A 115343-nucleotide genomic window follows, 5' to 3' on the forward strand; every position below is an offset into this window, starting at 1 on the left:
TTCAAGTCTGGATGGACAGTTAAATAAGCGTGTACACGATGGTCCACACAATCCCTCCTTAATCCTTAAACCAATTTGGACGACGCTGCATGTTAGGTAAATGTTTTTTCGTTTGTTGAAATTGATCCAACAGTTCTTGTAGTGTCGTAATCGTCTCATTGAACTGCTGCACCTGTTTATGCAATTTATCCAAATCTACATTTTCAGTTAGCTTCATCACATGTGAAAATAACTCCATTTTATTTTCTTTTTTATCTTTAACTGGTTCCTCCGATTGACGATACGGTTCCCAGAAGGGATCCTCAGCCCCCAGTAACACCCATTTTTCATAATACTCCTGCCACGATCTACCATGTTTTCGAATCTCATGAATTAATTTTGGGTGTTCATTAATAAATGTCTTAAATTGTGAAACATCTGGATGCAACTGTTTTTGTTGATCACTCATCTTTCTTCACCCCAATACATCAAATCGCCCCTCATTATTATTGGTTGAAAGCATTTCGTAATAGGGACATTATAGCCTATGCGGCAATATTGGGATTGGTGCAGTTATTCCAGCCATCGGCCTATTAAGGCTTTGATAAAAAGTTTTGGGTATAATAAAGCTGATAGGCTCCCACCCCTAAATGTGTATAGCTATCATTCAGCAATGCTTCCCGATGTCCTTTACTATTAAGCCAGCCTTCCATTGCGGCAGGCGCATCTACATACTGCGCAGCAATATTTTCTCCCGCTGAAAAGTAAAAGACTTCGTTTGCAGCTAAACGCTCCTTCAATCCATCTCCATTTTGACTTTCATGTGAAAAATAATGATTCTCAGCCATATCCTTACTATGCAAATAGGCTACTTCTTTCACCGAATCATCCCACTTCAGCTGTGATTTTTTAAAGGAATGTCGCATGACATTGGTAATGTCAAAGATTTGTTGCTCCATCCCAGCCTCAACCTTGGCCCACTCCTTTTCGCCAAGCTTTTCCGCAACTAATAACTTTCCACGATATTGCATTTCATATGCCTTATGCTTCACAAGTGTCTCCCCATCCACGACACGTATAGATGATAATTGATTTGTTTCCGTATCAAAATAACATTGGATGAAAAGATTATCCGTCATTTTTAATAACGGGCGCATCTGTAAATCTTCTTCACTTAATTGAAACTCATAAGAAGAAATTCCCTTTTGGAATGTCACAGCCTGCTCAAATGGTAATTGTTTATTTATCTCATCATATGATTGACCGATCTCGATAGGAGATGATTTGATTCCATCTCCTATGGCATAAATCGTCATTACTTTTCCATTTTGGACTCCAAATTGAATATAAGATTTTTTATGGTCCGTATAAACCCACCACGTATAATCATAGGCGCTTAGATCTTTGCGCACCGGCTTACCTAGCTGTGATTCCAGCTTGTCCACAGATTCACCCATCCATTGAAAAATTTCACCTGTATAGGTGCTGCTCAGCAATCTCTTTTCAAGCACAGGTTTTTTTGCTAATTCCGTATCCTTGTAGCTGACATCATGCCCTACTTTTTCCTTTTGATCGTCTCCCATGCTACTCCATAAAAAACCACAGCCTAGTAATAATAACAGTAGTATCCATATCCATAATCGTTTCATAAATGATTCACCCTATCCTATCGAAGTGATACTATTAAATATATGTTTCTTCTTCCTTTCCATGCCTAATAGATGGAATGATATTTTTTTATTCATATTCTTGCCTACAGCCCGTGGAATGGGGAAACCATGCACATTTCCATTGCAACTTATCCCATTTCGTACTATTATAGTTTTAGTGAGGCATAAAATTGTGAGGTGAAAATAATGAGATTAGAAAATCTAGGTATCGAAGACATTCAGATGGATCTTAAACCACTTGACCACATCATGGGTAAACATGCTTTCATTCGTGCTGGACAGTGGGATTATGAACGTGTCACATATGATTATAAAATTGGTTCATCCGAAAAGAACATTACATATTATATTCGTATTCAAGGCTATGCTGTAGAAGGTGATGTCGATAAAGGTGATGCTGTAATTAAGCTTATTACACCACTTCTAGGAAAGCATTACTATCCCCACGGTGTAGAGTATGGCGAGGAAGAAAACTTTCCAGAAAATTTAATTGAACGTGCCAAAAACTTAGTTTCAAAAGTACAAGAAGAAATTGGCCAATATAAATAATAGCTATCGGCTTCACTCCAATGAGGGTTGAAGCCGTTTCTATTTCCGATGATATTTCTTCCATTCCTGTTGGATTGTTATAATAAACATAAAAGTCAATTATCTTCTGTTCAAAATATAGATTTCATGCTATATTTCTTATAAGTATTGAATCCCATTGTGTTCTTGAAAGGAGACATCCAATCGTTTTGATCCGTAATATTACCAAACGCCAATGGACATTAACTATTTTCGCACTATTGTTAATCGTTGGATTATACTTCATTCTACCAATATCTATTCCAATTGTGCTTGCTTTTATTACAGCCTTGATGTTAAATCCAGTCGTGCGAATGATCCAACAGAAAATAAAAATTAGTAGGAAGAACTCCGTTATAATCGTCTTTTTACTATTCTTATTACTCCTTGGATTCTCTGGAACATTTCTTGTTACAAAAGCAATTGGTCAGGTCATCAACTTTGTAGAAGATGTACCACATTATTTCAACCAACTAAACCGAATTTATGCGGACTGGGAAGAAAGCTTTCATCACTACGCCAGCAATCTCCCACCTGAATTTGTAAAACAAGTATCTGAAAGTTTGGAGGATAACCTCACAACCCTTAGTACGACAGCGAAAGAAAAAATTACGATTGATAAAATCGCAGAACTTGTTTCTAAGGTTCCACAATATTTAATTAGCCTATTGGTATATTTAATTGCATTGTTTTTATTTATGCTAGAATTACCAATGCTTAGAGCACGGGCATTTAACCTATTGACTCCTCAAACTGCGGAAAAAGTCACCTTTATGAATGCGCGTTTAACCAATGTAATCTTTGGTTTCTGGAAAGCACAGGTACTCGTTAGTTTAATCATATTGGCAGCCTCATTAATCGGTTTATTTATTATTGCGCCAGATGTTGCAATTATTATGTCACTCGTCATCTGGGTCATCGACATCATTCCGATTATAGGATCAATCATCATCCTTGGTCCATGGGCATTATTTATGTTTCTAGCAGGGAACACAGCAATGGGTATCAAGTTGTCCATACTTGCGATTATTCTTTTAGCAATCCGGAGAATCGTAGAACCAAAGGTAATGGGCAAACATATTGGCCTATCCCCTCTTGCAACTCTAATTGCTATGTTTCTGGGCTTGAAGCTATTGGGGATACTGGGCTTTATCCTTGGACCATTAGTCGTCATTGCATTCACTTCCGCACGAGAAGCAGGTATCATCCAGTGGAATATCAAGATTTAATCAATCAACAAAAAAGAACTGGGACACAACGAGTCTCTCACCGTGAAAAAATGGTCATGTTTACCACAAATAGAACATGACCGTTTTTATTGTGAATGTATTGGAATGGACAGGAACTGCCCGCAATAAGGCTAATCCTAATTTTTTTTCATAAGGAGCACCTCTGTAAATTATGACTAGATACTTTAAATTTATCAGAGTGTGCTCTATTTGTATGTCTACATTTAATTAAGCGGACTCCATCTACGGAGATTCCTACAAGACCAGCCGTGTCCTAAGGGCTTACAGCCAGTTAATCCGTGATAAAGTGAAACTTCAATCAGGGGGATTTTTGCCCTTCCCCACTGATTGTTAGTTGAACCAATCAGGCCTTTACTGGCTGTTGCCCTCCACTTACTATTCTTGTAAGCAACAAAAATTATTGATGTGGGGGGCTCACAGCCAGTTAATCCGTGATAAAGTGAAACTTCAATCAGGGGGGGTTTTTGCCCTTCCCCACTGATTGTTAGTTGAACCAATCAGGCCTTTACTGGCTGTTGAACCCCCACTTACTATTCTTGTAAGCAACAAAAATTATTGATGTGGGGAGCTTACAGCCAGTTAATCCGTGATAAAGTGAAACTTCAATCAGGGGGGTTTTTGCCCTTCCCCACTGATTGTTAGTTGAACCAATCAGGCCTTTACTGGCTGTTGCCCTCCACTTACTATTCTTGTAAGCAACAAAAATTATTGATGTGGGGAGCTTACAGCCAGTTAATCCGTGATAAAGTGAAAAGGAGTGCCAGTAATATTAATTTACTGAAACTCCTTTTGTGTGCTTCATTGGGTTTTGTCCCAGAATCATTTTTGATATTAAAATCCAAGAATGGCTTTAATCATGCTAGTTGTTTCGCCACCAGAATAAAATACATACAGAAATAAATAAACCATAATTCCTGTTAAGGCAGTAAAAAACCAGATGATACTTGTGATTGGACCAAGTTTCTCATGTTTACTGATTTTTCGTTTATTGGCAAGTACAAGTGTAACAATACCGAATACTGCACCAGTGGTAGACAGGATAATATGAAAAATTAAAAACAAGGTGTAATAAATTTTCAAATGATCTGGACCGCCGAAACTCGTGTTACCAATAAATATGGTTCTGGAAACATAGATAATAAGAAACAACAATGCACTTATAGCCGCTGCAATCATTGTTTTTTTATGTGCAGCCCGCTTTCCCTTTACAATCAGGCGCCATCCAATTGCTATTAAAATTGCGCTAAGCAATATGAAGAATGTACTAATTGTAGGTAGAATTTGTAAATCCATTTATTCCTCTCCCTGTCCCCCATGAAATATGGAATCATGTTTTATATTTATTTAATGTGATTCTGTTATTGCTTCAGTTGGAAGTGGATCAACTTCAAGGCTTTTCTTTGTAAACCATGAGAAGAAGATTTTTCCAATGATAACACCATAAATTGCTTCTTGAACAATCTTCATTATAATGCCACCCAGCTGCTGGTCGTTCTCTATCGTTAATGGTGAGAACAATTCCGGTCCATTAATATGTGGTGGTAAACCACCCAGCACATCACCAGGGACACATAAGGCCATTGCTTGTATCCAAGCACCTTCAGAACTATACGCATCAAATAGTGGATTTGGCGCAAAGATAATCAATGCACAGGATATGGTAATAATCGCAGCGCTTGCCATGAGATAAGCCATTTTCAACAAGGGCATCATTTCTTGTTTCGCCACAAATGGTCCCACAATCGGCCAGTACATAATAAACGCTAGAACAAGCAATACAATAGAAATAGATGTATGTGCCATTTGAGATGACTTAGAAAAGTCAAATATAGCCGGCATGTGATATAGCGAGAATAATATATTAAACATGAGCAGTGCGATTAACGGTTTCGTAACGAAACGAAAAATTGGACGAACAAATCGATTCTCAAGTACTTTTCGCCATATCCAGACAGGTATCCCTTTGATGATTAGTATTGGAAATACAAAATAGTAGAATACCATCTGCAGCATATGTGCTGACAACATAATGTGAGTCAATAAATCAATTGGGGATCCCTTTACAACATATAGCAGTAAAAGGCCTGAATAAAAACAAAGCTGCTGTTTACCTGTTGGTTTGTCATCGCCACCAAACCGATGACGTGATGGTCCAGTGATGACAAAATATAAAATTCCAAGTCCAATGATAAAGGACATAAAAATCGGACTCCATAATGCTCTAAAACCAAAAATTTGTAAATCCAACCACATGATATATCACTCCAAAAAAGCGGATTAGTAACTTCATTATAACGCAAAACAATCGATTGCAAAGCGATTAGATTTGACAATAAATCGAAAAATATTTAATATTTAGGCTTTATATCCATAGATGATACGTACCTGAAAACCAATGAGATAACACTCTAATCAAAAGCATTTATCCAATTGGAAACCAATTTCATCAAATATGCAGCAAGAAAAAAATCGGGGAAAAATCCCCGATTTTTTTAAAAGCTTACCACCATGAAATTAATACGAGTCCGCATAGTGTTAGAAATGCTGCCCATACACCACCATAAATTAATACAGATGGCATTTCATGATCTTTATCTTTCATATGCATGAAATAATAAAATTGGAATGCAACTTGGACCAAAGCAAGAATGAACAATACAGGGATTGCAAACATTTTACTCATGGAACCAGTCGCCACAACTACGAATGCAATAAGTGTTAATCCAATCATTAGTGCAAATGAAATAATTTGCTTTTTCATTTCTTCTTTATTTTTACGTTTGTTATATGCATTTACTGTGTTGGTATTGGTGTTGTCTGTCATGCATTAACCCACCTTTCCCATTAGATATACAACTGTAAATACAAATACCCAGATGACATCAATAAAGTGCCAGTACAAGCTAAATGTATTGAACTTAGGAGCGTTGTATAAATTTAAACCTCTCTTCGCATTGCGAATCATCAGCGTGATAATCCAGCAGATACCAAATGTAACGTGTCCACCGTGGAACCCAACCAATGCATAGAAGGCTGAGCCGAATGCTGAAGAGCGGAACGTAAATCCATACTCCGTAATATAATGCGCAAATTCATATATTTCCAACCCAAGGAATCCCATACCTAACAGTGCTGTAATACCAAGCCATAGCATCATTTTCTTAAATTCATTGTTGCGCATATGATACATAGCGTAAACACTTGTTAGTGAGCTGGTTAGGAGCAACATGGTCATAATAAATACTAGACCAAGTCCAAACATATCTTCTGAGGATGGGCCACCTGCAGTGGAATCCTTTAATGCTAGATATGTTCCGAATAGACAAGCAAATAAAACTGTTTCACCGCCAAGAAAGAACCATAAACCCATAAATTTATTTTTACCTTCAAGAGTAGCTCTCTCAGGATGCTGCGGCATTGTTTCTGGATACAAGGAATGATCTTGACTCATAATCAGTCAGCCTCCCTTTCAAGTTCTGCTTTAGGAATATAATAGCCATGATCATCTTTGATGGAGCGATAAATCATGCAACCAAGTGCAAATGCCATTCCACCAAATAATGCAATATGCCATAAACTATTATCTGTCTGGTAAATAAAACCAAAACCAGCGATAAAGAATCCTAAAGACATGAGGAAAGGTGTGAATGATCCATTTGGCATATGGATATCACCCAATGGCTCTGCAGGTGTCATCTTACCATTTCCTTCTCGTTTTTCAATCCAAAGTGGATCAAGTCCACGTGTAAGCGGAAGCTGCTTAAAGTTATAGTACGGTGGCGGGCTTGAAGCTGTCGCCCATTCAAGCGTACGTCCATCCCAAGGGTCGGCAGATGCTTTTTCACCCTTCACTGCTGTGTAAATGATGTTGATTAAAAATACAATCACACCAAAGGACATAAAGAAGGCACCTATCGTACTGATAAAGTTCCCCAAATCAAGCCCTTGATCCTCTAGGAATACCCAGTAACGTCGTGGCATTCCCATTAGACCTAGAAAATGCTGAATAAAGAATGTCAAATGGAAACCAATAAAGAATGTCCAGAACGTTAACTTACCCATTCCTTCATGTAAGATGCGTCCAAACATAAGCGGCCACCAATAATGGAGCCCCGCAAAAATACCAAATACGGTACCACCTACAATAACGTAGTGGAAGTGTGCAACAACAAAGTACGTATCATGATACTGATAGTCTGCTACTGCAGAACCTAACATTACCCCTGTCATACCACCAATAGTAAAGGAAGGAATAAAACCTAGTGACCAAAGCATTGCAGTGTTTATCCGCACGCTTCCTCCCCACATCGTAGCAAGCCAGTTAAAGATCTTAATACCGGTAGGAACCGCAATTGCCATCGTACCTACTGCGAAAATAGAGTTTGCAACTGGTCCCAGACCTACTGTAAACATATGGTGTGCCCAAACCATAAATCCTAGAAACGCAATTAGCATCGTTGCAAAAACCATTGCTGTATAACCGAAAAGACGTTTCTTAGAAAATGTGGAGAACACATCACTAAATAATCCAAATAACGGTAGAATTAAGATATAAACTTCCGGGTGACCAAATATCCAGAATAAGTGCTGATAGATAATGGTATTACCACCTAAAGCTACATCAAAGAACGCAGTACCAAACATGCGATCAAACATCAATAAGAACAAGTTAATTGTCAATGCTGGAAAAGCAAAGAGAATCAATACACTTGTAATGAATGTAGCCCATGTGAACAAAGGCATACGCATGTAAGTCATACCTGGTGCACGCATATTTACAATGGTAGCAAGGAAGTTAATTCCTCCCATTAGTGTACCGGCACCGGCTATCTGTAGACCGGCAATATAAAAGTCAATTCCATGGCCTGGTGAATCTAATGCTAATGACGCATAAGAGGTCCAACCAGCATCAGGTGCTCCTGTAAACCAACTAATGTTCAATAATAGTCCACCAAACAAGAACAACCAAAAGCTTAAAGCATTCAAGAACGGAAACGCAACGTCACGCGCACCTATTTGCAAAGGCATCGCAGCGTTCATTAATCCGATGATGATCGGCATGGCCGCCAAAAATATCATCGTTGTTCCGTGCATGGTAATCATTTCATTATAAAAACCTGCGCTAATAAAGTCGTTTTCAGGTTTAATCAACTGAATTCGAATTACAACAGCTTCAAGTCCACCAAGTAAGAAAAAGAAGCCGCCGCCAAATAAGTACAAATGTGCAATCTTCTTATGGTCAACTGTTGTTAAATAATCCCATAAAAAGGCGCCGAAGCTTCTCTTTTGAGTAGCTGCTATACTCACAACTTATACCTCCCTTAATAATCATCCATCCAGAATATATTATTTCTATATTAATTTACTGTTATTTACCAGCACTTTCAGGTGTAATATCGGTTGCATCCAATTGCAATAGATATTCAGCAATCTTATCAGCTTCATCTTCTGAAAGCTCTGGATATTTTCCAGTCATCAAGTTGCCAGGCTTATACTGTTCAGGATTTAAAATCCACTGTACAAGAACATCTTTGGAGTGCTCTTTCACACCTGCAACAGTTGTGCGGTTTGCATAGTTAGTTAGGTTAGGACCAACCTGTGCCGGAGATGCGCCAATCGCATGACAGCCCATACAACCATTTGCTTCAAATAACTCTTTACCTTCTGCAGCAACAGCATCTTGCGGTACTTCCTCAGGATCCACAGCCTTCATGTCTGCAACCCATTGTTCATACTCTTCTTTGCTGACTGCAATTACTTTAAAGTCCATCAAAGAGTGTCCTGGACCACATAACTCTGCGCATTTACCCCAATAAACACCCTCTTCATATGCTTCAATATAAAGTGTGTTCGTGTTTTCCGGGTTTACATCAAGCTTCCCTGAAATACTAGGAACCCAGAATGAATGCACCACGTCGGATGAAATCATATTAAGATATACTCTCTCACCTACAGGAATATACAAATCTTGACTTGTTTGGAACTCATCGTTTTCATAATCAAAATGCCACCAGTACTGATTTCCAGTAACCTTTACATTCAGATGCTTACTCGCGCCTGAATTATCCGCTAAATCAAAGCTTGCCAAAATGGTTGGTACAGCCATAATGATAACGAGGATAATTGGAATTACTGTCCATACGGTCTCTAGGGCCTGATTACCTTCAACTTGCTTTGGTATGTAATCTTCTTGCCCCTTCTTCTCCCGGTATCGCATCAATACAATTACAAGTGCAATAATCACAACCAGGAATACAAATGACATGACAACTGTTGTAAGGATGATCAAGTCCATCGAGGACTGTGCCCCATAACCTTTAGGTACAAGTGCGGTTAAATTATCCTTCCCACAAGCAGTCAAGAATAGTGCTAAAGCGCTGAATACTAGCAGTGCTTTAATTTTTCCCATCCAACCTTTCATGGATTAATACCTCTCTTTCTGTTTGTTTCTTCCTTATATATTAATGAAATTAAGGATGATGTTAAATAATGAATGACCAATCAATTGTCAAAATAATCATCATTAAAAACATGATTGTTAAATAATTCAAGGAATAAATAAAAATCATGTTTGCCCACTTTAAATCATTTTTTGTGAAAAATCCGCTAATTCCTATCAGTAGCCAGCCAATATTGAGAACCGTTGCCAGAACAACAAATATTGGACCTAATGAAGCTAAAAACAAAGGTAACGGTAATAAACAGGCGATGTAAACAACAATTTGTCGTTTTGTAATAGCAAAACCATATACTGCTGGTAACATTGGTATGCCTGCTTTTTGATAATCTTCACATTTTTTCATGGCGAGTGATAAGAAATGGGGAGTTTGCCAGATAAACATCATAAGAAATAAAATAATTGGTGCGAAATGCAAATTCGGATCAATTGCTGCCCATCCAATTAATGGTGGAACAGCTCCAGAAATGCTACCAACAGCTGTATTTAATGTGTATCTTCGTTTTGACCACATCGTATACAGCACCACATATGTAAACCAACCAACAAATGCCACCAAAGCTGCTTCCATAGTAGTCATCATTAATAGTAGATGTCCGAGAACAGAAATGACAACCCCTAATACCAATGCGGCATGCAATGATATTTTACCGGTAACTGTTGGTCTGTTTCTCGTGCGGTCCATGACTGGATCAATGTCTATATCATACCAATTATTAAGAACGCACCCGCCAGCAATCACTAGCCCACTACCTAACAACGTCAATAATAATGTATCCCAATTGTTCGTTATCGATGTGCCCGTATAATATAATGCAAGCCAAAAGCCGGCAAATACGGTAATCAAGTTGGAATTTACGATACCTATCTTAATCAATGACTTCATATCTTTGAAAACACTACTACTGTTACTTGGAATGGTTGTATTTCCAACAACATGTCTAGAAGCATCAGCCTCGTTCACTAGAAGTATCCCCCCTTCTAACCCTTAGAATAAAAGACATAGTTGAATCAATTTCCTGTTGTAAAAACAGTGCTGACAACGGGTGATATGGGGCATTCTCATTTACTATTATAGTAATTGTACCACGGAATGGTTTAACAATCTATTTCGAAATTTACCGCAATTCCCACGACTGCCATCATATCACATGCTATTTATGACATTTTTGTGAACGTTCGATTTCTTGATTCTTCCGAGTGGAATTTTATCGTTCTTGCGAAACCAAATGCACGCAAAACAATAAAAATAAGCATGATTCAACAGAGTTTATCAAATACGTCCTACACTATTTCTAGCAGACAATACCAAACATTGCAAGCGTTTCTTCTTTTGCCATAGTGAAAAAGGTAATTAAACATGATACTATAACAATTGTGTGTCTTTTATCACTTTTTCATTGTAATTAACAATTGATTAATACTATTATGGGTATGATAGACAGATTTTATCATTTATTTTTCTATAAATGGATTGGGTTTGTATCATTATTCTTAAATAAAGTGGGGCAAATGGTATGATGAAAAGTTTAAAATGGCTCTCGGTTGCAGCATCCATTGGGATGATTTTTGTTTTGATTGGCGGAGCATTGGTCACCAAAACAGAATCTGGGGCAGGATGCGGCAAAAGCTGGCCATTATGTAACGGGCAATTTATTCCTAGTGAAATCACCTTTGAGCTCGTGATTGAATTGAGCCATCGACTTGTTTCAGGTGGGGTTGGTATTATTGTAGTTGTACTATCCTATTTAGCTTGGAAAAAAATTGGACATATTCGTGAGGTTAAATTCTTATCTGTTTTATCCGTATTTTTCTTGGTTTTACAGGGTCTAATTGGGGCTGCCGCTGTAAAATGGGGACAATCTGATTTTGTATTAGCATTACATTTTGGTATTTCCCTCATTTCCTTTGCAGCTGTGCTTCTACTAACATTACTTATTTTTGAAATTGATAAGAAATTTGATGCGAAGGCTTTATTAATAAAGAAAAAGCATCGAATAGAGATTTACCTACTTACTATTTATACATTATGTGTGGTTTATACCGGAGCATTGGTTCGTCATGCAGGTGCAGATCTTGTATGTAAGGACTGGCCGTTTTGTACGAATGAAACACCGTTTGCATTTTTAACAGCGGGCAGACTTGATCTTTGGATTCAAATGGGGCACCGGCTAGCAGCAGGTATTCTATTTATTTGGACAATCCTATTTACGATTAAAATGTATAAACACTATCATGAAAGCCGGGTAATGAAGGGCGGCGCCATCATACTCGGGGCTTTAATCGTTTTACAAGTATTCTTCGGTGCGATGATAATTGCAACCATGTTAAATCTTGCTATTGCGTTATTACATGCATTGGTTATTTCATGCTACTTCGGTTTACTAAGCTATTTTATACTACTAGCATCCCGAAGTGCAGCACAGGAAAGGCAAGCTGCAACAATCGCAGCTCCATCTACGGAACCTGTTCCCATCAAATGACTTAAACACAAGTCATATCAACAGAAAAAGGCTCGCCTCAATAGTCTAATCAGACCTTTGGGGCGAGCCTTTTATTTATCATTCAAATTCTACCATCAAATCATTTACAGTAATAGCTTCTCCATCTTTAACATGCATCTGCTTAATTGTTCCAGAAAATGGCGCTTGTACGGTCGTCTCCATCTTCATCGCTTCTGTAATGATAAGATAATCACCCTTCTCAACCTTTTCTCCCGTTTCACATAGTACTTTTACGACAGTACCTGGCATCGTAGCGCCAATATGCTTTGGATTATTGGGATCAACTTTTGGCCGAGATGTTTCGGTTGCTTGAACATGGGTATCTTTAATAACGACCTCACGCGATTGGCCATTCAATTCAAAGTAGATGACTCTCGTACCATCAGATCGAGCTTCTGATATGGAAACGAGTTTGACAATCAAGGTCTTTCCTTGTTCAATCTCAACTTCGATTTCTTCACCCAATTTCATTCCATAAAAGAATGTTGGTGTGTCTAGCACAGCAATGTTTCCGTACGTTTCATAAAATTTATGGTAGTCCATAAATACTTGTGGATAAAGAGCATGTGCAATGATATCAAAGCTCGTTACTTGTCTATCCAGCTTTTTAAAGAGCGTTTCTCCCATTTCTTTAAAATCAACTGGCTCCATTAATTGCCCTGGACGTCCTGTAATTGGCTTTTTACCTTTCAGGATAATTCGCTGCAACTCTTGTGGAAAACCTTGATAAGGCTGTCCAATCAACCCTTCCGCAAATGCTACAACCGAATCAGGAAAATGAATCGTGTCTCCCTTTTCATACACATCATCTTCGGATAAATTATTTTGCACCATAAATAATGCCATATCTCCAACAACCTTTGATGATGGAGTAACCTTCACAATATCACCAAACAAATCATTCACACGACGGAACATTTGCTTCACTTCATTCCAGCGTTCACCAAGTCCAACCGCTTTTGCCTGTTGCTGCAAATTACTATATTGACCGCCAGGCATTTCATGGAAATATACTTCTGTGTTCGGACCTTTCATTCCACTTTCGAATTCATGGTAGTATGCACGAACACTTTCCCAGTATTGCGATATTTTTTCATAGGATGCAACATTCATTCGTGGCTGGCGTTCTTTCGTCTCTAATGCGTGATATAAGGATTGGGCACTCGGCTGTGATGTAAGCCCAGACATTGAGCCACAAGCTACATCAATCGCATCGACTCCCGCATCAATTGCACGGGCATACGTATAAATACCGTTTCCGCTGGCGTCATGTGTGTGCAGGTGAACCGGTAAATCTGTGGACTCTTTTAAGGCTGTTACAAGCTGATAAGCCGCTTCCGGTTTCAACAGACCGGCCATATCCTTTAATCCAAGAATATGTGCCCCTTCTTGTTCCAATTCTTTAGCAAGATTCACATAATATGCTAAATCATATTTACTGCGACTAGGGTCCAGAATATCCCCGGTATAGCAAATGGCTGCCTCCGCTATTTTATTCTGATCACGAACAGCACGGATTGCTGGCACCATTCCTTCCACCCAGTTCAAACTGTCAAAAATACGGAAAACATCAATACCTGCATTCGCACTTTTTTCCACAAATTCCTCAATTAAATTATCGGGGTAGTTTTTATAACCAACTGCGTTACTGGCTCGTAACAGCATTTGAAATAATACATTTGGCATTTTTTCTCGTAACTTTAGCAGTCTTTCCCATGGGTCTTCCTTTAAAAAACGGTAGGCAACATCAAAAGTCGCGCCTCCCCACATTTCAACAGAAAATAAATTTGGCAATAATCGTGCTGTTGGTTCGGCTATCTTCAAAATATCCTTTGTACGTACTCTGGTGGCGAGTAATGATTGGTGTGCATCACGCATCGTTGTATCTGTTAATAGTACTTCATGTTGTTCCTTCATCCAACGCGCCAATCCTTCAGGTCCGTGCTCATCCAATATTTGCTTGGTTCCTTTTGGCATCTCTTCCAATGTATTAAATTTTGGTATAACTGGTTTATCAAAGTTTGGTTTTTTCTTGTTCTCCAAGCCTTCAAAACCGTTAACTGTCACATGTCCAATATAAGATAACATTTTGGTTCCCCTATCTTTTCGCTTAGGGAACACAAATAGCTCTGGTGTTTTGTCAACAAAAGTCGTATCATACTCGCCCGACATAAAGTGTGGGTGCAACATTACATTTTCCAAAAACGGAATATTGGTTTTAATGCCACGTATCCGAAATTCTCTTAGGTTTCGAACCATTTTTTGTGCAGCTTGTTCAAAGGTAAGCGCGTGCGTAGACACTTTAACTAATAATGAATCATAATGCGGGGATATTTCCGCACCTTGAAAACCATTACCTGCATCCAAGCGAACACCAAATCCACCACCGGAACGATACACATTTAATTTACCAGTATCGGGCATAAAGTTGTTTAACGGATCTTCCGTTGTAATTCTGGATTGAATGGCAAACCCATGCATGGAAATCTCTTCTTGACTCGGAATTCCTATCATATTTCCGAATAATGCTTGTCCATCTGCAACCATAATTTGTGTTTGAACGATATCAATACCTGTAATCATTTCAGTAATCGTGTGTTCTACCTGTACACGTGGATTTACTTCAATAAAATAAAAATCTTCACCCGTAACTAAAAACTCTACTGTTCCCGCATTCACATAGGAAACATTTGTCATTAATTTTACGGCAGCATCACATATTTGTTGGCGTAGTGTTTCGGAGATGGAAACACTTGGTGCTATCTCTACAAGCTTTTGATGTCTACGCTGTACCGAACAATCACGATCAAATAAGTGGATGATATTGCCATGTGCGTCTCCAATAATCTGAACTTCGATATGCTTTGGATTTTCAATCAATTTTTCAACATAGACTTCATCGTTACCAAAGGACGCTTTCGCTTCTGATTTCGCACGTTCAAATGCTTCTCTTAAGTTACTCTTGTTGCGGACGATACGCATTCCTCTGCCCCCGCCACCAAGCGATGCTTTAATAATAATTGGGTAACCATGTGCATCTCCAAACGCTTCAATCTCTTCGACTGTTGAAACGGGGCCATCTGTACCAGGAATAACTGTCAACTCAGCTTTTAATGCTTGTTCCCGAGCACGCACTTTATCACCAAACATATGTAAGTGTTCACTATTTGGACCAATGAAAATAATCCCTGCCTCTTCACACCGTTTTGCAAACTCAATATTTTCCGATAAAAACCCGTATCCAGGATGAATAGCATCGACCCCTACGCTTTTAGCAAGATCAATAATACCATCGATATCTAAATAAGCATCAATCGGCTTTTTACCTTCCCCTATCAAATAAGCCTCGTCCGCTTTATAGCGGTGATAGGAGCCTGTATCCTCGTTTGAATAAATCGCAACAGTACGAATATTTAATTCTGTACAAGCTCGAAAGACCCGAATCGCAATTTCACCGCGATTGGCAACTAATACCTTCTTTATCTTGTTTAACTTGACCATGATCTTCCTCCTCTTTGTTTAAGCATGACTGGTTTCGTTACAGATTCCTTCGGTTGGACATCTGCTTCATCTTTTTTTGTTTGCATGGCAATATTATTTAATATTCCCATTGAAATTAATAGAACCATTAAAGAAGATCCACCATAACTTATAAATGGAAGTGTTACACCGGTAATCGGCAATATACCACTAATCGCGCCCAAATTAATGGACGCTTGAATACCTACCATAGCGGAAATTCCAATTGCCATCAGGGCACCAAAGCTATCCTCACATTTTCTAGCAATAAAAAAGCCTCTTAATACAATAATAGCCAGCATTCCAATGACAATAAAAACACCGATAAAACCGAGTTCCTCTGCTACAATCGACATAATAAAGTCAGTATGTGCACCAAACAAATAACCTAATTTTTGTACACTTTGCCCCAAGCCCTCTCCACTGAGACCACCACCAGAAATAGCCAAATAGGACTGAATTAAATGGTGTCCACCATCATCTGGTGCTTCGAATGGTTGATAGGCCCCTGTAAATCGCTCTATTCTTGTTTCAGTAACCATGTTAGGAATCGCAATGGCAACGACTATAACTCCGACAGCTGACAATAAAAACAAATGGCGAAACCGAATACCTGAACTAAAGATAATCGTGCTGCCAATTAATAGAATCGTTGCAGCCGTACCAACATCAGGCTGTTTCAATATCAAAGCGAGAATAATTCCCATTAAAACGAGCGGGGGAAGCACAGCCTTACCAAAATCGCTTATGTACTCTTGTTTTTTAGAATAGACAGAAGCTAAATAAATAATTAATCCAATCTTCACGAATTCAGATGGTTGAATCGTCATAGGTCCTAGTGAAAACCATCTCGTTGCATTTCCTTCAGAGTGACCATTTATCAATACGTAAACGAGCATCCCTATCATAACAAGTGATATAAGCTTAACTAGTTTTTGATAGGTTTTATAGGGAATGATACAGGTAATGACAAACCCGACCATTCCAATGACGAATGAACGTAATTGACGAACCAAATAAAAGGTTGGTTCATTTCCATTAACAACTGCTACAACCATGCTTGCACTATATATCATGACAATACCGAATGCTGCCAACAGGATTGGCGTTATCATTAATGTAAAATCATAATTTTTTAATTTCCTAATCATTTTTTCTCCTCCACCAAACGGAATAATAGAAAAAGCGAAAAGAAATTTCCACTAGTATAACACAAAAACAAAATGTGTTATACTACTTTTTAATTTCTCTCTCTTATTTTCAACTATATGAAACAAAAAAACCTTGCCAATGTAAATGTCGGCAAAGTTTTTGCAAAGTCGATACAGTCAACCCGAATTACAGGATGGTGCTACACCGAACCCTGTGCTGCCTCATGCAGTATATTCAGCTGTCTTTCAAGATTTTCCAGAAGCGCCTTGCCTTCTACCTCATCTATGAGTCCTAATCGAATTGCAAAATCAATTTCCCTTGAAAGACCGAACATTTGCGTATCTAATACTTCTTCATATAATGGACATTGCGGCATCGTTAAGTTTTCAATCTGAACCTCTATTAACCGCAATATTTTGTCAGCGTCAGCCTTAAGAAGGGCATAGGCTTTTTCTCGATGATCTACAGTCATCTCGGGCATCAATAGTATCCCCTCCATTTTGAAAAACAGGGTTTACCGTTGCTATACAACGTATAACCTGATCCTTTATTTTCCCAAAGTATTTCTTCTATATAATATTATCGTCTGGACAAGGAAAATGCAAATGAAATTCGTGTTTTATACATCGATCCATCTATTTTTTACTCCAAGTCATAAAAAATGTTAGAAAACAAGCAAATCACCTATTACAGCGCATTTGTTGAATAATCATGATTGTCCTATATTTATTGTATGGCATTTGTATCGTGGATAGACATCATCCCATTATTTTGTTTCCATCACACATGTACAGAATGAAAATCGTGAAAAATAATCGCTTCTCTGCTATTCTTAAACAGATAGATATGGAAAGGTGGATAAAGAATGATTGTACCAATAACAGGAAAAGTTACATACTCCATTACAATGGATCCAACCGTATGGATATTTGATGATCGAAAAATTATCCTGGAGGATGCATTTATTAAAAAGGATACACCTCAAGAACAAGATGAATTAGAAAAGGCTGCAGAACGCTTTAATCAAGAGATTTATCAGCAAAAAATTAAGCCACCTGTAAATAAAAGCATCTCACGCTTTGAACGTGAAAACATTTTAAAACATTCCTATGTCATGCCCATTGAAGACTTTTTAGGTCACGCAGAACCAGATTCAGATGCTCAAAAAGCAGTCTTGAAAACCAGTCAAGGGGAGGTAGAAATACCATTACAGGATTTACAGGCGAGCTATCTTTTGTTTGCCATTGATGGTAAGCCGGTTACTGACGAGGGCCCTGTTCAGCTATATTATCGTGATGGTACGAATAAAGAAAATCCAATTAAAGGAATAAGTAAAATAGAAATCATATAATCAAACGCTGATTCACAATTAAAAAATGGTTTACTGCATATTTTGGCATAATCTCCTCAAAATAAGGTAGAGAAGTTACCTTTAGGAGGTTATGCCAAATGCAACTACGATCCATCCTCATCGTTCTCGGCATTTTTATACTAGCAGGCTGTCAGCAGGACAATCGCGAAAATGCATTGGAAGAGAAATCCGCATCTGATCGAATCATTCACGTAGAAAACACCAATCAAACACAGCTTAAAAACTATTCCAACTCTGAAATTGCCAACCATCTGTCCAATGTTGCAGCATCTGTACCTGATGTTCATGGAGCGGCAGCAATTGTAGCTGGACCCTATGCAGTGGTTGGGATTGATGTAGATCAGGACCTTGACCGAACTAGGGTTGGAACACTGAAGTATTCTGTTTCTGAGGCACTAAGTCACGACCCATATGGCAAAACAGCAGTTGTTGTTGCCGACGGGGATGTTTTGAAAAGAATTCGTGATATGAATGATAAAATAAAACAAGGCTATCCTGTCCAGGCAGTTGTTGATGAATTAGCAGCAATTGTAGGGCGTTATATGCCTTACCTTCCTCCACCAGAAGATCAACCTAAGGATTCTGATCAAAATAAAGATGTCCTACCAAAAGATGAGGAAAAAGAATTGGATGACATTCAAGAGAAACAGTCTAATGATATGATGAACAAAAAAGAATAAATAAAAAAACCCCCTGGCAATATGCTAGGAGCGATGATTCATGACTGAAACAATACTAATTTTATCGTATTAAGAAGCAAACATTTTATAACTAGAATACCCCTCCGGGAATATACTTTATATTTATCATTACGGGTACAAGAAAGACAGCGCAGTCCTAGGACGTTACGATTTAATAGTCTGCCTACCACAGCTTTTACCTTGAGGGGTCTTCTTATATAGCTCTTAACACCCACATGATAGGGCTTCTACGAAAGCGGTGCACTTGCAGAGAAAGTGCTCTGCTTTTTCAATGGGCCCGCCTATGTTCCCGAAGCTGATTCATGTTATTGTTCGACTCTCCAACTAATCATGATAGTTATGTCCCGACACCATAATCAACAATCAATGAATTCGCCGCAATAAATATGTTTTTTAATTTGATAATCCTGTTAAATCAATCGAGTTAGCAACTTTCATAATTTCTTCTTTTTCAATTCCATGGGTTGATAATGTAATAAAATAATTTTCAGTTACAATATGAAGTGTACTGTAGTATGAAGAATCATTTTCTAATAACAGGAAAGCGGGATTCCCATTCACAATCATCTCCACCGGTTTTTCATTTGGATACATGACGTGCTTCACGTGATTAATAGCATCTACTCCTTCACCTATTTCACTTTGTGTGAAATGGAGGTAAAATGAACTGTTTCCATCGTATTTAACCTCAGCCGTTTTTGTGCCTTCTGGATGTTTTATAATTATAAATTGGGAAGTTGTATTCATCTGACTCGGTGTATACGTTGGGAGCCTTAGATCTATTTCCCTCAACATTTCCTCTTTTGACACGAATCTTCTATCCGCATTTATGGCATTGTCTTTATCACCCTCTTTAGGTTGCTCATTACCATCCTCAGTAATAACATTATTTTGTGATTGGTTATGATTGAAGTAAGTGCTACTTTCATCAAGTAAATTATTAGATAATATAAATTTATAACCCAACAAAAGAAAGACAAGGAGTATACCAACACTTGAGGCATATTTAAGATTATTGTATTTACTGGATTTTTGGTCCATCTTTTTAATACTACAAGATACCCGATACTGCAGATTACTTTTATTTTCCTGTTTCCAAATAATATTTTGATTTAAATCTTTTAGAGAACGATCAAAAATAACATCTTCAGGTGATCGTTTTTTCTCATACGTAAATCCCTCCTTAACAAGTTCTTTTTCCAACGCTGGGATTGCCCTATAAAGCGTTGTTTTAACCTTGTTATCCGACCATTTTAAAATTGTACTGGTCTCCTTAATACTAAAATTCTTTATTTTTCTTAAGATAATAACTTCACGATATGTACTTTTAAGCCTTCCCAATGCTTTGTACAACTCTCTTGAATTCTCCCTAATCGCTACGATATCTTCAGGTAAAGGGTCATTCTCAGCCTTTGTATGAAAAAAGTTTTTAAACACGATTAATGTTTTTTGTTTCCGTATAAAGTCTATTGTGATATTATGCGCTATACGGTAGAGCCAGGTTTTTGGTTTTGACTTTCCTTTATATGAACTATAACTTTTATAAGCTTTTATAAAGGTATCATGTGTTAAATCTTCCGCTTGTTGATAATCACGTATCATCATAAGGACGTACTTGAAAATGGATTCACTATATTGTTGATACCAATCTGTAATGACATCACTTGTATTTACCGACAAAACAACACCTCCTTTTTAGCATGTCATTATATAGACGTATATTCTTTTAAAAAGTCACACCTATTTTCCACTTCTTTTAAAGTAAATCGAACTTTTATAAAAATCACCCTAATTATTTACTATACTAGCTACACACAAAAAAAAAGATACATGCCCCTCAGTGAGCACATATCTTCTTGCATACGTTTGTCTTCATGTTTATGTTCCAATTAGCTATACTGTTCTTCTCCATCATTTGCTTTATGCTTTGTATAATATTGAACCCCGAATTGCGAGCCTTCCGAGACCATTTTGGCATTTTCCAATTGCGCTAAGTCGGTTGCCTCTGATTGATCTGGGGCACCAGCATTTTCAAATGTAGAGTTATTATTTACATCTTGTTTTTTACTTTTATTATATAAATAGCCTGCAACACTTGCTCCAACTGCTCCTGCAATAGGAAGTAACAACCTTTTTTTCATGTTAACCATCCTTTCTTATATTACGTATATTTCCCTTCTTTATTTGAATAAAACATACTCTTCTTTCCATTTCACCACTTTTTTTGATATAGTAAAAAAACATAGGTTAGATATTTGAGGTGAACAATATGCAAGTGAAATGTGTACTTTGCGATAAAATAGAAAGCTTGGACGATGACTGCCCGGAAGCAAAGCGTTTGCGTAACCGGCGAATAAATATGTATATTTGTGCAGATTGTTATCATCGCATTGAAAAGAGAACAAATGAACGCCACCAAACAGGTAACTTTCATCTGTATAAAGAAAAAAAGTCCAACGATCTCATTTAATCATTAAGAAAGAACAAAAGACCTCGCTTTTTAGCGAGGTCTTTTTTATGCTTCATTTGATTTATTTCTTTCTTTACGCTGTTGATGTAGTCGAAAACGGTATATGGCCAGTACAATTGCAATGATTACCAGACTTTCTGTAATCGGTAAGCCAAAAATACTGAAAATCGTTAAAATATACGTACCAACTGCCAGCATGATATACACGAAAACATCTTTTAGTAGTGGTAATTTCCGGGCAAATCCCAGCTTATAGGAGATAGCACCAAAGATTAAATTCAGCCCAAATAAAATCCAAAAAACATGGTCTGTTCCGAAATGATTAATAATGTAATCCATAAAAAAACTAAATTTATTTGTCATTTATTTCCCCCGCAATTTTGATCAGTTCCTATGTATAAAATATCCCTAACACCAATTTATCTCGATAAAGTGAAACTTCAATCAGTGGGGATTTTGCACTTCCCCACTGATTGTTAGTTGAACCAATCAGGCCTTTACTGGCTGTTGCCCCCACTTACTATTCTTGTGATTAACAAAAATTCTTGATGTGAGGGGCTTATAGCCAGTTAATCTGTGATAAAGTGAAACTTCTATCAGTGGGGGTTTTTGCACTTTCCCCCACTGATTGTTAGTTGAACCATTCAGGCCTTTACTGGCTGTTTATCTGTGATAAAATCCATATCTATAATACTAAACTTTTATATTCCATGCCAGTATATGTATCCTTTGAACATCATAAATAAATGGTATATACTTAGCTTTGGAATAAACGAGGTGCTTACAGATGAAAAATATTAACTTTCCAATGCTTTTCTTAGCTATTTTGGTTATAGCAATGTTTGTAGCAGTAGGAATTGCCATTTCCTATCAAAACATATGGCTGATTATATTATTTATTGTATTGGGTTTTGGATTTATGGGCTATGGAATTTCTTTAAAAAAGAAAAAGTGACTCCAATATAAAAGGGTCACTTTTTTGCTTTGATAAAATATTCTTCAATTAGCTGTTGATGAATATTCGGATGACTGACAAGTATAGAACCACTTTGCAACATATCCACCGCATTTCCTGTGAGATTAGTGGTTAAGCCCCCTACCTCATGTACGATAATCATGCCAGCTGCGAAATCCCATGGTGATAATCGCATTACTGCATATCCATCTAAAATGCCTTCCGCTACATAAGCGAACTCAATTGCGGCTGACCCATAGGTTCTTACACCTCTAATTTTCTTGACGAGCTGGTGCATTACTTGCTCATCCAATAAGCGATTCGGGCACAGCATGTAGTGGTTCATTCCAAGCACCGTTGTTTCCAAGGTTACATCGGGTTTTAACTGTGGAAGTTTCTCTCCATTACGGTACGCACCTTCATCTCTTAAAGCATGATACAATACATCATTCATCACATCATATATGAGACCAATTTCCCCAACCGCATCCTGATAAATACCAACCGATATAGCAAAATTTCTTTTTTGATGTACGAAATTCATTGTTCCGTCAATCGGATCAATAATCCAGGTGACACCCGTAAGCTCTTTTACATCATCTCCATACCCTTCTTCTCCCAATAACTGGTGATCCGGATAATGTTGATGAATACGTTCTACAAAAAACTGTTCTGTTTTCTTATCTACTGAAGTCACTAGATCATTTGCATTTGATTTTGTATCAATTTCCATTGGTTGAATCATTTGGGTACGGATATTGGCACCTGCTTCAAGTACCCATTGCTTCGCTTGTTGAAAAAGCTCATTTCTGCTACTTGTATTCATCTTCGTTCCTCCAATTAATATGTATCCACTTCCTATCTATCGTATCAAATGAGAGGAGAAAAAAATAATAAATGACCTCGAGCATGTTCTTTAATTGCATAAGCAATTAAATGGATACCGAGATCATTCCTGTTTATTCCGCATCAATTTTTATTAACTGCTTTCTTAGTCCTTCCAAGCGTTCCTTTGTCTTAATAATCATAACCGTGTCATTCTCCTGCAGTGCATCATATAGGGTTAATAACTCATAGTCGATTTCCATACGAATAACAGGAAGCTTTTCCTGCAATTCTTTTTGTCTAAGTGCCTCCATCACATATTTCATTTACTACACACCCTTTACGGTAAATTTTATAGACAATTCGCTTCCAACTTCCTTTTGCCATTACCTTTTACCATTAGTTTATGTTGATGTATGTTTTTCGTTCAGCCTGTTTCTAATGTTACTGATTTATTTACATACGATACCCAAATAATCATTATTTTAAACCAAAAATTACAATCGCTCTGCTTGACGAGTGGGGTGTACATATCGAATAATAAAAGAGTATGCATGATAAGCAATGATGGAAAGGTCGGTTAAACATGAAAGGATTTAGTCAAAAAGATTTCGATACATTTCTTATTGATGGCTTAGAGGCTAGAATGACAGCCATTCAAGAAAGAATTCAGCCAAAGTTTCAAGCAATTGGTAATGAATTAGTAGATGATTTATCTGCTCATTTAGGTAATGAGGTTTATTTACATATAGCGAAGCATGCCAGAAGAACGGTTAATCCGCCGAATGATACATGGCTTGCAATTGCTGATAATAAACGTGGCTATAAAAAGCACCCACATTTTCAAGTAGGGTTGTTTGATGACCATCTTTTCATCTGGTTAGCCCTCATCTATGAATTGGATGGAAAAGAAAAGATTGCAGCATCATATTTAAAGGATATCAATCAATTAAAACAATTACCTGAGGATTTCGTCGTTTCTTTGGATCATATGAAAAAAGACTCCATTTCAATTGGCGACTTGGCGGAAAAGCACTTCATACGTTTTCGTGACGTAAAAAAGGCTGAATTTCTAATTGGACGTCATCTCCAATCAGATGATAAGAGAACGAAAAACGGTGAATTATTAATGGAAACCATCAAGGATACGTTCCATACACTCATCCCACTTTATCAACAGGCTATGCAGGTAAGAAACCAATAATGCTCAAATGTAAATTTTGATAAACGGGACCGAAAAAAATAGGTCCCGTTTTACATGTATATTCACATCGATATATACTGCTGTTCTGTGTTTCTAGCCTTTTTTATCGTATGGTAGCTTGAATAGCCGGATTCTTGTTCAAATGCATTAAATAGTTGTTTCTCTTCACTTTTTCCTGGTACGATTTCCTTCAATCGACGATAAGCTTGTAATAAGCTATTGCGTTCCACGCGATTTTCATAAGCTGTTTCAATCAGACTGAAAAAACGAACCATATCAATCACTTCCTGTTTTGTCCAAGATGCATCTATTGGGTATGAATAATTCACAATATCACCTCATAAAGACCATTTATTTCGAATTTCTTCTGCTTCACTAATCATGGAATGGATAAGATCTTGTACAGAAGGAATATCTTGAATTCCAGCTGCGCCTTGCCCTGCCCAGCCAAAGCCTGAATCTGCATTCCCTTTGTGAATATACTGTTTATTTGCATGTCCATCAATATATTCACGTAGTTCTTCAAAGGCTTTCCCCTCTGCCTCCAGCTGAAGTATTTGATCGGTCCAACTATTTCTCAAAGCTCTTGCGGGTGTACCTAAGGTTTTTTTGATAATGACTGTAGCATGCTCATCTGCATCTAATATAGCTTGTTTATACGTTTCATGGGCATGCACACACTCTTTTGTTGCAATAAAACGAGTTCCAAGTTCCACTCCTTCTGCACCAAGTGAAAGTGCAGCCATTAGCCCCTTTCCATCGATAATACCACCAGAAGCAACTACTGGAATAGATACATGATCAGCGACCTGTGGCGTTAAAACAATCGTACCTGTATCCGCTCTTCCCAAATGTCCGCCACCTTCCTGCCCTACAACCATAACTGCATCTGCCCCAAGCTTTTCTGCTTTTTCCGCTTGTCTCCTAGCAGCAACTAATACCAGCTTTTTTATTGGATGTTCTTTTACCATATCCAGAACACCCTTTGGATTGCCTCCAGTTACAGAAATCGCTGGTACCTTTTCGGCAATTGCAACCTCAACCATTTGCTCATATAGACGACCGTGTTGACCAATCGCAAAATTCACACCAAAAGGACGATCCGTCATTTGTTTAACCTTCTGGATTTCTTTCTGAAGTGCTTCCGGATTCGGAAGACTCATCGCTGTTATCTGTCCAAGACCGCCTGCATTAGAAACGGCTGCTGCCAAATCAGCATATGCCAAATGGGCTAATCCACCTTGAATAATGGGATAGGTAATATTTAATAAATCTGTAATTCTTGTTTTCCAATTCATGGCATTACTCCTTATCCGTCATTTCTATCTGTAGTTTACCACGCACTTTTCTATGTGCCCAATAAAGTATGTTACTTCATAAATAGAATAAGGCTATACGCGATTTTCACGTATAGCCTTGCGTTTCCATTGTATTATTCACAAGAAGGGCAGCGACCATATAATGTTGTTACCTTTTCTTCCTCGTAATGCTCGATTACTTCCTGACAATCTTGGCATACGATGGTACCCACTATATTCATCTCCTTTTGTCATTTCATTTCTTATTCCTTATTATATGATGACATATTAGAAGATGCAAGCATTATTTGTATAACATTATAACTAAATATATTATACAATATAGCAAATTTACTATATATATTACACAAACTCAATAATAAAAGGCCTGAATATATATGTACATTATAAATTGGAAAATATGCCAGTTTAATTCATGTACAATATATTCAAGCCTTCATTTTATTCATCCAATTTTGTTTCAATCTTTTCGGGATCCAATATTTCATAGCCTTGATCTCTTAACCCAGTAACAATATCCTCCAACGCTTCTGAAGTCCATGTTCTGTCATGCATTAAAAGATTCGCACCATCACCAAGCTGTGGAGCATGAATCATGATATCCGTAATGGCCTCTTTTGTCTGATAATCCTTCTCCCAGTCATAGCCATAAGACCAATTCATTAGAATCATATCTTCTTGATCTGCCAATTCTTTGGAATAATCGGTGTTCGCACCATTTGGAGCCCTGAAAAATAACGGCTTCTCGCCAATTATCTCTTCCACTTGTTCATTTACAGATATGATTTCCTCTTTTTGTTCCGCATCTGATAAATTTGGTAAAAATCCATGTGTAGCTGTATGGTTACCAATCATAAATCCCATATCATGAATTTCTTTCAGTTGTTCTTTCTTCTCTGGTGTCGTTAAAAAATGTCCGTTCACAAAAAAGATTGCTTTCGCGTCAAGCTTCTTTAATGTTTTAGCCATTTCTAATGCATGTTTGTCTGGTGCATCATCAATTGTAAGTAGGACTACTTTCGCATTTGTATCATCATCCAGAGGTTTAATATACCAGCTATCTGACACATAATAGGATGGAGCCTCTCGTTCGGCATCTGAATCTGAATCAGCTGCGTCTTCACCTTCTGGGTCCTCTTGTTCATCTGTTGTACCATCATTTTGTTGCTCATCATTCTGTTCGTCATCATCTTTTTCCGGTTGCTCCGTGTTATCCTGTTTATCTCCATTGTCTGGTGCTTGTCCTTGCTCATCTGTAGAAGAACTACATGCCGTAATAAAAACCAGTAATGCTGTACATAGTATCAATTGTTTCCAAATCTTCATAGTCATCCCCCTGTTGCAAACGAAATAAATTTCTAACTTCCATTATAAACACTTATTTTACGAAACAACAAGTGTCTTCTTTGTTCACCTACCATAACTTGGATGACCTGTTTACAAATAAGACAAATAGGGAAACGAAATGAAGTAACGGTTCTGTAGTATAAGTTTATTTTAATGAGGAAAAATAACAGGAATGCTTTATTTCGCAGATCCGTTCATCATAGGTTTATGTAGGAAAGGAAGCTGTCTATGAGTAGAATTACAAATGTTTTTTACATCTCTGCAGTAATTGCAATCTTATTTATCATTTGGGGTATTATCCCAGACACCGTTTTACCGTATTGGAATTTAGATAATATCACGGGAAACATACAAGATTTCCTTGTGGATAACTTTGGTTGGTTCTATTTACTGAGTGCAACAGCATTTCTTGTTTTTGCCATCTATTTGATATTTTCCAGATACGGAAATATCAAACTTGGTAAACCCAATGATGAGCCTGAATACAGTTATATCACCTGGTTTGCCATGTTATTTAGTGCAGGTATGGGGATTGGTCTTGTATTTTGGGGTGTCGCTGAGCCGATTTCTCATTTTCACAATCCACCATTTGGAGACCCTGCTACTGCAGAAACAGCGAAAACTGCGCTTCAATATAGTTTTTTTCATTGGGGACTTCATCCCTGGGCAATTTATGCCATACTAGCATTGGCATTGGCGTTTTTTAAATTTAGAAAAAAGGCTCCTGGTCTTATTAGTGCCATCCTCGAGCCATTGCTTGGTGAGCGTGTTCGTGGCCCTTTAGGAACCTTTATTGACTGTATTGCTGTATTTGCTACTGTATTTGGAGTCGCCACATCCCTCGGGTTTGGGGCCATTCAAATAAGTGGCGGTTTATCTTTTGTTTATGATGTGAAGCAATCATTCCTAATTGAATTAATTATCATTGCTGTCGTAACAGTTTTATACTTAACATCAGCGGTGACAGGCTTAAATAAAGGAATTAAATATTTAAGTAATACCAATATCGTATTAGCCGTTTTATTAATGCTGTTTCTACTATTTGTAGGTCCTACTATTTTTATAATGAAATTTTTTACAACTACGATTGGAACTTACATTCAAAATCTGCCAAGCATGAGTCTACGTATGACCCCTTTCAATGAAGCCAATAGCGATTGGATAAAAAATTGGACGATATTTTATTGGGCATGGTGGATCGCTTGGGCACCATTCGTTGGTACATTTATTGCACGGGTATCCCGTGGACGTACCATCAAAGAATTTGTTTCCGGAGTACTTCTTGTCCCAACCCTCTTTGGTGCATTGTGGTTTAGTGTCTTTGGTGGAACAGCAATTAATTTAGAGTTTTTTAGTGGAGCAAACATCGTTGAATATGTAAATGATTTGGGAGAAGAAACGGCGTTATTTGCAGTACTGGAACAATTTCCACTTGGAACCATTATGTCTGTCATTGCGATCTTATTAATCAGTACTTTCTTCATCACCTCAGCTGACTCTGCAACGTTTGTGCTCGGCATGCAGACAACTGGCGGCAGTCTTTACCCGGCAAATCGGGTAAAAATTGTTTGGGGCCTCATCCAGTCCGGTGCAGCTGCTGTATTACTTTGGCAGGGTGGTCTGAATGCGTTACAAACAGCATCCATCATTATTGCTTTTCCATTTTCATTCATTATGATTATGGTGGTCATATCACTGATGAAAGCATTTAAAGAGGAAGCAAGGGCCATTGAACTTCGTGATAGTCGTAAAACAAACAGGAGAGGCTAGTATGCCTCTCCTGTTTTGATTATTCCTGCGTACAATCATATCTTCTTCACAAGCATCCCCACCATTAATCATTATTTCTAACGCATTTCTAGTCATAAAATCCTCCCAATATATTGTCAGACCTTGCTAACATCAGTCTTACCAATTTGGTCTTTCTTCACAGATGTCGCAGTTCTTTCCGACTAGCTTTTATCTTGCTATGTAACATTGCTACAATTTCATTTGTTATTCGACAGTTTATTATCACTTTCATAACACTTCGATAACATAGCGATAAGAGGAATAAATTTTTGTTAGGATACAAAGTAAGGAGAAAAAATATCTTGTAATGAAAAGTGGGTATGTAAATGACTTTCCATAACAGCATGGCAATGAGCAAATGGATATACTTCCCTATCTTAATGAGCTGTTTTCTTATCTGCACAGCTGCTTGCCAAGAATCGGCTTTAAATATAGACGTCATTTCATTTCAATCAGCGGATTACGAGGTTGTTTTCTTATCCCATGGTGATGTGCAAGAAACGAAAGATGAAAAACAAACATACATGGACGCTTTTTTAGAGCTCAAAGCGCAATACCCGCAGCAGTTAAGTAATATGAAACTCACAAACGAACAACAGGATTTAATTGAACAACATATGAAGTTAGAGAACACAACCTACCCTGCATTATTAATTCAGAGAGATGGGGAGACGGTCACGAAGCTGGATGGAAAGCAAACAAAAACGAAGATCATCAATCATTTAGAGTCTATTCTACAATAATCCATGACATAATTCTTCAGTTCCGCATTCCCATATACCTAGATATTCTTATCAAAAAAACTGTCTGCAGGAGGCGAAATCTAGTTAGATTTGCCACATGCAGACAGTTTTTATATACATTACAACATATGGATTGGTGTACCTAAAGCAACTTCGGCACCTTCCATAATGGTTTCTCCTAAAGATGGGTGTGCGTGAATGGTTAATGCAATGTCTTCAGCGGTCATACCTGCTTCAATTGCCAAGCCAATCTCACCAATCAAGTCACTAGCATTTGGTCCAGCAACTTGGCCACCGATAATGAGCCCATCTTCTTTTCGTGTAACTAACTTGACAAAACCATCTGTGTTGTCAAGAGAAAGTGCACGACCATTTGCAGCAAATGGGAATTTCGCTACTTTTACATCGAATCCAGCGTCTTTCGCCTCTTTTTCAGTATATCCAACAGAAGCAAGCTCAGGATCAGAGAATACAACAGCAGGAATACCGATATAATCAATTTCTGCCTTTTCTCCGCTAATTGCTTCAGCAGCTACTTTACCTTCATAAGATGCTTTGTGTGCAAGAGGTGGTCCAGCAACAATATCACCGATTGCATAGATATTATCCACGCTCGTACGGCATTGCTTGTCGATTTTAATTAAGCCACGTTCATCAACTTCAATACCAACCTGTTCCAAACCAATTTCTTGGGTGTTTGGACGGCGACCAACTGTTACCAATACATAGTCAGCCTCTACAACTTCTTCTTTACCTTTTGCTTCATAAGTTACTTTTACACCGTCTTTGCTTTCCTCTACACCTTTAGCAAGTGCTTCTGTAACAATGACTGTGCCTTTTTTCTTCAAGCGTTTTTTCACAAGCTGTGTCATTTGCTTTTCAAAACCGCCTAGAATATCTTTAGCGCCTTCTAGGATTGTAACTTCTGTTCCGAGGTTTGCATAAGCAGAACCAAGCTCAGTTCCTACATATCCCCCACCAACAACTACAAGCTTCTTAGGAATTTCCTTCAAGTTCAATGCACCTGTTGAATCTAACACACGATCAGAAAATTTAAAGCTAGGTATTTCAATCGGTGTAGAACCAGTTGCAATAATACAGTTATTGAAAGTGTACGTTTGGGATTTCTTCTCGTCCATTACTTTTGCAGTATTTTTATCTACAAAGTAAACTTCACCAGCAATAATATCCACTTTATTACCTTTTAGAAGTCCCTCAACACCTGAAGTTAATTTTTTAACTACACTGCCTTTCCATTCTTGTACCTTGGAAAAGTCAACTTCCACTTTTTCTGTTTTAATCCCCATATCATCGCTACCATGAGCATGCTCAACACGATGACCTGCTTCAATCAATGCCTTGGAAGGAATACAACCTACGTTTAAGCAGACACCACCAAGTGCACCTTTTTCAACAATTGTTACCTTTTGTCCTAGTTGTGCTGCACGAATAGCTGCAACATAACCACCAGGACCTGCCCCTACAACAAGTGTGTCTAATTCAATTGGGAAATCTCCTACTACCATAGTTTTTACGCCTCCATCATAATTAGTTGTGGATCGTTCAATAAACGTTTAATTTGATTTAGAGCAAGCTGAGCTGTTGCACCGTCAACAATACGATGGTCAAAGCTTAACGACAAAGCAAGCACTGGAGCAACGACGATTTCTCCATCACGTACAATTGGTTTTTCTGCAATACGACCAATGCCAAGTATTGCTGCTTCTGGATAGTTAATAACTGGTGTAAACCACTGTCCGCCAGCAGAACCAATATTAGTGATTGTGCAAGATGCGCCCTTCATCTCATCAGGTGTAAGTTTACCATTTCGTGCCTTATCTGCCAATTCATTTATTTCTTTTGAAATAGCAAAGATAGACTTACGGTCAGCTTGTTTTACAACTGGAACAAGTAGGCCCTTGTCCGTATCAGCTGCAATACCAATATTATAATAATGTTTTTGAACAATTTCTTCTGTTTGATCATCGACAGAAGCATTTAGAATTGGATATTGCTTCAATGCAGACACAAGTGCTTTCACTACATATGGCAAGAAGGTTAGCTTGATATCTTGCGCAGCTGCAACTTCTTTAAATTTCTTACGATGTGCAACCAATTCTGATACGTCTATATCATCCATCAACGTTACGTGTGGAGCTTTTGTTTTGGAATTAACCATTGCATTAGCAATTGCTTTACGAATACCGCTCATTTTCTCACGGGTTTCTGCGTATTCACCAGCAGGTACAACTGTTTCTTTAGCTGTATCTTGTTCTTTGGCACTACCTGTAGTTTCTTCCGCAGCTGGCGCTTGATCACCGCTAAGGAACTTATCGATATCTTCCTTCACAACACGGCCATGCTTTCCAGATCCGGTTACTTGATGAATATCTACATCATTTTCACGTGCATACTTACGAACGGAAGGCATAGCAATAACACGTTCATTTTCATCATGGGTCTCTTCTTTTTTATCTTGTTCAGAAGCAGCTTGTTCTTTAGCAGGCTTTTTGTCTTCTGTAGAAGCTTTTTCCTCTACCTGTTCTTCTGCTTCTTCCTCGTCGTCATCTTCGGATTCATAGCCTTCTGCATCAAAGGAGATTAATTTATCACCAACAACTGCAACGGTTCCTTCTTCTACAAAGATTTTTTCTACTTTTCCTTCTACTGGAGAAGGAATTTCAACAACGGCTTTATCATTTTGAACTTCACATAATACATCGTCTTCTTTTACCTCTTGGCCTTCTTCCACAAACCATTTAACAATTTCACCTTCGTGGATTCCTTCACCAATATCTGGAAGTTTAAATACAAATGCCATTCTTAACGACCTCCTGTCTAGCAAATTTTAGTAGTCCATAGCTTGTTTTACTTTATCAATAACATCTTTATGATTTGGCAACCAAACACTCTCTGCAGCAGCAAAAGCATATACAGTATCTGGTGCAGTAACGCGGAATACTGGTGCTTCTAAGTGTAAAATAGCTCGTTCTTGAATTTCAGAAACTACTTGTGCAGCAATACCAGCTTGACGTTGTGCTTCTTGTACTACGACAGCACGATTGGTTTTCTTAACAGATTCAATGATTGTTTCAATATCCAAAGGTGAAATCGTCATTAAATCAATAACTTCTGCATCAATGCCATCTTTTTCAAGCTCTTCTGCAGCCTTTAGGCAAGTGTGCACCATTGCACCGTAAGCAATTAATGTAATGTCTTTACCTTCCCGCTTTACATCTGCTTTTCCAAGCTCAATGGTATATTCTTCTTCAGGTACTTCACCACGGAAAGAACGATAAAGCTTCATATGCTCTAAGTAGATAACTGGATCATTATCTCGAATAGCAGAGATGAGCAATCCTTTTGCATCATATGGTGTAGATGGAATAACTACCTTTAGACCTGGTTGCTGTGCCATCAAACCTTCCAAAGAGTCAGCGTGCAATTCAGGTGTTGCAACGCCGCCGCCAAATGGAGAACGCACTGTGATTGCTGAAGAATGATGTCCACCATGACGATAGCGCATACGAGCCATTTGACCACTAATAGAGTCAATTACCTCATATACAAAACCAAAGAATTGGATTTCTGGAACAGGTCGATAGCCTTGAAGTGCAAGACCAATGGAAAGTCCACCAATTCCTGATTCAGCTAGTGGTGTATCAAATACGCGCTCTTCACCGAATTCTTTTTGTAGTCCTTCTGTTGCGCGGAACACACCACCGTTTTTACCTACGTCTTCACCAAACACAAGTACATTATCATCGTTTTTCAATTCTGTCCGTAATGCGTCTGTAATTGCTTGAATCATTGTCATTTGAGCCATGATTTACTTCGACTCCTTTGCTTTATATTCTTCCATTTGCTCTTCCAAATTGGCAGGAAGTTTATCATACATATTGCCGATTAATTCTGTAACCTTTTGTTTTGGATAAGAATCAGCTTTTTTAATTGCATCGCGAATATCTTCTTTCGCTTGTTCGATCACTTTATTTTCGTCTTCCTCAGTCCATAATTTTTTGGATTCCAAGAATTTACGGAAACGTACGAGTGGATCTTTTTTCTCCCACTCCGAATCCATTTCAGACGTACGGTAACGAGTTGGGTCATCCCCAGCCATAGTATGTGGACCATAACGATAAGTAAGTGTTTCAATTAACATTGGTCCATCACCATTAATAGCACGTTCGCGCGCTTTCTTCGTTGCTGCATAAACAGCAAGAACGTCCATACCATCTACTTGAATTCCTTCAATACCAGCTGCAACTGCTTTTTGAGCTAAAGTTTTAGCTTTTGTTTGCTTGTCACGAGGTACAGAAATGGCGAAACCATTGTTTTGAACAATGAAAATACAATTTGCTTGGTATGCACCAGCAAAGTTAATTCCTTCATAGAAATCTCCTTGTGACGTACCACCATCACCTGTATACGTAATAGCTACTGCTTTCTTTCCACGCATTTTCATACCTAAGCCAACACCAGCTGCTTGTACATATTGAGCACCAATGATAATCTGTGGGCTTAATGCATGTACTCCTTCCGGCATTTGGTTACCATGAAAATGACCTTTTGAAAATAGAAATGCTTGATACAGTGGTAAACCATGCCAAATTAATTGTGGTACATCGCGGTACCCTGGTAAAATAAAGTCCTCTTTTTCTAAAGCAAAATGACTTCCAAGCTGGGATGCTTCCTGACCAGCAGTTGGAGCATAGAAACCTAAACGACCTTGACGGTTCAGGGCAATAGAACGTTGGTCGAGAATTCGTGTATACACCATACGCTTCATTAATTCCTGTAATTCCTCATCCGATAGATCCGGCATATCCTTTTCATTGACTAACTTTCCATCTTCGTTCAGAATCTGGAACACTTCGAACTGGTTTTCAACATTTTCCAATACGAGTTTCAAAACAGATCACCTCTACCTTTCAGCATATATTTTATTGGTATTTATTTACCTTGCCCAAAATAAATCTTTTGTACCAATTTCCATCTAACGTTCATGTACCCTTTATTGTTTTCATTTAATCGCATCAAATGAAAAACAAAAACTGTTACATTACTTTTGTAAAAGTTATTGATACAAGTTTCAATCCATCATTAATTTTAGCCTATAAACTTCAAATTGGTCAACTACTTTGCATTATATTTCATACATTTTATTGAGAGTATCCTGATACCGCCTTTTGACACCATATAAAATAAAACAATCTGTTATAATTAAAAAACAAATCTGTATTAGTTCAAAAGCTGCATACAGTCATTTTGAACGTGATTAAAAACCATGTCTCTGCCTTTGAGATGGGATAATTCAGGCTGATATAATCATACTTTGAAATATTTTTTCCATAATTGCTTTAAATATGAGCTAACTTTCTTCCTTCTTTCCACTTAAGGCAGCCTGTATTTCATTGCTAATAAAAAAACGGACAATATACGATGGAGGTATGTAGCAATTGCAGTTTCCTTATCCAAGGAAACAGTCGATCTACTACGACTCCATTATATTGTCCGTTTTTCATATGAAACAACAGCATGCTTTACGCTGGATACTTACTCTTTATCTTTTTCGGCATCATCTTTTTTTGGTGATTGCTTATCACCTTCATCATTATTATAAACGACGTCAATTTCAGCTGCTTCATAGAATTCTTTTTTCAGATCATTGAATTCCTCAGTCGTCTCATTAAACTGATCATTACCTTTTAGAATCTTTTCATAGCTTTCATTTATCGCATCTAGCTGTGTCTTTAATTCATCTTGTTCTACATCTTCTTGCTGAAAAGTTTCATAAAGTTTTTTCTCCAGTTTTATAGATGCTTCATAATTTTGGTAAAGCTTGTCATACACATCAAATCGTTCGACCATTTTATCATACATTTCTGTTGCTTTTTTCTTAGCAGCATCATCTTCAAGCTCCGCAATGAAGGATTCTGTTTTCAGAAACTCTTCCTTCGCCTGGTCAATACTTTCTTTTTCCAAGGAGAGTTTTTCAGCACGTTGGTCAATAAGCTTTAGAGCCTCTTGGGAAAGCTTTTTGATTTTATCAAACTCGTCCATTTTCAAATCAATAATTTCACTGTACAATTCCTGTTCTTGTTGTTCCAGCTCCGTTATCGGTTCTTGCTGCTCACCAAATCCTTTTTCTAAACTTACAGATTCCTCCAGATGTTCGTAGATTTTATCTGAAGGAGAATCACCACATGCAGATAAAAACATTAGCAAACCGGTGGCAAAAAATACAATCGCTAATTTTCGCATATTTCCGCTCTTCCCCCTTCATTCGTCCATACTATGTAACATTCATTTTTTCATGTTTACAAGTATATCATATATTATATCTCACTGTGTATTACTTTTTCATTGTACTAGTGCAAATGTATGATGTTATCCTTGTTTTTATGTTAAACTACGTTAATGAAGGTAGATTAAATATGTTTGGCAGTCATTGAGGTGATATTATATGTTAACGATGAAAGATATTGTTAGAGAAGGGCACCCTTCCTTAAGAGAAGTAGCAGAAGAAGTTAAATTACCACCAACAGAAGAAGAGCTTACATTGTTAGAAGATATGCATACGTTCTTAAAAAATAGCCAAGACGAAAAGATTTGTGAACAGTATAAGCTGCGCCCGGGCGTTGGATTAGCTGCTCCACAGCTTGGTATAAATAAACGAATGGTAGCCATTCATTTTGAAGACCATCATGGAAAGTTGTATAGCTACCAATTGATTAACCCTAAAGTGGTCAGTCATTCGGTCGAAAAAGCCTATCTCGGTGGGGGCGAAGGATGTTTATCTGTCGATCGTGCTGTAGAAGGCTATGTTCCACGTTATGCGCGCGTAACTGTGAAGGCTATGAGTCCTGATGGCCAACCAATGAAGCTAAGACTCAGAGACTATGCTGCTATCGTATTTCAACATGAAATTGACCACTTAAATGGTATCATGTTTTATGATCATATTAATAAGGAAAACCCTTATTTAGTACCAGAGCAAGCGAAAGTTATTGAATAAAAATTAGTCATATCACCTTATTGGGATTCCTCCAATGAAGGTGATTTTTTATTTGCTTGAATAAGTTATACGATATAGCAAAAAATAGAGCATAGGATTATATTTTAAAGTACAAAAGGAAATGAAAATTTCATTCTCGCACAATATTTTTTATCTACTTTAAAACTCATTGCTTACCTACCATTAAAAAATAAAATCATCAATTTAGGTTGTTTTTATTCCAAAATCCAGTAAATCATACTATAATGTAAATAAGAGGGATTGGATCGGTAGAACGTTTTTTGCTTTTCTGGATATATTCGAAAGGAGATGTGTATCCTCATGTTGAAACGCCTAAAAGAAAAGCTGAAAAAACGCTGGAAAGACTTTTTAGGCCAAGGACGGGTACCTACGACATATAAAGACAAGTAACGAGATTCGGAATGAATATAAGGAATAGATATATATATTCAGCTGGTCAGTAATATGTTTTAGTTTTTCCCCATGATGAGGGTGCTTATGCAATGGACGGGATATTGTATAAGTAGTGGCATTTTCCACGTCATACCGTGGTTATGATAACAACGGAAGGCGTTCTTTTGTTTTGTGTTCAAACGGAATCCTTTTGACGTTTTTTCATGTTGGCTATTTTGAATAATAGCTAAGACGAGACATGTCCGTGAAATGCAAATAACGACGGATCGACCAGACCATTCCCAAATTTATACGTCTATTAGAAATGGATGGATTTTTCATTTACCTTCATAATTTTCCCGGATGAAAGGTTCGTAAAATCCAAACAATTCATATATGGAAATATACTAAAAAAGATATGTGTTAGGAGAGATGGAATGATTTTCAAAGTTTTATATCAAGAATATTCAGACGAGATCCCTGTGCGAGAGCGGACAAAAAGCTTGTATGTAGAGGCAGAATCTGACAGAGAAGTACGAAGAATGTTAAGTGATCGTAATTACAACATCGAATTTATCCACCCACTAGACGATGCTCATCTAGCTTACGAACAACAATCAGAACATTTTAGAGTGGAGAATCAATAAGTCATGAAATTTGTTAAAAATGACCAAACTGCTGTTTTCGCATTGGGTGGACTAGGCGAAATCGGTAAAAATACGTATGCTGTTCAATTTCAGGATGAAATAATTATCATTGATGCGGGTATCAAATTTCCTGAGGACGAGCTTTTAGGTATTGATTACGTCATACCGGACTATACGTATTTAATTCAAAATCAAGATAAAATAAAAGGATTAATTATTACACACGGCCACGAAGACCATATCGGTGGAATTCCTTATCTTCTTCGTGAAATCAACGTACCTATTTATGCTGGTAAACTGGCACTTGGCCTTATTCGCAATAAATTGGAAGAGCATGGCCTATTACGTACTGCAAAATTAATCCCAATTCAGGAAGACGATATTATTAAGTTCCGTAAAACATCCGTTAGCTTTTTCCGGACAACGCATAGTATCCCTGATTCTTATGGAGTTGTCGTTAAAACACCTCCTGGTAATATCGTTCATACGGGAGACTTTAAATTCGACTTTACACCAGTTGGTGAGCCAGCAGATATCGCTAAAATGGCCGAAATCGGCAAAGAAGGGGTCCTTTGTCTTTTATCAGATAGTACAAATAGTGAGGTTCCGGGCTTCACTCTTTCTGAAAAAGTAGTTGGTGGCAATATTAAAGATATCTTTAGCCGGGTAGACGGACGACTTATCTTTGCAACTTTTGCCTCCAATATTTATCGTTTACAGCAGGTTGTGGAAGCAGCGGTTGAAACGAATCGTAAAATAGCAGTATTTGGACGCAGTATGGAATCTGCTATAACACTTGGTCAAGAATTAGGGTATATCCAGGCACCAAAAGATACCTTTATAGATGCCAATCAATTAAACCGTTTACCAGCGAATGAAGTAACCATCCTTTGTACTGGTTCACAGGGTGAGCCGATGGCAGCTCTATCCAGAATTGCGAATGGAACACACCGTCAAATTCAAATTATTCCTGGAGATACAGTCGTATTTTCATCTTCACCAATTCCGGGAAATACGGTAAGTGTAAGTCGTACAATTAACAAACTATACCGTGCAGGTGCTGATGTTATTCATGGTAAATTAAATGACATCCACACTTCTGGTCATGGTAGTCAAGAAGAGCAAAAGCTAATGCTGCGCTTAATTCAGCCAAAATTCTTTATGCCAATCCATGGTGAATATAGAATGTTAAAAGAGCATACCAAGCTTGCAGCATTATGCGATATTGATTTAGACCATACTTTTGTTATGGATAATGGTGATGTACTTGCATTAGGCAAGGATAACGCACTAGTTGCTGGGAAAATTCCATCTGGTTCTATTTATGTTGATGGAAGCGGTATTGGAGATATCGGTAACATTGTATTAAGAGACCGTCGTATTTTATCAGAGGAAGGTCTTGTCATTGTCGTTGTCAGCATTAATATGAAGGACTTCAAAATTGCTGCTGGACCAGACATTATTTCTCGTGGTTTCGTATATATGCGTGAATCTGAGGATCTTATTAATGAAGCTCAGAAGCTCGTTTCGAAGCATTTAAATAAAGTGATGGAAAGAAAAACAACGCAATGGTCCGAAATTAAAAATGAAATTACCGATACCATTGCCCCATTCCTTTATGAGAAAACAAAACGCAGACCAATGGTGCTTCCAATTATTATGGAAGTGTAAAGGCCAAAAGCACAAACGTTCTTACAGGCTAGGAACACATCCTGGTGGGCGAAGCAGCATCATAAAATAACCCCATTTTCCCAACATGTTTAAGTTGGGGAAATGGGGCTTTTCTTATCCACTCTGTTCCTTACGCTAATTATAAGCTCAATCATCAATAACCAAATATTTCTCAAAACGTGAAATATCACGATCCGCGCCAATGACAATCAATACATCATCTTCTTCAAGTGTGTCTTCTGCACTTGGGGATACATTGATATCCTTCCCCTGCTTAATGGCAACAACGTTACAACCAAATCTTGCTCGAATATCCAGGTCAATTAATGATTTTCCAAGCATTTTTTTACCCGCTTTTACCTCTACAATACTATGATCATCCGATAGTTCCAGATAGTCCAATATATTATTTGAAATAATATTATGTGCAATCCGTTTTCCCATATCTCGTTCTGGATGAACCACACGGGAAACACCGATTTTACGCAATATTTTCTCATGATAATCATTTTGAGCTTTAACCGTAATCGTTTTAATCCCTAATTCAGATAGCACCACAGTGGTTAAAATACTTGCTTGAATATTATCACCAATTGCAACAATCACATGGTCGATATTTTTAATACCTAGTTCCTTTAGCGTTGCTTCATCGGTTGAATCAGCAATTACTGCATGGGAAGCAATGTTTTTAAATTCATTGATTTTATCTTCGTCCTTGTCAATGACAAGAACCTCCATTCCTTCCATGCTAAGCTCTCGACATATACTTCCCCCAAAACGTCCTAGTCCGATTACTGCAAACTCTCTTTTCATAATTGTTCCTCCAAAAGATAATATAAAAACAGTGTATCATACTTTTACGGGGACTTGTACGTATGCTCATGCAATGATTGAGTCACGTATTTATAGCGGAATCTTCAGGCCTATCGTATTGTAAAGTTTTATAGCGGATCAAACGAGTTATTACGTATTCACGACTCACAATCCCCTTTGCTACAGCGAGAAGTATGCCAGCGTTGCCCAAAAGTCGGTCCCATCATTTATAATCGGCACGCACAGAAAAAAAGACTGCACCCTTTACCTAACATCGGGTGCAGTCTTTTAGTTACATTGCATCTAGCATTTGAAATTGTGATTTTACCAAACCAAAATATTCGCCTTTTTGCTTCATTAATTCCTCATGATTTCCATTTTCTAATACTCTTCCTTGTTCCAACACGTAAATATTATCTGATTCACGGATTGTGGATAACCGGTGAGCAATAATAATGGCTGTTCTACCCTTCAACAGCTTATTTAATGCCTGCTGGATCTTAACTTCTGTTTCTGTATCAATGCTTGCTGTTGCTTCATCCAAAATTAAAATACTTGGATTGGCGAGTAAAGCTCGAGCGAAGGAAAGTAATTGTCTTTCCCCTGCTGATAAGATATTTCCCCGCTCCTCTACTTCTGTTTGATAACCATTTGATAATCGTTTAATAAAGTCGTCTGCACCAACTGTTTTAGCAGCTGAAATGACTTCTTCATCTGTAGCATTTGGTCGGCCAAAACGGATATTCTCCATAATCGTACCAGAGAAAATAAATGTATCCTGTAGTACGACACTTATTTTTTGACGCAAGCTATTCAGTGAAACGTCACGTAAATCATGGCCATCTACCTTTACACTACCGGCAGATGGATCATAGAATCGACTGATCAGGTTGGCAATTGTAGATTTACCACTTCCTGTATGCCCTACTAATGCGATTGTCTGTCCTTCCTTAATGGTTAATGAAATTTCATGAAGTGCAATACGCTCCTCATCATAGGAGAACTGGACACGATCAAATTCAATTCTGCCTTTCATTTCATCAAATACATAAGGATCCTTCGATTCTGCAACGTTCGGCTGTTCATCCAAAAATTCAAAAATCCGTTCTGATGCCGCCATGGCCATGAGAAGTTGATTGTACATTTGTCCCAATCTTGAGATTGGTTCCCAAAACATCCCTAAGAAGAACGCAAACGATACAAAGGTACCAATTTCAATTCCACCATTTGCTGGTCCTTGAATTATGAGATAAGCACCATACGTGATTAAAATAATGGTTCCAATTGCATTACATAATTCTACCAATGGGCGGAACATGGCACTCTTTTTCGTTGCATCACGCCAGCTTTCATAGTTATCTTCGTTAATCCCATTGAAAAACTCTGTATTTTCTTTTTCCTGTGTAAAGGATTGGGTAATACGAATCCCTTGAATACTCTCGTTTAAATGAGAATTAAGCCGTGATTGTTGAATTCGAACATGCTGCCAGGAACGTCTGATATTTCTTCTTAACTTCGTTGAAATATAAAACATTAACGGAAGTACTACCATAATTGCCAAAGCAAGCTTTGGACTAAGCACGAATAAAATTACGATAATACCTGCCAACGTGATTATATCCATGAGCACGTTAATAATTCCGTTTGTAAATAGCTCTTGAAGCGAATTGATATCATTCATAATGCGGACAAGAATTGAACCTGCTGACCGCGAATCAAAAAAGCCATGGGACAAGCGTTGTACATGGGAAAATAAATGCTGACGCAAGTCATAAATAACATTTTGTCCAAGAATATTAACCCATTTAATACGCAATATATTTCCAACATAATTAATTAAATATAAGACACCGATAATGAGCACCAAATAAGTGAGTAATGAAGTATCTTTTTTGGCTATTGCTACATCAATGGCTACTTTACCAATCAAAATTGGGACAATTAACCGAACAGCAGTTGATACCAACATGGCCAATAATGCACCTGGCAAATAGTTTTTTGAGTATGGTTTCACATAAACGAGTAATCGCCAAATTTGTTTCCAATTAAAAGGCTTTTCAATCGATTGGTCGATTGTATAATAAAAACGATTTAAGTGTCTTTTTGGTGTATTTCCTATTCCTCTTTTGCTCATGATATCCCCCCTTTAATGCGTCACATTTAAGATTGCATCACGATCTTGATATTGAATGTCATAGATACGTTGATATGGCCCTTTATTATTCATCAGAAAGTCATGTGTACCACGTTCCACTATTTCTCCTTGGTCTAACACCAAGATTTCATCTGCATGCTTCAAGGATGAAATTCGATGTGCAATAATAAATGATGTCCTGCCTTTCATCACTTCACGCAATGCCTTCTGTATTTTGAATTCTGTTTCCATATCTACTGCTGACGTTGCATCGTCCAAAACGAGGATACTTGGATTAATACAAATCGCCCTTGCTATAGCAATCCGCTGCTTCTGGCCGCCGGATAATCCCATACCTCGCTCACCAAGCATTGTATCGTAACCATTAGGCATTTCCATGATAAAATCATGTGCTTGTGCACGTTTTGCAGCATCTATCACTTGCTCATCAGATATATCCGGGTTCCCATAGGCTATATTTTCCCGTATCGACGTAGAAAAAAGAAAGGATTCCTGCAGAACAAACCCGATATGTTTTCGAAGTGTTGACAGCTTGTAATCTGCTACCGGATGATCATCGACAAGCACAGCACCGCTTTCCGGTTCATAGAATCTAGTAATCAATTGGGTAATGCTCGTTTTCCCTGATCCAGTAGCACCAATTAATCCAATTACCTTGCCAGGTGGCGCATCAAATGAAATATTTTTTAATGCTTCATCATCGTCTTCAATATAAGTTAGTGTGACATTTTCAAATGAAACATGCCCCTGAATGGGAACATCGATGGCATTTTCTTTTTCAACAATGTCTTCCTTAGCATCTAAAATTTCATTTAAACGCTCTCCTGATGCCTTCGCTTGTGAAAACTGGTTGACAACGAAACCCAGATTCATCAAAGGGCCTAGGATATACCATACCAAGCTGAAAAAGGCGACCAATTCACCAAGGCCAATCGTATCTGAAATAACGAGATAACCTCCAAATGCAAGCAACGCAACCGCGCAGATATTTCCGATAAACTCCATTAGTGGAAAGAACTTTGCCCAAATATGTGCAGTAGATACATAGTTTTGACGATAATTATCATTACTCGAAGAAAATCTCCCAATCTCAAAATCTTCCCGTGATAATGATTTAACGGTGTGCATCCCACTAATATTTTCCTGTACACGGGTATTTAAATTACCAAGGGACTTTCGGATTCCTTGAAACCCTGGATGTACACGTTTGTCAAATCGAAAGACCACTACTGCTAAAAATGGCATGGCCGCCATTGTCACAATCGTGAGTGGAACCGAATAATAAAACATGACACTAAGACTAAAACCAATTAACAAAACGATGCGAATTAATTCAGCAAAGCCGAACGATAGGAAGAAACGAAATCCTTCCACATCAGCCGTTAATCGCGACATAATATCTCCTGTTTTCGCATTATCATAGTATTTAAAGGATAGAATCTGCAGTTTTTTATACAATGCATCTCGCATATAATATACGGATGTAATTCCAAACAAATCTCCCAAATACTGATGAAAAAAGGTCGCAACCCCCTTCACAAGCATCAATGCCAAAAAGGCAATCGCAATATACGGAATCCAATTGTTTTGACCTTTTAACACAACTTCATCAATTGTTAGCTGTAGAATAATTGGATAAACTACTGTAATCGCTGTAACAAATACCAAAAAGAATAACGATAAGAAAAAGTATTTTCTATAAGGCCAATAAAACTCCTTTAATCGTTTAAATGTTTCCAAAGCTTTCCCCCCAAACAATCTTTTTACAACTGGCAGCTTGCTTCATAGGGATTGTTAACGATTGCAAATTAATCATATTCACTGATTTTTGAAACAAACATCTCCTTCAGACATCAGCTTCATCATCAATCATTCATTAAATCACCCAATCACGGCACATCCACTGCTGCATAACTGAATAACTTTTGTATTTTCCGTAATCGATTTATTTTTCAGACATTTTTAATTCCTCCAATTTGCTACGCGCTGTCTCACTGACTGAACTAACTTTTTAATGAAATAACAGCATAACATATTTTTATTACTTCGCATCTCTAAATATTATTATACTTTAACAAATTAATAAAGATTTCTGCTTTCAAATTTTAAACATTTTTCTAAAAATAATATAAAACGCTATCATTTGTTCTATTTAATTCTGTGCTATCGTTTTAATTCGGCTCTTTCTTAATTGAATCACATATGAAAAGCTCCCCTACGTCATGTAAAGGAGCTTCCGTTCTTAGCTCAATTTTTCATTCGCAAGTTGTGCAACTTGTGCTGCGTTTGCGCCTTCAGCATTAATAACAAATCCTTCTGTGTAAACATCAGATATACCCATCATATCTTTATCCATTCCAGAAATGATACAGCAATCACAGCCTTGAGCATCTGATTCGGAATAAAGATCAATCACTTCATGCCCCATTTCTGCGAGGGTTTCCTTAACTGCAGTCAATGTTGGCTCCACACCAATTTTTGCCATAATCCGTGCCTCCTTTAATACTTGCTTACAAGTTTAGGATATCCGAATAGGAATGAATCATTCGTTTTTTGGCATGAAAGCGATTAGGATAAAGGTGATGATAGCAAGTACCAATAACCCAAGATAAACGATATGGAGGCCAGATGTTAAACCTGCTTGAAGCACCTCCATCGTATCCTTTGAAAGTGAAGTACTTTGGACGGGATCCAATAGCTGATTAACCGTGTCCACATTAACAGAGGCATGCACATTACTTGATTGAATATATGCTTTGATTTGATTATTCAAAAGACCGCCCAAAAATGCTGCACCAATCGCACTTCCAAGGGAACGCATAAACATATTGGAAGCTGTTGCTATACCACGCATTTTCCAAGTCACTGTACTTTGGATTCCAACGATAAAGGATGTGTTCGACATCCCCATTCCTACTCCAATAAAAAATGAACCAATCCCTGCCCATAACGGGCCTTTTTCAGGGGTGAGCATGAAGAATAGGATACCGCCAATAATCATAGAAATTCCACCAAGCAAGGATGTTTTTCGATATCCAATTACAAGCAATAATCTACCAGCAACAACAGAAGATAACGGCCAGCCAATCGACATGGCGGTCAGCGTAAAACCTGCAATGGTAGCAGATTGCCCCATAACTCCTTGAACAAATGCAGGTAAATAGCTGGATACCCCAATCATGATCATACCCGCTGTTAGCGATGCTAAGTTAGCCATACTGATTAATCGATATTTCCAAAGCGCAAACGGAAGCATTGGATCTGTTGCACGTCTCTCCTGCCAAACAAAACATATAAAAGCTGTAGCGGCAATGATCAATAACATCACAATAAGTGATGAATTCCAAGCAAAGCCAACTCCTCCCTCAACCAAGACAAACATGAGAGAACTAACAGCTACCATCATCCAAATAGCACCGCCATAATCAATGGCTTGTTTTTCTTTTTCCACATTTTCATGTAGAAAGAAGATAATTCCGAGCATAGCAATAATCCCCAATGGAATATTCATCCAAAATACGTAACGCCAGCTTAAAAAATCAACAAAAAAGCCGCCGAGCAATGGTCCAGATACTGCAGAAATTCCCCATACACTAGAGAGGTAGCCTTGGATCTTTGCCCGTTCTTCCTTATTGTAAATATCTCCCACAATGGTTGAAGCCATTGGCATTAATGCGCCGGCACCAATACCTTGAATTACACGTGCAGCTATTAACATGATCATGGACGTACTGAAGCCAGATAATGTGGATCCTGTCAAAAACACAATCACACCAATAACATAGATAGGTTTGCGTCCATATATATCTGAAAGCTTGCCGAATATAAGTACAGTTGCTGCATTCGTTAAAAGATAGGCAGAAAACACCCAGCTATACATCGAAAAACCGCCTAAATCTGCGGCAATACTCGGCATAGCTGTCGCAACAATCGTTGCCTCGATTGCAGCTAAAAACATTCCAATAACAACAGATGCTAAAATAAGCGGTCGCTTTCGTTTATTATGTTTCATTTCAATTGTTTCCATCTTTCATCCCATCACTTTTCTAATCTAAATCAGATTTACTGTTTCTGGAAAATCTTGCAGCATACTGAAATTCGACTTTACGAATCAAAGCCAAATCTTATTCTTATTTCCTGGTTGGAATATTCTATCTTATTCATGTTAAGAAAAACACCCTTGGCTATCTGTCAAGGATGTTTAAATAAACCTTTTTGCTATGAACCTGTTCATATTGAAGCAAGCATACTTTTTATTGGATGGTATTATTTTTAGTTGAATAATAGTCTCTTCGTAAATGTTTCAGTATTGCCCTTCTTGTTAAAATGCCATCAAAATACATGTCCGCATCTGCTACACATACAAATGGATAATCTATAATCGCGTTTAAACCTTCCATAAAAGTATTTTCCTTTGACACGACTGGTATATCTGTACGCATGATTTGTTTAACCTGCATATCTGATAATTTTTCAATTTCGAATCGCTCCAACCCAAGGATTTGATTCAGAATTACGGTTTTACCAATCGTTCCAACTAATTTATACTGTGCATCTAGCACTGGTACAGCAGAATAGCCTGACTTTACCAATACGAGTAAAGCATGCTCCAAAGGATTATTCAACTGTACATGTGCTACCTTTTCTGATGAAATCATGAGGTCTTCAATCGTTATATCTGTTAGGTTCTTATCTTGAATCATACTCATTATCATACGCTCCTTTTAAATCACTTCAACATCACGTATCTTCCTTTAAAAAGGAGTATCGCATTCCATATTCAGTTTAACATAGTTGTCATACATTAAGCACTTAATACCATCCTATTCTTGGAAAGTTGATATGGGTATGGTTATCAGACCTTTTTTCATCTGGTAAAATGAAATGTAACCGTTTTATTCTGTTTAAAAATAACCATTTGTGGCATGCTTGTTAGAAGGGTCATTTACGGGGATTTTAACAACATTAAATCATATTTTTTACATACAAAACGGTCCAATTTACATATAAACTGAACCGTTTCTATTATCATTTATCAATTTAAAATGGAAATTTATTTAGCCATTGTCCACCATCCATTGCAACGACTTCACCATTTATATATGCTGCTTTGTCTGAGAGCAGAAAGTAAGCTAACTCAGCAATTTCTTCCGGTGTACCTAAACGCTTTAAAGGTACTGAGTCAATCGTTCTTTTTGCGGCAGCTTCTGATTCGAATAGTTTATCGGCTCCTCCAGTTCTTTCAATAGGACCGGGAGCAATAGCATTCACCCGAATGCCGTACTTGGATCCCCATTCTACGGCTAGTGTTCGAGTCATATTTAACACACCTGCTTTTGCTGCTGAATTATGTATAACGCCTACTCCTGCATCCCATGCATACGTCGTCACCATATTCAATATATTTCCGCGAATGCCTTGATCAATCCAATACTTTCCTACCTCTTGGGAACAATAGAAGGTTCCATTCAATACAATATCAATAACTGCTTTCCACCCATTGACAGATAAATCCTCGGCAGCACAAATAAAATTTCCAGCTGCATTATTGACCAAATGATCGATCGAGCCATATTGTTCGACTGTATTTTTCACCAAGCGTTGCACATCATCAGGATTGCGTACATCCATGACCTCATAGGACACTTTTCCTTCGGCTGTTTGTTGAAGCAATGCTTGTGCGGCCAATAGGGTTTCTTCTGTACGGCCAGTTAAGACAACATTCCCACCTTCATCAGCAAATTTTTTTGCCATGTATTTCCCCATTCCACTTGAGCTGCCAGTAACGATAAATGTTTGATTTTTCATTTAATATCCCCTCCCCTTTAAAAATGAATACCTATTCATTTTATCATAGATGGAGTTTATGAATTCGTCAATATCAACTTTGTCAAATGATTCTTTAACATATCGTAAGTTGCTCCATCAACAATACAAGTAGCCACATCAAGATCAATGGTCATTTGATTCATTCTAAAAGATGGAAAATCATCTAGCATTTTATACTTCTTCTACTCTTATTCCGTGATATAATTTGGTTAATTGTTATTTTTGATGGGATGGATACACGAATGAATCGAAGAACGTTTCTAAAAAACGTTGCTGGTAGCCTGCTTGCATTGACAGGATTAGCTGGTGGCGGATATTATTATGCACGTGAAATGGAACCATACATGCTGCAAAAGGCAACGGAAACAGTCGTTTCCAAACGAATTCCAGTTGCTTATGATAACTTTAATATTATTCAATTTAGCGATACACATTTAGGGTTTCATTATACATTGGAACAATTTAGTGAACTCGTTCATAAAATAAATGCTAATAACCCGGACCTGATTGTTTTTACTGGTGATTTAGTAGATAATCCAAGTACTTATCATTGGAGTAAAGAACTCACAAAACAATTACAAACTTTACAAGCAAGATATGGTAAGTATTGGATATACGGTAACCATGATCATGGCGGTTATGGTACAGAAAAAGTGAAGCATGTCATGGATCAATCGGGCTTTCAGCTTTTAAAAAATACGCATACCGTTTTAGATAAAGATGGTGCCCAAATTGTTTTGGCCGGTATTGATGATGTCATACTCGGTAGACCAAATTTAGATAAAGCATTGAAAAATGCCGATGAAAACCTGTACACCATTTTACTTGCACATGAACCGGACTATGCGGACACAACCACTCAACATGCAGTTGACCTTCAATTATCGGGGCACAGTCATGGTGGACAAGTAAGGGTACCTTTTTGGGGGCATTTATATACCCCTGCATATGCTGAAAAATACATTGATGGTAGATATATACTTGGGGATGGACGTTTAGTATTACTTGTGAGTACTGGGGTAGGAACGACCAGATTGCCTTATCGATTTTTGTGCAAGCCAGAGATAAATCAAATTATCCTTAAACGTGGGTAGCAATCTATTTCCTGTCATTCACATAATCAACCGAAACTTTCAAACAATTCCTGTCCATTCATTTGCGAATGGACATGCTTTACGATACGATAGAGTCAATATAGTAGGTTAGGAGGGATAAAAAGAATGTATTCAGAAACAAACCTCGGAAATTTAGCAAGGGCAATCTATACGATTAATAGACACGCAAAAACTGCACCAGAACCACAGCATCTTTATTACATTAAAAAAGAGGCAATTAATAAGTTATTGCAAGAGAAACGGGCAAAAAAAATGGGGTTGCATTTTTCAGCAAATCCTAAATATAGTAATCAACATTCTACACTGCTTGTTCAAGTAGCTGACTATTACTTTCATATTCCACCTTCAAAGGAAGACTTCAAAGTACTAGAACATTTAGGTACCCTCGATGAAAACTATCGAAATCCACAAACCAAAATGTCTTTGTCTCAAGCAAAACGAATTGTGTATAAGTATATTAATTGGCGGCCAACCAATCAAATGAAACAGCAACGGCAGAAAAAGGTTTCTTCCTATTTTACGCCCTCATCGCTCGGAAAAATGGAATGGCCACCTACCAAACGACATTTCTAAATAAAACCTCTTTTTTGATGTTTCAATTCTTCTTTAAAAAGGAATCCAACTATTAAAAGGAGGAGTTCCTATGAGTGAATTGAATGATTTTTTGTATGAGTTAAATCGTTATGCACAACAGGCACATATATTAAAAGATTGTTATGAGAAACTAACCGAATCAGAAAAAAAGCTAGTAATGGATCAGGCTCCAGCACAACAACTCCCACCTGATACATTTTTCCATCAATCAATTGACTGGGTTGAAGCAATGCATGAAATACTTGGGACGGATGACAAACATCCATAACATCATTAAATAATAATATAATGGTAATTGCCGAATCATGATCATGGCCGACTTTGTTGGCCATGATTTTTTCGCTCTATGAAACACTCCCTAAATGATTTACCACCTCTACCCCATTTTTGTCCATTTCATTTACTGCCGAATTGTTTATTCATTTTTCCAACGTCGCCACATCAAAACGATAAAACGATATAGAAATAATAGACCACCAAAAACAGCAATTGCTTGTAAAGCATACCGTAATAGCCACGCTTCTTGAGATGTATCAGGAAACAACCATACGACCCATAGAAATAATATCAAATATATTAAGCCCGCCACCCAGTAATTCAACAAATAAATAGCATGTTTTCTCATTAAAAAACGTATAATCGATTGAACAATTAAATAACAGATCATCAACCCTACTACTGAAAGCATTAAGTGAACCAAGTCAACATTCCAATCGAGTATGCCTACATATTGATGCTGCATCGCTACCCTACCCTCCTTTGGCTATCCATTCCCATGCTTGCCAACTATTTATTAATCTATACGATGCACTTTTTATGAAATCTGATATACTACTATTTAACTTCATTTGATTATTCAGATAATGACATGTTATACATAATGTATAAAGGAGCATCCATTTGTGAATAGAGCTTTTTTGTTTATCATTTTAGGTGCATCCCTATGGGGTACCATTGGCTGGTTTGTTAAAAATTTATATACATTTGGATTTACCCCGATGGAGGTTGTCACCCTGCGAGCATGGACAGCAGCCATAACGCTTGTCTTATATTTACTCTTGACTGCACGCGAAAAACTGAAGCTTACTTCCATCAAAGATTTAAAATACTTTATCGGAACAGGAATTTTCAGCATCATCTTTTTCAATTATTGCATGTTTACTGCGATTGAACTCGCCACCATACCAGTTGCAACCGCACTCTTATATACCGCGCCGGCATTTGTTGTAATACTGTCCGCTTTACTGTTTAATGAAAAATTAAGCATCACGAAGCTTTCCGCATTATGCACAACATTATTTGGAACTTGTTTGGTAGTTGGCCTTATTCCTTTTGATGCTGCATCTTTACATGTTGGTGCCATCTTATTTGGACTGGGCTCCGGCATTGGATATGCGCTTTATAGTATCATCAGCAAATTCGCATTAAGAAAATATTCATCATTAAGTATTACAACCTATACGTTTTTAATTGCGGCACTTGCATTAGTACCTTTCTTCCCTTATTTTGAAAAACTACATCTATTATCTGACCCGAAAGTATTATTTTATGCATTTGGACTTGGACTGCTTCCGACCGCCTTTGCTTACATCATTTACACCTATGGGTTACATTACACGGAGGCATCAAAAGCTTCCATTTTAACAACAGTAGAGCCAGTAGTTGCTGCTTGTATCGGTGTTTTTATTTTTGAAGAGGCTTTTTCCGTCATACAAATGATTGGAATGGCATGTATCATTTTTGCTGTTATTCTGATTCAAAAAAACGACACAAAAAAAAGGATATTACCGTCTTCAATTAGAAACAGTGATATACCTCACGGCAAGAATCCAGATTAATGATTATATTTGAGATGTAATCATGAAAAGGGAGGAAAACAATGATGAGACAATTTACGACTTCAGATACACCCGGCGAAATTGTAAAAATATTTCCCAAGGCGAGTGATCTTTTTAAAGAAAATCAAATAGACTTTTGCTGTGGAGGAGATCGTCCCTTAGGTGAAGTATTTGAAGAAAAACAATTAAGCAAAGATATCATTTTGGAGCAATTAAATTCAGAATACGAAACATGGAAGGATGCTGGAAATCAACCTAAGGATTGGGATGCTGTACCTGCATCTGAGCTGATTGATCATATTGTCCATACACACCATGCACATTTAATGGAAGAATTACCTGCTTTAGGGCAATTTGTAACGAAAATATATCGAGTACACGGTGCTGATCAACCACATCTTAAAGAACTATATCATCTCTATAATGAATTCCGTGTGGAGATGGAGGAACACTCCATTAAAGAAGAAACAGAAGTATTTCCGTTAATTAAAAAATATGAAACAGATCCCAGCCCGGAGCTTCTCGCTAATATTCATGAAGCAAACGGTGGATTGGAGGATGAACATGATGCAGTTGGTGATATTTTAAAACGCATGCGTGAAATCACCAATGGTTTCACTCCTCCTGTTCATGCTTGCAACTCCTATCGAATCACCTATGCGCGACTATTGGAGTTGGAATCAGAAACGTTTCAACATATCCATTTAGAAAATAACGTTCTATTTAAAAACTTAGCCTAAATAATTGGTATGTAACTGGAGTATGTTCACCATGCTCCAGTTATTTTTATAAACGATTTATGAAATGGTATCTCTGCGTTTCTTTTTCACCAAGTCTGTTTGTCTTTTTTCCAATCGGAGTTCTATTTGAGCAATTTTCTTTTCATCTCGTAATAAATCTTGTTTATTTTGTTGTACCAATTGTTCATATTTAGATAATCTTCGACGCATGATTATTCCTCCCTTTTGAATATTAATCTTCATATACCCCATTTATCATAATACTAATCAAAATTATATGAACATTTCGTGAAACATAAAATGAAACTTCAATCTGTGGGGGTTTTCGTACTTCCCCACGGATTGTTAGTTGAACCAATCAGGCCTTTACTGGCTGTTGAACCCCCACTTCCAATTCTTGTGATCAACAAAATGCTTGTTGGGGGACTTACAGCCAGTTAATCGGTGATAAATATGTATAAAAATACCGCGTGAACAAATGATTTTCATTTGTACATGCGGTATCCATAAGTATGATTCATTCGGGCTTTTGGCTTTTCTTAGCACATTGCCTTTCGCATCTGTTGTGTGATACTTTCAGCGTTAACTCACTTTTTGTCTTACCTTCCATTTCACGTTGACAGAAATTAATATAATCTTACCAAAATAATTCATGCTTTTTATAACCAGCATATTCGGCATTGTCGAACGATATATTGGCAAATATTGAATTGATGAAAGGTTAATCACGCATATTACTTCTTAGCTTTTTCTTCGTCATACTTATTCAATAGTCGATCCAATTCTTGACTGATGGCAAGTGATTCTGCACTAGACAATCCTTTATCAAGTGCAATAGACGTCATTTTATTTCGAAGATGTTCTATATGGTGAAGGAGTTTGTTATCACTTTTCATAGATGCCACCCTCCTTTGGTAATTAGTACTACTTTATCATATATTGTTTATTATGCAATAAGAATACACAGAAAAATTAGTCATTTGTAACTAGAAGATAGCCTTTTTCTGATATAAAAGAACTGGTTCCTTTGATTTTATGTTCATCTACACAAAAGAGTAGACTACATTCGTATCATAGCAGGACCTATGATATTATGAATAAATAATTACCTTATTTTTTAGTTTAATGGTTCAAATATGAGATAATAAGGTGAAACTTCAATCAGTGGGGATTTCAGCACTTCCCCGCTGATTGTTAGTTGAGCGAATCAAGCTTTTGCCAGCTGTTGATCCCCCATTTACAATTCTTGTAATCAACAATAATTCTTGATGCGGGGAGCTTACAGCCAGTTAATCTGTGATAAATAAACATATGGGTACTTTTTACGTGAAACAAGATCGATTTATGATACTCATTCATACCAAACAACTATAAATAATAATCGAACTATATTTATTCTGGTAAAGAAAGGATGACTTCTTTGTCAAATACAAACAAGAAAAAAAATGAATGGCTTGAATGGGCAAAAGCAATTACAATTGCAATTTTACTGGCGTTTTTGCTTCGAACCTTTGTTTTTGCAACTTCTGTTGTCGAAGGTGAAAGCATGGAACCAACTTTGGAAAATGGTGAACGCGTTATTTTCAATAAATTAATTTATTTTGTAAAGGACCCTTCCAGGGGGGATATCGTTATCATTCAACGTCCCTTTAAAAATTATGTTAAACGAGTAATTGGGTTACCAGGCGAAACCATTGAAATAAAAAATCATAATCTATATATTGATGGTAAACGAATGGAGCAGTCTTTTATCACAGAAGAAGCTAAGTTACACACGGGGAGCTTTGGCCCAATTACGATACCGGAGGATAGTTATTTTGTCATGGGAGACCATCGAGCAATTAGTAAAGATAGCAGAAACGGGCTCGGGTTCATTGATGAAAAAGATATTATTGGCAGATCAGAAATTATTATCTATCCCTTTAGTCAATGGTCCATCACACGATAAAAAATTCGTGGAGTGAACTGCAGAAAATTTGTCATTATCTTGTGGCAAATAGAGCTGCAGTTTTTTCATAAACAAATGATAACAACTTTGATTTGAACCAGAAATGTATCCTACCAATTTACAAATAGAAAGGACATGTGCCCGGATAGCTTACCGCGCGCATGCCCTAACCCGTTGTCATGTATAACTATTTCAAATGAAGCATGGTTTCCTTCGTTGCAATTCTATCATTATTTTTCATTATCAAAAAGGCAGTACCCAATGTTTAGGGCAAGAATTCCAAAACAAACGACTCCAAATACAATTTCCCACATAAGGTGGACACCTCCTTTTAGCATTCACAACATCATATTCACTATGATTATTCTTATATTTATGTATGTTTATAATTACCATTACTATCATACCAAGTTCAGACCACTAAAGGAAGTATAAATATGATAAAATAATAAAAAGCCATGTAATTGTCACGGAGTTTTATTACTATGTGACAAATCAAGTTCTCGTATTCACACGATTTATACATGGTAACGAGGACCACCTGAGATGTATCTCTCATTAAGATAACTGCGACAGTAGGTGATAACATGCTATTTTGTCCTTCATGCGGTTCAGGAGTAAAGTTAGACGAATCTTATTGTGTGATTTGTGGTAACAAGCTTCCTGATGATATGGATGAAAGATTAAACGGAAAAAAACCCCTTCATAAATTTTGGTTAATACCCCTTTTCACTTGTATATTTTTTGTTATCACATCAGGAGTTTACTATTTATTTTTAATGAATCAGATACAGGATGCAAAAGGGCTTTATGAAGAAGGAGAACAATTGGTGCTCCAATCTGAATATAAACAAGCAAAGAATAAATTTGAAGATGCATTAAAAAAGAAATCTAATTTTATGCAAGCTGAATCTGCACTTGAATTTACTAATAAGGCCATTCATGTTGAATCCATGATTCAAGATGCAAATGAACTCTCCATGAAAGACGATTATCAACAAGCCCTATCGGTTATGACGGATGCAGAGAAACAAATTAATAATTATATCGGGACAGCCGTAGATCAATTAATCAAAAAAATTGTAAATAGCCAAAATGCCTTAAAAACAGATCATTTAAAGAAACAACTTGCCGACCAGCCAAGCATCGATGAACTGAAAAATTTATTATGGGAAGCCGACGCTATAAAAAATGAAGAAGCTATCGAAATTACAAATAATATTCGGGAACAAATTGTAGATTATACGCACTCGAAGGCAAGCGAGCTATCGAATAAAAAACAATTCTCCGATGCAATCGCGTTTATTGAAGATGCGATGCAATTTGCACCTCGTTCAGAAAAATTACAGAGTTTGGAGAAAACGATTGAAAAAGAAAAAAGCACATTTGAAACGACCCAGCAAGAACGTATTGAACAAGCTATTAGTACGGCTGAAAAAGAACAGAAAGTCAACGAAAAAGATGCTGTTAAGCTTGTTTCTGTAAAGGTAGATAATGATAAGCAAGGAAACCTTGTCATCAAGGGGGAGGTCAAGAGTGTCGCAACTGTCCCAATAACTTCTGTGCAAGTAAACTATGCCATTGCGATGAAAAAAGGGGACGAATTTTTAAAAAATGATGTTTTTGTTTATCCGGATACATTATATCCAAATGAAACGGGTAAATTTGAATTTACCCACTATGATATTCAGGAAGCAAGTAATCGATATCAGGCAAATGTAAAAAAAATCACTTGGTATACGGACTAAGCTAAGCATAACAACTGGAGTGAACAAAATTGAAAACAAAACGATATGCACCAATCGTCCTATCCGTGTTTGTCGTCTGCATCGGCATAGCTGCTATCTTTTTCATCCATTCCTTCTGGCAGAAGAAGACAATCGCTATTTCAAATCCAGTTGTCAATCACGTGAATGAAGATGTATCGGATACGACAAACTTAAAATCCATTCTTCATGAAACTGGAAAATATGTTGTACAGATTGAAACACAAAATGATGTGGAAACCGCAACTGGTTCCGGTTTTATATTTAATGAAAAAGGAGATATTTTAACCAATTTACACGTAATTGATGGAGCCGATTTTATTCAAGTTCGTACGGCAAATGCAGAAATCTATCCTGCTGCGGTAGTTGGCAAAGGAAAAGGCAACGATGTAGCTGTTTTACGTGTTCCACAATTGGCAGGTATGGGTGGATTGGAATTGGAGAAAGAAAATATTCCTGAAATTGGTGATGAAGTTATTGCGCTTGGAAGTCCTCATGGGTTTCAAAATACAGTTACACTTGGGATTATTTCTGGAACGGAGCGTAATTTTTCGGTTGATGGCTATGACTATAATAATGCTTATCAAATCTCTGCACCAATTACTTATGGAAATAGTGGCGGTCCTCTAATCAATCGTGAAACAGGCCATGTAGTTGGAATCAATTCAGTTGGAACTGAGGATGGAACAATTGGTTTTAGTATTCCTATTATTGATCTTTTGGAAGATATCGACGAATGGGTTGCAAAAGCAAAAAATGCCGATCTTGATTTCACTACTATTGAGCATATCAATCAAGAAGACCCAGATCAGCTTTCAAAAGATGCGGAATATATTATAGGTTATTTCTTTGATAGCCTCGTTATCCGAGATTATATCAATGCCTATACATTGATAGGAGATGCACTACAGAAAGCACAAAGCTATACATCTTTCCGTGAGAAATACATCGATATTATCTCCATTGACTACAAAAACTTTAAGAATAACATGACAGATGATAATCAAATGGAGTCCACCGTCGATGTCACGATTGAAAAGAAATTACCTAACGAGGAAAAAACAAAAAAAGAATCAAAAAAAGCAGTTTTTACCGTTGGATATGAAAATGACCAATTAAAAATTTTACGATTTGAATTAAAATAATGGTTCCACCGCAAACAGATGGGACTGGGACATAACGAGTCTCATCATGACGGGGTATCACGTTTAAACAAAAGGAGCACCTCTGTAAGTAATGGCTTAGATACCTTAATTTTATCAGAGCGTGCTCCTTTTGTTCTGTTTCACTGGGTTTTATTCCAAACTTATTTTTAGTTTAGCCAATGATGATGCGTTCTTTTGGATAATGGTAATTATCACTGCGTTTATAATTTTTAAACATAAATAAGAAGGTAATAATTCCTACCCTACCGATGAACATCAATAACATCAAAATAATTTTACTAAACGTGGTAAGTTCACTTGTAATGCCTAAACTTAAACCAACTGTACCAAAAGCTGAGGTTACATCAAAAAATAATTGCGTAATGGTAAATGGCTCCACAATAGAAATCACCAAAACAGACACGAACACCATGAATATAGCCATTAACGTGACCGTAACTGCTTTAAGAAGATCCTCGTCATGGACTTCACGTCCAAATAATCGAATACTGTTTCCCCCACGCGCATATGTGATAATAAAAATAATCACAAGTGCAAAGGTTGTTGTTCGAATACCACCACCAGCACTACTAGGGGACGCCCCAATGAACATCAAAAACGACATAAACAACTGATTTTGTTCAGACAACAAGCTGACATCCATCGTTGATAACCCTGCACTTCTTGTTGTTACAGATTGAAATAGTGAATAGAATAATGTTTCATGCCATGATTTATCTGCAAAATACTGGTTGCTATCCAGCAAATAAATAATTACTGTCCCAGCAATAATCAAGATAAAAAAAGTTATTGTTGTCAATTTTGTAAACAGGCTAAAACGGAAAAATCTCCGTTTCTCCCGATTGGCGAACAAAAATTCCTTCACCTCAATCAGTACAGGGAACCCAATCGCACCAAAAATAATTAGCAGCATAATAATAAATTGCAAAAAGTAATCCGTGTGATATGGAATAAGGGACTTTCCTGAAATATCAAATCCACCATTTGAAATTGCGCTAATCATACTAAAAAAACCATTCAAGAAAGCTTCTTGGGTAGAATCAAAATACCGTAAATAGTATATACTCAGGATTAAGAATCCAATCAATTCAATAATAAGAAGCACGAGAAAAATTTGTTTAATGAGACGTACCATACCTTCGAAATTGGTCTGGTTTTGATCGGTCATAATAAGCTGTCTTTCTTTCAGACCAATTTTCTTTCCAAGTAGAATCCAAATCATTGTACCCATTGACATAATACCAACCATGCCAAGCTGTAAAATAATAGCTAAAAAAATAACACCAGTCGTATTAAAAGTCTCAGCAATCGTAACAGTAGTTAAACCTGTTACACTTAGCGCACTTACAGCAGTAAACACAATATCAATAAAGTCAATGCTTACTCCCTCTTTATATGCAACAGGAAGTGCCAATAGAACGGTAGAAAATAAGGCAGCAATAAAGTAAAAGAAAAGGATCATTCGTACTGGTGACATACGGTTTAAGGCACGAATAAATTTGCTCGTATTGTACATGGTATAACTCCTTTACAGATTTTCCGAACGAGAAAGCCCATGCAGGTTGCAGACCGTCTTTAGACATGGGGATGATAGTGAGGTCAGACAAAGGGGGATTTTTGCCACCCTATTTGCCAACCCAATTGTCAGAAAATACGTTATACTTGGCTTATAGACAAGTAAAAGTCTTATGCTCCAATCTTGAAGGCTGTTCAAAACAGAAATGGACTGCGAACGCATTGTCATTCAAGAATCCCACTGGCGATTGCCAGCTTGCCCGTTTACGGGTGGGAATCTCAAAATACCCGGGTCATATCTTACCACAGATTAACTGGTTGTAAGACCCATATTGATGGAAGTTTCATTTTATTATCTTATCATATTTGATGCTAAATAAGCGTATTTTTCACACGATATCCTCTATTGATTTTAACTGCAACGAATGACAATAGACTTCATGATGATAAATGATCTATTACAAAAGAAAAAGGCCATTCCGATTGATGCTCCAACTGGGAGAAAAATCGGAATAACCTTGGTTATTTACAGCATTTCTTTAAATTTCCCTAAAAGCTCTTCCCCTTGATAACCTTTATTGACCAAGAAACGGAGCATTTCTTCAATTTTATTTTTACGTCTATCTACAATCGTCCCTATCAGTAATACATTCATTTGATCGCCTATTTCGTTTAATCCAATTATCGATGTAATAAAAGTGGCGGGTTCATTACTTTCCTTTGTAATCTTTGCCTCAACCATAATTTCTTCTCTTTCTTTATGGAGCCGTTTAAATAACTCCATATAATCACGACTAATATAGGCTTCAATGACCCATCGATTTTGTTCATCCTCACGGTTGATGGTTAAGCCGTCAATCAAATTAATATTATGCACTTTAATGTTATTGTGAACACTTTCGATTATACGTAACGCTTTTAACTTAAAGGTTTTCATTACACCAGCCCCCGCCTGCTTTATCCACCTATATAGGACATCTCAATCTTTTTTCGATTCTCATTTTTTCGCTCGGCGCGTTCATCTGAGTACCGATCCGTTCGTTGTGCCCAAAGATTACGCAAGGATTTTTCTAGTTCAGCATCTGTTAGTCCTTGTCTAAGCTCCTGCTTTATATCGTATCCACCGGAAGCAAACAGACATGTATATAGCTTTCCATCTGCAGATAGCCTTAATCTTGTACAGGTCCCGCAGAAGGAGTCTGTGACAGAGGAAATTACACCAATTTCCCCACTGCCATCAAGATAACGATATCTGGAAGCCACTTCTCCAACATAGTTTTCTTCCGCTGGCTCCAAAGGCATCTCCTCATGGATTCTATCGATGATTTCTTTTTTAGAAACAACATGTTGAAAGTCCCAGCCATTATGATTACCAACATCCATAAATTCGATAAATCGTAAAATAATATTACTGCCTTTAAAATGACGGGCCATAGGAATGATTTGACTCTCATTCATTCCTTTCTTTACAACCATGTTAATCTTTACTTGTAAACCAGCTGCCTGTGCCGCCTCAATTCCCTTCAATACAGGCAGCGTCACAACACCCTTACCATTTATTTTCTTAAATACCTCATCTTCAATTGCATCCAAGCTTATGTTAACTCTTTCCAAGCCAGCCGCTTTCAGTAATTTAGCTTTTCTTGGTAGAAAAATTCCGTTCGTAGTAAGGGCAATATCATCAATTCCATCAATCATTGCCAAACGTTCAATTAATTTTTCAAGATTTTTACGCATGAGAGGCTCGCCGCCTGTGAGCCGGATTTTATTCACACCCAATGCAGAAAAATGAGTTGCCAGGCGAATAATTTCTTCAAAGCTCAGTAATTCTTCTTCTGGTAAAAATACATAATCTGGTCCAAAAATTTCTTTCGGCATGCAATACGTACAGCGTAAATTACACTGATCAATTACCGAAATCCGTAAATCTTTTAGTGGTCTTCCAAATTTATCTGTGATTGGTTGCTTGTTAACTCCCATCTAACCACCTCCCCCAAAAATTGGATGCTGTGGAGCTGTTGTAAAGCATATCATTGGCTCTCTATCCTTTATTGCTTCGCTTATGTGGAACTTCAAAATGTTCCTGTCCAGCCTTGTCATTTAATAATAACACATCTACCATGGTTCCCTTTCGAAATCCTCTTGTTCCACCAGGCAATATCATCAAACTATCGGTATTGGCTAAAGAACTGACAACATTTGATTTATCGATTCCCGCAAGATTCACTTTCATTTTTCCATCTTCATAATCAAGCATGCTGCGTACAAAGCGGGTAAATGGGTTTGCCTTTGGAAAGTCCACTGCCAATTCAGCGCGGATGCTTCGTAAATAAGGTTGTGAATGGTATAGCGCATATTGCATGATTGGCCGTACAAATAATTCAAATCCTACATAACATGCAGACGGGTTTCCCGACAAGCCAAATAATAACTTCTCCCCCATCACTGCCACTGTAGTAACACTGCCTGGCCGCATTTGTATTTTATTAAATAAAACCTTTGCCTCTAACTTCTGATATAAATCAGGCATCAGATCAAAATCCCCCACAGATACGCCACCTGTTGTAATCAAATAATCCACTTCATCTAAAGCGGCAATCATTGCCTGATAGCTTGGGTCAAACGTATCTGAAAGCTTACCAAAATAGCGATATTCCCCACCGGCACGCAGGATTTGTGCGGCTACCATGGATGCATTGGAATTTCGAATTTTCCCTGGTTCCAATGGTTCATGTACCTCCAACAATTCACTTCCAGTTGCTAAAATACCGACAACAGGTTTCTTCGCTACTGCTAATTCCGCATGACCAAATGTAGCCAACAATGCTTTCACTCCTGGATTAATAACAGTACCTGGCTTTACTAAAATAGATCCTTTTTGTACCTCTGAGCCTTCTTGAATAATATTTTCTCCCTTTGATAGACTGCGTTTTATTTCGATAAAGTCTTTCCCGTCTGTTTCAATTGTTTGACATATTTCAAACATCGCAATACAGTCAGCGCCATTTGGTATCTGGGCACCTGTCATAATTCGGGTAGCCTGATTTTCACCAATTTCTTTTTGTGGAACCTGCCCTGCACCAATATGTTCGATTACTTCTAATCGTATGGGATTATCACGACTTGCAGATTTAATATCGTTAGACCGCAATGCAAATCCATCATAAGGTGATTTATCAAAGGAAGGTATAGGTTCGGTAGCAATAATTGGTTCTGCAATGCTTCTATCATAGCTATCTGTTATAGAAATTGTTTCCTTACTTCCTGCTTTACGATGTTGCATAACAAGCTCCACCGCTTCTTCAACGGGAATGGGATGTCGTCTTTCAAGCATTTCATCAATCCTTTCACCAGTCTCTATTCCAGTTTATCAAATTATTTCGATAATAGATATGGATTCCCATCCGCTTCCAAATGAAAAAGGTAGACATGTTTGGTCATGCATACAACAGGGAAATTAAAATGATACATAACTAAAACGTTTAATAATTCACTCACATAATTAATAGACGGTTTTATAATACTATGGTTAAACAGCCTAAAAAATGAGGTGTTGTCATTGTTTTGGATTATCGCCGTGATTATTGTTGTGATAGTAGCGATTATTCTCATCTCACTAAATAAAGGAAAGAGTCAATCCTTGGAGCCTGATGATCTAACACCTGAGGAAAAAGATTTGCTGGAAGAAGATTATTTAACCCATGGAACAAGAAAAAAAGACGAAGACCCAGAAAATATTTAACATCGGAACATCACGGTAGCAGCGCCTATTTCCGTGATGTTTTTTTCTATTTATCAGTCATATCTGGTTTGTTTGTGTATAATGGGTTAAGTGAATCATTCGTTAAAGAATGGAGTGTATTGGTATGAATAAAAAAATCACCGGAATAGGCATTCTACTTATATTGCTCCTCTTGCCCGCTTGTTCCAAAAAAGAACCTGCTGTTGTAAAAAAAGAATCCCCACCAGAAATAACAGAAAGTGATCCTGAACTTGTGGAACAGGTAATAAAAGAAGAGAGTGAAGAATTTATCGAATTCTCCTTGAAAGATGAAAAAGTACTGATAAATTTAAAAATGGTTCCTATCCTTGATGAATATTTACAAGCATCAAGGGATAAACAACGAAAAATCAAACAAATGGAACTGATTGAGCTGGAAAAGAAGGAAAATGAAAACATATACATACTAAAGTTTTCCTGTTACGAGGAGCAATGTTCTTATATTCTACTTGACCAGGATTCTGATAACACTGCTTTTCTGTTAGCTGATTTAGCAGAATTAGCAGAGGTAAAACTGTCCCCAGATGAGTCCAGGATTTTATTTCATTTTAATCGCGAATCTACATCCTCTATTCCTTTTTCCAATCTAACGGTCATTGATGTGGAAGCATGGGAGCGCCTTTCACCCATACCAGAAATTGAAACAAAAAGTATGCTTCAATTTGAATGGCCCATTTTGTCAGCTTCCTGGCAAGGAAATGATGCTGTCATTGCTGAGTTTCCAAATGTCACGGAGCCAAATGAAGAACAATTTTTTGAGTGGTTTGAGCAAGATCATCTAACCAAAACAATTACCTATCAGTTGGAATCAAACAGCTAAAACAAATGCAGGCTAAAGTCCGTTTATTCGGATTCATGTCTGCATTTTTTCTTTCCCCTCTACTATCCTTAATTAAATTGTAAATTCAATTCCTGTTTGATTGACATTCTTTCACCATTTACCATATATTTTGCCTCTGCATAAAGTGGATGCTCTCCTTTTGTATATGGTGCTGAAAAGGTCATCTCTTCCTGAGGAAAATAACTAGCTCCTGGATAAAGCACCTTATCGACTGTTCCTCCTGTAAAATCATGTTTACGCTTTCCAAAGGATAACGAAATGAGTGGTGTCTGATGCTCTATTTGAATGGGTTCTTTTCCTATGTACTGTAATGCTCGAAATACTTTTATCCCATGCGTTGTTTTTTCAGTATAAATATGCAAAATAAAATCACCAGCCTGTTTCGAATATGTACGTTCTTCCGATAAATTTGTTCCAAACACTTGACTTCCAAAACATATCATCCATGTAAGGGTCAATATACAAATAACAATGATGGCCTTCAACCATTTCACAAGATCCCCTCCTGCTCCTTATCTATATAGACGAATAATAGGTGAAAAAAGTTTCATCTTAGGAAAAAAATAGAACGTATAGAAATGACCATTCCTTTTCATGCTAACTAATGATAAGCGCAGGAATGAATACTTATCAATTTTAGGTTTAAAGGAGGATTTACATGACTGTTGGGAGTCAAGTAAAACAAACGATTGCGGGTTTAAAAAGTGCGCAGGCGAGTTTTGAACAATTTGCATTGCAAACAGAAAATAAACAAGCAAAGCAATTATATGAACAAGCAGCGCAGCAAACGATGACGATACTGCAGCAAGTAGAGCCACGTGTTGCGCAGTTAGAACAGGAAGAAACTCAGTACAAAGGGTTTTAACATTAAAATCGTTGTCCCATGGAATATGAAGCTCCAGGGACAACCTCTTTTTATATCGCAATCATCCTTATGAAAACCTGCCTATTATTCAAAGTGGATATGATCAGAAATGGGTGACCTACAATGAACAAGTCAATACAATGGGTACTGCTGGTTTTCCTATTCGTTCTTCTTACTGGCTGTAATCAGGATGGTACTACACAGGGTACGAAGCCTAAACCAACCTATCAACTTGTAACACAGGAGAACGTCAGTCAGGACCCAGCTAATCAAACGAAATTATTGTTGCAGAATAAGGAAGACATAAAACAAGTACATGCGGTTAATACAACAAAAGAAATTGTCGTTGCCATTGATGTGCCACAAATGAAACGATTCCAATTGAAAAATATCCAAAAAACGACAAAAGCTGAATTAAAAAAAGCTTTTCCGAAAGCAAAGATTCATTTATCAGCAGATAAAAAAATCATTCTGGAAGTAAAAAAACTGGAAAATGAATTGCAGCATCAAGCCATGTCATCTAAGCATTTACAGAAACAGGTGAAGGCGATTGTCCAGCTCATGAAAGAACAGACCTAAAGGAGGAAACCGTTCATGGCAGATAAAAAAAAGAAAAACCTGCCTCCAAAAGCACAATCTTATCAAGCATTTCAGAAACAAAGAGAATCGAAACGTCCTATTCTGATGAATTGTTTAAAAGCATTTTTCGTTGGAGGTTTCATCTGTTTCATCGGGCAATGTATCACGACGCTTTATATCCATTTTTTTGATTTCACCGAACAAACCGCTGGAAATCCCACGGTTGCAACACTTATTTTCATCACGATGCTACTAACTGGTTTTGGTTTTTATGATCGAATCGGTCAGTTTGCAGGGGCTGGTTCTGCTGTACCAGTAACTGGCTTCGGCAACGCAGTAATTTCTGCAGCAATCGAACACCGAACAGAGGGCTTTGTTTTAGGTGTTGGTGGAAATATGTTTAAGCTTGCCGGATCTGTCATTCTATTTGGTGTGTTTTCAGCATTTGTTATTGCTTTAATAAAGACGATTCTCATTCAATGGGGTGGTCTATAATGCTACAAGGACAAACGTGGATATTCAAAAATCGTCCCAGACTGATTTCCACCGGAACGGTTGGTGGGCCTTTTGAAGCCAAAGGAAACATTCCAGAAGCATTTGATATTTTACATGATGATATTTGGATGAAACAAACATCCTTTGAAAAAGCACAACAGACAATGCTTGAAGAAGCGTGTCAATATGCCATCAAAAACAGTAACCTTTCAAAAGAACAAATTGATTTCTTCATTGGTGGTGACCTTATCAATCAAATGACCCCCACTACGTTTACAGCGGATACCATTGGGATTCCATACTTTGGCATCTTCAGCGCTTGCGCGAGTTCAATGGAAGGCTTAGCACTTGCAGCACATATGATTAACAGCGATGGTGCAACGCATATTTTAACAGGAACGGCCAGTCATAATGCAGCTACGGAAAGACAATTCCGTTATCCAACTGAGTATGGTGGTCAAAAACCACCCACCTCCCAATGGACGGTAACTGGCGCAGGGTGTGGCTTGGTTGCCAAAACAGGGGCTGGGCCACATATTACATCAGCAACAATAGGAAAAGTAGTCGATATGGGGATGACAGACCCTTTTCATATGGGTGGTGCAATGGCACCAGCTGCAGTGGATACAATTATTGCCCATCTCCGTGATTTACAGTTAGATGTGGGACATTACGATCTCATTATAACAGGTGACCTTGGCCATGACGGTAGAAAAATCGCACTGGATTTACTCCTTGAAAAAGGAATTGCCATACAAGCTGAACAATTTGTCGATTGTGGTGCGGTCGTATATCGTGATGACCAACCTGTCCTATCGGGCGGCAGTGGAACAGCTTGCTCTGCCATTGGCATTTATGGTCATTACGTGCAAATGCTTAAGGACGGGACTGTAGACCGTATTTTAGCGGTAGCTACAGGTGCCCTTCATTCACCAATGAGTGTACAGCAAAAAGGGTCTATTCCTTGTATTGCCCATGCTGTTTCACTCGAAGCAGGAAGTGATGCAACATGACGTTTTTATGGGCATTTATAGTCGGCGGCTTCATTTGTGTCATTGGCCAGCTCTTATTTGATATATGTAAACTAACTCCGGGACACACGTTAAGTATTCTAGTTGTTGCTGGTGCTATCTTAGACGGATTTGGATTGTACGAGCCTCTAATTGATTTCGCAGGCGCAGGTGCAACTGTTCCTATCACAAGCTTTGGAAATTCACTTGTACACGGCGCTATGGCAGAAGCAGAAAAACACGGAATAATCGGCGTGTTAACAGGTATGTTCGAAGTGACAAGCTCGGGAATTTCCGCTGCCATTATCTTTGGAATGATTGGTGCGCTGATTTTCAAACCGAAAGGATAGTATGAGAAGGGAGAATCATCATGACTGTTGGATCTCAGGTCAAAACAGTACTTGCAAGTTTAAAAAACATCGAGGCAACATTGGATATATTATCACAGAAAACCCAAGATTCAGAAGCAAAACAAGTATATCAACAAACAAGCCAAATTATTCATGAAGTTAAGACAGATATGCACGCACAGGTACAAATATTACAAAATGAAGAGCCCCAATATGATACCTAGAAAGGAGCATACAAGATGCCATTATGGATTGAGGTCATCCTTCGTTCCATCTTACTCATTACCATTCTTTTTTTTCTAACCAAATGGCTAGGAAAGAAACAGCTTTCTCAAATGAATAGCTTTGAATTTATTAGTGGATTTGTGCTTGCCAGTATTGCAGCAATCCATTCTATCGATATAAGATTACCCTTGATTTATGGCATCCTTGCCATGTTCACTTGGTTCTTTATTCCGTTTGTATTAAAACAGCTGGCTTTAAAAAATAAAACTGTACGCGATTTTATCCAAGGAAAAAGCACTGTTCTAATTCAAAACGGTAAAATCATGGAAGATAATCTAAAAAAAGAAAGTTATTCTACAGATGATTTACTGGAAAACTTACGGGAAAAAAATATATTTCATGTTGCAGACGTGGAATTTGCCTTACTTGAACCATTCGGACGTCTTAGTGTATTACCTAAGAAGGAAAATCAGCCCTTAACCGCAAAACATGCCGGCATTACAGTCGCACCCATGAAAGAACCCCAAACGGTTATTATGGATGGAAAAATGCTATTAGAACCGTTGGCTAATTTGTCTTTAAATCCAGACTGGTTATCTACAGAATTAGAAAAAATGAATGTTGCAATTGAAAATGTTTTCCTAGGCCAAGTTGATCATGATGGACAGTTAACTATAGATCTGTATGATGATCAGTTGGTTGTTCCTGAAAGCACGGAAAAAGAACTTCTATTGGCAACTATAAAAAAATGCCAAGCAGATTTGGAGCTTTTTGCTTTGGCAACGAATAACGAGCATTCTAAACAAGTGTATAGTTCCAATAGTAAAAAATTGGATAAAGCGATAGAAGTTGTCACCCCTTATTTAAAATAGTGCAAAATCGTTTTCCTACTGGAGATGTCATGAATGATAAAAAATAGAAAATCCATTAAAACGAATAAAAATATTGTTCCTAAAAAAACGGGTCCGACAAATCAGCCTACTTCTATTCACTCTGATTTACAGAAAAACATTTCTTTATTTAAAACATTGTATAGCTACCCAACAAATGCAGATTTTAAAGTACGAGATATATTTATTCCCAGTTTACAAAAACAAGCAGCCCTCGTATATATCGATACAATAACAGATACTGTTTTATTAGAACGAGGCATCATTCACTCCCTGTCAACTCAGAACAGAGAAGATGCTACGGTTCAAGATTTATTAACTACACAGTCGATTTCAACAGAAATGAATGTTGAAAAGATTACAACGGGCATTAACAATGGAAGTGTAGCCTTATTTATTGAGGAATCCGATCATGGATATATTTTGCAAATTCCAAAATTTGAAGGCAGGCAGGTTGATAAAGCAGAGAATGAAACAACTGTGAAAGGGCCCCAAGAGGCTTTCAATGAGATAGCTGCAACAAATATATCGTTAATACGGAAGCGAATTAAGAATGAACATCTGATTGCGGAATCGATTACAGTTTCAAAACGTGCAGAAAACAAGGTTTCCATCGTATATGTGAATAATCTTGTCAATGAACAGTTATTGGAAGATGTAAGAAGTAGAATTTCATCCATTGATACAGATGCGATCCATACATTAAGTCAACTGGAACAATATATAGAAGATCGTAGCCTTACCTTGTTTCCCACCATGCTATATACAGAACGACCAGACCGGGCAGCTATGCTGTTGGAAGATGGTCATATTGTCTTAGTGATGGATAATTCACCAGATTGTCTGATCCTCCCTGCAACCTTTTGGACATTTTTTCATTCTCCTGAAGATAGCTATTTACGTTTTACAAGTGGAAATTTCACCAGACTGATTAGAATTCTGGCTTTATTTATTACACTATTTTTCTCTGCTATTTATATTGCAATTACCAATTTCCATGTGGAAATGATTCCACCTGATTTACTACTTGCTATTGCATCAACTCGCGATAAAGTACCACTTCCAGCATTTTTGGAATTAATTTTAATGGAAGTGGCATTCGAACTGATACGTGAGGCAGGCTTAAGGGCCCCCACTCCTATTGCTCCAATGGCTAGTATTGTTGGTGCACTCATTATTGGACAATCAGCGGTGCAAGCAAATATTATTAGCCCCATTGTGGTGATTATTGTAGCATTAAGCGGGCTTTGTTCTTTCATCATTGGTGATATTAGCATGAACATCGCCATTCGCATTACCCGATTTCTCTGTATCTTTGCTGCAGGATTATTTGGTTTATTTGGATTGACTGCCATCGTCGTTGCAGAAATCACCTATATTGTATCTTTAAAATCATTTGGCACACCTTATTTCGCTCCTTTAACACCGAAAATACTACCAACTGGTACATACTTTCGGACGTTTTTACAGAAGGATATTTTTCGTCCCGGCTATTTGAAAACGAAGGACATCACAAAAAGATAGGTGATTCATGCATGAAGCTGACCGAAGATAAAATCGGTATAAGAGAGTATATTGCGATTGCTGTATTAATCTTCACAGGAAAAGTATCAGATGATACCCCTGCTTTATTAACGCAAAGCTTATGGAATACCATTTGGATGACACCAATTATCGATGGAATATTAACCATCATCCCATTGTATTTTTTATTATATACCATAGGGAAATACCCGAATCAGCATTTCTCTGATATTTTCAAGCATTTATTTGGGCGTTTTTTTGGTGTCATCGTATTGCTATTACTTTGGCTTATCAGTGCCATCATCATTATTTTGGACTCCGCCATTTATACAAATATCATCGAGTCTATCTACTATTCTAAAACTCCAACTATCGTTATCGCTTTTACATTCATCGGGGTCAGCTCCTATATGGCAAAGCGCGGGTTGGAGCAAATCGGTTCCGTAGCATGGATCTTCTTTCCATTTATCATGGCCGCTTTGTTCTTAGCATTTATACTAACCATTCCCAAATTCAACCCATCCTTTTTATTTCCCATCTTTGGTCCTGGGGAATGGGAGGTCATGAAACAAAGTGCCTTGAAAACGAGTTCCTTATATATTGATTTACTATACTTATCCTTTTTGGCACCCTTCCTAAGTAGTAAAGGGGCGTTTAAAAAAGGAACCATTATTAGCTTTATCTCCGCAATTGCCTTGATAACAATTGGATATATTGTGTTTGTCGGTTTATTTGATTACCGCTCATTACGCATGCTCAATTATCCTTATCATGAGTTAATTTTGTATATTCATTTGGGCTTCATTACGAATATTGAAACGATTTTTCTTCCTTTTTCTTTAATAGCAAGTTTTATCCGCTTTGCTATTTTTCTTTATATTAACGCGTTAATCCTTGGGAAGATATGTAAAATTGATGATTTTGAAAGACTCATTCCGTTGCTAGCCATCTTATTTGCATTTCTTGGCAATATGTTTGGCAATCCAAGCCTGATTATTTATAGTTTAAGCCGTGCTTTTATGAATGTGCAAACCTTCATTTTCTTTATTTTAGCCTTTCTATTATGGCTCATGGCAAAAATAAAAGGGAGGGGAAAAGATGTTCAAGCAAAGCCTACATCATTACAGTAAACACTTGTGGATTATATTCGTATTAATTCTTCTAACAGGATGCTGGGATCAACAGGAAATATCCAAGCAGGCCTATGTTGTTGCCATTGGTATGGACAAATATGAAAAAAATCCTAATAAAATAAAAGTATCCTACTTAATAGCCAATCCAGATGTAGGTCAAGCCTCAACCGGTGGTGGCGGCCAGAGTGAACCTCCTGCCGTTGTGATGTCCTTTCCTGCAAATGATATTACTACTGCAAAAGATATTGCCAACATGGAAGTAGCAAAACCAATTTCCTACGATATGTTAAAAATTATTATTGTTTCAGAGGAATTTGCCAGAGATGAAAACTTTGTAAAATGGCTTTATGATACGACAAAGGAACCAGAAATAAAAATGGATATTAGAATGCTTGTCGTACCAGAAGGGGCAGCGGCTTTCTTAAACCGAAATAAGCCAATACTGGAAACCCGTCCACATGAATATTATGAGCTTATTTTAAGACATGGTGATGTCACAGGTTTAGTCCCCCCTACAGATGATTTATTAACCTTCTTCCGAATAGCAGAGGCTGGAGAGGATATGTTTCTAGCTATATATGGCACGACAACAGAATCCGACGAAAAACATACAGATTTTAATGTGAAGGCAGGTGAATTGCCCATCCAAGCAAAGGTGAAAGACAGACCCAGTTATGCTGGTGCTGCAGCCTTTTTTCAAGGGAAGATGGTGGACATCTATACAGCTGAAGAGGCAAGACTGGTTATATTAATGAATAATACGTATGCCGATACAACCATGTTAGATACGGTGAATGATCCTTTTAATAAAGATAATAAACTGGCTGTGCAAATACACAGAAATGGAATCACCAATACGAAAATGGACTTTCACAAAGGGAAACCACGTATAAAGGTTAAAGTCCCTATCAATGTGCAAATCGTAAATCATTCCATGCACAATATTTCTTATTCTGCTAGTAAACGTCATACACTGAAGCGCTCTATTGAACAAGAGTTCCAGGAAAGATTCCAGAAATTTATTGATAAAACCAAAGAAGAAACGAAGGCGCAACCATTTGGATGGTCATTAGCAGCAAGGAAAGCATTTGCAACAATTCCTGCATATGAAGCATTTAGATTCAACAAACAATATCCAGATATGGAAGTTTCGGTAACAGTGGAAGTCATTCTTGGTCAAGATGGCAGACAAAATAAAACGCCTACCATGCAGGATTTGAGGGACAAGAAATGAGTACAGTCCTATTGTGGTTATTTTTGCTTGGAACTTTTCTGTATGGACTTCGTTTCGCCATTGTCTTATGGAGGGATCAAAACAAGTTGGGTGCTATTGTAGTCATCTTAATAGCAATTGCTATCGTCATAGCTCCTTTTTTATCCGGGTTAAGAAATTACTTGATTTGAATGAAACCAAAACTGAGTAAATAATTTCTGTGTAGGTTCCATCCAGACCACCAGTTCATACACATTCAGCGTGGTCTGGATGACACCTATTTCATCAAATTAGGTTTCTTTTCCCATTCCTTTCAAAAATTGAAGAAGCATCGTTATACCACGGTTCACTTCAGGATCACGAAATGTTTTAATTAAACCAGTAAAAGTTGTTTTCTCATCTACCTCCGTGTCTAACGCCTCTATCATTCCTTGATTTATTTTTTCAGTAAATTCCTGTAGCATTTCCATATCCAATGCACCTAAAAGAAAGAATATATTGCTTATATTTTCCAATGATCCAGCATACTGTGGTTTATTTAATTCTGTTATTATATTTTTCATTGCTGCTTTGCGCTGTTTGATCATCGCTTCGGCAATGTCCAATAAACCGCTTTCCTCCAGTGCTGCCATCATATCAATCGATTGAAGCACTGTCGATTTATGCTCACTTAATGCTGCTTGAATTTCCTGCAAATTCTGTTCGATTATCATCTCTTTTGGTGTTTCCTGATAACGTATGGTCGAGATTGGTTTAGCCATCATACATCACCTCATCCCCTGGAAATGTGTAATCTGTCCGATCCCATTTTCGTTCCACTTGGACTCCGACTTGTGGTTGACGGTGACCACGTCTATGATTATGCTTCGGCAACGGACTTTTACCCTTTTTCGTCAGTATATCCATTTTAACCGCTACCTCTTTAAATGCTGGCGTATTTGTATCCTTATCCACGGAATTATCTGTCAGCAAATTAATTGCTGCTTTGCCAACTGAATTTAGTGGTATATACAATGTCTTTCCTTGCACACGATCCGTAATATGAGCTGTTCCGATGACTTCCCCAGCTTTGGATGTCAGCTTGACCTCTGCTCCCTCTCTTAATCCACGTTCGGCTGCTAATTCGGGTGAAACCTCAATGAAGGAGGTCGGCATCTCCCTTAAGAGACCTGCAGATTTAAAAGTCATATTTCCTTCATGAAAATGCTCTAATACCCGACCATTATTGACATGTAAGTCGTATACATCATCGGTATCATAATCATACTGAAAATCAAGACAATATAATGTCGCTTTATGATCTTCAAACGGAAATCCTTCACTATATAATAACGGCGTGTCTGTACCATCTGGGGCAACTGGCCACTGCAAGCTGTTATAGCCTTCCAATCGTTCATAGCATACTCCAGCAAACAGAGGTGTGAGAGATGCTGCTTCATCCATTATTTCTGATGGATGATCATACCCCCAGTTAACTCCCATTTCCTCCGCTACATTTTGCAATATCATCCAGTCCGGACGTGCTTCTCCTTTTGGCTCCAATGCCTGATAAAGACGCTGTATTCTTCTTTCCGTATTTGTGAACGTGCCCTCTTTTTCTAAACTGGGCACTGCCGGAAATATGACATCTGCATATTGCGCAGTTTCAGTTAAAAATAAGTCCTGAACAACGAAAAAATCCAACTTTTTTAAAGCTTCCCGAACATAATTAATATTGGCATCCACCATTCCGATATCTTCCCCTTTTACATATAAAGAGGTTACTTGGCCTTCATGAATGGCTCCAATCATCTCGTGATTATCCTTTCCAGGTGTTGTTGGCAATGTTGTATTCCATGCTTTCTCATAGCGTAACCTTACCTGCTCATCTTCAACCTTTTCATAGCCCGGAAAAAAGTTCGGCATACTGCCAAAATCACTGCAGCCCTGGACATTGTTATGCCCACGCAATGGATAAGCACCAGTACCATTACGCATATAATTCCCGGTAATTAATAATAAGTTAGAAATTGCCGTACTCGTATCACTACCCAATTGATGTTGTGTAACGCCCATTGCCCAACAAATCGCAACCTTATCCACTGAAGCGATTTCTTTCGCTACTTCTTTTAATTCTGTTTCTGGAATTCCAGTTATTTTTTCTGCATATGTCATCGTAAATGGTGCAAGACTTTCCTTGTAATTTTCCAGTCCATTGACCCATTGTTGAAGAAATGACTTATTTTCCCATCCTTGATCGATAATATATTTGGTTACCGCAGATAACCAAACCAAATCTGTTCCGCTTTTCGGCGAATAAAATCGATTTGCACGGCTTGCCATTTCATGCTTACGAATATCAAAGACAAATAATTTTTGCCCATTCAACTTTTGTGAGCGCTTTATTCTAGAAGCTAAAACAGGATGGGATTCTGCCGTATTTGAGCCAATGGTAATGACCAATTCCGCGGATGCTATATCATCAATAGAACCTGAGTCTCCCCCATGTCCAACCGTTCGAAATAGCCCTTTTGTTGCTGGCGATTGGCAATAACGGGAGCAATTGTCTATGTTGTTCGTCCCGATCACCTGCCGGGCAAATTTTTGCATTAAATAAGATTCTTCATTGGTCGCTTTGGAAGAGGCAATAAATCCAAGTGAATCAGGACCCTTTTCTGCTTTAATTTCCTGAAACCGCTTGGCTACGAATGAAATGGCTTCCTCCCACTCCACTTCTTTAAAATACTCACCATCTCGAATCAGCGGTTTCCTTAAGCGTTCCTCGGAATTCACATAATCCCATCCGAATTTCCCTTTCACACAGGTAGAAATACCATTAGCAGGTGAATCCTGCTGCGGTTCTATTTTTAAAATTTTACGATCCTTTGTCCAAACGTCAAATGTACAACCCACTCCACAATACGTACAAACGGTTTTGGTTTTTTTTATTTTTTCTTCCCGCATAGAAGCTTCTGTATCAGAAATGGCAAATAACGGACCATATCCTGATTCCACCTTCTTCGTCAAATCAATCATCGATCTTAAAAGTCCTGGTTCTTGATCTGTCATAAATCCCGCTTCACCAATCATCGATTTTTCCATCAATGCATTGCAGGGACAAACGGTAACACATTGGCCGCAGCTTACACAAGATGATTGATCAATTGGCACATCCTCATCCCATACAACTCGTGGTTGCTCCCTTTCCCAATCTATTAACAAAGTTTCATTCACTTGAACATCCTGACATACCTCAACACAACGACCGCAAAGAATACATTGATCCGGATCGTACCGATAAAATGCTCCGGAATGATCTACCTCATACGGCTTTGACTGAAATGGACGAGATTGTGTTTCCAGACCGAATGCGGCAACCGTATTATGAATCTCACAGGAACCATTGTTGTAGTCGCATACGGTACAATATAACTCATGTTTTTCCAGAATTCTATCCAGTGCTTCCTTTTGAGCCTGTTCTACGTTATGTAGCTTTGTTTGTACTTGCATACCAGCTTCAACGGTTGTACCACAGGCGCGTTGTAATACCCCATTCACCTCAACAATACACGTATCACATGTCTGAATTGGTCCAAGTGATTCGTTATAACAAATTTGTGGAACAAATATCTCTGCTATGTTCATGACATCCACCAAAGGTTGCCCTTCTTCTGCAAGCAGTTCTTCTCCATCCACGGTTATAACAAGATGCTCCTGCACCAAAACCCCTCCCTCATATAGTTTTATCATCTATATGACCTTGTTCCCTTGAATAGTCCAGTCTAAAACCACTTTAATCAGGAAGGCGATGAAATTGATTTAAAAACACAAAATCTTCAGTTCAATGGTAGTGCTATTCACAATCTTTATAAAAAAAACAATCCGAAAGGCGACTTGCCCTCCAGATTGTGATGAGTGAGCGGAAACCACATTTTATGAAGTTGCTGCGCCAAGTAATGTTCTTGGCTGTTTGTAAAATAAAAAGAAAACCAGAACCGTGCATAATACGAAAGATGGCAGCATGTAAGAACCGTTGTATAAGAAGGAATACAACCATACTTTCTGTCCTTCCGGTGCAAAATGTCCCCAGAATACAATTCCGGCATAAAAATGTGCTAGAAAACGGAATGACGTGCCAATTAATACGCCGAGCATCACATACATGAAAGCTAAATTGGATTTTCCATCTTTCAGTGCGCGTTGCAATGGCTTAGCAAATATACCTGCCAATCCCAATAACGTAAACGCAAAGCCATACTCAATTAGGCCTTGCAAAGGTGTTAATATGCTGGCACCAAAGGCAATTTGTAATAGCCCCCAAAGTAAACCAGAAAGCAAGCCACCTTTAATTCCCCAACGAAAAGCCACGATGAAAACAGGAATCATGGCGAAGGAAACGGATCCACCATTGGGCCATACTTTAAAAGCGATCGGTAAAATATCCAATACAAGTGCTAACGCTGTAAAGATAGCTACTTCTATTAAAAATAATGTTCGATTGGAACGCATACTCCCTACTCCCCCCTTGAAGCAATATTTTTACACACAAAAAAAGCAATGCCAAAGGGAAGCTTCCTGATGGGGGAATCCGCTCACATTACTTTATTTCCATCAAAAAAGCCACATCCCTACGCTAGTATTAACTAACAGGTTCAAAGGGTAAGAACATGATACATGTTCACTCTCAGCCAAAGGCTCCCCCTGCAGGCTTCATTTTCACTTTTTTTGCTATTCTTATTGTATCATAGTTCACTTGGTGCTGCTATCATTCTTGCAATCTAGTTCGGACTCTATATATTGTCAGCAACTTTTACAATGCCAAAAACTCCTCTACGTCATTCACGCAAACAGAAATTGCGTTTTCCCAAAATGCTTGCTTTGTTAGATCTACTTGTAGATGTTTCTTTGCCAACGCTTCGACAGTCATACTCCCTGTATCTCTTAGTAAAGCAATATATTTGTCTTCAAAGCTGCCTTCTTGTTGAAGTGCATAGGCATAGATTCCTTGACTAAATAAGTACCCAAATGTGTAAGGGAAATTATAAAATGGGACACCCGTAATATGAAAATGAAGTTTAGATGACCAGAAGTGCGCATCATATTCCTGAAGCGCATCACAATAAGCTTCTTTTTGAGCTTCAACCATCAGTTTATTTAATCTATCGACAGGAACCATACCTTTTTTTCTTTCTTCATAAAACCGCTGTTCAAACAAGAAACGTGCATGAATATTCATAAAGAAAGCAATGCTACGCTGGATTTTATCCTCCAATAAGGTCTGTTTCTCTTCCTTCGTATTGGCGAGCTGTATGGAAGCATTTGCAACAATGGTTTCTGCAAATGTGGAAGCTGTTTCAGCAACATTCATGGCATAGCCTTGATTCAGTCCATGAACATCATTCATTACATGCTGATGATAAGCATGACCTAATTCATGTGCCAAGGTTGCAATATTTGAAGTGGTACCGGAATAGGTCATAAATATTCGAGTTTGCTCGGCATTTGGAAAACTTGTGCAAAAGCCTCCAGGCCGTTTCCCAGCACGGTCTTCCGCTTCAATCCATCTATTCTCAAATGCCATCTTTGCAAAGTCTGCCATTTTCGGACTGAATTTACGAAAATGACTCATAATGAATTGAGCACCTTCCGTATAATCAACTGTTTTTGCCTCTTTCGATATCGGAGCCCCAATGTCATACATACTAAGTTTTTCTAAGCCAAGTAACTCCGCTTTTCGCTGAAGAAACTGCATAAATGGTTTTTTATGATTAGAAATCACACTCCACATGGCATCTAATGTTTCCTGTTCCATACGATTGATAGCCAACGGTTCTTTTAGTACTGAATCCCAGCCCCGATGCTTATAGGTTTGCAATCTGAAGCCGGCTAGATGATTTAGTGTCTGTGAAAAAAAGTCTGCATGCTCAGTCCATGATTTCTCCAATTGTTTTGCAACATGCTGCCGTACATTCCGATCAGGGCTACTCAACTTATTCGATGCTTGACCAACAGAATAGGTTTTTACCTCTTCTGCTTCTTCCACACGTACTGTCATACTCCCCACTATGGCATCATACATTTGACCCCAGGCATGGTAGCCATCTACCGCTAGATCATTTAATAACATTTCCTGTTCCATATCTAGTAGTTCATGGACCTTATTACGTTGCTCTGTCAAGACAAATGCTAATTCCTTCAATGAAGGCTCAGCCATTAAATAATCCCAATCTTCCTTTGATATTGCTGCTAATTTCTGTTTAAAATTAGTTTGTACACCATCCATTTTTGCCTTTAATTCACTTCTTTTACTTACCAAAACCTTTGCATATGTATCATGTACATTTTGGGCACTTAAGCAGCTAATATATGCAAAAGCATCTCTAAGCTGTTTCATCGTTTCTTCAAGCTGATTAATAATCGTAATGAATTGATCCGTCTGACTTCGCACACATAAAGGTTCGAACTCACCGTTCATTTTCTCTAACTTCTCCATTCCTGCTCGAACCCTCTTTAAGTGTGCTTCAAATTGCTCTGACTCACTTCCGCCCGGAAAAATACTTTCCAAATCCCACACAGGATTATATGCAATTTCATTCATGCCATTATCCTCCAATTCAATCGTTTATCCTCATTATAACGGTTCACCAATGGATTACAATTGTACAAGGTTGGGAAATATAGAACAAGTCAGAATAAAATATAATCTGTTTGAAAACAATGAACTAAATATCGCAAATTTCAATGAAAAGTTGCGCCTGTATTTGGGTGCGCATAAATTTGTACCCTGCCGAAATCTCTTGTATGAATGATATATACATGTGGCAGCGTTTTATCGATAATTTGATATTGAAGACCACCAAATTTGCCGGGACGGAGAAAGCCAATTTCATTTCCTTTCACAGGTTGTTTATTTGGTGGATAGACGCGCCAGCGAAGGACATGTCTTGGTAGATGAAGAAAAGACTTTATTTCAGATCTCTCTGAATCCAAAACTTCTAATAATGAAGCTTCCTTTTTCACAGAGGATTTGGGCATCTCATACGGATGCTTCATAAAAAGACAAAAACCTCGTATAACCGCCTCTGCATATTGTAGGTGATTATCCTTTAACTGCGCGACATCATCCAGTGGTGAATCAGCAAATCCATATTCAATAATAAGCGTTCGAACGTTCCCCGTCAGACGATGCATAAAATAATAATCTAAACTTTGAATGTCTGGAAGGGTTCTTGTGAATGTTCTGCGCACGTTTTGTCCTGTACGTTTGATTTCAACCGCAATGATGTCAGCCAGCTCTTTTCCCCCATGTATGGAGTGAATGATTTCTGCACCGTCCCCCCCACCTGCATTGATATGATTTGATAGACAAAATTGTGCACCGCTATCACGAACTAATTTTGCACGGTTTCCTGAAGAAATGGTCTCATCCTCATATCGGGTCAGCGCTGCAGAAATTCCTAATTGTTTACATCGTTCAAATTGATAACGTGATATACCCAAACACATATCCTTCTCCTTCCAAAGGTGATTACTTCCTCCCCCTGAATCTGCCCCACCATGACCAGCATCAATTATTAATAATGGTTTCAATCCACTTACCTCCCCATTTATTTGTCATACATACAATCGAAAAAAAGTTATGATTGGTAGCAAAATGGGTAATATATATTCACCGTCTTCTTGACAATGTTAATTTATTATTTTATACTTAGTTACATTAAGTAAGCTATATATTTTTCATAATCTATGGAGGGATAAACAAATGAGTAAAGTGAAATGGACAGTAGATGCAGGACATAGTATGTTGGAGTTTTCTGTAAAGCATATGATGATTTCTCGAGTGAAAGGTGTATTTAACGACTTCGAAGCGAATATACTAGCTGACCCACAGGATTTAACAGATGCAGAAATTGAATTCACTGTTGATTTAGGCAGCATTGATACACGTAAAAAAGATCGTGATGACCATCTACGCTCAGCTGATTTCTTTGATGTCGAAAATCACCCACAAATGAACTTTAAAGCTACAGATATTCAAAAGACATCTGAAAATGAATATGATGTTACTGGAGATATGACTATTCGTGGCACAACTAAACCTGTAACCTTTAACATGACGTTTGAAGGACAGCATAAAGATCCTTGGGGAAATGAAGTAGCTGGATTCAGTGGACACGGAAAGTTAAACCGAAAAGAATTTGGACTAACTTGGAATGCAACACTAGAAACAGGTGGCGTATTAGTTGGTGAGGATATCAACATTAACATTGAGATAGAAGCACATAAACAATCATAATATACTTCTAAAAAGAAAGAGTCAGGGATAAATAAAACTCTCTGAAACACAAAAGGAGCTTCAGTAAATTAATTTTTACTGGAACTCCTTTTCATTTTACCTCATTAACTTCGTCACGCAAAAATCTGCCGCGCATTCCACGGTACTACTTCAACCAAGAACAAATCATTTATCCATTTACGAGTTTCACTAATTTTTGTTCATATATACGCTTGTTTTTTTGGTCCTTTTTGCGTTCAAAATAGTCAATGACATCAATTAATGCATTTTCCAATAGCTGTCGATTATTCGTGCGTTCCAGCCATTGTATGGCAACTTCGAATTGCTTGGTAGCCTCTGCATGACGCGGCCGCTCCATATTTGCTAAACAAAATGCGTATTGCATTTGAATCATGCCCATTTCACGTGACGACGGGTGATGTATTTGATTAAATATCTGTATGGCTTCCTGATAATAAGGTACAGCCTCATCATAGGAAGGCGTTTCAAAATATAAATAACCCATTTCAACCAATGCTTCTGCATGTGTACGGGTTCCTTCCAAAGTTGATTCTCCTATCCTTCCCAATGCTTCCTTTAAATACGTATGGACCAGCTCACTTTTTTGAAGAGATCCATATACTTTCGCTGTCTGTACAAGACCATTTATTTTTACATCCAATAGTTCCTCGCCAGCAAGCTCAATGGATTGATTTAAATATTCAACAGCTTCTTCAAGCTTCCCGACTTCTACAGACAAGGAACCAATTTTAAATAACAGGTGTACCCGCATCTGTATATCGTCTGTATCTTGCTTCTCATGATAAGCAAGTGCTTGTTTATAATATTTAATGGATCGAATGTATTTTTGTAATTGTTCTTCTGCACCAGCGAGCGCAATATATCCCCGTGCATATTGTTCTGCACCCGTATACTGCTCCTCATCTAGTCGCCGGATGGCCTCCGATAGAATTCTTCTAGCTAGCTTGAAATCAGTCATATAAGCTAATTCACCCAGAATAAGTAATTCATCACTGTCATGTGCATCAGGCTGCTCATATAATTGATTAATTAATATTGTAGCGGTTTTTAACTCATTCATTTGCGCATGGCATACTGCAGCAATGATCATTAACAAACGGTGCAACTGCGGATGATCCGGTGATACTTCTTTTACTTGCTCCATTTTGGATAGAACGTTCGGATAATGTCGACGTTTAAATTCTTCCATAATAACATGCAGTTTTTCTTTGTTATTGTCATCCCATAACTGTTCCAGCTTTTCGTCTAAATCTAATATACGTAGATCTGCCATTTTCCCGTCCCCCATTCTATTACCTATTGTCTAGTTTATCAATAACGGGAGCAATTCAAAAGGACAACCTTTCATCTATTTTATTCTTCCTTATGATTCCGTGTTTTCTATTGCGTCCGATGACAAAATTTGAATGATCATTTTACCTTTGATTGCCTTAGACCGGATAAGAATAGGCATATGATATGTATTCTTAAACACAAAATCTGGTCCCCACCAACTTACCGCTGCATCCTTTCCACTTGGTACATAAGGTACACTTCTACTATGGGAGTACCGCTCCATTATTTGAATTCCCACTAGATTTACCGCGTTAAAAAGGGTTGACGATACTTGACATATTCCACCACCAATATCCTCTGACAGCTCCCCTTTCACAATCACCGGTGCACGTTTATAACCCCGTTGCTTTGTTCGCTCTCCAACAACCTTATTAAAAGAGAATGTTTCCCCTGGAAAAACAACATGATTATTAATGGCTTTTGCTGCAAGATCAATGTTATGAGAACGCTCCTGATTACTTTCACGATAATAGGTCACAAAAGCATTTAATTGTTTCACACTTATTTCAGATAGTAATTCACTATCAACAGCTGGATAAATTGGCTTGACCGGTATGGAATCAGCGGTTGTTTTCCCTTCGTAATAATAGCTTAGTAATAATAAAGACAAAGCATGACGGTCCACTTGTTTTCCAGGAACAGCTTCTACAATTTTGCCGTTTTCATCTAAATAAGCATTTTTCGGCTTTTCATACACAATGGTTCCAAGATGATTGATAAGCTCTTGCCATTTTTTCATGTCCATAAATATTGGGTCTACATATGGAAGTGAAAAATGTTGGTACATAATGGTTTCACTTTTATCATCATATTTCAAAATTAGCGGCTTCGCCTGTGCAATCGATACGGGAAGTATAAGGGATAATAATAATAAAAAAATCATTCGTCGCATCAAAAAAGAGCACCTCCTGTCTTTATTATCCTTCGGTGCCCTTTTTTCATGTATGTTAGATAAATATTAAAATAATGATTAAAGAAACGACAGTAAAGATAGCATATATAATCAATTGCAATGGGATATCCGAACGTAATGATTTCGTTTCATATTCCTGGGAGCGTTTCATTTGATCCTCTAAACTATCCCCTTCTTCTTCGTATTTTTTCATTTTATTTTCTTCTTGTTTAAATATTACCAACGTCCACACAAGTGCTATCGCTACTAGAATAGCTGAGATGGTTAACAAAAATGTCATATTCATGATATTTCCCCTTCCATGGTCACTATTATCCATACGTAATAAGTAAGTAATAAATGATTCCCTACTTTCTACTATTACCATACTATAAATAGCTCAAACACCATGTGACATGTATCACTGTTTTACAAAGCATTCGGTATATTAAAAAATTACTTTTGCGATAATAAAAAAGAGCCGATCAAAATGACTGGCTCTTTTTCTTTAAGTTTATTTAATTAACGGAAATCCCTTGTATCTTCCAATTTACGGCTAACACAGACATATCCAATTAGGGAGATGAGGCTTACAAGAAAATAAAACAAACCCTTTTTCATACACGCTTCCTCCTTATTACATTACAAATTAATTCTTTAGTATCTGGATATTAAAACGGACGTACTTTTCCTTTTTTCAATAACAATTTTACGCCACCAAGCAAGAATAGAGAACGATTGTCAACTACTTTTTTCATTGCAGCTGCCGGCTTACCATAAAGTTTCTTGCCAAAAACGGTACCCATTCCATCAGTAACGCCAAGTGATGCAACAGTTCCTTTGTCATCAAACACAAAATTAGTCAATGGTTCATGACGTAACAATGCTTTAATATTTCCAGCACAGGTTCCTGCGTGTTGGATTGCTGCTTGTGCGGTAGGTGGGAATGGACGGCCTTCTTTCTCATTCATAACCCATGCACAATCACCAAGAATGAAAATATTTTCTTCTCCTGGTGCACGAAGATCTCCATTTACAGTTACCTTACCTCTTGTTAATTCAAAACCGGACTTACCAAGAACGCTATTTCCTGTAACACCGCCTGTCCAAACAATTGTACCTGCTTTAATTTCTTCACGGTCTTCACCAATTACAAAAGCATCTTCCGTACATTCTTGGATCTTTGCATCTAAGCGAAATTCGACTCCACGAGCTTCTAATGAACGCTTCGCATAATCAACAAGGTCTTCGTCAAATCCTGGAAGAATAGTTGGTGCTGCCTCAACATTGACAATTCTAGCTTTGTTGCGATCGATATCGTACTTTTTGCATAGCTGTGGTACTTTTTCTACTAGCTCACCAACCAATTCGATACCGGTAAAGCCTGCACCACCAACAAGGATCGTAAGGCTATCATCATCTTTGTCCTCACTATTCTTATATCGAGCAAACTGATATTCGATATGATCACGAATAAGTTGACAGGTGTCTATATCTTGTATGAAAAATGCATTTTCCTTCATACCCTTGATTCCAAATGTATTGGTTTCAAAACCAAGTGCAACAACAAGGTAATCATATTCAATATCGCTGTTTTCTAGAACAACAAGATTTTCCTCTTTCTTCACTTCAACAACAGAATCATATATTAAGCGTACTCGATTTGGACTAAACACATCACTCAACATGACACGAGCCTGGTTATGATTAATTGTTCCTGCGGCTACTTCATGTAACCAAGTTGTTTCATAGTGGTAATTATGCTTATTAACCAGCACAATTTCAGCCTCTTCTGGGCGAAGCAGCTGAGTTAGTTTTCTTGTTGTCATCATACCAGCATAGCCGGCCCCCAAAACAACAATTTTTGGCTTACTAGAATTCATGAAACATCCACCATCCTTTTTTACTATAGGTAGAATGACGCGCTTCTGCCTAGGAAGCATCTACCCCATTTTACCATTTTGTGATTATCCTACTTCAATTCGAAAATGTATTAAAATAACCACTACTATCATAGCAAAGTTTTTTTGAATACGCTAATATAGACCGCTCATCTTCCGGCAAAAATAGCATTTTTTAAAGGAATATTTGCATGCATGACATGGTAGCCATTTTTCATGCCTTTAAAACTAGACATTTTGACCTGTATTTCTAATGGAAAACAACTGTTTCATTCCTATTACATCATGCTTTAGACAGTGTATATTTCAATTCTTTCCCCTTCATCAACAGTCAAACTGATTGATAGTTTCAGAAATTTACGTTAATATTTGATTACTCTTCATTTATTAAATTTGCGTGTGAAGAAATCGTATCCGAACACGATACGTCATGTTTTTTGTTGCATTTGGAAAAGGAGGAAGACCAAACATGAGTACAGTGGATCATAATGTCCAACTTCGAAGTGACGTCAAAACACTCGGTAATATACTGGGTGATATATTAGTTTTACATGGCGGAACCGAATTATTGAATCAAGTAGAATCCATCAGAGAAAAAACAAAAAGTATTCGTAATGAATATCAAGAGAATACCTATCATATTTTGAAACAAGAAATAAAAGAATTAAAGCCGCCAATGCGTCAGCAAGTGATTCGCGCTTTTTCTATTTATTTCCACCTCATTAATATCGCAGAACAAAACCACAGAATCCGGAGAAGAAAGCAGTATCTACTCCATAATGAAACCTGTCAACCATTTTCATTAGAGCATGCTGTATCACAAATAAAGGATGCGCCATTACCTAATGAAGAAATTCAAGAAGTACTTCATGATTTATCCATAGAATTAATCATGACTGCACATCCAACCGAAGCAACAAAGCGTACGGTATTAGAAATTCAAAAAAGGATTTCACTGATATTGCAACAATTGGACTTTCCAATGATTTCATCGAATGAAAGAGCTTCACTAAAAGAAAGCTTATATAATGAAATTACTGCCCTTTGGCATACTGATGAGCTACGGCATCGTAAACCACGTGTGATGGACGAAGTGAAAAATGGTCTATATTATTTTGATCAGACTTTATTCGAAACCCTTCCTGCCATCCATCAAGAATTGGAATGGCAATTAGAAACGCAACTCCCTGGATTTAAATGGGATGTGCCTAATTTCCTATACTTTGGTTCCTGGATTGGCGGGGATAGAGATGGGAATCCAAACGTGACACCTGAAATTACATGGAAGACATTACAAAAACAGCGTGCATTAATAATTAAAAAATATGATGCATCCATTGTTGAGTTGATGAAACGTTTTAGTCAATCCACTGAACGGATCACTATTGACGAACAGTTTATTAAACATACAGTGGAACAAGAACAAAAGTATTTAGATAAGTCTGAACGCTGGCCTATTCAATCTGAGGTGTTCCGTCGTAAATTTGCTATCATCTTAAAGAGACTTCGTGAAACAGGCAAATCAGACATTGGTTACGAGTGGGCGCAAGATTTGGAAAAAGATCTGATTGAAATCAAAGATTGTGCAGAGGCCCATCAGCCAGCCGAAAAGAAACTAAAAACAATCCGTAAACTGATTCGCCAGGTTCAATTATTTGGTTTCCATTTGGCGACCTTGGATATTCGTAACCATAGTGGTGAACATGAAGCAGCTGTTCAGGAAATACTCCAGATGGTCCGTGTAACCGATAATTACGCAGGACTTCCAGAAGCTGAAAAAATAGAAGTTTTACGTAATGCTTTACAGGATCCTAGACCGCTACTTTTACTGGAGGAAGGTTACTCTAAAGAGACTCAAGCCATGCTGAAGGTTTTCCAAATGATTAGGCAAGCACATCAAGAGTTTGGGACAAGGTCAATTGAAGTATATTTAATTAGTATGACTCAATCTCCAAGCGACCTGCTTGAAGTGTTATTACTAGCGAAAGAGGCAGGAATTTATCGCCTCCATCCAGATGGCAGTGTGGAAAGTGATTTACATATTGCACCACTTCTCGAAACAATTGATGACCTAATAGCTGGACCTGAGATTATGCAAACTTTATTTGAATTAGATGTTTATCATCATCAATTGAAAGCCAAGCATTTCCAACAAGAAATTATGTTAGGATATTCTGATGGAAGTAAAGACGGTGGAACACTAAGTGCCAACTGGAAGCTCTTTAAGGCACAGCAAGAAATTCATGATATGGCTAGAAAATTCGATGTTCGCTTGAAATATTTCCATGGTCGCGGTGGTTCTCTTGGACGTGGTGGCGGATCTTTATACACAAGTATCCTATCCCAGCCCGTAGAAACCTTAGGGGATGGTGTAAAAATAACTGAACAAGGTGAGGTACTATCCTCCCGATATTTACTAGAAGACATCGCCTATCGTAATTTAGAGCAAGCAGCGTCTGCCTTATTTGTTTCCTGTACGAAGGTACGCAGTAAATCAGAACAAGTGGAATTCCGAAAATCAGCATGGGAAGCTGCCATGGAGACCATCTCTGAACATTCCTTGGAAAAATATCAATCATTGGTATTTGGAGATGGAGATTTCTTAACCTATTTCCATCAGGCAACTCCATTGAAGGAAATTGGAGCATTGAATATTGGTTCTCGACCAATGAGCCGGAAGAACAGTCAACAATTTGAAGACTTACGAGCCATCCCTTGGGTATTTGCATGGACACAATCCAGACATATGATTCCTGCGTGGTATGCTGCTGGTACCGGCTTACAAGCTTTTATGGATCAGGATGAAAGCAACCTTTCTTTGTTACAAAATATGTATCAGGAATGGTCCTTCTTCCGATCAACGATTAACAATTTACAAATGGCTTTAATGAAGGCGGATATGCCTGCAGCAAAAGAATATTTAAGTTTAGTTAAAGATCCAACCATTGCGGAACGAATTTATGGTAATATATCTGATGAATACTACCGGACACGTGAAGCGCTCCTGAAGATTTCTGGTAATGAGGAATTACTATCGCACACACCTAACATTCAGGATTCTGTGCGACTGCGTAATCCGTATGTCGATCCATTAAATTTTTTCCAGGTTGATCTACTTCACCAACTGCGAGAAACAGAGACACCATCAGATGAGTTAATTACGGAAGTATTATTAACCATTAATGGTATTGCCGCCGGACTTGTAAATACAGGTTGATTCATTCGTACCCAACATCGTATAGCCATGCTACGACTACGTTGGTATAATATATTGATAATCACAATGGGAAAGGCTGATAAAATTGAGTGAGGATAGAAACGTCAAGTTACCTAAGAAAACATGTACCATTGAAAAGCTGGTCACCATACCTGCAGACGTTGAAAAAGTTTTAAGCGGGAAGAAAACGCAAACCAGAAGGAATGGCCGCTATGCTGATATTGGTGAGACGATGTGGTTAGATGAACAAGAATTTGTCGTACATTCGATTTACAAGCAGAAGCTCGGTGAATTATCTGATGAGGACGCCAAGCAAGAAGGCTATGCAAACTTAGAAGATTATAAAAATGCCATTCTATCCATCCATCCAAATATGCCATGGGTTCCACAAATGCAAGTTTGTGTACATGAATATAAGCGTGTAAATGAATAAGCCCTACCAATGGGCGTATCGAAAGTGTTCCTGTTCTGTTGAGCAGGGACACTTTTTTTCTTTAGATTACACATAAACCTGTTTTTCAAATCCATTTCTGATCATTTAAATTAAATTACAATCAAGTGCGAGCGCTTTCAATCAATTTTATGTTATAATTTAAAATACTTGAATAATTGTTCATGATGTCGAAAGGCGGTTTGATGTATGTCAGATATACAAATTCGTGTAATTGATGACAATGGCCAGGACGTTGCAAGAAATGGTAAAGAGATTGGAGAAATCGTAGTAAAAGGAAACACGCTTTTGCCAGACCAAAGCTTTGAAAAAACAACCGAAGACGGATGGTTATACACTGGGGACAAAGGAGTAATAAATCCAGACGGAAAAATTCAATCTGTACCGCAGACTGACAAACCAAATGATTCTATCACAGCAATGGAATTGGAATTCACCATTTCCGAACACCCTGCTGTTCTGGAGGCATCTGCACTCATTGAACCAGACCCTCAATTGGGAGAACAAATATATCTTTTCATTGTTCCACAGAATCAGTCATTAACCAATGAAGCAGAACTCACTGCATTTATAAATTCAAAGCTGATGTATCCTATTCCAGAAATTCATATTACATATTTAGCGGAACTACCAAGAACATCCAGTGGGAAAATTTTAAAACAAAAGCTTCAAGAAATGTATTAAATGAATAAAGATTTCGTAATGGGATTAGGAGGATGTACATGCGCAAAATTTTTATGAATGGATTCATCCATACATTTAATGACTTGCGGCCATTAGCTGAAGCGGTAGTAACTGAAAATGGGCGTTTTGTTGATATTGGCTCCACTGCAGATATGCTCCTGCAGTGGAGTAATTCTTCCAGTGTAACCATTGACTTAGAAGGTAAAACAGTGACACCCGGATTAACAGACAGCCATATGCATCTATCAGGCATCGCAAAAAACTTTATTCACTTAGATGTAACTGGACTTACTTCCAAACAGGACATGCTTGCAGCAATCCGTCATCGTGCTTCCGAACTTCATAAAGGAGAATGGCTGATCGGCCGCGGCTGGGATGAAAACCTCTTTACAGATGGTAGCATACCAACCATCGAAGAGCTGGATCAGGCTTCCCCGCATATACCACTATATATACCAAGAATATGCGGACATGCTGCAATAGTAAATACGAAAGCATTAGAAATTGCCCATTATCATCCCAATATAACTGTTCCGGAAGGGGGAACGGTTGTCCTAGACCGTCAAACGAATAAACCTAATGGATTACTATTGGAAACAGCAGCAGATTTAATCACTGCCCATATTCCGGAAACATCCTATATGGATATGTACGATGCCATGAAAAAAGCGGTGCGTTATGTACAGGAAAAAGGTATCACCAGTATTCATACCAATGATCCAGTCAATCTTGGTGGTGTAGATCGGACTTATCATATATATCACGGATTAATCAATGAGGAAAAAATGGGACTTCGTTGCAATTTATTGATGGATCACATATTTCTAGATGATTTACGGGAACGTTCTATGTATGCTGGCTACGGGAATGAACGCCTGCAAATTGGCGCAATAAAAATATTTGCAGATGGTGCAATGGGAAGAAGAACTGCTTTATTATCCACTCCCTACCAAGACGCACCGGAGACTTATGGTGATGCCATGTATGATCAAGCAACACTCTATGATATTGTTAGCCAAGCAAGGAAGATGGATATGCCAGTTGCGGTTCATGCCATTGGTGACAAAGCGCTGGAAAATGTGCTCGATATTCTTGACCGTTTTCCTGCTGCACCTTACCGGGATCGATTGATACATGCATCCATCATTCGAAAAGATTTGCTCAAGCGACTGGCTGTTCCACATAGAATTGTTGATATTCAGCCACGATTTCTTGCAAGTGATTTTCCTTGGGTGATAGAAAGAATAGGAGAAGAGAGATTGGAATATGCTTATGCATGGAAGAAACTATTGGAAGCTGGCGTGATTTGCGCAGGCGGTTCTGATTCACCCGTTGAACCTATTGATCCACTACTCGGGATTCATGCAGCTGTAACCCGTAAAAAGCCGGATGAGCACCATCAAGGGTATGTTCCGGATCAAAAGCTATCCATGACGGAAGCATTCAGGCTATTTACCGTAATGGGTGCCTACCCTACAAATGAAGAACAAATAAAAGGTACCATTGCAAGAGGTAAATTAGCAGATATGACGGTTTATTCCAATCATCCATTTGCGATGAAAGAACCAGATGAACTACTCGAAACAAACATTGATATGACAATTAATGGAGGAGAAATTGTATACCAACGTTAAGTATTAACCATTAAAGGATGTAACCAGTAAAGAGTGGATTATTCTTTCCTTGCATGCTAAAGTCGTTGACATTTACGATATTACTTGTCATAATTATCTAGATAACTTGATACGGTAACCTTTAACTCAGTCCTGAGAGACTGGCAAGGTAAAAATAGACATGGTAGTGCTAAAAATGACCTATGATTGGCTCTTCATGTCCTAACACCTTGTATATACACGAGGTGTTTTTTATTTGCAGTTTGGTTTGCCGTTCATACTAAAAAGAAAGAAGGAATATTAATGGCAAAATATGATGAAATACAAGTGGATGAACGATTACCCCTACTTAAAAGTTTACCACTTGGCCTACAGCACTTATTTGCAATGTTCGGATCCACCGTACTTGTTCCAGTTTTATTTGGAATCAATCCGGCTACTATCCTACTGATGAACGGTTTTGGAACCCTACTCTATCTATTTATTACAAAAGGTAAAATCCCTGCCTATCTAGGTTCTAGTTTTGCATTTATATCTCCTGTTTTTGTTGTACTGGACAAATATGGTCAGGCAGATGGCTATAGCTATGCCCTCGGAGGTTTTTTAGCAGTAGGTGTCGTGTTGACCATTGTTGGGTTCCTCATTAAGATTGCCGGCACTGGCTGGATTGATGTAATTTTTCCACCTGCTGCAATGGGAGCTATTGTTGCAGTTATCGGTCTGGAGCTAGCTCCTGTCGCTGCTGAAATGGCTGGTTGGATACCACCAGATGACGTAGATCCTGAACTTTGGACTATGGATCCTAAGGCTGCACTTGTTGCTCTCTTAACCCTTGTCATTACCATCATTTGTTGGGTTACCTTACGTGGATTTTTAAAAATCATTCCAATTCTTATCGGAATTATCGCAGGTTATATTATTGCGTACTTTTTTGGAATTGTTAATTTTAATGATGTTAAAGAAGCATCCTGGCTCGTTGCACCTGAATTTTATCAAATCAAATTTGATTGGTCTGCTATTCTTGTCATATTACCTGCAGCACTTGTCCTATTGCCAGAGCATATTGGGCATTTATTTGTAACAGGAAATATCGTACGCAAGGATTTAACGAAGGATCCTGGTTTAGACCGATCCTTTATGGGAAATGGGATCTCAACTATTATTTCTAGCTTCCTCGGCTCAACACCTAACACTACCTATGGAGAAAATATAGGTGTGCTAGCAATTACCAGAGTATATTCTACCTGGATTATCGGAATGGCAGCGGTACTTGCTATAATGCTCTCTTTTTTCGGAAAGCTTTCAACCCTTATTTCTTCCATCCCGCAACCAGTCATGGGCGGTATCTCCATGTTATTATTCGGGATTATTGCAGCAAGTGGGATTCGAATGCTTGTAGAAGCAAAAATAGACTATAGTCGTTCTCAAAATTTAATCCTAACCTGTGTTGTGCTCATTGTTGGTATTAGTGGCGCAACAATTCAAATTGGTGATGTTGCATTAAAAGGGATGGGCTTAGCTACAATCGTTGCAATCGGTCTTGGACTATTTTTCAAGCTGCTTGATATTCTACACCTTTCCAATGAATCTTAAAACTTATAGAGATGGCGATTAGCCATCTCTATTTAAATTGACGGAAAAAAATGTTTAAGCTATGGTTGACATGGGTTCGTGATTTCTCTTTCAAAAGGAGTTCGTATTTGTTATGAAAATAAATATTATTTATGAGGATAATCACCTGCTTGTTGTTGAAAAACCAGTTAATATTCCGGTTCAAGCAGATCATTCAGGTGATATGGATATCCTAACCATTCTAAAGCAGGGTATTAAAATTCGCTATCAAAAGCCGGGAAATGTATATTTAGGGCTCGTGCATCGATTAGATCGCCCTGTCGGTGGTGTCATGGTTTTTGCCAAAACGTCTAAAGCAGCTTCTAGACTTTCTGATTCCATTCGTCGTGGTAACTTTAATCGAAGCTATTTGGCAGTAACAAGAGGTGCTCCATCACAACAATCAGCGCGTTTAGAGCATTTTTTGTATAAAGATCAACAAAAAAACATCGTACATGCAGTGTCTTCAAAACATAAACAAGCAAAAAAAGCAGCATTGACGTATGAGGTCCTGGACAAACAAAACGCATTAGGACTGCTTGCGGTTACATTACATACTGGGCGCTCCCATCAAATTCGTGTACAGCTTGCTGAAACTGGGACACCACTTTACGGTGATCAAAAATATGGCAGTAAATACAATAAACCAGGCCAGCAAATTGCACTCTGGGCACATCGACTTGGCTTGGAGCATCCAACAACGAAAGAATGGCTGGAATTTCAATGCCTGCCTCCACAGCATCAGCCATGGCAGTATTTTACCATTTAATTCCTTGTCATTTTGACGTTTTCATCTAATGACAGAAAAAAAGGACAACCTGCAATAACCCCGCATGTTGTCCTACTTATAAAGTGAAACTTCAATCAGTGGGAGTTCACGCCCTTCCCCACTGATTGTTAGTTGAACCAATCAGGCCTTTACTGGCTGTTGATACCCCACTTACAATTCCTCTTATCAACAAAAATTCTTGTAGGGGGGCTTACAGCCAGTTAATCTGTGATAAAGTGAAACTTCAATCAGTGGGAGTTTTTTAAATCCAGCTACTCATACCACCATGTACGTTTGTGATTTTCTTAAATCCATTTTTCTTTAATTTTTTTGCTGCTTGCATACTTCGCATACCCGTCTGACATATTAATACTACTTCCTTATCCTGGTCTAACTCTCCCATTCGTTTAGAAAGCTCTGCCAAAGGAATATTTCGAAATGGTTTTTGATGAAGCTGGGCAAATTCTCCTGGTGTCCGAACATCTATAAACTGAATATCTTTGTCTTCAAGCATCGTTTGTATTTCTTGTGGTGTCCGGGAATCTACCCCCTTTGCTGGCAAAATCCGACTGATTACAATACCAACAAATAACAGAATAATGATCCATTTAATCACGTTTTTCACCTCCACAAATACCAATTAAGGTATTTGAAGCTCAAGCGAATCATATTTGATTAGAGATAGATTAATCCATCCCCTATATTAGAATTCCAATTCGCCTTCCCACTCCAACATACCGCCTGCCATATTTGTTACATCATAACCGTTTTCCTGTAATAATTTACATGCTTGTCCACTTCTACCTCCTGAGCGGCAAACCATATAGTAATGTTTGGATGTATCCAAATCGCTCATAGCATCTGCAAGCTCTCCTAGTGGAATATGTTTTGCACCAGGAATCATTCCTTGAGCAACCTCAATATCCTCACGTACGTCAATAATATGCAGTGTTTCTCCAGCTTCTACCTTTGTTGCTAATTGATCTGCTGTAATTTCCTTCATAAATTCATTCCTCCAACACATATTTTTATCTGCTCTTCACAAGCAGGTTGACGGCTTCCTTAATCAGCTGTTCCGAGTCATTATCATCTTTTGAATTCCGAATACATTGTTCCAGGTTCTGACTTACGATGATTGCCGCCGTTCGATCAAGTGCACTTCTCACAGCAGACATTTGAGTAATGACATCACGACATGATTTATTTTCGTCCATCATACGTATCACACCGCGTAGCTGTCCTTCTATTCGCTTCATTCTGTTCTTAACGAGCGCATCATACTCCATATCCAACCACCCCACCCCCACAACATGCATACTCAAAGTCTAACCTGTTACATTTTATACCCCGGTAGGTATGTTGTCAAATAAAATAATTACCCCTTATCTGCATGATAAAGGGTAATGATGGATTGCTATTAATCAAATTCATGCTCAGAAATGATTTGAACCATTTCATCTAATACATCAGGTCCGGCTTCCTCATCCATCAAGTAATTAAGCATCAATGAAAAAATAATGGCTTGATTGGATTTCGTACGCAGGTAGCCAGATAATGTGCTAACTCCAAATATAGTACCTGTTTTTGCTTTTACGTCCAATTTTTCCATTCGTTCCTGCAATGTACCAGCTGTCATACGATCTTTATGCCCGGCAACTGGAAGGGAATGTAAAAACACATCGTACCAGGGTTTATCCTGGACTTGATATAGCAACATTGATAAAAAATCCGGTGAAATAGATGTTGCATGTGAAATTCCTGAACCATCCCGAATAATAATAGACTCCGTAGGAACACCAATATCAGTTAGTGCTTCGTGTACCACTTCTAACCCCTTATCCCAGCTACCTTCCCCTAAAAATTGGCGACCCATTTCTTTCACAAGTATATCACCAATACCATTATTACTTAGTTTCATAAACGGAATTAAGATTTTAGAAAGCGGCATTGATTTATTCGTATAGATTAACCTTGCGGTGGAAGGTACTTGAGCAGACTGCCCCTGCCCAGTCCAATGAATATCAGCACGCTTCCATGCCTGTTTAAAAAAATCAAAAGCATATAAAGTAGGGTCCCAAACAGCAATCCACTCCTTAGCTGGTTCAGAATCAGCCGGTATCGTTCCGTTAATATAGACCACATTTCCACCATGTACCCTTTCCGAAATAATATCCGCTTCTCCTCCCGGTCCCGCAGTTATCACCTGGTTTACAATTTCAACGTAATTCGTCTCTGGTTGAATGATCATGCTTGTTAGCTCTCCTGGTGCTTTTCCAGGGACAATTTCAATGCAAACAGATCCCGTGTCAAAATCTGTCGTCGGAGAAATCGTAAAGGCAGAAATTTGTGCCCCATAATAAAATGTCTCATCACTCCAGGTAAGATCGGGAGACAATCGAACATCATCATACCAAGTATCATCTACGTAAAGATTACCTGTAATGGAATGGATCCCCTGCTCTTGAATACTTTCAACAATTGAAGATAAATCCTGTGGAAGCAAGGTTGGATCCCCCTTCCCTTTCACATATAAGTCACCATCTAAACTATTGTTTTCAACCGTTCCGTTCACCCAAACTTCAGTGGAAAACCGATAGTCCTCTCCCAGCTTTTCCAATGCTGCGGCGGCAGTTAATAGTTTCATATTAGACGCTGGTCGAAATCTAGTTTGATGATGATGTCCATACCATAACTCCCCAGAACTTGCCAATCGAATACTTACTCCAGTAAGTGCACCGTCCAATGTTCCGTGATTTGCGATAAATGCTTCCAGATGTTTTGCTAACATGTCGTTTTTCAATCCACCTAACCCCTTTAACTTTCATCATGTTTATATCAAGATTCGGCAAAAGACGGCAAATACCTTTTTTCTTTTACAAAAATCCATTTACTGAAACTCTTTTTGTCGTGTTTCCCTGGGTTTTGTTCCAGCCCTAATTTTTAACCTATTTCAACAATAAAATATAACAAAACCAATATTAAAAAACATGTACGATTGAAACCACGATTCGGCTGAACAGTAATCATCAAAAAACTGCAGTCTCGTATCCAAACATGAATACCAGACTGCAGCCTCTTCAACCTATTTCTTTGTAATTATCGAATGAATAAATCTTTAATTTGAAACCCTTTCCTGTTTCAGGACAGGATTTACGCTCCATTTCTTATTTTTAAGTAAAAAGTAGCTTAACGTCAATAAGCTGCACAATGCAATACTACCCAACAAGTACGTAAATGGTGACATCAAAGCGTCCCAGTTCCCACTTGAAATAACCGCTTTAAACGCTTGTACTGTATACGTCATGGGAAGAACGGCATTTACCGGCTGCAATACCTTAGGAATTAATTCCAATGGGAACGTTCCTGCACTTGTCGTTAGCTGCATAATCAGAATCAAAATTGCCACAAAACGACCCGGATCACCAAACCAAGTGACCAAAAATTGAATTAACGTCATAAATGTAAGACTTGTTAAAATAGATACTAGAATAAATAATGGTAAGCTCTGTACCTCCAGGCCAAGTCCGAATATCAATATGGCATCGACCAACAACGCCTGAAAAATACCAACCACTGTAAGCACACTGAATTTCCCCAAGAACCAGGACCAGCCATTTTTAGGCTTCATGGCAGGTTCATATAATGGATAAACAATGGTTATCAATAAAGACCCAACAAATAATCCCAATGAGATAAAATATGGTGCAAATCCAGTACCATAATTCGGCACTTCATTTATTTCATTTTTTTCAACAAGTACCGGCTCGCCCATCATATCATACGTTTCTTGATTTGCTTCTACTGCTCCTGCTTCATCTGCAGCTTCGCCAAGCTTCTGATGTAATTCATTCATTCCATCTTTCAATGCGACAGAGCCTTCAGCTAAATCGGTTGATCCGGCAGCTAATTGATCAGCACCAGTTACCAATTTTCCTGTTGCATCCGAAAGCTGATTCATACCACTGTTTAATGCCACCGCACCAGCTGTTAATTCATTACTACCAGTTGCTGCCTCTTTTAGCTTTTGATTAAACAAGGACATGCTTTGCTGATAGGTGTGTTGGCCGGAAACGAGTTGGCTGCTGCCAGTAGTCAGCTCCTCCATACCCGATTGTAAGTCTGCCATTCCTTTATTTAAAGCATGTTGACCATCTTGAATAGCACCTAATCCTGCTAGGAGCTGATCAAAACTAGATGCTGTTCCTGCTTGGATTTGGTCCGGTAGTCCAGCTGTTGCGTTTGATAGTTTTTGTTCTGCCTCTGACCTAAAAGTCGAAAAACCAGTCTGTAAACCGGCACCTATACCTTGTTCAAGCTGTGCAATTTGTTCATCCTTGGAAGGTATTTTTGTCGCTATTTGCTCTTTTATTTGATTAACGAGCGCTGGATCGACTCCATTTGCAAGCAGCACTTCAAAAAGTTGGTTCATTTGCTGTTCTTGTTGTCCAGCAATTTGTTCACCTATACCAGCTGACAATTGTTTCGTTAACTCATTCTCTAACTGATTCATACCAGCAAACAGCTGATTTGTTTGTTCATTCAGCTGCTGCTGAATAGAGCCAGCGAGTTGACTTGGCAGCTCTTGCTGTAATTGTCCTAATCCATTTGCTACTTGCTCTGTACCAGCTTGCAGCTCAGGTATGTTTTTACTGATTGTTTGTACACCATTATTGGCTGCAGTAATACCGGCTTGTAAATCTGAAGCCCCTTTCTCCACTTGTCCGGATGCCTGTAACAGTTCTCCATTTGCATCGGTTAACTGATGCAAACCGGTTTGAAGCTCGCTTGTACCTGCCGTTAATGTTTTCGTACCTTCATCTGCATTCGTCATACCGGCTTGAAATTCTATCGATTGATCTGCAAATAAACGCAGGCTTTTCTCCAACTGTTGGTTACCATCTTTTAATTCGGATGCACCACCATCTAGCTCTTCCGCTCCGTCACTTGCTTGTTTGAAGCCATTGGCCATTGTTTCCACATTATCAAATACTGTTTCAGCATATGTTGCTGTAACTTCTTTGGAAATAGCAGCTTTAATTTCATTCATAGCTGTTTCACCAATTTGTGATGATAGAAAGTTATAACTCTCATTTGGCACATAATTTAGTGTCAGTTTTTTTGGATGTTCATCCATAAGTGTTGTTGCATTCTTTGAAAATTCTTTAGGTATTTCCACGACCATATAATATTCTTCGTTTTCTAATGCCTGGAAAGCTTTTTTCTTAGAAACAAATTCAAAGCCAAATTCATCCAAGTCTTTCAATTTATCAACCAATTCATCTCCCAGCTGAAGCTGCTCATTTTCATAATTTGCCCCTTCATCCTCATTCACAACTGCAACTGGAAGGTCTTGTAAATGGTCATATGGATCCCAAAATGCCCATAGAAACATACCAGCATATAGAATTGGTACGCAAATGACCGCAATTACTGGAATTAGTATTTTTTTATTCGTTAACATTTTTTTCCACTCAGAAAATATCATTCTATCTTTCATCCCAAAAATTCCTCCATTACTTATATAGTGAAACTTCAATCCGTGGGGTTTTCACACTTCCCCCACGGATTGTTAGTTGAACAAGCCAGTTAATCTGTGATAAAAATGATACCCCGATAGAACCAATGACCAAAACAACCATTTGGTCACTTTAAGAGAAAAATAAAGGATTATCAGATTGACAATCCTTCGAAGAAATATAAATCAAATAAACGAATGATTTCTTCTTTCTCCAATGGGTCCCTGCTTAATTCCCAATCAAAAATTAATGATTTGTATAATTTCAGCATGACAAATGCGGTTAACTCTGGATCACATTGCTTTATTTCGCCTTTATCAATAGCTTTCTGCAATAATTCTTTAATATAAGCTATTATCGTATGCTCAAAGCGCTGCATAAAACCAATAACTTCCGGAGTGCCCATGTCTCTGCCTTCTTGAAATAACTTAATCGTTAATTGATGCTGCTTTCTAAATTCCAGTATTTTATATAAAACATGGTTGGTTTGTTCAAAAAAACGTTTATCACTATCTAATGTACTTTCTGCTACACGCTTCATCTCTGAAATTAACGTATTGACGATTTCATTAAATAATTCTTCTTTATTCTCAAAAAATGTATAAATGGTGCCTTTCCCTACATTTGCAAGTCTTGCAACCTGATCCATCGTTGTCGCCTTATACCCAAATAAAGAAAACGATTCAGTTGCGGCTTCGATGATTAATTGTCTCTTATCTTTTATCGCCATTTCATCCCTCCTTATTACCAATTGACTAATTTAGTAATTTGGTCAATTTATATCCTAAAATATAGCACGCATCATTTATATCGTCAATCAATATGATTTTTAACACACCGTTCATTTCGAATTGAGTACTTATACGAGCTGCTACAAAAATATAATGAAAATTATTACTATTTAACGTATAGTTTATATATAGGTATTTATAATAATACGAAACCAAATGGCAACCTGTCACGTACTATAAGGTAGCTAATAAATTTAGAAAGCGGGTGTCGATTGATGATTATTTTTGGTACACCTATAGAAACCATTTATCTTATTTTATTAATTGCTTCAGGTATCATTACAGTTTTATATCTGTTCTTTGGGGATGTACTTGAAGGTATTGGCGAAGTAGCGGGTTTTCTTAACCCAGTTCTCATCCTATCTTTTATTACATTTTTCTCTGCTGCTGGCTACATACTTGAACAGATTACTTCCTTTTCCAGTGTTTTAATTATCATCATCGCTGCAGTACTTGGCTTTATACTGGTTACCTTACTTAATGTATTTGTGCTGATTCCGATGGCTTCTGCAGAAGAATCACTTAGTTACACGGAAGAATCGCTTAAAGGACGTGTGGGACGGATTATTATCCCGATTCCGGAAGACGGCTATGGAGAGGTACTGATTGATAGTAAGATGGGGAGAATCTCGAAGCCAGCTGTTAGCTATGAAAAACAACCGATTTCAGAGGGAAAACAAGTCTTAATACTAGATGTAATTCATGGTGTGCTCTATGTAGAAGTTTATGAAGATGAGTTAGATGAAGTATGATCATGGTTAAATTACTAACCAATATAGGCTAGTATTTTAATAAATTTATTACTATTCAAAGGGGGAACACATATGTTGGAAAGCTTAATGGGTGGTGTAGGTATTGTTATTGCAATTGTTGTTTTTCTCATTATTGCACTAATCACTGTATTTATTACGAAATACCGCACCGCAGGACCAGATGAAGCCTTAATCGTTACAGGTAGTTATTTGGGAGGGAAAAATGTACATACGGATGAGTCAGGAAATAAAATTAAAATTATCCGTGGTGGTGGTACCTTTGTACTTCCTGTATTTCAACAAGCGGAGCCACTGAGCTTATTATCTAGTAAATTAGATGTTACAACGCCAGAGGTTTACACGGAACAGGGCGTTCCAGTAATGGCCGACGGAACAGCAATCATTAAAATTGGTGGTTCCATTGGTGAGATTGCTACAGCAGCCGAACAGTTTTTAGGTAAGTCGAAAGCAGACCGTGAGAATGAAGCAAAGGAAGTATTGGAAGGTCATCTTCGCTCTATCCTTGGTTCCATGACAGTGGAAGAAATTTATAAAAATCGTGATAAATTTTCCCAGGAAGTGCAGCGAGTTGCCTCTCAGGACCTCGCTAAAATGGGACTTGTTATTGTTTCATTTACCATTAAAGACGTAAGAGACAAAAACGGTTATTTAGATTCACTAGGAAAACCGCGAATTGCCCAAGTAAAACGCGACGCAGATATTGCGATGGCAGAAGCAGATAAAGAGACACGAATCAAACAGGCGGAGGCATCCAAGGATGCACAACGCTCCGAATTGGAACGTGCTACTGAAATTGCCGAGGCTGAAAAAGAAAATCAATTAAAAACAGCTGAATATCGTCGGGAACAGGACATTGCAAAAGCCCGTGCAGACCAGGCATATGATTTGGAAACTGCTCGTGCAAAACAAGAGGTAACTGAGCAAGAAATGCAAATTAAAATTGTTGAAAGACAAAAGCAAATTGAATTGGAAGAAAAAGAGATTCAACGTCGTGAAAGACAATATGACTCCGAAGTGAAGAAAAAAGCAGATGCAGATCGCTATGCTGTGGAGCAAGCAGCCATTGCAGAAAAAGCAAAACAATTTGCTGAAGCGGATGCCAATCAATATCGCATCGAATCACAAGCGAAGGCAGATGCAGAAAGAGTCCGTGTTGATGGTCTGGCAAAAGCAGATGCGCAGCGTGCCCAAGGTGAATCTGAAGCAGAAATCATTCGTTTGAAAGGTCTTGCTGAAGCTGAAGCAAAACGTAAGATTGCAGAAGCATTTGATCAATTTGGTCAGGCTGCCGTACTCGATATGGTGATGAAGATGCTACCAGAATATGCGAAGGAAGTTGCAAGCCCTCTTGGTAACATTGATCAAATTACAGTCGTTGATACAGGTGGTAATGGTGAAAATGGTGGAGCTAATAAAGTTACAGGTTATGCAACCAACTTAATGGCTTCCTTGCAGGAATCACTTAAGGCCTCTTCTGGTATCGATGTGAGAGAATTATTAGAGAATATATCAGGAAAAAATAAAGTTTTTAATGATATGGACTTTGATAACCCTCGCTTTGAAAAAGAAAATCCAGTCAACAGTGACGAATTACAGGAAGTTACCTCCAGCCAGGAGGACTAATATCATTTTCCAACAAGACAGCCTCGGGAGATTCCCGAGGTGTTTTTTTTGCCAAAAATATTTCCTTTGTAAATTTTTCGTTAACTTTTTAAAAATGACTATACCTTATCGACAAAATACGCTATATTAATATCGTTATGCTAAAATTTCACGACACATAACGATGAGATTTGGAATACTCATTTGGTAAGATAAAAAAATACAGGATGAGCTTTTGGCTACACTCCTATCATTCAGCTCTAGCATGTCTTTTTATCACAGATTAACTGGCTGCAAGGCCCCCACTTCAAAAATTTTTGTGGACAACAAGAATTGCAAGTGGAGGAAGTGTGAAAACCCCCACGGATTGAAGTTTCACTATATAGCCAGTAAAGGCGTTTCCAAATCTTATACATATCATCATTCGAAAAATTATAACAAGGGGTATGACCGAATGGATAGCGTTTTAATTTTGACGATTTTAATTGTAGTATGCGCCGTATCCTTTGATTTCATTAATGGCTTTCATGACACTGCCAATGCAATCGCAACATCTGTTTCTACAAAAGCTTTACGACCGAGACAAGCTGTCTTACTTGCTGCAGTCATGAATTTTATTGGCGCTATGACCTTTACCGGGGTTGCAAAAACCATCACAAAAGATATTGTTGATCCATTTAAGCTGGAAAACGGTACGATTGTCATATTAGCGGCATTACTAGCTGCAATAGCTTGGAACTTAATTACGTGGTATTTTGGAATCCCAAGTAGCTCTTCCCATGCATTGATTGGGTCCATTGCTGGCGCGGCAATTGCTGCAGCTGGTTTCAGTTCATTAAATTACAGTGGTTTTCTAACGATTATCCAAGCACTACTTATATCACCACTGCTTGCTTTTGGGGTTGGTTTTATTGTTTACAGTATATTTAAGGTAATCTTTCGCAATAATAACCTGACGCGGACAAATAATAATTTCCGTAAAATTCAAGTGGTCACTGCCGCATTACAGGCCTATTCTCATGGAACAAATGACGCACAGAAAGCAATGGGAATTATTACGATGGCACTTATTGTTAACAATTACCAAACCTCTGATGATGTCCAAACATGGGTACAGTTTATTTGTGCACTAGCTATGGGGCTTGGTACGTCCATTGGTGGTTGGAAAATAATCAAAACCGTTGGTGGAAAAATCATGAAAATCCGACCTATTAATGGAGTTGCTGCTGATGTGACAGGTGCAGCCATCATTTTTGGGGCAACTTTTATTCATTTGCCTGTAAGTACCACACATGTCATTTCTTCCTCGATTCTAGGTGTTGGTTCTGCTCATCGGGTAAAGGGAGTTAAATGGGGTACTGCACAACGTATGTTGATTACATGGGTTATTACATTACCAATTTCTGCTACTTTAGCAGCGCTTTTCTACTTTTTCATTCAGTTATTTCTCTGATACGCATAACACCCCGAATAGCCATCTTACTATTCGGGGTGTTATTATTTCTGGACTGTAAGCGCCGTTTGCTGCAAAAGTACCTCTGTTAATAATTGTATTGCGATATCTATTTCGTCTGTACTTACGGTTAAAGGTGGCAATAGTCGAATAACATGTGGTCCAGCACTAAGTACTAATAATCCTTTCGTCATCAATTCTGGAACCATGGATGAGATATCTGCATCAGATACGATACCAATCATTAATCCCTGACCACGTACTTGGTAATGCTGTCCGAGCTTCTCCTCCAAACAAGCTTTCAGATACTTCCCTTTGACATTAACTTCTTCCAAAAAATCAGCCTGAAAAACATGTTGAAGTACCGCCTTTGCTGCTGCCATTGCAAGTGGATTTCCGCCAAATGTTGTACCATGAGATCCAGGTCCAAAAGCCTCTGCCAGCTGTTCCTTGGCCAGCATTGCACCCACTGGAAAACCATTACCAAGCCCTTTTGCCAGCGTGATAATATCTGGGGATACATCGTATTGTTGAAAGGCAAATTTGGTTCCCGTTCTGCCGATGCCCGTCTGTACTTCATCAATAATAAGCAGAAGATCATTCTCCTGGCACAGCTTTTCTATAGCTGTTATAAATGCTTGTTCAGCTGGAATGACTCCTCCTTCGCCTTGAACAAGTTCTATCATAATAGCTGCTGTATGATGATCCACACATGAAACCACTGATTTTAAATCATTGTAAATTGCGTACTCAAAGGATTCCAGCATAGGGCCAAAACCTGCATGGATTTTTTCTTGTCCTGTTGCAGCCATGGATCCAAAGGTACGACCGTGAAAAGATTGGTGAAAAGAAATAATTTTTGATTTTCCGGTTGCTTTTCTTGCCAGCTTAATAGCGGCTTCATTTGCTTCTGCTCCGCTGTTACAAAAAAATACACGTTCCAGCTTGCTATGGTCTGTAAGCCATTGTGCTACTTCCTGCTGAATTGGCTGATGATACAAGTTGGATACATGCCAATATTGCTGTAATTGTTCCTCAACAGCTGCCATTACTTGCGGATGACGATGGCCTAAATTACACACCCCAATTCCCGACCCAAAATCAAGATATGTTTTCCCATCTTCCCCCTGAACAGCCGTTCCTTCTGCCGATTGTACGGACAGATTGAAACGGTTGTATGTAGGAAATAAGCCAGACATATTAAACAACCTCCATTGATTTTTTTATGATGGTTCCAGACCATTGATTATTAGCGCTTAATCTTCCATTTTTACCATCCATAATAACAGCTTCATTCAATCCGCCATGCAGGCTGGCAATGGCTGCTTTCACCTTTGGAATCATCCCACCGTAAATAATGCCTGAATCAATCATTTTTTCAACAGCTGCGGATGAAATGGAATCCACCAGCTGACCCTTTTTCATCACTCCTGGGACGTCTGTCACAAATACAAGCTGCTTTGCCCGAAGCTCTCTTGCTATTGCACCGGCAGCTGTATCAGCATTGATATTATACGTTCGCCCATCTTCACCTGGCGCAATAGGTGCAATAACAGGCACAATCCCTAAGTCCAGTAAGGAAAGTAAGAACGATTGATTGACTTTATCTACATTTCCAACAAGTCCATAGCGTTCATAATCTAATGGTGTTGCCGTTAAAAGTGCCCCATCAGAACCGGAAAGGCCGATAGCAGCGATACCACAGCTCGTTAATTTTCTTACGATTTCCTTATTTACTTTGCCACTTAACACCATTTCAACTAATTCCATGATTGGTTTGGTTGTTCGACGCAAACCATCGACAAATTCACTTTTTATACTTAAACGATTTAATTGTTTTTTAATTTCGGGTCCTCCACCATGCACGATAATGGGTTGCATTCCCGCTTCCTTTAATGCTGCGATACTATGATAAAATTGGTCTGATAAGGCGCCAACTGTACTGCCGCCGCATTTTAAAACAATTATATTTCGCAATTATATCCCTCCTACGAACGATAGCTTGCATTGATACGGACATAATCATAGGTCAAGTCACAGCCCCATGCTTTTCCAGTTCCATCTCCCATATGCAAGTCAATGTCGATTTTGATATGCTCTTGTTCCAAATAGGCTGAGGCCTCCGATTCTGAAAAAGCTACAGGCTGGCTTTGATGCAGTAAAGTAATATGACCAATTGCAGCATCAATTTTATGCACATCAATTGTTGCACCACTATAGCCAATGGCCGCAATAATCCTACCCCAATTAGCATCTGAACCAAATACAGCTGTTTTGACAAGTGAGGACCCAACAACTGATTTAGCCACCTTGCGTGCGTCCTCTGAATCTGTTGCCCCGTGTACTTCCACTTCAATTAATTTAGTCGCGCCTTCACCATCTTTAGCAATCATTTTTGCCATATCCTCGCAAGTAGATTCAAGCATCGCTACAAATGCGTCCCAATCAGGATGTGCTTTCGTTAATGGATTATTTTCTGCCATTCCATTTGCCATCACAAGCACCATATCGTTGGTTGAAGTATCGCCGTCTACCGTAATACAGTTAAACGTCTTTTCGGTTATTTCCTGTAAAGTTTCTTGTAGTACTTGCTGATCTATTGCAATATCTGTCGTAATAAAGCCAAGCATGGTGGCCATATTGGGTTCAATCATGCCAGAACCCTTTGCAGATCCAGCCATTGTTATCTTTTTACCGTCAATGATCGTTTCATAGCATGTCGATTTTGACTGTAAATCAGTTGTTAGTATAGATTCATTAAACGATGCAGCGTCTGTTGCTCTCGTGCCAGGCTGTAGTTTAGCAATACCAGATCCAATTTTATCCATGTCCATATGCAAGCCAATGATTCCAGTAGAAGCAACGGCAACATAATGGTTTTTCAGCTTCCATTTGTCAGCTACCATCTTCTGCATGTCCAACGCATCATGCATTCCCTGATCACCAGTACATGCATTTGCATTTCCACTATTTACAATCACTGCCTGCAGTTTTCCTTCCTTGGCAATACTTGTTTTTGTCACTAATAATGGAGCCGCCTGTATGGCATTTGTTGTATAAACGGCTGCCGCGTTTGCCGGTTGTACGCTATAAATCATTCCTAAATCATTTCTTTTTCGCTTTACTCCCGTGTGCAGACCTGACACTTGAAAGCCTTGCGGTGTTACAATCGAACCCTTCTCATTTTTTATACATTTCTGCTTTGTTGTCAGCATGCCATATCAGCTCTCCTTTCTGTTTTTCCATTATGGATAAACAGGTATGAATTCCAAACCTGTCGTTTCATCCAAGCCAAACATACGATTCATATTTTGTACTGCTTGCCCTGCCGCTCCTTTCATAAGATTATCAATGACAGATACGACCATGATACGGTTGGTACGTTCATCATACGCATGCCCAATATCACAGAAGTTGGATCCGTACACTTCCTTCGTACTTGGAAAGCTACCTTTATCCCTAATTCGTACGAAATGGTTGTGCTCATAATTTTCCTTATATAATGTTATGATATCGTCTATTGAGATGTCTTCCTTTGCCTCCATATACATGGTTGCCATTATTCCTCTTGTCATTGGCGCAAGATGTGTCGTAAAGGTTACCGCTCCTGCCGCTGGATTCCATTGTGATAATTGTTGTTCTATTTCCGGTGTATGTTGGTGTGCATTGACTTTATATATTTTAAAATTGTCATTCGTTTCCGCATAATGACTTGCTTGTGAAAGCCCTTTTCCAGCCCCACTTACACCAGTTTTCGCATCAATAATGATGGAGTTTTCATAAACCCATTTTTCTTTTATAACGGGTGCCAATCCGAGCAATACAGCTGTCGGGAAACATCCCGGATTGGATAATAATTGAACATTCGTTAAGTTTTGAGGAATCCATTCTGAAAGTCCGTACAATGCTTGTTGCAAATATGCGGGGTCTGGTGATTCCTTACCATACCAAGTTTCATAACTCGTTGGATCCTGTAAGCGAAAATCACCGGATAAATCAATAACTTTCACCTGATGTTCCAATAAACCCGGGATTAATTTAGCAGATACCCCTGAGGGTGTTGCGGTAAAAATACAATCAACATCCTCTGCTAGTTTGGCGATATTGGCAGGCTCCAAATCAAGTGTGGTGATTCCCTGCAGCTGCGGATAATAATTGGTGATTGATTCCGAATGACTGCTAGATGAATGAATCGAATGAATGCTAGCATGCGGATGTTGCTGTAAAATCCGCATCAATTCAACACCACCATATCCAGTTGCCCCGATAATTGCTATTTTCATAGAATACTCACTCCAAAATGATAATGATTTATTTATTATAAACTGTATAAAAATAAAATCAACAGTATATTTATAAATTTTTATAATATTTCATACATGTAAACGCCACCAAATAAGCCTTTCGTCCAAAATCAATATGTATTATATATGTATTTTACATAATCCTAAATTGGTAAAATCAGCCCATTAAATTATATTTTTTCCAAATATATGCCTATTTGACCATATTTTATAGTTAAAAAGGTTTAGTTTTTGTTAAATTTGGTTAATAAGTTAAAGAGATTACACGAAGGAGTGGTGAAGGGTAGTTGGATTTGCAGGCACAGCTAGAGCATAAAATCGAACAGCTTAGAGAAAAAATGTATGAAGCTTATCAAAATCATGAAAGTTCCGATGTTGTTTTAGAGATATCCAAGGAATTGGATGTTTTATTAAATAAATTGGACGCTATCAATAAATAATATGGATTATCTAAATAAGCTGAATGATTGATGTATTAAATTGTTTTTAGGCAATGAAAAAACACCTCTGCAATTGCGGAGGTGTTTTTTCGTAAATTATTCTACTGTATTTAATCTTGCTTCAATCTTGGTCATTATTTCCCCAGCTTTTTGCCAATCACCTGCACCCATTGCATCACGATAAGCATCAAATAGATCTGCCAGTTCTCGTAAAGTTTCTTCAGCGCCTATGATTGGATCGCTCTCATTGTCATTACCCTGTTCCTTATCATCTGGATCTGACTTATCAGGCTTTTCCCCTTCATGTGCTGGATCAATTAAGGTTAATATTTTATCCAGTGCTTCATCAAAGGTTGCTTCCATTACAATATGATCTTCATAAGCCATAATCACCTGTTTCACCTCAGGTAAAGAGGTTTCATTAGATGATTCAATGTATACAGGTTCCACATACAATACTGTATCTTCGATTGGAATGGCTAATAAATTACCCCGAATTACCTCAGATCCACCTTGGGACCATAAATTCAACTGCTGAGAAATAACACTATCTTGGTTGATTCGGTTTTCAATTTGTTGTGGACCATAGATATTTTTTTGTTTTGGAAAACGATACACGAACATCTCGCCATAATGTTCGCCGTCATTTCTAACTCCCATCCAGGAAATCATGTTTTGCCTTTTTCTTGGTGTGTACGGCATCATAAGGATGAATTCTTCTTCATCGTATTCTGGTAGCTTCATTGTGATGAAATATGGATTCATTTCAATATCCTTATTGAAATACTTCTCTGTTGGGAATTGCCAGAAATCCTCACGATTATAGAAAATTTCTAAATTAGACATATGATACGTTCCATACATGCCTGCTTGAATCTTAAATAACTGTTCCGGATAGCGGAAATGACTTTGAACATCTTCTGGAATATCTTCGGTTAATAACTCAGGAAACATATTTTGATATGTCTGTAACAATGGATCCTCTTTATCTACAATATAAAAATGAACCTCTCCAGTATAAGCATCTACAACGGCCTTCACTGAGTTACGAATATAATTCTCTTTATTTTTATGTGGTTCCGAATACGGATAGTTCTCCGCCTTTACGAAGGCATCAATGACCCATGCCAGGCTTCCATCTTCACGTACAAAAATGTATGGATCACTGTCATAGTCAAAGAATGGCGCAATTCTTTTTACCCGATCCATAATATTACGTGTAGCTAAAAGTTGACTGTCTTTCGTAATTTGATCAGATACCAAAATCCGGAATGATTTCTCATCTAATGCGAATAACAAACGGTTTAGACCTTTTAATGGAATACCCGCTCCGTCTGCCTCAAAACGATTGGACATATTTTTATCACCGGATGGGTAATCAAATTCATCTACCTTCGAATTAACAATCACGTTTGGATATGGCTCTTCCCCAAAATAAATTTGTGGACGCTTCACATCAAGTACCCCTTCAGCCGGGATATTCTTCATCATATATTCTGGTTGTCCCTGACTGGTAACTTTATTTACATGACTCATTGCAACACCATACCCATGCGTATATCTGAGTGTGCGATTGACCCATGTCTTTGCCTGTGCTGGCAAATCATCTGTGCTTAATTCTCTAGCACCAATAAATACCTGTTCATATTTCCCATCAATCTTATAACGATCAATATCCATATCATTAAATTGATAATAAGTTCTGAACGTTTGCAACTGATTATAAATATCCAGTAGTGGACGTGCATCATTTAACCGCACGTTTCCAAGTGTCAAGCTATTTCTTTCTACCATTGCTTCATCCAGTGAATAATTACCTGGATGTTCTTTTTCCTGGATGGTATCCAACTGATATGCCGTTCTTGTAAACAAGAGATTATGCTCCAGATACGGACTTTCTTTGGAAAATTCATTCGGCGATACAATAAAGCTTTGCACAATTACAGAGGCTCCCTGCCCGAGAATGATCAATCCAAAATAAATAATGACAGGAACAACCATCATCTGCAGTTTTCCGCGAACCAATGCAATAATCATCCACAAAGAGCCAATAATTGCCGCAGCTGCGAGGATATATGCTTTCGGTATATTAATCATCTTATCTGTATAACTCAATCCATGTACGACACTGCTTTGAAAAATATTCACATGGTTTGTCAATAAGGTTTCATAAGGAGCCAGTGCATGAATACCTGCTAATAATATACCAATGATTCCAAGTGTAATACCTAAGTGCAGCTGAGCCGTTCTATTTTTTCGATACATATTAAAAACAGAATAGGCGCCAATTTCCAGCAATAAATAAAAAATTGCCATTCCTAATAGGACATAAACAATAAACTGCACGAACGGTAAAATAAACATGTAAAAGGAAATATCCATATTAAAATACGGATCTGCTTTATGAAATGATGCATGATTGAGAAGCTTTAATGTTGGCTCCCAACCAACGCCCTGTACAATACTGCTGCCAATTAAACCAATAATAATTGCCGTTCCAGCCATAATTAAGTTACTAGGCTTGCGATTATAAATGACAGGCGGCAGCTCCCTCGGGCCAAAATAACTGATGTAAGAACGTCTAATCCAATACAACGTAAAAAATGCTGTAACTGCAAAAAGCAGGAATCCAGCCGCTCCCAACAATATCTTCGTTGAGAAAATCGTTGTAAATATCGTTCCGAATCCAAGTGTGTCCATCCAAATGTATTCTGTTACCCATTTAAAAGAAAGCAGTCCAACAATTAATAATAAAAGTAAGAAACCACCGATAATAGCAAGTCTTCTTCCAAGTCGCTTTAGCTTTTGAAATTGTTTTGGACTGATAATATTGCTTGTGTCTTTATGTATATTTTTTCTAAAATCCATTACAGCTCCCCCTTCGTGTCTTCCCCATCCATCATAACAAATCATGAATGGAAATGCCTGCTTATCGTTGTACGTATCATGACCATGAAAGGTTTCAATTACCCTTCATTTTCTTAAATCATTTAACAAATTATGCGTTCCCCTGTATACTAAACCATACCATGCTTAAAGGAGAGATTATGATGGCAAAATCTAAAGCGTTAAAAATACGTGAAAAACGGATCCGTGAAGGAAGATTAAATCCAGAAATCATGCGTAGCCCATATGCACAGTTTGATTTACGAACAAGAAAAACGAAAACAAAAAAAGATATATTATATCGTACAAAATATAAGAATCGTTATCCAGGTAAACAGGAAAACGATTCTTTTTATGTTCTTTTTTATTTATTTTTTGCTAGTGCTTGGACAATTTGTTCCGCAATCAAATGTCGCTCCAAGTCTCGTGTATAATCTGCAGCGACAATATTTTGACTCCGTACTTTATCCAAGAATGCCGATATAATGTGATGAAATCCTCTTTTCTTTAAGGTTGGTTCCCAATCATCGCCACCATGGACAAACCTATTTTTATCTCGCAGGATAACCATCTCATTTACATGATGTACTTCACGTGTTTCTGCTGCGCTAAATACCTTTGCTTTTTCCTCTGTTGTACCCGCATCACGATTCATGATTCCAATTGCTGTCCCCTCTTTCGTTTCCAATTGGAGTGTGACTTGATAAAGCTTTCCATCTTGCTGGACACCCCGAATTCGGTAGTTTTCCACCTGATATGGAAACAAATGAAGCATCGTATCAATGACATGAATAAAATCGTCAAAAATAAATGTACGTGCATCATCTGGATGATTGGCACGATTTTTTTCTACAAGTACCATATTGGGTTCTTTTACTTCTTTTAAAAATTGGTACGGTGGTGCATAGCTGCGATTGAATCCCACCATCAGCAAAAGTCCTTTTTCTTCCGCTTTTTTTATCAGTCTGGTTGATGATTCCCCATCATAAGTAATTGGTTTATCTATATAAACATGAATATGATGATCCAACAGTTGATCAATGATTTCCTCATGCGAGTCTGTTGCCGTATGAACAAAGACAGCCTCCACACCACTTTGCAGAAAGTCTTCCAGATGCTGATAAGTGTGGCTAATTCTATATTTAGCAGCAACTTTCTTCAAAACTGTTTCTTTTCTTGTGCAAATATGTAATTCTACGTCCTCCATTTGCGTGAGTACAGGTAAATAAGCCTTTGCAGCAATGTCTCCGATACCAATCATTCCTATTTTCATCTCATCATCTCCCACTTATTCTGTACTTTGATTATACGCTATTTTTTCTATGGGTGTTTTTTCCATTGATATTTTTTAAATCTATACATATAATAGGAACAAATGTTCTATCATTATTGGGAGGTTGCACAGATGGATTACACAGCATACCCACGACATGATGTCCTATGCATTGATATGCGTTCTTTTTATGCTAGTGTGGAAGCAGTCAAGCTTGGCTATAATCCGATGACCGTTCTACTTGCAGTTGTCGGTGATCCAAACCGCTCCGGCAGTATCGTATTAGCAGCTTCTCCTGCCCTCAAAAGCAAGTATGGGATTAGTAATGTCAGTCGATATTTCGAGCTGCCAGATGATCCGGAACTCGTTATTGTTCCCGCCCATATGGCCGACTATCTTCATATGTCCATCGAAATAACGAGACTCTTGAATCAATATGCCCCAAAGGAGGCTATTCATCCTTATTCTATTGATGAGGTTTGGGTAACTGTCAATGGATTGGAGCATTTATTTGGCACGCCTTACCATATCGCCACCCTTATCAAACAGGACATCTTGGAAAGCTTCGGATTAACCTGTTCCATTGGAATTGGAGATAATAAATTTCTTGCCAAGGTCGTCATGGATTTGCATGCCAAAAAGTCTGGGATTGCGGAATGCCGATACGAGGATGTCCAAGAAAAATTATGGCCTTTTCCAATTGAAAAAATTTGGGGTATTGGTAGCAGAATGAAACGTAACTTAAATGGAATGGGCATCATAACACTTGGTCAGTTAGCCCGATTTGATCAAAAACAATTGAAAAAAAGATTTGGGATTATGGGAGAGCAGATGTATTGGCATGCATGGGGTATCGACCTTAGCCCTGTATTTGGAAACTTTACCAAAACGGAACAAAAAGGATTTGGCCATGGTATTTCCTTGTTACGTGACTACACGGCAAAAGAGGTCGCTGTTTGTATCTTAGAGCTCTGTGAGGAAGCCTGTCGTCGTGCGCGTACGGCGAATCAAGCCGGGAAAACCATCCATCTCGGTATTGGCTATGCCAAGGAAACAGGTGGTGGATTTAGCCGCTCTAAATCCATTGATTTGCCAACAAATATAACCATGGATATGTATCATGTTTGCATGCAATTATTCGATAACTTCTATGATGGTGAAAGCAAGATTAGACGTGTTTATGTGACCCTTGATCACCTATTTGAAAATGGTATGACCCAATTAGACTTATTTGATAATCGTCCCAAGCAGAAAGATATTGGCTTTGTCATGGACCGGATTCGTGATAAATATGGGGCGACCTCCATTCTACGTGCTGCCAGCTATACCGATGCTGGTATTACCTTGGAAAGAAGCAAGAAAATCGGTGGACATTACGCTTAATATATATCATTCGTATGTGATCTACCATGTGAAATAATAGTAGCTAGACATACACAAAATCCCGCTCATCCCCAAAAATATTTAATTGGTGGGTGACTTAAGCTAAATCTAAATCTCGCATTGCAGCAAATCCTTTCATATTGTATAAAAAACACTTGGAAAATAAGAATGAGTATGGTAAAGTAAAGAGCGGTAAATGAATCAGATAAATTCGTAAAATGTATAACCTCAATAATATGGTTTGAGGGTCTCTACCAGGAACCGTTAAATCCTGACTACACAAGTAATCCGTAGTTGGGGTTTTTTTATGTCTAAAATAATAAATAATCTTGATTGTGCAGATAGATAGAAAACAGGAGGAAAGGTCTTATGAATATCAAGGTACTAATACTTGCATTAACCGCCATCACTGTTGGGTTAGTAGAATTAATTGTTGGTGGTATATTACCGGAGATTGCGGCCGATTTACAGGTCTCCATTGGCTCGGCGGGTCAGCTTATTACGGTATTTGCATTGGTTTATGCAATTGCTGGTCCAGTGCTATTATCTCTCACCGCAAAAATGGAAAGAAAAAAGCTGTTTATGATTACATTAACCATATTTTTCTTAGGAAATATGATGACTTATTTAAGCCCAAGCTTTACATTCATGATGGTCGCCCGGGTGATTACAGCGATGAGTGCCGCACTTGTCATCGTCCTAGCACTCACCATCACTGCCAAGGTAGTACAGCCCGTGCATCGCGCAAAATCACTTGGCTTCATTTACATGGGAATTAGTTCTTCCCTTGTATTAGGTGTACCAATTGGTATTGTCATTACCAATTTCTTCGGTTGGCGAACAGTATTTCTTGGTATTGCTATTTTATCCATTGGTTCCATCCTCATGATTTATAAATTTCTGGAACCAATCCCATCTGATAAAATATTACCATTGTCGGCACAGCTTAAATCGCTAGCTAACTTTAAAATTGTTGGTGCGCACCTAGCCATGATGTTCATGCTAGCTGGACATTATACGGTATATGCTTATTTCACACCATTTTTAGAAACAACCTTGCAGCTCAATTCGTATTGGGTAAGTATTTGCTATTTCCTATTTGGCATAGCTGCGGTCTGTGGCGGAGCGCTCGGCGGAACATTAGCTGATCGAATCGGCTCACCTAAAAGTATGATGATTGTGATCAGTTCGTTTGCCATCGTACTATTCATCCTGCCATATACCACCTTTTCATTTACACTTTTCATAGCAGCAATGATGTTGTGGGGAGCATTAAGCTGGGCATTAGCCCCGGGCATCCAAAACTATCTAATAGAGACAGATCCTGCTTCTTCCGACATTCATCAGAGCTTGAATAATTCGGCACTTCAAATCGGTATTGCTTTAGGTTCGGGTATTGGTGGTACTGTGTTAGAGCATACCAATTCTGTCGTAAGCACAGCAGGAGCAGGGGCGAGCGTTGTCGTCATTTCATTCGTCTTTGCTGCTATCTCGCTCGCTCTTCCCACACATACCAAGCAATTAGAATTATCCAAATAACATTTATAAAACCAAACAGCACTTGGACTTATTTTCATGGATCCTGTGCTGTTTTTTTGTACCCAAAAAAGAATTCCTCCCTCTATCCTTCTAACCTCTCATAAATCATTTTAAGCAGAATATCATATAACAATCTATAGAAAATCACTTCAAGCTCACCGATTTTCTACAAGGAGGGATGATTTTGGAGCATGCTTTAACTGGCTGGACCTTTTTCTGGTTTTATATTCCAATGCCCTTGTTGGTTATTTGGGCAACCATCACTTTTTTCACAGAAAGGAGAAATAATTCGTGAGTCCAACGATGATCACGTTTATCCTCTATCTACTGGTGATGATTATCATCGGTGTGATTACCTATCGAATGACACATACATTATCCGATTATATATTGGGAGGCAGATCGTTAAATAGCTGGGTAACCGCCTTCTCCGCATCTGCAAGCGACTTTAGTGGCTGGCTGCTCATTGGACTGCCGGGTGCGGCTTATGCTGCAGGATTAGGTACATGGAGCCTATGGATTGCAATTGGCTTAGCCATAGGTGCAGTTATCAATTGGCAATACATTGCGAAAAGACTTCGAATTTATACGGAATTTACCCAGGATTCTATTACATTGCCACAGTTTTTTGAAAATAGATACCGTGACCAATCCCATTTACTTCGTGTTATTTCT

General features: G+C 38.0%; 111 protein-coding genes and 2 riboswitches (2 of these 113 only partly in view). Of the genes, 48 read left to right on the forward strand and 63 right to left on the reverse strand.

Annotated features, from left to right (window positions below):
* From DX933_RS05250 to DX933_RS05260, 3 genes are all read right to left on the reverse strand, one after another.
* Positions 1–47 carry the beginning of a YlbE-like family protein gene (locus DX933_RS05250; protein WP_123315427.1) on the reverse strand. Its footprint begins 187 nt before the window's first position, so the window shows 47 of its 234 coding nt (coding positions 1–47); its start codon is at positions 45–47; its stop codon lies off the left edge, out of view.
* An 11-nt stretch (positions 48–58) separates the two neighbouring features.
* Positions 59–448 carry a spore coat protein YlbD gene (gene ylbD / locus DX933_RS05255; protein ID WP_123315428.1) on the reverse strand — a complete coding sequence of 130 codons (390 nt, stop codon included), beginning with the start codon at positions 446–448 and terminating at the stop codon, positions 59–61.
* Positions 449–572: 124 nt separating this feature from the next.
* Complete coding sequence (locus DX933_RS05260; protein WP_123315429.1) at positions 573–1628, reverse strand: CAP domain-containing protein; 1056 nt, start codon at positions 1626–1628, stop codon at positions 573–575.
* 207 nt (positions 1629–1835) lie between these two features.
* On the opposite strand from DX933_RS05260, the gene DX933_RS05265 reads away from it, so the two are divergent.
* Entirely contained in the window at positions 1836–2198 is a 363-nt protein-coding gene (locus tag DX933_RS05265) for a YugN family protein (protein WP_123315430.1), read from the forward strand.
* A 188-nt stretch (positions 2199–2386) separates the two neighbouring features.
* On the forward strand, positions 2387–3445 hold the full coding sequence (ytvI, locus tag DX933_RS05270) for a sporulation integral membrane protein YtvI (RefSeq protein ID WP_123315431.1): 1059 nt from the start codon (positions 2387–2389) through the stop codon (positions 3443–3445).
* An 852-nt stretch (positions 3446–4297) separates the two neighbouring features.
* Here ytvI and DX933_RS05280 read toward each other — a convergent pair.
* The 7 genes from DX933_RS05280 to cyoE all read right to left on the reverse strand — a co-directional run bounded on the left by DX933_RS05280 (position 4298) and on the right by cyoE (position 10887).
* Complete coding sequence (locus DX933_RS05280) at positions 4298–4759, reverse strand: DUF420 domain-containing protein (RefSeq protein ID WP_123315433.1); 462 nt, start codon at positions 4757–4759, stop codon at positions 4298–4300.
* A gap of 51 nt (positions 4760–4810) precedes the next feature.
* Positions 4811–5719, reverse strand: a complete 909-nt coding sequence (ctaG, locus tag DX933_RS05285) for a cytochrome c oxidase assembly factor CtaG (protein ID WP_123315434.1) — start codon at positions 5717–5719, stop codon at positions 4811–4813.
* A gap of 247 nt (positions 5720–5966) precedes the next feature.
* Positions 5967–6290, reverse strand: coding sequence for a cytochrome c oxidase subunit IVB (ctaF, locus tag DX933_RS05290; protein WP_123315435.1), 324 nt, complete (start codon positions 6288–6290; stop codon positions 5967–5969).
* A gap of 3 nt (positions 6291–6293) precedes the next feature.
* Entirely contained in the window at positions 6294–6917 is a 624-nt protein-coding gene (locus DX933_RS05295) for a cytochrome (ubi)quinol oxidase subunit III (protein ID WP_123315436.1), read from the reverse strand.
* A 2-nt stretch (positions 6918–6919) separates the two neighbouring features.
* Entirely contained in the window at positions 6920–8773 is a 1854-nt protein-coding gene (gene ctaD / locus DX933_RS05300) for a cytochrome c oxidase subunit I (RefSeq protein ID WP_123315437.1), read from the reverse strand.
* Positions 8774–8834: 61 nt separating this feature from the next.
* On the reverse strand, positions 8835–9887 hold the full coding sequence (coxB, locus tag DX933_RS05305) for a cytochrome c oxidase subunit II (protein WP_123315438.1): 1053 nt from the start codon (positions 9885–9887) through the stop codon (positions 8835–8837).
* A gap of 61 nt (positions 9888–9948) precedes the next feature.
* Positions 9949–10887 (reverse strand): heme o synthase, encoded by a 939-nt coding sequence (gene cyoE / locus DX933_RS05310; RefSeq protein ID WP_123315439.1) that lies wholly within the window; start codon positions 10885–10887, stop codon positions 9949–9951.
* A 553-nt stretch (positions 10888–11440) separates the two neighbouring features.
* Between cyoE and DX933_RS05315 the strand changes: the two genes are divergently transcribed.
* A complete protein-coding gene (locus tag DX933_RS05315) occupies positions 11441–12406 on the forward strand; it encodes a COX15/CtaA family protein (RefSeq protein WP_123315440.1) in 966 nt (321 codons plus the stop codon).
* 78 nt (positions 12407–12484) lie between these two features.
* Here the strand turns inward: DX933_RS05315 and pyc are convergent, their stop codons facing one another.
* From pyc to DX933_RS05330, 3 genes are all read right to left on the reverse strand, one after another.
* Positions 12485–15928 carry a pyruvate carboxylase gene (gene pyc / locus DX933_RS05320; RefSeq protein WP_123315441.1) on the reverse strand — a complete coding sequence of 1148 codons (3444 nt, stop codon included), beginning with the start codon at positions 15926–15928 and terminating at the stop codon, positions 12485–12487.
* Positions 15916–17097 (reverse strand): putative lipid II flippase FtsW, encoded by a 1182-nt coding sequence (ftsW, locus tag DX933_RS05325; protein WP_123315442.1) that lies wholly within the window; start codon positions 17095–17097, stop codon positions 15916–15918. The genes pyc and ftsW overlap by 13 nt, the downstream gene beginning before the upstream one ends.
* 200 nt (positions 17098–17297) lie before the next feature.
* Positions 17298–17579, reverse strand: a complete 282-nt coding sequence (locus DX933_RS05330; RefSeq protein ID WP_123315626.1) for a YlaN family protein — start codon at positions 17577–17579, stop codon at positions 17298–17300.
* A gap of 384 nt (positions 17580–17963) precedes the next feature.
* Between DX933_RS05330 and DX933_RS05335 the strand changes: the two genes are divergently transcribed.
* Both DX933_RS05335 and DX933_RS05340 read left to right on the forward strand, forming a co-directional pair.
* Positions 17964–18449, forward strand: a complete 486-nt coding sequence (locus tag DX933_RS05335; RefSeq protein WP_123315443.1) for a hypothetical protein — start codon at positions 17964–17966, stop codon at positions 18447–18449.
* Positions 18450–18547: 98 nt separating this feature from the next.
* The gene (locus DX933_RS05340; RefSeq protein ID WP_123315444.1) at positions 18548–19150 is read left to right on the forward strand and encodes a YhcN/YlaJ family sporulation lipoprotein; all 603 of its coding nucleotides are present in this window, start codon (positions 18548–18550) and stop codon (positions 19148–19150) included.
* A gap of 414 nt (positions 19151–19564) precedes the next feature.
* Here DX933_RS05340 and DX933_RS18800 read toward each other — a convergent pair whose 3' ends face one another.
* Both DX933_RS18800 and DX933_RS05350 read right to left on the reverse strand, forming a co-directional pair.
* The gene (locus DX933_RS18800; protein ID WP_317843080.1) at positions 19565–20851 is read right to left on the reverse strand and encodes an RNA polymerase sigma factor; all 1287 of its coding nucleotides are present in this window, start codon (positions 20849–20851) and stop codon (positions 19565–19567) included.
* Between the two features lie 209 nt (positions 20852–21060).
* A complete protein-coding gene (locus DX933_RS05350) occupies positions 21061–21312 on the reverse strand; it encodes a hypothetical protein (protein ID WP_123315445.1) in 252 nt (83 codons plus the stop codon).
* Between the two features lie 128 nt (positions 21313–21440).
* Between DX933_RS05350 and DX933_RS05355 the strand changes: the two genes are divergently transcribed.
* Positions 21441–21641 (forward strand): YlaI family protein, encoded by a 201-nt coding sequence (locus DX933_RS05355; protein WP_123315446.1) that lies wholly within the window; start codon positions 21441–21443, stop codon positions 21639–21641.
* Between the two features lie 45 nt (positions 21642–21686).
* Here the strand turns inward: DX933_RS05355 and DX933_RS05360 are convergent, their stop codons facing one another.
* Complete coding sequence (locus DX933_RS05360) at positions 21687–22004, reverse strand: YlaH-like family protein (protein ID WP_123315447.1); 318 nt, start codon at positions 22002–22004, stop codon at positions 21687–21689.
* A gap of 424 nt (positions 22005–22428) precedes the next feature.
* Here DX933_RS05360 and DX933_RS18360 point away from each other — a divergent pair, with 424 nt between their 5' ends.
* On the forward strand, positions 22429–22596 hold the full coding sequence (locus tag DX933_RS18360; RefSeq protein WP_190279420.1) for a DUF5325 family protein: 168 nt from the start codon (positions 22429–22431) through the stop codon (positions 22594–22596).
* Positions 22597–22612: 16 nt separating this feature from the next.
* Here the strand turns inward: DX933_RS18360 and DX933_RS05365 are convergent, their stop codons facing one another.
* Together DX933_RS05365 and DX933_RS05370 are read right to left on the reverse strand one after the other, a co-directional pair.
* Entirely contained in the window at positions 22613–23422 is an 810-nt protein-coding gene (locus DX933_RS05365; protein WP_123315448.1) for an inositol monophosphatase family protein, read from the reverse strand.
* A 133-nt stretch (positions 23423–23555) separates the two neighbouring features.
* On the reverse strand, positions 23556–23747 hold the full coding sequence (locus tag DX933_RS05370; protein ID WP_123315449.1) for a hypothetical protein: 192 nt from the start codon (positions 23745–23747) through the stop codon (positions 23556–23558).
* Positions 23748–24007: 260 nt separating this feature from the next.
* Between DX933_RS05370 and DX933_RS05375 the strand changes: the two genes are divergently transcribed.
* The gene (locus tag DX933_RS05375) at positions 24008–24625 is read left to right on the forward strand and encodes a YktB family protein (protein ID WP_123315450.1); all 618 of its coding nucleotides are present in this window, start codon (positions 24008–24010) and stop codon (positions 24623–24625) included.
* A gap of 62 nt (positions 24626–24687) precedes the next feature.
* On the opposite strand, the gene DX933_RS05380 is transcribed toward DX933_RS05375, so the two are convergent.
* The 4 genes from DX933_RS05380 to DX933_RS05395 form a co-directional block, all read right to left on the reverse strand.
* Positions 24688–24954 carry a UPF0223 family protein gene (locus tag DX933_RS05380; RefSeq protein WP_123315451.1) on the reverse strand — a complete coding sequence of 89 codons (267 nt, stop codon included), beginning with the start codon at positions 24952–24954 and terminating at the stop codon, positions 24688–24690.
* Between the two features lie 9 nt (positions 24955–24963).
* Positions 24964–25923 (reverse strand): NAD(P)H-dependent flavin oxidoreductase, encoded by a 960-nt coding sequence (locus DX933_RS05385; protein ID WP_123315452.1) that lies wholly within the window; start codon positions 25921–25923, stop codon positions 24964–24966.
* 134 nt (positions 25924–26057) lie between these two features.
* Complete coding sequence (locus tag DX933_RS05390; protein WP_123315453.1) at positions 26058–26156, reverse strand: GapA-binding peptide SR1P; 99 nt, start codon at positions 26154–26156, stop codon at positions 26058–26060.
* A gap of 229 nt (positions 26157–26385) precedes the next feature.
* Positions 26386–27270, reverse strand: a complete 885-nt coding sequence (locus tag DX933_RS05395; protein ID WP_123315454.1) for a polysaccharide deacetylase family protein — start codon at positions 27268–27270, stop codon at positions 26386–26388.
* 249 nt (positions 27271–27519) lie between these two features.
* Between DX933_RS05395 and DX933_RS05400 the strand changes: the two genes are divergently transcribed.
* Together DX933_RS05400 and DX933_RS05405 are read left to right on the forward strand one after the other, a co-directional pair.
* Complete coding sequence (locus DX933_RS05400; protein ID WP_123315455.1) at positions 27520–29061, forward strand: glycine betaine uptake BCCT transporter; 1542 nt, start codon at positions 27520–27522, stop codon at positions 29059–29061.
* Positions 29062–29408: 347 nt separating this feature from the next.
* Positions 29409–29825, forward strand: a complete 417-nt coding sequence (locus tag DX933_RS05405; protein WP_123315456.1) for a hypothetical protein — start codon at positions 29409–29411, stop codon at positions 29823–29825.
* 119 nt (positions 29826–29944) lie between these two features.
* Here the strand turns inward: DX933_RS05405 and lpdA are convergent, their stop codons facing one another.
* The 5 genes from lpdA to DX933_RS05430 all read right to left on the reverse strand — a co-directional run bounded on the left by lpdA (position 29945) and on the right by DX933_RS05430 (position 36089).
* Positions 29945–31351: a dihydrolipoyl dehydrogenase gene (gene lpdA / locus DX933_RS05410; protein WP_123315457.1), complete on the reverse strand. Its 1407-nt coding sequence runs from the start codon at positions 31349–31351 to the stop codon at positions 29945–29947.
* 5 nt (positions 31352–31356) lie between these two features.
* Positions 31357–32646 (reverse strand): dihydrolipoamide acetyltransferase family protein, encoded by a 1290-nt coding sequence (locus tag DX933_RS05415; RefSeq protein ID WP_123315458.1) that lies wholly within the window; start codon positions 32644–32646, stop codon positions 31357–31359.
* Positions 32647–32673: 27 nt separating this feature from the next.
* The gene (locus DX933_RS05420; protein WP_123315459.1) at positions 32674–33651 is read right to left on the reverse strand and encodes an alpha-ketoacid dehydrogenase subunit beta; all 978 of its coding nucleotides are present in this window, start codon (positions 33649–33651) and stop codon (positions 32674–32676) included.
* A 3-nt stretch (positions 33652–33654) separates the two neighbouring features.
* Positions 33655–34737: a pyruvate dehydrogenase (acetyl-transferring) E1 component subunit alpha gene (gene pdhA / locus DX933_RS05425; RefSeq protein WP_123315460.1), complete on the reverse strand. Its 1083-nt coding sequence runs from the start codon at positions 34735–34737 to the stop codon at positions 33655–33657.
* Between the two features lie 644 nt (positions 34738–35381).
* Complete coding sequence (locus DX933_RS05430) at positions 35382–36089, reverse strand: YkyA family protein (RefSeq protein WP_123315461.1); 708 nt, start codon at positions 36087–36089, stop codon at positions 35382–35384.
* A gap of 202 nt (positions 36090–36291) precedes the next feature.
* Between DX933_RS05430 and def the strand changes: the two genes are divergently transcribed.
* From def to rnjA, 3 genes are all read left to right on the forward strand, one after another.
* A complete protein-coding gene (gene def, locus DX933_RS05435) occupies positions 36292–36843 on the forward strand; it encodes a peptide deformylase (RefSeq protein ID WP_123315462.1) in 552 nt (183 codons plus the stop codon).
* 830 nt (positions 36844–37673) lie between these two features.
* A complete protein-coding gene (locus tag DX933_RS05440) occupies positions 37674–37883 on the forward strand; it encodes a DNA-dependent RNA polymerase subunit epsilon (RefSeq protein WP_123315463.1) in 210 nt (69 codons plus the stop codon).
* Positions 37884–37886: 3 nt separating this feature from the next.
* Positions 37887–39554, forward strand: a complete 1668-nt coding sequence (gene rnjA, locus DX933_RS05445) for a ribonuclease J1 (protein ID WP_123315464.1) — start codon at positions 37887–37889, stop codon at positions 39552–39554.
* A gap of 147 nt (positions 39555–39701) precedes the next feature.
* Here rnjA and DX933_RS05450 read toward each other — a convergent pair whose 3' ends face one another.
* The 7 genes from DX933_RS05450 to fadH form a co-directional block, all read right to left on the reverse strand.
* Entirely contained in the window at positions 39702–40367 is a 666-nt protein-coding gene (locus DX933_RS05450; RefSeq protein WP_123315465.1) for a potassium channel family protein, read from the reverse strand.
* A gap of 292 nt (positions 40368–40659) precedes the next feature.
* A complete protein-coding gene (locus DX933_RS05455) occupies positions 40660–42501 on the reverse strand; it encodes an ABC transporter ATP-binding protein (RefSeq protein ID WP_123315466.1) in 1842 nt (613 codons plus the stop codon).
* Positions 42502–42513: 12 nt separating this feature from the next.
* Positions 42514–44262, reverse strand: coding sequence for an ABC transporter ATP-binding protein (locus DX933_RS05460; protein ID WP_123315467.1), 1749 nt, complete (start codon positions 44260–44262; stop codon positions 42514–42516).
* A gap of 502 nt (positions 44263–44764) precedes the next feature.
* Complete coding sequence (locus DX933_RS05465; protein ID WP_123315468.1) at positions 44765–45007, reverse strand: YkuS family protein; 243 nt, start codon at positions 45005–45007, stop codon at positions 44765–44767.
* A 57-nt stretch (positions 45008–45064) separates the two neighbouring features.
* A complete protein-coding gene (locus tag DX933_RS05470; RefSeq protein WP_223805877.1) occupies positions 45065–46549 on the reverse strand; it encodes an MDR family MFS transporter in 1485 nt (494 codons plus the stop codon).
* Positions 46550–46775: 226 nt separating this feature from the next.
* Positions 46776–47231: a cyclic-di-AMP-binding protein CbpB gene (cbpB, locus tag DX933_RS05475; protein WP_123315469.1), complete on the reverse strand. Its 456-nt coding sequence runs from the start codon at positions 47229–47231 to the stop codon at positions 46776–46778.
* 331 nt (positions 47232–47562) lie between these two features.
* On the reverse strand, positions 47563–48330 hold the full coding sequence (gene fadH / locus DX933_RS05480) for a 2,4-dienoyl-CoA reductase (RefSeq protein WP_123315470.1): 768 nt from the start codon (positions 48328–48330) through the stop codon (positions 47563–47565).
* 263 nt (positions 48331–48593) lie between these two features.
* Between fadH and DX933_RS05485 the strand changes: the two genes are divergently transcribed.
* The 3 genes from DX933_RS05485 to DX933_RS05495 all read left to right on the forward strand — a co-directional run bounded on the left by DX933_RS05485 (position 48594) and on the right by DX933_RS05495 (position 50328).
* Positions 48594–49445 carry a metallophosphoesterase gene (locus DX933_RS05485; RefSeq protein WP_123315471.1) on the forward strand — a complete coding sequence of 284 codons (852 nt, stop codon included), beginning with the start codon at positions 48594–48596 and terminating at the stop codon, positions 49443–49445.
* Positions 49446–49571: 126 nt separating this feature from the next.
* Complete coding sequence (locus DX933_RS05490; RefSeq protein WP_123315472.1) at positions 49572–50039, forward strand: YkyB family protein; 468 nt, start codon at positions 49572–49574, stop codon at positions 50037–50039.
* Between the two features lie 70 nt (positions 50040–50109).
* Complete coding sequence (locus tag DX933_RS05495; protein WP_123315473.1) at positions 50110–50328, forward strand: hypothetical protein; 219 nt, start codon at positions 50110–50112, stop codon at positions 50326–50328.
* Positions 50329–50475: 147 nt separating this feature from the next.
* Here DX933_RS05495 and DX933_RS05500 read toward each other — a convergent pair whose 3' ends face one another.
* Positions 50476–50802, reverse strand: a complete 327-nt coding sequence (locus DX933_RS05500; RefSeq protein ID WP_123315474.1) for a hypothetical protein — start codon at positions 50800–50802, stop codon at positions 50476–50478.
* A gap of 160 nt (positions 50803–50962) precedes the next feature.
* On the opposite strand from DX933_RS05500, the gene DX933_RS05505 reads away from it, so the two are divergent.
* Both DX933_RS05505 and ric read left to right on the forward strand, forming a co-directional pair.
* Positions 50963–51898, forward strand: a complete 936-nt coding sequence (locus DX933_RS05505; RefSeq protein WP_123315475.1) for a DMT family transporter — start codon at positions 50963–50965, stop codon at positions 51896–51898.
* Positions 51899–51942: 44 nt separating this feature from the next.
* Positions 51943–52638 carry an iron-sulfur cluster repair di-iron protein gene (ric, locus tag DX933_RS05510; protein WP_397315936.1) on the forward strand — a complete coding sequence of 232 codons (696 nt, stop codon included), beginning with the start codon at positions 51943–51945 and terminating at the stop codon, positions 52636–52638.
* 57 nt (positions 52639–52695) lie between these two features.
* On the opposite strand, the gene DX933_RS05515 is transcribed toward ric, so the two are convergent.
* A complete protein-coding gene (locus DX933_RS05515) occupies positions 52696–52848 on the reverse strand; it encodes an FbpB family small basic protein (protein WP_123315477.1) in 153 nt (50 codons plus the stop codon).
* A gap of 524 nt (positions 52849–53372) precedes the next feature.
* Positions 53373–53534, reverse strand: a complete 162-nt coding sequence (locus DX933_RS05520) for an aspartyl-phosphate phosphatase Spo0E family protein (protein WP_123315478.1) — start codon at positions 53532–53534, stop codon at positions 53373–53375.
* A gap of 515 nt (positions 53535–54049) precedes the next feature.
* On the opposite strand from DX933_RS05520, the gene lepB reads away from it, so the two are divergent.
* The 3 genes from lepB (at position 54050) to DX933_RS05535 (ending at position 57497) form a co-directional block, all read left to right on the forward strand.
* Complete coding sequence (lepB, locus tag DX933_RS05525; protein ID WP_123315479.1) at positions 54050–54586, forward strand: signal peptidase I; 537 nt, start codon at positions 54050–54052, stop codon at positions 54584–54586.
* Positions 54587–55173: 587 nt separating this feature from the next.
* Positions 55174–56334, forward strand: a complete 1161-nt coding sequence (locus DX933_RS05530) for a zinc ribbon domain-containing protein (RefSeq protein ID WP_145962264.1) — start codon at positions 55174–55176, stop codon at positions 56332–56334.
* 29 nt (positions 56335–56363) lie between these two features.
* Positions 56364–57497: a S1C family serine protease gene (locus DX933_RS05535; protein ID WP_123315481.1), complete on the forward strand. Its 1134-nt coding sequence runs from the start codon at positions 56364–56366 to the stop codon at positions 57495–57497.
* A 172-nt stretch (positions 57498–57669) separates the two neighbouring features.
* On the opposite strand, the gene DX933_RS05540 is transcribed toward DX933_RS05535, so the two are convergent.
* The 4 genes from DX933_RS05540 to DX933_RS05555 form a co-directional block, all read right to left on the reverse strand.
* Positions 57670–59034, reverse strand: a complete 1365-nt coding sequence (locus DX933_RS05540; protein ID WP_123315482.1) for a TrkH family potassium uptake protein — start codon at positions 59032–59034, stop codon at positions 57670–57672.
* Between the two features lie 525 nt (positions 59035–59559).
* Positions 59560–59970, reverse strand: coding sequence for a YwpF family protein (locus tag DX933_RS05545; RefSeq protein WP_123315483.1), 411 nt, complete (start codon positions 59968–59970; stop codon positions 59560–59562).
* Positions 59971–59990: 20 nt separating this feature from the next.
* The gene (gene moaA / locus DX933_RS05550; protein ID WP_123315484.1) at positions 59991–61013 is read right to left on the reverse strand and encodes a GTP 3',8-cyclase MoaA; all 1023 of its coding nucleotides are present in this window, start codon (positions 61011–61013) and stop codon (positions 59991–59993) included.
* A 61-nt stretch (positions 61014–61074) separates the two neighbouring features.
* Complete coding sequence (locus DX933_RS05555) at positions 61075–62367, reverse strand: molybdopterin molybdotransferase MoeA (RefSeq protein WP_123315485.1); 1293 nt, start codon at positions 62365–62367, stop codon at positions 61075–61077.
* A gap of 225 nt (positions 62368–62592) precedes the next feature.
* Between DX933_RS05555 and DX933_RS05560 the strand changes: the two genes are divergently transcribed.
* On the forward strand, positions 62593–62775 hold the full coding sequence (locus tag DX933_RS05560; RefSeq protein ID WP_123315486.1) for a hypothetical protein: 183 nt from the start codon (positions 62593–62595) through the stop codon (positions 62773–62775).
* Between the two features lie 124 nt (positions 62776–62899).
* Complete coding sequence (locus tag DX933_RS05565; RefSeq protein ID WP_123315487.1) at positions 62900–63634, forward strand: hypothetical protein; 735 nt, start codon at positions 62900–62902, stop codon at positions 63632–63634.
* Between the two features lie 68 nt (positions 63635–63702).
* Here the strand turns inward: DX933_RS05565 and DX933_RS05570 are convergent, their stop codons facing one another.
* A complete protein-coding gene (locus DX933_RS05570; protein ID WP_123315488.1) occupies positions 63703–64149 on the reverse strand; it encodes a hypothetical protein in 447 nt (148 codons plus the stop codon).
* 164 nt (positions 64150–64313) lie between these two features.
* Here DX933_RS05570 and DX933_RS05575 point away from each other — a divergent pair, with 164 nt between their 5' ends.
* From DX933_RS05575 to DX933_RS05620, 10 genes are all read left to right on the forward strand, one after another.
* On the forward strand, positions 64314–64520 hold the full coding sequence (locus DX933_RS05575) for a DUF1657 domain-containing protein (protein ID WP_123315489.1): 207 nt from the start codon (positions 64314–64316) through the stop codon (positions 64518–64520).
* Positions 64521–64643: 123 nt separating this feature from the next.
* Complete coding sequence (locus DX933_RS05580) at positions 64644–65099, forward strand: hypothetical protein (RefSeq protein ID WP_123315490.1); 456 nt, start codon at positions 64644–64646, stop codon at positions 65097–65099.
* Between the two features lie 15 nt (positions 65100–65114).
* A complete protein-coding gene (spoVAC, locus tag DX933_RS05585) occupies positions 65115–65594 on the forward strand; it encodes a stage V sporulation protein AC (protein WP_123315491.1) in 480 nt (159 codons plus the stop codon).
* Positions 65594–66607 (forward strand): stage V sporulation protein AD, encoded by a 1014-nt coding sequence (spoVAD, locus tag DX933_RS05590; RefSeq protein ID WP_190279421.1) that lies wholly within the window; start codon positions 65594–65596, stop codon positions 66605–66607. Before spoVAC ends, spoVAD begins: the two co-directional genes overlap by 1 nt.
* A complete protein-coding gene (gene spoVAE / locus DX933_RS05595) occupies positions 66604–66954 on the forward strand; it encodes a stage V sporulation protein AE (protein WP_123315493.1) in 351 nt (116 codons plus the stop codon). The genes spoVAD and spoVAE overlap by 4 nt, the downstream gene beginning before the upstream one ends.
* 20 nt (positions 66955–66974) lie before the next feature.
* Positions 66975–67178: a DUF1657 domain-containing protein gene (locus tag DX933_RS05600; RefSeq protein ID WP_123315494.1), complete on the forward strand. Its 204-nt coding sequence runs from the start codon at positions 66975–66977 to the stop codon at positions 67176–67178.
* A 15-nt stretch (positions 67179–67193) separates the two neighbouring features.
* The gene (locus DX933_RS05605; RefSeq protein ID WP_123315495.1) at positions 67194–68051 is read left to right on the forward strand and encodes a DUF421 domain-containing protein; all 858 of its coding nucleotides are present in this window, start codon (positions 67194–67196) and stop codon (positions 68049–68051) included.
* A gap of 33 nt (positions 68052–68084) precedes the next feature.
* Positions 68085–69593, forward strand: a complete 1509-nt coding sequence (locus tag DX933_RS05610) for a spore germination protein (protein ID WP_123315496.1) — start codon at positions 68085–68087, stop codon at positions 69591–69593.
* 11 nt (positions 69594–69604) lie between these two features.
* Entirely contained in the window at positions 69605–70723 is a 1119-nt protein-coding gene (locus tag DX933_RS05615) for a GerAB/ArcD/ProY family transporter (protein ID WP_123315497.1), read from the forward strand.
* A complete protein-coding gene (locus DX933_RS05620; RefSeq protein WP_123315498.1) occupies positions 70692–71960 on the forward strand; it encodes a Ger(x)C family spore germination protein in 1269 nt (422 codons plus the stop codon). Before DX933_RS05615 ends, DX933_RS05620 begins: the two co-directional genes overlap by 32 nt.
* A 269-nt stretch (positions 71961–72229) precedes the next feature.
* Here DX933_RS05620 and DX933_RS05625 read toward each other — a convergent pair whose 3' ends face one another.
* From DX933_RS05625 to DX933_RS05645, 5 genes are all read right to left on the reverse strand, one after another.
* Positions 72230–72700 (reverse strand): DUF1641 domain-containing protein, encoded by a 471-nt coding sequence (locus DX933_RS05625; protein ID WP_190279422.1) that lies wholly within the window; start codon positions 72698–72700, stop codon positions 72230–72232.
* Entirely contained in the window at positions 72693–75638 is a 2946-nt protein-coding gene (gene fdhF / locus DX933_RS05630) for a formate dehydrogenase subunit alpha (protein WP_123315500.1), read from the reverse strand. The genes DX933_RS05625 and fdhF overlap by 8 nt, the downstream gene beginning before the upstream one ends.
* Before the next feature lie 213 nt (positions 75639–75851).
* Positions 75852–76427: an energy-coupled thiamine transporter ThiT gene (gene thiT / locus DX933_RS05635; RefSeq protein WP_123315501.1), complete on the reverse strand. Its 576-nt coding sequence runs from the start codon at positions 76425–76427 to the stop codon at positions 75852–75854.
* 99 nt (positions 76428–76526) lie between these two features.
* A riboswitch (TPP riboswitch) is annotated at positions 76527–76630 on the reverse strand.
* A gap of 98 nt (positions 76631–76728) precedes the next feature.
* Positions 76729–78516 carry a M3 family oligoendopeptidase gene (locus DX933_RS05640; protein WP_123315502.1) on the reverse strand — a complete coding sequence of 596 codons (1788 nt, stop codon included), beginning with the start codon at positions 78514–78516 and terminating at the stop codon, positions 76729–76731.
* Between the two features lie 140 nt (positions 78517–78656).
* Positions 78657–79508 (reverse strand): N-acetylmuramoyl-L-alanine amidase family protein, encoded by an 852-nt coding sequence (locus DX933_RS05645; protein ID WP_190279423.1) that lies wholly within the window; start codon positions 79506–79508, stop codon positions 78657–78659.
* A 172-nt stretch (positions 79509–79680) separates the two neighbouring features.
* Here DX933_RS05645 and DX933_RS05650 point away from each other — a divergent pair, with 172 nt between their 5' ends.
* Positions 79681–80214: a YceI family protein gene (locus DX933_RS05650; protein ID WP_123315504.1), complete on the forward strand. Its 534-nt coding sequence runs from the start codon at positions 79681–79683 to the stop codon at positions 80212–80214.
* A gap of 169 nt (positions 80215–80383) precedes the next feature.
* On the opposite strand, the gene DX933_RS05655 is transcribed toward DX933_RS05650, so the two are convergent.
* The 4 genes from DX933_RS05655 to DX933_RS05670 all read right to left on the reverse strand — a co-directional run bounded on the left by DX933_RS05655 (position 80384) and on the right by DX933_RS05670 (position 84345).
* A complete protein-coding gene (locus DX933_RS05655) occupies positions 80384–81508 on the reverse strand; it encodes a tetratricopeptide repeat protein (RefSeq protein ID WP_190279424.1) in 1125 nt (374 codons plus the stop codon).
* 90 nt (positions 81509–81598) lie between these two features.
* Positions 81599–82462 carry a VanW family protein gene (locus DX933_RS05660; protein WP_123315629.1) on the reverse strand — a complete coding sequence of 288 codons (864 nt, stop codon included), beginning with the start codon at positions 82460–82462 and terminating at the stop codon, positions 81599–81601.
* Between the two features lie 55 nt (positions 82463–82517).
* Entirely contained in the window at positions 82518–82769 is a 252-nt protein-coding gene (locus DX933_RS05665) for a hypothetical protein (protein WP_123315506.1), read from the reverse strand.
* A 364-nt stretch (positions 82770–83133) separates the two neighbouring features.
* A complete protein-coding gene (locus tag DX933_RS05670) occupies positions 83134–84345 on the reverse strand; it encodes an NAD(P)/FAD-dependent oxidoreductase (RefSeq protein ID WP_123315507.1) in 1212 nt (403 codons plus the stop codon).
* Positions 84346–84832: 487 nt separating this feature from the next.
* On the opposite strand from DX933_RS05670, the gene ppc reads away from it, so the two are divergent.
* From ppc to DX933_RS05700, 6 genes are all read left to right on the forward strand, one after another.
* Complete coding sequence (gene ppc / locus DX933_RS05675; protein ID WP_123315508.1) at positions 84833–87580, forward strand: phosphoenolpyruvate carboxylase; 2748 nt, start codon at positions 84833–84835, stop codon at positions 87578–87580.
* Positions 87581–87665: 85 nt separating this feature from the next.
* Complete coding sequence (locus tag DX933_RS05680) at positions 87666–88013, forward strand: ASCH domain-containing protein (protein ID WP_123315509.1); 348 nt, start codon at positions 87666–87668, stop codon at positions 88011–88013.
* A gap of 207 nt (positions 88014–88220) precedes the next feature.
* Complete coding sequence (locus tag DX933_RS05685; RefSeq protein WP_123315510.1) at positions 88221–88715, forward strand: AMP-binding enzyme; 495 nt, start codon at positions 88221–88223, stop codon at positions 88713–88715.
* Between the two features lie 38 nt (positions 88716–88753).
* Positions 88754–90349, forward strand: a complete 1596-nt coding sequence (locus DX933_RS05690; protein ID WP_123315511.1) for an amidohydrolase — start codon at positions 88754–88756, stop codon at positions 90347–90349.
* A gap of 282 nt (positions 90350–90631) precedes the next feature.
* On the forward strand, positions 90632–91921 hold the full coding sequence (gene uraA, locus DX933_RS05695; RefSeq protein WP_123315512.1) for a uracil permease: 1290 nt from the start codon (positions 90632–90634) through the stop codon (positions 91919–91921).
* Between the two features lie 112 nt (positions 91922–92033).
* Positions 92034–92708 carry an RluA family pseudouridine synthase gene (locus tag DX933_RS05700; protein WP_123315513.1) on the forward strand — a complete coding sequence of 225 codons (675 nt, stop codon included), beginning with the start codon at positions 92034–92036 and terminating at the stop codon, positions 92706–92708.
* A 262-nt stretch (positions 92709–92970) separates the two neighbouring features.
* Here the strand turns inward: DX933_RS05700 and DX933_RS05705 are convergent, their stop codons facing one another.
* From DX933_RS05705 to DX933_RS05730, 6 genes are all read right to left on the reverse strand, one after another.
* Positions 92971–93324: a rhodanese-like domain-containing protein gene (locus tag DX933_RS05705; RefSeq protein ID WP_223805879.1), complete on the reverse strand. Its 354-nt coding sequence runs from the start codon at positions 93322–93324 to the stop codon at positions 92971–92973.
* 87 nt (positions 93325–93411) lie between these two features.
* Positions 93412–93711 carry a rhodanese-like domain-containing protein gene (locus tag DX933_RS05710; RefSeq protein WP_123315514.1) on the reverse strand — a complete coding sequence of 100 codons (300 nt, stop codon included), beginning with the start codon at positions 93709–93711 and terminating at the stop codon, positions 93412–93414.
* Between the two features lie 25 nt (positions 93712–93736).
* Entirely contained in the window at positions 93737–93994 is a 258-nt protein-coding gene (locus DX933_RS05715; protein ID WP_123315631.1) for a metal-sensitive transcriptional regulator, read from the reverse strand.
* Positions 93995–94125: 131 nt separating this feature from the next.
* Positions 94126–95508 carry a D-alanyl-D-alanine carboxypeptidase/D-alanyl-D-alanine endopeptidase gene (gene dacB, locus DX933_RS05720; RefSeq protein ID WP_123315515.1) on the reverse strand — a complete coding sequence of 461 codons (1383 nt, stop codon included), beginning with the start codon at positions 95506–95508 and terminating at the stop codon, positions 94126–94128.
* A gap of 315 nt (positions 95509–95823) precedes the next feature.
* Positions 95824–98205: a YhgE/Pip domain-containing protein gene (locus DX933_RS05725; protein WP_123315516.1), complete on the reverse strand. Its 2382-nt coding sequence runs from the start codon at positions 98203–98205 to the stop codon at positions 95824–95826.
* A gap of 173 nt (positions 98206–98378) precedes the next feature.
* Positions 98379–98954, reverse strand: coding sequence for a TetR/AcrR family transcriptional regulator (locus DX933_RS05730; RefSeq protein ID WP_123315517.1), 576 nt, complete (start codon positions 98952–98954; stop codon positions 98379–98381).
* 276 nt (positions 98955–99230) lie between these two features.
* Between DX933_RS05730 and DX933_RS05735 the strand changes: the two genes are divergently transcribed.
* The 3 genes from DX933_RS05735 (at position 99231) to DX933_RS05745 (ending at position 102843) form a co-directional block, all read left to right on the forward strand.
* Positions 99231–99767, forward strand: a complete 537-nt coding sequence (locus DX933_RS05735; protein ID WP_123315518.1) for a DUF1449 family protein — start codon at positions 99231–99233, stop codon at positions 99765–99767.
* A gap of 87 nt (positions 99768–99854) precedes the next feature.
* Complete coding sequence (locus DX933_RS05740; protein WP_123315632.1) at positions 99855–101411, forward strand: flotillin family protein; 1557 nt, start codon at positions 99855–99857, stop codon at positions 101409–101411.
* 433 nt (positions 101412–101844) lie between these two features.
* Complete coding sequence (locus DX933_RS05745; RefSeq protein ID WP_123315519.1) at positions 101845–102843, forward strand: inorganic phosphate transporter; 999 nt, start codon at positions 101845–101847, stop codon at positions 102841–102843.
* Positions 102844–102887: 44 nt separating this feature from the next.
* On the opposite strand, the gene DX933_RS05750 is transcribed toward DX933_RS05745, so the two are convergent.
* Genes DX933_RS05750 through argC form a run of 4 tightly spaced genes read right to left on the reverse strand, consistent with a single transcriptional unit; the run spans position 102888 to position 107126 of the window.
* Entirely contained in the window at positions 102888–104042 is a 1155-nt protein-coding gene (locus tag DX933_RS05750) for an acetylornithine transaminase (RefSeq protein ID WP_123315520.1), read from the reverse strand.
* A 1-nt stretch (position 104043) separates the two neighbouring features.
* Positions 104044–104820, reverse strand: a complete 777-nt coding sequence (gene argB / locus DX933_RS05755; protein ID WP_123315521.1) for an acetylglutamate kinase — start codon at positions 104818–104820, stop codon at positions 104044–104046.
* 11 nt (positions 104821–104831) lie between these two features.
* Positions 104832–106058: a bifunctional ornithine acetyltransferase/N-acetylglutamate synthase gene (gene argJ, locus DX933_RS05760; RefSeq protein ID WP_123315522.1), complete on the reverse strand. Its 1227-nt coding sequence runs from the start codon at positions 106056–106058 to the stop codon at positions 104832–104834.
* A 30-nt stretch (positions 106059–106088) separates the two neighbouring features.
* Positions 106089–107126, reverse strand: coding sequence for an N-acetyl-gamma-glutamyl-phosphate reductase (argC, locus tag DX933_RS05765; protein ID WP_123315523.1), 1038 nt, complete (start codon positions 107124–107126; stop codon positions 106089–106091).
* 308 nt (positions 107127–107434) lie between these two features.
* Here argC and DX933_RS05770 point away from each other — a divergent pair, with 308 nt between their 5' ends.
* Positions 107435–107587, forward strand: coding sequence for an aspartyl-phosphate phosphatase Spo0E family protein (locus DX933_RS05770; protein ID WP_123315524.1), 153 nt, complete (start codon positions 107435–107437; stop codon positions 107585–107587).
* 96 nt (positions 107588–107683) lie between these two features.
* Here the strand turns inward: DX933_RS05770 and DX933_RS05775 are convergent, their stop codons facing one another.
* Positions 107684–110455: a UPF0182 family membrane protein gene (locus tag DX933_RS05775; RefSeq protein WP_123315525.1), complete on the reverse strand. Its 2772-nt coding sequence runs from the start codon at positions 110453–110455 to the stop codon at positions 107684–107686.
* A 182-nt stretch (positions 110456–110637) separates the two neighbouring features.
* Between DX933_RS05775 and DX933_RS05780 the strand changes: the two genes are divergently transcribed.
* Positions 110638–110907 (forward strand): hypothetical protein, encoded by a 270-nt coding sequence (locus DX933_RS05780; protein WP_123315526.1) that lies wholly within the window; start codon positions 110638–110640, stop codon positions 110905–110907.
* Here the strand turns inward: DX933_RS05780 and DX933_RS05785 are convergent.
* Positions 110838–111746 carry a Gfo/Idh/MocA family protein gene (locus DX933_RS05785; RefSeq protein WP_123315527.1) on the reverse strand — a complete coding sequence of 303 codons (909 nt, stop codon included), beginning with the start codon at positions 111744–111746 and terminating at the stop codon, positions 110838–110840. The genes DX933_RS05780 and DX933_RS05785 overlap by 70 nt on opposite strands.
* A gap of 132 nt (positions 111747–111878) precedes the next feature.
* Here DX933_RS05785 and DX933_RS05790 point away from each other — a divergent pair, with 132 nt between their 5' ends.
* The 3 genes from DX933_RS05790 to putP form a co-directional block, all read left to right on the forward strand.
* On the forward strand, positions 111879–113129 hold the full coding sequence (locus DX933_RS05790) for a DNA polymerase IV (protein ID WP_123315528.1): 1251 nt from the start codon (positions 111879–111881) through the stop codon (positions 113127–113129).
* A gap of 198 nt (positions 113130–113327) precedes the next feature.
* Positions 113328–113427: riboswitch (purine riboswitch) on the forward strand.
* A 71-nt stretch (positions 113428–113498) separates the two neighbouring features.
* Positions 113499–114668, forward strand: coding sequence for an MFS transporter (locus tag DX933_RS05795; protein ID WP_123315529.1), 1170 nt, complete (start codon positions 113499–113501; stop codon positions 114666–114668).
* Positions 114669–114959: 291 nt separating this feature from the next.
* Positions 114960–115343, forward strand: the start of a protein-coding gene (gene putP, locus DX933_RS05800) for a sodium/proline symporter PutP (RefSeq protein ID WP_123315530.1). It continues 1122 nt past the right edge of the window; the window shows 384 of its 1506 coding nt (coding positions 1–384); it begins with the start codon at positions 114960–114962; the stop codon falls past the right edge of the window.

Source organism: Ornithinibacillus gellani, assembly GCF_003730295.1.
GTDB lineage: Bacteria > Bacillota > Bacilli > Bacillales > Amphibacillaceae > Ornithinibacillus_A > Ornithinibacillus_A gellani.

Bases quoted from the DNA above. Each gene is read 5' to 3' on its own strand.
- ylbD (WP_123315428.1), bottom strand. From the start codon at position 448: ATGAGTGATCAACAAAAACAGTTGCATCCAGATGTTTCACAATTTAAG.
- DX933_RS05260 (WP_123315429.1), bottom strand. From the start codon at position 1,628: ATGAAACGATTATGGATATGGATACTACTGTTATTATTACTAGGCTGT.
- DX933_RS05265 (WP_123315430.1), top strand. From the start codon at position 1,836: ATGAGATTAGAAAATCTAGGTATCGAAGACATTCAGATGGATCTTAAA.
- DX933_RS05280 (WP_123315433.1), bottom strand. From the start codon at position 4,759: ATGGATTTACAAATTCTACCTACAATTAGTACATTCTTCATATTGCTT.
- ctaG (WP_123315434.1), bottom strand. From the start codon at position 5,719: ATGTGGTTGGATTTACAAATTTTTGGTTTTAGAGCATTATGGAGTCCG.
- ctaF (WP_123315435.1), bottom strand. From the start codon at position 6,290: ATGACAGACAACACCAATACCAACACAGTAAATGCATATAACAAACGT.
- DX933_RS05295 (WP_123315436.1), bottom strand. From the start codon at position 6,917: ATGAGTCAAGATCATTCCTTGTATCCAGAAACAATGCCGCAGCATCCT.
- coxB (WP_123315438.1), bottom strand. From the start codon at position 9,887: ATGAAAGGTTGGATGGGAAAAATTAAAGCACTGCTAGTATTCAGCGCT.
- DX933_RS05315 (WP_123315440.1), top strand. From the start codon at position 11,441: ATGATGAAAAGTTTAAAATGGCTCTCGGTTGCAGCATCCATTGGGATG.
- pyc (WP_123315441.1), bottom strand. From the start codon at position 15,928: ATGGTCAAGTTAAACAAGATAAAGAAGGTATTAGTTGCCAATCGCGGT.
- ftsW (WP_123315442.1), bottom strand. From the start codon at position 17,097: ATGATTAGGAAATTAAAAAATTATGATTTTACATTAATGATAACGCCA.
- DX933_RS05330 (WP_123315626.1), bottom strand. From the start codon at position 17,579: ATGCCCGAGATGACTGTAGATCATCGAGAAAAAGCCTATGCCCTTCTT.
- DX933_RS05335 (WP_123315443.1), top strand. From the start codon at position 17,964: ATGATTGTACCAATAACAGGAAAAGTTACATACTCCATTACAATGGAT.
- DX933_RS05340 (WP_123315444.1), top strand. From the start codon at position 18,548: ATGCAACTACGATCCATCCTCATCGTTCTCGGCATTTTTATACTAGCA.
- DX933_RS05350 (WP_123315445.1), bottom strand. From the start codon at position 21,312: ATGAAAAAAAGGTTGTTACTTCCTATTGCAGGAGCAGTTGGAGCAAGT.
- DX933_RS05355 (WP_123315446.1), top strand. From the start codon at position 21,441: ATGCAAGTGAAATGTGTACTTTGCGATAAAATAGAAAGCTTGGACGAT.
- DX933_RS05360 (WP_123315447.1), bottom strand. From the start codon at position 22,004: ATGACAAATAAATTTAGTTTTTTTATGGATTACATTATTAATCATTTC.
- DX933_RS18360 (WP_190279420.1), top strand. From the start codon at position 22,429: ATGAAAAATATTAACTTTCCAATGCTTTTCTTAGCTATTTTGGTTATA.
- DX933_RS05365 (WP_123315448.1), bottom strand. From the start codon at position 23,422: ATGAATACAAGTAGCAGAAATGAGCTTTTTCAACAAGCGAAGCAATGG.
- DX933_RS05370 (WP_123315449.1), bottom strand. From the start codon at position 23,747: ATGAAATATGTGATGGAGGCACTTAGACAAAAAGAATTGCAGGAAAAG.
- DX933_RS05375 (WP_123315450.1), top strand. From the start codon at position 24,008: ATGAAAGGATTTAGTCAAAAAGATTTCGATACATTTCTTATTGATGGC.
- DX933_RS05385 (WP_123315452.1), bottom strand. From the start codon at position 25,923: ATGAATTGGAAAACAAGAATTACAGATTTATTAAATATTACCTATCCC.
- DX933_RS05395 (WP_123315454.1), bottom strand. From the start codon at position 27,270: ATGAAGATTTGGAAACAATTGATACTATGTACAGCATTACTGGTTTTT.
- DX933_RS05400 (WP_123315455.1), top strand. From the start codon at position 27,520: ATGAGTAGAATTACAAATGTTTTTTACATCTCTGCAGTAATTGCAATC.
- DX933_RS05405 (WP_123315456.1), top strand. From the start codon at position 29,409: ATGACTTTCCATAACAGCATGGCAATGAGCAAATGGATATACTTCCCT.
- lpdA (WP_123315457.1), bottom strand. From the start codon at position 31,351: ATGGTAGTAGGAGATTTCCCAATTGAATTAGACACACTTGTTGTAGGG.
- DX933_RS05415 (WP_123315458.1), bottom strand. From the start codon at position 32,646: ATGGCATTTGTATTTAAACTTCCAGATATTGGTGAAGGAATCCACGAA.
- DX933_RS05420 (WP_123315459.1), bottom strand. From the start codon at position 33,651: ATGGCTCAAATGACAATGATTCAAGCAATTACAGACGCATTACGGACA.
- DX933_RS05430 (WP_123315461.1), bottom strand. From the start codon at position 36,089: ATGCGAAAATTAGCGATTGTATTTTTTGCCACCGGTTTGCTAATGTTT.
- def (WP_123315462.1), top strand. From the start codon at position 36,292: ATGTTAACGATGAAAGATATTGTTAGAGAAGGGCACCCTTCCTTAAGA.
- DX933_RS05440 (WP_123315463.1), top strand. From the start codon at position 37,674: ATGATTTTCAAAGTTTTATATCAAGAATATTCAGACGAGATCCCTGTG.
- rnjA (WP_123315464.1), top strand. From the start codon at position 37,887: ATGAAATTTGTTAAAAATGACCAAACTGCTGTTTTCGCATTGGGTGGA.
- DX933_RS05450 (WP_123315465.1), bottom strand. From the start codon at position 40,367: ATGAAAAGAGAGTTTGCAGTAATCGGACTAGGACGTTTTGGGGGAAGT.
- DX933_RS05455 (WP_123315466.1), bottom strand. From the start codon at position 42,501: ATGAGCAAAAGAGGAATAGGAAATACACCAAAAAGACACTTAAATCGT.
- DX933_RS05465 (WP_123315468.1), bottom strand. From the start codon at position 45,007: ATGGCAAAAATTGGTGTGGAGCCAACATTGACTGCAGTTAAGGAAACC.
- DX933_RS05470 (WP_223805877.1), bottom strand. From the start codon at position 46,549: ATGGAAACAATTGAAATGAAACATAATAAACGAAAGCGACCGCTTATT.
- cbpB (WP_123315469.1), bottom strand. From the start codon at position 47,231: ATGAGTATGATTCAAGATAAGAACCTAACAGATATAACGATTGAAGAC.
- fadH (WP_123315470.1), bottom strand. From the start codon at position 48,330: ATGAAAAATCAAACATTTATCGTTACTGGCAGCTCAAGTGGAATGGGG.
- DX933_RS05485 (WP_123315471.1), top strand. From the start codon at position 48,594: ATGAATCGAAGAACGTTTCTAAAAAACGTTGCTGGTAGCCTGCTTGCA.
- DX933_RS05490 (WP_123315472.1), top strand. From the start codon at position 49,572: ATGTATTCAGAAACAAACCTCGGAAATTTAGCAAGGGCAATCTATACG.
- DX933_RS05495 (WP_123315473.1), top strand. From the start codon at position 50,110: ATGAGTGAATTGAATGATTTTTTGTATGAGTTAAATCGTTATGCACAA.
- DX933_RS05500 (WP_123315474.1), bottom strand. From the start codon at position 50,802: ATGCAGCATCAATATGTAGGCATACTCGATTGGAATGTTGACTTGGTT.
- ric (WP_397315936.1), top strand. From the start codon at position 51,943: ATGAGACAATTTACGACTTCAGATACACCCGGCGAAATTGTAAAAATA.
- DX933_RS05515 (WP_123315477.1), bottom strand. From the start codon at position 52,848: ATGCGTCGAAGATTATCTAAATATGAACAATTGGTACAACAAAATAAA.
- DX933_RS05520 (WP_123315478.1), bottom strand. From the start codon at position 53,534: ATGAAAAGTGATAACAAACTCCTTCACCATATAGAACATCTTCGAAAT.
- lepB (WP_123315479.1), top strand. From the start codon at position 54,050: ATGACTTCTTTGTCAAATACAAACAAGAAAAAAAATGAATGGCTTGAA.
- DX933_RS05530 (WP_145962264.1), top strand. From the start codon at position 55,174: ATGCTATTTTGTCCTTCATGCGGTTCAGGAGTAAAGTTAGACGAATCT.
- DX933_RS05540 (WP_123315482.1), bottom strand. From the start codon at position 59,034: ATGTACAATACGAGCAAATTTATTCGTGCCTTAAACCGTATGTCACCA.
- DX933_RS05545 (WP_123315483.1), bottom strand. From the start codon at position 59,970: ATGAAAACCTTTAAGTTAAAAGCGTTACGTATAATCGAAAGTGTTCAC.
- moaA (WP_123315484.1), bottom strand. From the start codon at position 61,013: ATGGGAGTTAACAAGCAACCAATCACAGATAAATTTGGAAGACCACTA.
- DX933_RS05555 (WP_123315485.1), bottom strand. From the start codon at position 62,367: ATGCTTGAAAGACGACATCCCATTCCCGTTGAAGAAGCGGTGGAGCTT.
- DX933_RS05565 (WP_123315487.1), top strand. From the start codon at position 62,900: ATGAATAAAAAAATCACCGGAATAGGCATTCTACTTATATTGCTCCTC.
- DX933_RS05575 (WP_123315489.1), top strand. From the start codon at position 64,314: ATGACTGTTGGGAGTCAAGTAAAACAAACGATTGCGGGTTTAAAAAGT.
- DX933_RS05580 (WP_123315490.1), top strand. From the start codon at position 64,644: ATGAACAAGTCAATACAATGGGTACTGCTGGTTTTCCTATTCGTTCTT.
- spoVAC (WP_123315491.1), top strand. From the start codon at position 65,115: ATGGCAGATAAAAAAAAGAAAAACCTGCCTCCAAAAGCACAATCTTAT.
- spoVAD (WP_190279421.1), top strand. From the start codon at position 65,594: ATGCTACAAGGACAAACGTGGATATTCAAAAATCGTCCCAGACTGATT.
- spoVAE (WP_123315493.1), top strand. From the start codon at position 66,604: ATGACGTTTTTATGGGCATTTATAGTCGGCGGCTTCATTTGTGTCATT.
- DX933_RS05600 (WP_123315494.1), top strand. From the start codon at position 66,975: ATGACTGTTGGATCTCAGGTCAAAACAGTACTTGCAAGTTTAAAAAAC.
- DX933_RS05605 (WP_123315495.1), top strand. From the start codon at position 67,194: ATGCCATTATGGATTGAGGTCATCCTTCGTTCCATCTTACTCATTACC.
- DX933_RS05610 (WP_123315496.1), top strand. From the start codon at position 68,085: ATGATAAAAAATAGAAAATCCATTAAAACGAATAAAAATATTGTTCCT.
- DX933_RS05615 (WP_123315497.1), top strand. From the start codon at position 69,605: ATGAAGCTGACCGAAGATAAAATCGGTATAAGAGAGTATATTGCGATT.
- DX933_RS05620 (WP_123315498.1), top strand. From the start codon at position 70,692: ATGTTCAAGCAAAGCCTACATCATTACAGTAAACACTTGTGGATTATA.
- DX933_RS05625 (WP_190279422.1), bottom strand. From the start codon at position 72,700: ATGGCTAAACCAATCTCGACCATACGTTATCAGGAAACACCAAAAGAG.
- thiT (WP_123315501.1), bottom strand. From the start codon at position 76,427: ATGCGTTCCAATCGAACATTATTTTTAATAGAAGTAGCTATCTTTACA.
- DX933_RS05640 (WP_123315502.1), bottom strand. From the start codon at position 78,516: ATGAATGAAATTGCATATAATCCTGTGTGGGATTTGGAAAGTATTTTT.
- DX933_RS05650 (WP_123315504.1), top strand. From the start codon at position 79,681: ATGAGTAAAGTGAAATGGACAGTAGATGCAGGACATAGTATGTTGGAG.
- DX933_RS05655 (WP_190279424.1), bottom strand. From the start codon at position 81,508: ATGGCAGATCTACGTATATTAGATTTAGACGAAAAGCTGGAACAGTTA.
- DX933_RS05660 (WP_123315629.1), bottom strand. From the start codon at position 82,462: ATGCGACGAATGATTTTTTTATTATTATTATCCCTTATACTTCCCGTA.
- DX933_RS05665 (WP_123315506.1), bottom strand. From the start codon at position 82,769: ATGAATATGACATTTTTGTTAACCATCTCAGCTATTCTAGTAGCGATA.
- DX933_RS05670 (WP_123315507.1), bottom strand. From the start codon at position 84,345: ATGAATTCTAGTAAGCCAAAAATTGTTGTTTTGGGGGCCGGCTATGCT.
- ppc (WP_123315508.1), top strand. From the start codon at position 84,833: ATGAGTACAGTGGATCATAATGTCCAACTTCGAAGTGACGTCAAAACA.
- DX933_RS05685 (WP_123315510.1), top strand. From the start codon at position 88,221: ATGTCAGATATACAAATTCGTGTAATTGATGACAATGGCCAGGACGTT.
- DX933_RS05690 (WP_123315511.1), top strand. From the start codon at position 88,754: ATGCGCAAAATTTTTATGAATGGATTCATCCATACATTTAATGACTTG.
- uraA (WP_123315512.1), top strand. From the start codon at position 90,632: ATGGCAAAATATGATGAAATACAAGTGGATGAACGATTACCCCTACTT.
- DX933_RS05700 (WP_123315513.1), top strand. From the start codon at position 92,034: ATGAAAATAAATATTATTTATGAGGATAATCACCTGCTTGTTGTTGAA.
- DX933_RS05710 (WP_123315514.1), bottom strand. From the start codon at position 93,711: ATGAAGGAAATTACAGCAGATCAATTAGCAACAAAGGTAGAAGCTGGA.
- DX933_RS05715 (WP_123315631.1), bottom strand. From the start codon at position 93,994: ATGGAGTATGATGCGCTCGTTAAGAACAGAATGAAGCGAATAGAAGGA.
- DX933_RS05725 (WP_123315516.1), bottom strand. From the start codon at position 98,205: ATGAAAGATAGAATGATATTTTCTGAGTGGAAAAAAATGTTAACGAAT.
- DX933_RS05730 (WP_123315517.1), bottom strand. From the start codon at position 98,954: ATGGCGATAAAAGATAAGAGACAATTAATCATCGAAGCCGCAACTGAA.
- DX933_RS05735 (WP_123315518.1), top strand. From the start codon at position 99,231: ATGATTATTTTTGGTACACCTATAGAAACCATTTATCTTATTTTATTA.
- DX933_RS05740 (WP_123315632.1), top strand. From the start codon at position 99,855: ATGGGTGGTGTAGGTATTGTTATTGCAATTGTTGTTTTTCTCATTATT.
- DX933_RS05745 (WP_123315519.1), top strand. From the start codon at position 101,845: ATGGATAGCGTTTTAATTTTGACGATTTTAATTGTAGTATGCGCCGTA.
- DX933_RS05750 (WP_123315520.1), bottom strand. From the start codon at position 104,042: ATGTCTGGCTTATTTCCTACATACAACCGTTTCAATCTGTCCGTACAA.
- argJ (WP_123315522.1), bottom strand. From the start codon at position 106,058: ATGCTGACAACAAAGCAGAAATGTATAAAAAATGAGAAGGGTTCGATT.
- argC (WP_123315523.1), bottom strand. From the start codon at position 107,126: ATGAAAATAGCAATTATCGGGGCAACTGGATATGGTGGTGTTGAATTG.
- DX933_RS05775 (WP_123315525.1), bottom strand. From the start codon at position 110,455: ATGGATTTTAGAAAAAATATACATAAAGACACAAGCAATATTATCAGT.
- DX933_RS05780 (WP_123315526.1), top strand. From the start codon at position 110,638: ATGGCAAAATCTAAAGCGTTAAAAATACGTGAAAAACGGATCCGTGAA.
- DX933_RS05785 (WP_123315527.1), bottom strand. From the start codon at position 111,746: ATGAAAATAGGAATGATTGGTATCGGAGACATTGCTGCAAAGGCTTAT.
- DX933_RS05790 (WP_123315528.1), top strand. From the start codon at position 111,879: ATGGATTACACAGCATACCCACGACATGATGTCCTATGCATTGATATG.
- DX933_RS05795 (WP_123315529.1), top strand. From the start codon at position 113,499: ATGAATATCAAGGTACTAATACTTGCATTAACCGCCATCACTGTTGGG.